Below are 106,471 nucleotides of genomic sequence, written 5' to 3'. Positions count from 1 at the left end.
AGCGATATTAATTCTAAGTGGAGTTTTTCTGGTAGTCAAAGAATCATGATGGCGAGAAGCAACCACTAAAATAGGGAGAACTCAGTGGTGGCTAGCCATCGGAAGATTAGCGCGGAAGGAAGATGGACGATGGATAATCCGTGTGGAACGACCAAGGCTAATGTCTTTGAGCACACTGAGGTTAACGGGATACCTATCTATTTTGGTTCGGGGGTTAATCCGGTTAATTCTCCCGCTCAATTTTTTGTGGCCTGGGGCAAGGGGGCTTTAACCGGTGGTTTGATTCATACATTTAACAGTGAGTCGCCGGAAAAGGGGTTTCGTTGGTTTATTGATGAAGATGAGGCGGAAGCTGAATATGTCAAGATGCAGCAGACTTTGCAGGCAGTATCTGATTAATTACCTTCAGTCACTAAATTGATTAAATTTTAACCACCCCTTGAACGAGTTTAAGGAATGTAAAGTTTTTGATTTAGTAGAGAGCCCTCGGCATTGCTGAGGGCTCTCGTGATCATAAGACTTCTGTACGAGGGTTAGTTATGATGATTTCCTCCATCAGGGCGCCATCTGGGGCGCCGATGATCCCGAGGCCAGTGGTCTGCATGGTTTCGATGGTCCCAACGGTCGTGGTGGTCCCAACGATCCCAATGGCCCTTATGGTCCCAACGATCCCAATGGTTCGCTTTGCCCCCTGTGCTCCATTTATTTCCTTGATTCCAACCATTCATATTAATCACTCCTAAATAATGCTTACTGCAATATTTCTATATTTTTCATTAAATACCAATATATGATCTTATTATATGGTGCATATAATTTGTCTGGTTCCACAATTTGTGCTTTTAGATTGAGAAGCTTAACTGAATGGAACAAACCTTGAATTAAGGTATTGACAGAGTATAAATTTCGATGTAAATTTAACCATACTTTATAATTGTACGTGTACGAACGGTTATCGAGCAAACACAAGGGGGATTGTAATGAAAAGAATTGCTGTCATTATTTTAACAATGGTTGTGGGGCTTACAGGCTGCAGTACGGCAGGCCAAACAGAGGCGCAAGCAACTGCCAATGTTCAAGCGAGTAAGCCGGTCTTTGTGATGGCGGGAATTATTGACGCCAATGAAAAAGCTGTAATTACGACTAAGATTCCAGCCAAAGTAACTACTATCCCTATCGAAGTAGGTTCTGCTGTGAAAAAGGGTGACCCAATTATTACGCTGGACACGAAAGATATTGAAGCGCAGGTAGCTCAGGCTCAAGCGGGAGTTAATACCGCTCAAGCCAATTTGGTTAAGGCGCAGACAGGAGCGCGACCTGAGCAGATAGCCCAAGCTCAGGCTGCTTTAGACAGCGCGAAAACAAGTTATCAAAATACCAAATCTAATTTTGATCGAAACCAACAACTTCTGGCTGCTGGTGGAATATCACAATCGCAATTTGAAGCATCTCAGACGCAGTTGGCTGGGGCGCAGGCTCAGTACGACTCGGCACAAAACCAATTGGATATCTTAACTAAAGGAGAAACCCAAGAATCATTAAATGTATTGCAAGCCCAGGTTAAACAGGCCCAAGCAGCGTTGGACCTGGCAAAAGCTCAACTTGCCTATGGAACAATCATCTCTCCTGTTTCTGGAACTGTTAGTGAAAAAAATATCAATGTCGGAGAATTGGCTACTCCTGGAGCAAATCTGGTTTCAGTCGTAAATCTTGATTCCATATACATCAATGCCTCTCTACCGGCAGGACTTATTGGCAGTGTGAAAGCTGGACAGGCAGTTGTCGTGAAAGTATCAGAAGTTCCGGATAAAGAATTTCTAGGGGAAGTCTCTGCTGTCGATCCTGTAATTGATTCTCGCAGCAGAACAGTTTTGGTGAAAATCAAATTAAATAATCCAGATTCAGTCTTGAAATCTGGAATGCTGGCAGAAATAGGACTTAAAAAATAAGGGTAGGTGAGATCAAATGATCGAAAAACGTAAAAAGATAATCTATATAATCCTTGCCATGATGGTAGCTGCGTTCGCAGCTATTGGAGCGTATTATTGGTACGAAAATACGTATTTCGTCTCAACAGAGGATGCAAAAGTGATGGGTGACCTAGTAAGTGTGGGTCCGCAGATTTCCGGCAAGCTTTTGGAATTAAATATTGAAGAGGGAGATGCTGTTATTAAAGACCAGATCCTAGGTCGCCAGGGAATGAGTAATCCTGAGGAAACGAATATAGACCAATCCGTTTTCAGGGCGCCTATCAGTGGTATTGTTATAAAAAAGCAAGGAACGGTTGGCGAGGTTATTTCCCCGGGACAAACCGTTGCGATGCTGATCGATCCTAATAAGCTGTATATCACGGCTAATATTGAAGAAACAAAACTGGGAAGTGTAAGGCAGGGCCAAAAAGTAGATATCACCATTGACCAATTTGGCAATAAGAAATTCGCTGGCAAAGTAAAATACGTAGGTCAAGCATCAAATTCTACCTTTGCTTTACTTCCTTCTTCAACAAGTGCAACATTTACCAAAGTAGTTCAGAAAATACCTGTGAAAATCGAGTTTGATAAAAGCGATAATACCTTGCTGCCAGGGACGAATGCCATCGTCGATATTCACATAAAGTGATGAGGAGAAATGAATATGACTGAACAACATAACATTCAAGAAAGTGCAGGTGACGATGCCTATAAGTGGTCTGCCTTGTTTGTTGTTGTGATAGGTACATTTATGGTTATGCTGGACAGCAGTATCGTAAATATCGCTCTTCCCAAGATGATGAATGTTTTCGGAGCAGATTTGGATTCCGCAAAGTGGATTTTAACTGGATATACTTTGGCAATGGGAGCAATTATCCCTATTACAGGGTTCCTAAGTGATACGTTTGGGATTAAGAAGCTATTCATAGGTGCCTTGGCAATTTTTACTTTAGGTTCTTTTTTGTGCGGCTTTGCTTGGAGTAATAATGCTATGGTCGTCTTCCGAGTTTTACAAGCAGTGGGCGGCGGTGCTATTATGCCTGTCGGAATGTCCTACATTATGCAGATATTTTCGATCAGTGAACGTGGTAAGGCCTTGGGCTTTTGGGGTATAGCGTCAATGTCTGCCCCCGCCATCGGACCTACATTAGGTGGCTACATTATCCAATATATGGATTGGCGCTTTATTTTTTATGTTAATGTTCCAATAGGCGTCGTAGGTATTTTCTTTGCGGGTCTTTTACTGAAGGAGACAACGCTTAAGCCCTATAAAGGTAATTTTGATTACATTGGATTTTTTTCGGTCATTGTAGGAATCGTCAGCCTTTTGTATGTCCTCGGCGAAGGTAGTTCTATTGACTGGGGAGATATTAAATTTCCGCTAATTCTTGCCTTAGGATGTTTTAGTCTCCTCATATTCACCGTTAACGAATTGATGCATCCCGCCCCTTTACTGGATTTACGGTTGTTTAAAATATATGACTTTTCGCTCAGTCAGGTTTCTACAGGTGTAACGATGCTGGCTATGATGAGCGGCATATATGTCTTGCCCTTGTTTTTGCAAAATTTAAGAGGATACACAGCAATGGAAACAGGCTTAATACTTTTTCCCTCGGCACTTGCTTCCGCGTTCATGATGCCGATTAGTGGCACTCTTTTTGACAAGTTTGGGGCAAAGGTGGTAACGGTTCCGGGACTCTTGTTAGTCGCCGCAACAACCTACCAAATGTCGCTGTTTACCATGGATACGCCAGCAACGACTATCACGTTGATTTCTACAATTAGGGGAATTGGACTGGGATTTTCAATGATGCCAGTAGCTACGGCTGGAATGAATGCCATACCCAGACATCTGTACGGAAATGGAACGGCACTGTCCAGCACCGTCCGATGTATCATTCAAGCTCTAGCAATAACCTTTATCACCTCAGAAATATCCAATAAGTCTAATATTAACTATGCCAGATTCACTGAACAGATAACTCCGTTCAATCATACGTCGAGTTATATCACCACCGTGCTACAGGGGGTTTTTATGAAATCTGGCTTATCCCAGGGGAATGCTCACGGGTCGGCCTTATCAACAATTGGGAGAATGCTTTATGGTCAGGCCTATCTGGATGCCATCGGTTATGCCATTGCGTCAACAGTACCTGCGATTTTGGTTGGCGTTATCTTAGTTCTAATGATGAGCAGTAAGAAAACGACTAAGAAACGAGAGTTAGAGAGATTAGTAGGAGAGAAGGTAACACATGAATCAGAAACTAGACTTGCAGGATTTATGGAGTAATCCTTCTGAACGAGTTATATTCCTTTTTAAATCTATTCATAAAATCTACAGGAATCAGATGTGTGAAAAATCCAGGCAATATGGCTTTACCGGTCCTCAAATCGGACTGATTTATGGACTGCACAAGAACCCTTTTTCAACCTTGAATGAACTAAGTGATTATTTGGGTCTGTCTAAAAGTACCGTTTCGGGGATTGTGGATCGGCTAGTTGGGCAGGGGGTAATCATCAGAGAAATTCCAGAAAATAATCGGCGCATTGTGCGGCTTTCGTTATCGCCAGAATTTGAAAAAAATAATGTTCTGAAAGAGTTAATGAACAAATATTTTGCTGACATCCTTAAGGAGGCCAGTGAAGAGGATATAGAAAAAATAATTTCAGGACTGGAGATACTCTATACATTAATTAACAAAAATGATAAGCACTCCTAAACTCGTTGGGACTTCGAACGATTTCGTCATAATAGCAGAAAACGTTCGAAAAAGTGTTGACCTATGTCGTAACTTCTTGTAAAATGAAAACACGATAGAATAAATAAATTAATGTTCATATAGTAGCAGAGATAAGGTCTGCAAGTTTCTACCGGACTGCCGTAAATGGTCCGACTATGAGCGAAAGTGTACCTAAGATTAAGAGTCAAGTGGTACAGATCCAAAGGCTTTTTGAGTAAGTCTTTACTTCGTTTTTGGATTACCCCGAAAGGACTGAAATCCAGGCGGGCAGGTTTCTCTCACTCATTTGAGGTGAAGGCTGTCCGCTTGGTTTTTCGTTTTTAGCGCGATATTGCTGGAGTATATATGTAAGGAGGGGTTAGGGTGTTTACATTAGTGGATTTAGTTCAACCCGACAACCTAGCAGAAGCTTATCAGATTCTGTCTGATAAACGAAATAATACAATTCTTGGGGGCTGTGCTTTCTTAAAAATGGGTTCAAAACGAATTGGTACAGCTATTGACCTGACTAACCTGAATCTAAGCTATATTAGGGAGCAGGCTGGTTTTATTGAAATTGGAGCCATGACAAGCTTAAGAGAGATTGAAACTCACACCCAGTTAAGAGAGTATTTTAATGGGGTGCTTCCTAAATCAGTTCATAATATTATCGGAGTGCAATTTAGAAACGGCGTTACCGTGGGTGCTTCGGTTTATTCTAAATACGGGTTTTCCGATTTAATCACGGCCTTATTAGCTTTAGACACTGAAGTTGAGTTATATAAGGGGGGGAGAATGCTCTTAGTAGACTTTCTAAACAAGCCCCATGAGAAAGACATTTTAGTGAAAGTATGGGTTAAGAAAAACAACCGCAAAGCAGCATACCTGAATTTAAGGAAATCAGCTAGCGATTATGCAGTCATAAATGTCGCAGTTTCCAAGCTGGATGATCAATGGACAATCGTCGTAGGTGCCAGGCCAAGTAAAGCGGCTATAGCGGTAAGAGCTTCTGCAGCTTTATCAAAGGGTAAACTTAGTGTTGAAGAGATCGAGGGTGCGGCGCAGAGGGCAGCAGAAGAGTTATCCTTTGGGACGAATGCGAGAGGGACATCGGAGTATCGCAAGGCTCTCTGTCAGGTGCTCGTCAAGAGGGGAATAATGGAGGTACTACATGCAAATCAAAGTGACAATTAACGATAAATTGGTGACCTGGGATGTAGAAAAGGACGAATTCCTAGCGGATACCTTAAGATCCCACGGATTCCTGAGTGTTAAGAAGGCTTGTGAAACAAGCTGTTGCGGACTTTGCACGGTCTGGGTTGATGATAAGTCAGTGTTGTCGTGTTCGATCCTTTCCTTAAGAGTTCATGGTAAAAAAATCACAACGATTGAAGGTGTTCCTAAGGAGGCAGAGGAATTTGCTCGAATACTCACTGCGGAAGGCGCTGAGCAGTGTGGTTTTTGCAGTCCGGGCTTTATTATGAACGTGTTGGCTATGAAAAACGAATTGGTTAATCCTTCAGAAAATGAAATTATCCACTATCTTACAGGCAATTTGTGTCGCTGTACGGGCTATATGGGACAGCTAAGAGCTGTTAAGACCTATCTGGGGGTGGTAGAAGGATGAAAAGTGTCGGTCAAAGCATTCGTAAAATCGATGGAATGGCTATCGCCACAGGAAAACCGGTATATACCCAAGATCTAGCAACACCCAATGCTTTAGTGGTGAAAATTTTAAGAAGCCCGCATGCCTTTGCTAAGATTAATTCGATTGATATATCCCGAGCAGAGAAGATGGAGGGCGTAGAATGCATTATCACCTTTAAGGATGTTCCAGCCGGACGATTTACCTTAGCGGGACAATCTTATCCCGAGCCCTCGCCCTATGATCGTTTGATTCTTGATGAAATGGTACGCTATGTTGGAGACGAAGTGGCCATTGTCGCAGCAGTGGATGAGAAGACAGCGTTTCAGGCTCTGAAGAGAATCAAAGTGGATTATGAAGTGTTAGAACCTGTTTTAGATTTCGAACAGGCCGTGGGACATTCCACGGTCGTTCATCCTGAAGAAGATTTATCTTGTAACTTTGACATTGGGTTACAAAAGGAAAAGAATGTTGCTTCCTCGTTTACAGAAGAAGTGGGAGATGTCGAGGAAGAATTTAAGCGTTGTGACGTAGTGGTCGAGGGTGTCTATTATCCCCAAGCTCAGTCGCATGCCATGATGGAAACGTACCGTGCTTACACGTACCTGGATCATACAGGGAGGCTGGTAGTGGTCAGCTCAACTCAGATCCCGTTTCATATCAGAAGACAGTTAGCAAGAGCATTGCAGATCCCCGCGAGCAAGATCAGGGTGATGAAGCCGAGAATCGGTGGTGGCTTTGGAGGGAAGCAAACTGGTTCAGTAGAGGTCTTCACGGCTATAGTTACTTTGAAGACAGGGAAACCAGCGATTATCACGTATGATAGAAAGGAAACCTTTAGCTGCACAACCAGCCGTCATGCCATGAGATTGAAGGTTAAGCTGGGAGCAGATCGAGAAGGCCTAATTAGAGCGATCGATATGGAGGTTTTATCGGATACAGGAGCGTACGGCGAACATGCCGCCACTGTCTTAAGTTGTGTGGGCCATTATACTCTGCCGCTTTACAATAAAACGCGGGCTGTTCGAATTACCGGAAATGCTGTGTACACCAATAAAATGCCCGCAGGGGCTTTTAGAGGGTATGGAGCAACTCAGGGAACCTTCGCCTTGGAATCGACCGTTAATAGTTTGGCGGAACAATTAGGGTTGGATCCAACGGAGGTTCGGTTAAAGAATATCAGTAAAGAAGGGGAAACCTTCCTGACCGGACAAGGTGTTTTACTGGGCAGCACGTCCCTAGATCGGTGTATCAGAAAAGGCAAAGAGCTGATAGGCTGGCAGGACAAATTCCCATCTCGAGAAATAGGTCAAAATAAAGTTAGAGCTGTAGGAATGGCGGTCACCATGCAGGGCTCGGGGATTGCCAATATCGGTACGGCATCGATTGAAATTAGATTAAACGATGATGGTAATGTCACTCTCCTCACGGGTGCAACGGACATGGGGACGGGATGTGATACCATTCTCAGCCAGATGGCCGCTGAGATTCTTGAAATCCCGATGGAGAATATTATTGTTAGTGCAGGGGATACCGATACATCCCCCTTTGATCCAGGGTCCTACGCCTCCAGTACCACCTATGTTGCAGGCACAGCGACCATCAAAGCTGCAACGGAATTAAAGAAAAAAATACTGGAGCAGGGAGCGAAGTTTCTAGGGGTTTCTCCAGAAGACGCCGAAATGAATGGACTGGCTGTCCGCTCGGTCAGCGGAGAGCAAGAGATTGGTCTTGCCAAACTAGCTGAACTTACCATCCTAGGCGCAGGGAAACTTCAATTGGTGGGCTATGCGACCCATGGAAGTGAAGTTTCACCCCCACCGTATGTAGCCGGCTTTGCAGAGGTGGAAGTCGATCAAGAAACAGGAAAAGTGGAGTTGATCGATTATGTTGCGGTTGTAGATTGTGGGACCGTGATTAACCCGAACCTAGCAAGGATGCAAGCTGAAGGTGGGATTGCCCAAGGAATTGGAATGGCCCTCTATGAAGAGGTAAGATATGACGAATTAGGTAAAATGGCGACCAACTCCTTCATGCAGTATAAAATTCCCTGTCGCAAGGATATCGGTAAAGTTCGGATAGCGTTTGAAGAGAGCTTTGAGCCCACAGGTCCTTTCGGGGCTAAATCCATTGGGGAAGTGGTGGCGAATACCCCATCGCCAGCCATTGTCCATGCAGTTTATAATGCTGTGGGGGTTAAAATAAATCATTTACCCATTACGTCTGAAAAAGTATTTTTAGGTATGCAAAAATCATAATGAGAAATCATTATAGAGTTATATACCGATGATTTCCGTGACTGGTGGGAGGTATAATTGTGTTTATAATTGATGAAGATGCAAGGCAATATATCAAGCTCAAATCGGGTTCGATGATAATTGACATGAAAATTCAGCCAGCCTTAGGGGGATGAGCTTGTTCGACCGAAAACGTAACAGGTAGTTACGTGCCAAAAATCTCTATCGGAGAGCCCCCTGCTGAGGAACAAGACAGATTTGAAGTTATAGAAAAAGATGGAATTAAGATCTTTTATTCTCCAAGGCTTAAAATTAAAGAAGGATATCACGGGAAAATTGGAATTAAGCTTAGAAAACTATTATTCTTGAAATGGTTGGAGTTAGTAGAGTGATGGGAATTCGACGCAACCTGACGGGCTGAAGGCACTGCTTTCAGCCCTGCTTTTATACTAGGCAGAAAGCATAACTTTATAGGACGTTCATGGCCAGCGGTTTTTTCTCGTCAGCATGGTGCCTTGTCATACGGCAACAACCATCTATGGTGATACTCTAATCTCGAACGTCTTGTTCGAGCCGTGACTGTAGCGATACCCGTCATTCTTGACCGCGTTAATAGCAGTGTAACTAAGGCGCAGTCACCTTCGCAAAGCTAAGAAGGCTAATACGTGCGAAGACAGTGTCTTCGTGTGTGTGGGCGCCAGTCAAGTTTTCTTTACGCGTTTAGCTGGAATTGAGTCGCTGACAGGGTTTTAGTGCGATCTCGCTACAGGAATGCTATAATTACTTAAAATTTAGTAATTCATGGATAATCATAAAATCAGGGGGAATAGGAAAAATGAATCCAAAAAATAAATTAGGCGAGGACCAGCACGTTTCCAAGACCGTGACACTTCCTCGCTTGAACCGCTTAAGTCCTTCCTTGGAAAGTACAGCACTGAAGATTATGGAAGAATCCGGAGAGTTAGCTCAAGCTATAGGTAAGCTTAGAGGACTGAGTGGGGAACGACAACGCCTGGAAGAAGAAGAAGCCATGCAGATGGTGGCCCGCGAATTAGTAGATGTAGCTCAGACAGCTGTGACAATGATGTTTGTCCTGGAAGAGCAATATGGTATAGATTTGGAAGCTATTTTAAAAGAACATATAACAAAATTACGGGATAAGGGTTATTGTGATTAAAAATAGAAGCTATTTATGCAAAAAACGCATGTAGCCTCTATTTCTTTATAAAGTTGAAAGGTAGAAACAAGGCTGAATATAATAAATTCAAGCCTTGTTTCTAATTGCCCCTATCGTCCAATAAAGTCTTGCACGAATATTTTCCCGTAAGCAGGGCTGGTAGTAATCCCAATACCAATGTAGTTGAAAGAAGAATTTAGGATATTCTCTTTGTGAGGAGGGTCATTCATTAGAGCTGTATGTGCCGCATCGACCGATGAATTTCCGGCTATATTCTCGCCCGCTGAAGTATATTTAATCCCAAATGTTTTCATCATGTCAAAGGGGGAACCATAAGTAGGTGAAGTGTGGCTGAAATATGACTTTGCGACCATCTCATCCGATTTTGTTTGAGCCATCTTTTGCAACTGAGGGTCGATTTTTAATTGTACCACACCTGCTTTAGAACGTTCTTGATTGATCAGGTCAAGCATATGTTGCTGATCAGTCGTAAGTTGGACCTGTGAAGGGGTAGGACTTGGTGACGGAGCCGGCGTTGGAGTGGGAGTCGGAGCTGGAGCGGCTGCTGGATAGTAGGCTTTGGCCAGATCTCCGGAGATTAAGCCCACGACATCATTTGGCAAATGAACAACCCACCATGTTCCAAGTTTACCAAGACACTCAATAATCTGACCCCGGTATACTAAACCAACTTTAAAGAAATTTGTACCTGGGCCCGATCTTACATTGGCTGCAGAAGTGGTAATGGAGATCTTCGCTGGTACATTGGTACGGTTAAATTGAGTTTGGGCATTAATTAGGGTGGGGGAAGCTATCAAAATTAGAATGGTTGCCAGAATGATTGTGAAAAATACTTTACTTCGTTTCATTTATTGTCTCCTTTACGCTCAGAGATATGTTTCAGTTACTATTCTACGGAATTGGCCTATATTTAATCGAGTTAAATTAAGGAAGTATATCCAAGAGGCTGAAGCTCAAAGCTAGATTATGAGAAACGAGACTCTTCAGTTAGCGTTGACAATATATTGCTGGGAATGATAGTTTGAATACAAACGTAAGATTTGCTTTGGCAAAGGTCGTTAAAAGGCATTTGCAAGAATTCGAATCCTCTTGTACGGTTTAGAAGGGTGTGTGCATATGAGCTATTTGCCGATAATTATTGCTTTGGTGATTATAGTATTATTTGGCTATTGGTCGGGAAAACGGCGTCTTAGATCAGAGGGAAGAAGGAAAACCAAAATACCCAAATCGTATCCTTTGTCAAAACCTGAGAGGCAAACAAAGTTGCGTAGGATTAAGTGAAGGGTTAGGGTAAATGGAAAACCCCACCGGAAGTGACCGATGAGGTTTTCTTCAAGAAAGCTTACCAATTGTTGCGCGGAGTAGGATGGAAGCATTCTCGGCAATACACAGGTTTATCACCTGATGGCTGGAAAGGTACTGTCGTTTCTTTGCCGCATTCAGCGCAGACGGCTGGATACATTTGGCGCTCTGTACGGTAGTTATTATATCCTCCGCCAGAAGGTCGGTTTTGGGCTTTCTTAGCCGCGCGACATTCAGGGCATCTTCCAGGTTCATTGGTAAACCCCTTTTCAGCGAAGAAATCCTGTTCTGACGCCGAGAAAATAAATTCCCGACCACAGTCTCTGCAAGTTAAAACCTTGTCTGTAAACATTAAAAACACCTCTTCATTTAGTTATGGATTATCTGTCAATATTGGGGAAGTAGTTAGCTTCCTGTAATTGCAGCGATATTAAAGTATAACCACTGTTTTAGCTTTTTATCATTCAACAGCAGATGAGATTAATTGAAGTCAAGCATTAAAATAAATCCACCAAAAAACAAGAGAGAAGCCCACAATGTTTAGGGCTTCTCTCTTCGTTTTTGGTATAGATCTTGTTCAGAATGGGGTATTAATCTTAGGCCATGAACAATTTGAGATCGTCTTCAACGTTAGTTACCCCAGCAATTCCGAAGTTGTCAACCAAGACTTTAACTACGTTGGGGGATAAAAAGGCAGGAAGTGTCGGTCCTAAGTGAATATTTTTCACGCCCAAGTGAAGAAGGGCAAGTAAGACGATAACAGCCTTTTGCTCATACCAAGCGATGTTATAGGAAATTGGAAGTTGATTGACATCCTCTAGGCCAAAAACTTCTTTTAGTTTCAGGGCGATAACAGCTAAGGAATAGGAATCATTACATTGTCCAGCATCGAGTACTCTCGGAATACCCCCAATGTCTCCCAAGTTAAGTTTATTATATTTGTATTTCGCACATCCAGCCGTGAGGATCACTGTGTCTTTAGGCAATGCTTCGGCGAAATTAGTGTAGTAGTCACGACTCTTCATGCGACCGTCACAACCAGCCATGACGAAGAAACGTTTAATGGCTCCAGTTTTAACAGCATCCACGACTTTATCAGCCAGCGCCATAACTTGATTATGGGCAAATCCTCCGACAATTTCGCCAGTTTCAATTTCAGTTGGGGCAGGGCATTTCTTGGCATGTTTGATGAGTTCAGAGAAATCCTTTGCCTTTCCATCTACGCGGTCAGCGATGTGCTTAACCCCTTCAAAGCCAACAACACCAGTTGTATAAATGCGATCCTTGTAGGAATCTTTAGGAGGTACAAGGCAGTTGGTTGTCAAGAAAATCGGGCCGTTAAAGGAATCAAACTCTTTATCTTGTTTATACCAAGCGTTGCCGTAGTTACCGACGAAGTGATCATATTTCTTAAAAGCAGGATAGTAGTGGGCGGGGAGCATTTCACCGTGGGTATAGACATCCACGCCAGTACCTTCTGTTTGGATAAGCAATTCCTCAAGGTCTTTCAGATCGTGGCCACTGATCAGAATAGCTGGATTGTTTCTAACCCCAATGTTTACTTTAGTGAGTTCAGGGTTACCATAGGTAGAGGTGTTAGCTTTATCGAGAAGTGCCATCACATCAACGCCATATTTTCCTGCTTCCAAGACCAAGGCAACGAGTTCACCGACCGCGAGCGTATCATCGAGTGTGGCTGCCAAGGCTTTCTCAATGAAAGCGAAGATACCTTCTTCTTTGTATGCTAGAGTATACGCATGCTCTGCGTAAGCGGCAATCCCTTTTAAACCGTAGGTCAGTAATTGTCTTAATGAACGAACATCTTCGTTTTCCGTGGTCAAGATCCCAACGAGAGTTGCTTTCTTTTCGAACTCATCTGCAGTTGCTGTCCAAGTTGCTGCATCATGTAAGTTAATGGGGATTGTGCCACCGGCTTTAAGGATGTCTTGTTTAAGTTCTTCGCGTAAGATTAAACCTTCTTGGATCCGGCCCACAAAACGACTCCGATCGAAGTTAGCATTTGTAATCGTAATAAAGAGACTTTCCATGATGAATTTATCAATTGTCGGACGGACAATATTCAGTGCACGCGCTTGAACCGCATAAATGGAGATCCCTTTTAAAGTGTAGATCAGAAGGTCTTGTAAATTAGCAACATTTTCGGTTTTTCCGCATACACCTTTGATTGTGCAACCGGTTCCTTTGGCTGTTTCCTGACATTGATAACAAAACATACTCATTTTTATATCCCCCTAAATTTTTATTTAAATTTTGCTTAACTCAAGTTGACTAAGCTTAGTTTAAGTCAAATCGTCGTATAGAGTTGTGATTAAGGAGATCTTTTGGTGTGACAAAAATCACACCTCATTTTCTGGGATAAAACTTCTAGACCTTTACAGTGAATAAATAGCAGGAATTCGCTTTGAATTTATAGAATAACAAAGGAATGGCTAAAATAACAATAAAAAATCAAAGGAGATTTTAGATTGGAAAGACCACAGAGCAATCCTAGTCGTATGGTCGTTATTGAAAATAAAAGTAATGGTGAGCGTTTTCTAGTTGATCTTTTAAAGGGCCAAACCTATGATAAAGAACTTTATACGAAGATTACTTATGAAGTTCCGCTCAAGAAGGAATTCTGGAACTTGCCACGCTTAACAAAGTCAAAGTAGGATGCATTTATCCTAGACCCTCAAAAAGGGGCTGCCTTTTCGTGATGTCTACGACATCACGAAAGGCAGCCCCTTTTTGGGGGTCAATTCCCTACTAAGATCTAATTTTGATTAAGTTCCTAATCCAAATCGAAACTTTCTTCATTCCTGTAGACAGAAGTTGAATACTATTGGATAAAGTTTTCGTGATGAACAACATCAGCGAAATATCTGTAGTATTTAGGGTCTTTTAGGTTGCATAATTCTGCCTAAACGCGTGGAGGTCTGGCCTTGAGGGAAGAATTGATCCCTAAAGGCGAGAACCTGGGCCCGTGTATTCGCAATAATCCAGTCCCCAAGTCTAACTGCAGCAAGGGCCAAGATAATTCCAGCGATAACATCGGTAATCCAATGGATTTCAAGATAAAGAGTGGAATAAATGATTGACAGACAAAACAGTGTCCAAACCCAGCGGAATAGTTGATCTTTTTCTCTCCAGGCCAGCAAGAGCATAGCGAAGGCTATCGAAGTATGCATGGAAGGAAAACAATTAACAACAACCACAGCTGCATCAGCTGCCGAAAGATTACGACCCATTCCATCAGGGTGACCTAGAACATACCAGACTTCATTAACGTGAATCGTGAGATAGAAAGGGAAAATTAAAACGAATTGTAAGATATGAGACGATAAACTATAACGGATCATCTTTAGAGAATCCTTAGCTAGAAAGGAACGGAAGATGGGTATAAGTACGGGAAGCGTGAATCCATTAGCATAAATCCAGCGGAAATAACTTGTCAGCCAAGGGGTCTGGATCACTCTGAACATCCAACCGTCGTTGCCAGGTATGGCTCTAAAGAGGTTGTCCAAATCGAACAGGTGGGTCTGAGTACCCAATTGCCAATAAACAACCTTATTCCAAAAGGGTGGAAAGTATTGCCACATTAAAATCGGAAAAATTACTAACGGAAGCCCAAGCCATAAGAAATGTTTCCAAGAAACTGGCTGGCGATCATGTTTTAATCTCCAAAAGGTTACTACTAGTAAAAGATAAGAGTAATGGGAAGAACGGTATGGCGCGAAAATAAAGTATAAAACAATTGCCATCAGGCACAATTGAAAAAAGTTTTTTTTAGGCCATTCGAAAGCTTTAATGGCTTTAAAGTCCATGGAAGAGATCATCTATTCAGTCCTTTCTGAGTGGATATCTATGTTAGATGAATGGGTTTTGAGCGATGAACGAGTTTTGATCGTCGCTCGCCAGCTCAAATACCAATGACAGAGAGGATAAAGGATTAACAAACCTAAAAGCCAGATAACAACTCCAAAGGCCAGCGAATACCCATTAAAACTGGAGAGTATTGCTGGTACAGCAGCATAAAGCCAAAGATGAGTATTGTAGAAGAAAAGTGGAACCCTACCAAAGGTTGCTAATATTCCAGCGATTCTTGATGTTTCTGGTAGCTTAAAAAATAGAAACAGCAATAAGAAAATAAGACCTAAATAAAGAAGAAAATAGTCTGGACTAGGAGGGTATTTAGAAAGTCCAAAAAATCCTAGAAAAGTACCATCTGGAAGAAGGTAATCGCCTATCCTAGAGAACCGAAAAATAAAGAAAAGAGCTAAACTACTTAAACCGGAGACGGCAAACCTTTTTGCTTCGTAAGCAATGCCTTGCTCTTCCGAATATGTATGTCCGTACAGCCAACCAAGGGTCATCGCAAAAAACCAGGGAATAACGGGAAAGTTATTATTCACAAGCAGGCGCGGTGAAAAGGGAACCGGTGAAACCAGAATAGCCTGCCAAGTCTGTGCTGGCGCTGTTTGCAGTGGGAAGTTATGGGTAAGAGTCGGAATGAACCATTGCGTTAATAAATAGAGAACCGCAGATAATCCGAAAAGTTTCCAAGGAGAAATATGGCGTCCCAATATAAGGATGAAGAAACCGATTCCAATAGTAGATAAAACACTAAATGAAAAAAAAGTTCCTACAGTAAGTACAGAAAACGATTTAGCTTGCATAAATAAAGGGAGATTAAAGGCCGGAGAAGCAATGAAGAGTTCGAATAATATTAATAACATTCCCCGCTGCCATAAATAATAGTTAATATTCCAATTGGAAATACCCTTCAGTTCACGCTTTTTTATGGATAACGCTAAAACATAACCGGCTATAAATAGAAAACCAGGTGCGCAAAGATTGGACAAGAACATAACCAGAAAAGCAATAATATTCGAACTTCCAAGGGGATTAAAGGTTACTGTACCATTAAGCAAAAGCGGTAATCCTTCATTATTCATACGCCCACTGCTCCAAAAAAACAGGGCGTGATCTAGCGCCATAAAAACCATAATTAAACCACGGGTTTGGTCTAAAAATAGGAGTCGGTGAGGAATACATTTAGTATCTTTTAGTCGTTTAGCTTTAGTTGCTTCAGCTGTAAAGCTTAAACTCAACTCAAACTCATCTCATTTCACAAAGTTTTTACAGTTATAAATTATACTCTCCAAAAATATCAAAAATCTTCGTAATTTATGACAAAGTTGTTAAGAAGTTGTTAAGAAACGGTTAAGAAATGGTTAAAAAGCATCATTTCAGCAAGTCCGACCTGTACAAGAAGACAGCTTCAATGTGATTAAGTTATAATGAAAGAGGAACTTTTTCAGGAAGGATCTGAACAGTGACAACTATAAAAGTATCGGTACGCAATCTGGTCGAATTTGTTCTCAGGCACGGAGATTTGCAACCGGGTTCGATTGGAGCCTCGCGGGCCCAAGAGGGGATCAAAGCTCATCAATATATCCAGAAAATAAGTGGTGCGGAGTATGTGCCGGAAGTAATGCTGAGTTATAGCTATCTTCAAGAAGATCTCACTCTGGAAATCAAGGGTCGGGCCGACGGAGTCATCAAGAAAGAGTCCGGCGAATGTATTGACGAAATTAAAACGACTTCCCTGGATTTAAGTCATATTGATGAATCATTCAGCGACCTGCACTGGGCCCAAGCTCAGTGTTATGCTTTTATGTACGCTTCACGAGAAGGCTTAGAAACGATGGAAATTCAGCTTACTTATTTTCAACTGGATACCGCTCAAACGAAAAGATTCTCGAAAAGATTTTCGTGGGCAGAACTGTCGGATTTCTTCCTTAGTTTGGTTGAACGTTATCTAATGTGGGCGCGCCAACTGCAAGAGTGGTCGGTCATGAGAGATGCTAGCATTCGCCTGATGCTATTCCCCTTCAGAACGTACAGACCTGGACAAAGGGAGCTGGCTGTAGCAGTTTACAAGACGATTCAACAGAGCCAAAAACTATTTGCTCAGGCCCCTACAGGGATCGGAAAAACCATGGGTACCCTGTTTCCGGCCCTTAAAGCTATGGCCGAGGGATTTACAGTTCAGATCTTTTATCTTACGGCGAAAACCATCACCCGAACGGTTGCTGAGAAAGCCATAAATGATTTGCAAAAGGATGGTCTAAAGATTAAGCGGCTGACCCTAACAGCTAAACGGAAATTGTGTTTTCTCCCCGAGGTGGTGTGCTTGCCGGAGGGATGTTCTTTTGCGAAAGGGTATTACGACCGAGCGTCCGCGGCGGTAGAGGACGTGTTTAAAGAAGACGCCTGGACGCGTCAGGTGATCGAGGAATATGCTCACAAGCACTCAATTTGCCCTTTCGAATTTTCTTTAGAATTAGCGAACTGGGCGGATGTAGTTATTTGTGACTATAATTATGTGTTTGATCCGCGTGTCTATTTAAGGCGATTTTTCCTCGACGGCGGAGAGTACACCTTTTTGGTGGATGAGGCACACAACTTGGTTGAACGGGCACGGGAGATGTTTTCTGCAGAGCTAGGCAAAGAGTCGTGGCTGAAGCTTAAACGGCTCACGAAAGAAGATGATCTTAGGCTGACTAAAAGCTTGACTAAAGTTAACTCAGCCTTGATCAAAGAGAGAAAACGCTGCATTGAAGTCAGCGGAAGTGGAGAAAGTGTGGAAAAAGAGCCGCCAACTAAACTTGTCCAAGCGTTGCGTAACTTTGTCAAAGAGGTTGAACAGTTCCTTAAAACAAATGATCAATTTTTTGTTTGGCGCGAACAACTTGTTGAACAGTATTTCCAGGCGTTGAGCTTTATTAGAACCGCGGACAGTTATGATGAACGATACGTCACCTACCTGCAGCAGGTTCATGAGGATTTTCGAGTGAAGCTGTTTTGCCTTGATCCTTCCGTGCGCTTGAAAGAAGCTTTAGGAAGAGGTCGGGCAGCAGTACTGTTTTCGGCGACCTTGAGCCCAATGGAATACTTCATGAACGTTTTGGGTGGAGACGAAACGTCTTATAAACTAAAGTTGACATCACCATTTCCCGCAGCGAATCTTTGCTTGCTTATCAATGATCGTATCTCCACCAAGTTCAAGCAGCGTACCGCCAGCTATGATCAAGTCGTCGAAGTTATCGCCACAGCCATTGAACACAAAGCGGGAAACTATCTTGTTTATTTCCCATCGTATGATTATCTGGACGAGGTTTATTTGAGGTTTAGAGAACATTACCAACAGGTTAGGGTGATCTGTCAAACTTCAGGCATGGCAGAAGAGAAACGGGAAGAGTTCTTAGCAACATTCGCTACTAACCCCGCTCAAACCCTGGTTGGATTTGCCCTGATGGGTGGGATCTTCGGTGAAGGTATCGACCTAATAGGGGATCGACTCTCTGGAGCAATCGTTGTAGGAGTAGGCTTGCCTCAAATTAGCATGGAACGGGAGATTATTCGTTCCTACTACGAGTCAAGAAATGGACACGGATACGAATTTGCTTATATGTATCCTGGACTAAACAAGGTATTACAGGCAGTGGGACGAGTAATTCGAACGGAAGAAGACCAGGGCATCGTGTTGCTAATCGACGAGCGTTTCTCTCTAACATCGTATAAGAAGCTGTTTCCCGAAGAATGGGGAACGATTCGCTATGTGGCTAATCCAGGGAGTATTTGTAAAACGATCAAGAGTTTCTGGGTTGCTTGTGGAAAAGGTTGCTAATAAACAACTAGTGGCATTAGTCTATCGTTTTTTATGGTTTATGGTAAGGAATTTAAATAGAGAATAAATGAGGGCGAAATGATGTTCATGTATGTATTCCCCATCGTACTTATAGTTGTTTCAAATATCGTGTATAATGTGTGTCAGAAATCAACACCACAAAATGTTAATCCCTTTTCAGCTTTGCTTATAACCTACTTGACTGCGGCGATTTTGACCGTAGTTGCATCTCAATTTTATAAAACGGATAAACGATTTCTTGAATCCTTCAACGAGCTAAATTGGACTAGCGTTGCCCTTGGTGTGACGATCGTTGGCCTAGAATTGGGATATTTATTAGCTTACAGGGTAGGGTGGAACATAAGTGTTGGCTCTTTAGTAGCCAATATTATTCTTGCAATTATGCTTATTCCTATCGGCATATTATTCTTTAAAGAAGGATTCGCCCTGAACCAAATCATTGGAGTAGTATTTTGTGTTCTTGGACTGATACTCATCAACAAGTAGGAGAATAATTACGATATCTGATGAAGCAGAGTTGTATTTAATAGGCAATGGCTATAAGTAATAAGTAATAAGTAATAAGTCATCTTAAAAAGTGGAGGGTTAAATGAGCATTTTCGAAATTATTATGTTAGTATGTTTTGGAGCGGCATGGCCGTTTTCCATTTATAAATCTTACAAATCTAAATCAACTAATGGGAAAAGTGCTTTCTTCTTATTTATAATTCTAATTGGTTATGTTGCTGGGATTTTAAATAAGATTTTTTATAATTTTGATAATGTAGTCTATCTTTACGCTTTAAATCTGATCATGGTAGCTCTTGATTTGTTTTTATATATGAGAAATCAGCGATTAAAAAGTAAAGATTAAACAATACCATCGGCATCTTTGATTAATTGTATTGCACGATCAAAAACTGATTCATCGACAACAGCTGCTATAAGAATATCTCGACCGGATATTGGATCTTGATCGCCGTCACTCATACCGCTTGCGCAAACATTTGAAGAAGCTAAGATCCCTGTATCTTGGCCGCCATTGGCACCTAAAGTTAGTGTAGCTTGGCTAGGTGTAGCACCCGTTACAGGGTTTGCCAATCGATCCGAACTTCCAAGGGGATATAGGCTAAAACGATCTATTTGAATATCGGTCACACCTAGGTTCTTGATCTGATCTGCAACGTTACTTGCTTCTTCGGTGCTTTTGAAAAAGGCAAGAATATTTTTTTCGGTCATATCTTTCCCTCCTTTAATCACACTTAAAGTTTCCGATAACAGTTAAATTTATTCTTACGTGCATCTTACAGACTCTTGTGGTTAGGATTAAAAAACATTAATCCCCGAATAAGGGGAGTTCTGGGAGATACTTGCAATGGTTATATTAAACGATGTTCTGACAGATATAACAGGAGAACACAGTCATTCAGCCCTTCTTTTGGCCTGGTATACAGTGGAAAAAAGGGATTTGCCCTGGCGAAAGACGGGAGACCCTTACGCAATTTGGGTGTCTGAAGTCATGCTGCAGCAGACCCAGGTGAAGACAGTCATTCCCTATTATGAACGATTTCTCCAACGCTTTCCCGGCGTAGCGCAACTGGGGATGGCAAGTCTTGAGGATGTCTTGACGGTCTGGCGCGGACTAGGATACTATTCTAGGGCTCGTCGTATGTGGGAAGGGGCCCATTATCTGCTTGATCAACAAGGTGGGAAAATGCCTGTTGATTATAACGCTCTTTTATTGGTACCAGGTATCGGCAAATACACGGCAGGAGCAATCGCGAGCATTGCGTTTGGGCAGAGCGTTACAGCAATCGATGGCAATGTCTTGCGGGTTGTATCTCGCCTTTTAGCTTGGTCTGAGCCGGTGGAGACGGCGCGTAGCTATCGTCACTTTAACGACCAGTTAATGGTATGGCAACCGGCTCTTCAGCCAGGAGACTTTAATCAAGCTTTGATGGAACTAGGGGCGATGGTTTGTACCCCCACGAAACCAGATTGTGCAAATTGTCCGCTGGCCCAAGTCTGCGAAGGTTATCTACAAGGCGACGCTCACCTCTACCCTGTGAAAAAGTTAAAAGCAAAGCGTCAAGTGTTGACCCGCTTAACTTTTGTTCTACGACGGGAGGACCAGGTGTTTATACAGAAACGCCCTTCACAGGGGCTACTGGCTGATCTTTGGGAGTTCCCTGGAGTGGAATTAAGTCTGGAGGATGGTTTTAACGATAGTCTTCCTACGATTGGATATGAGGCGTGGCTTGAATATTTTCAAAAGGCTGTACCTGAGCGAGCATTTGACGAGCAGGTGCAAGCACAATTCAGGCAGGGCTTAAGACAGCACGGACCGGTCTGGTACACATTCAGCCACCGACGCTGGAGAATCTGCTGGATCATCATTGATCTGCCCGAACCGCTCGAAGCTAAACCTGCTGATGTTTCTTTACTCAAAGAAGCAGTTGGAGAGTATCGCTTGGATTCGAGGATAGTCCCTCAATATCTCGATAAGCGATGTTGGGTTTCGCTCCAAGACTTAAGCGTGATCCCTTTCCCAGTGGCATTTAAAGCTATTGTTGAGGATTTAAGAGCAGAAAAACGTTCTGCTGAACTTTAAATAAACGGTTAGCCCTTTGTTAATCGGATAGAATCCTTTTTACAGTGAGCAATGTAGATACTGAGTATTACGTTGGTATTATGAATTTAATAACTGCAGGAGGTTAGGACTTTGGCTACTTTTGATGATTTTATGAATATGGATATTAGAGTTGGAGAAATTGTTCAGCAGAAGTTTTTGAAAAGGCTAAGAAGCCAGCCAATAAATTATGGGTTGATTTTGGTGAAGAGATTGGCACAAGTCCACCCACCAGGCACTATCGTCCTTGCATGAAACTCCCACAGATCAAGAAGTGAAAAGTAGATAAAAGATAAATATGATAAATAATGACTTGACATGATGACTTGGATCGATTAGAATCATATTAGTTTAAAAGACACCTAACACAATGAAGGGAAGTTCTAAGCCTCTGAAGTTTAGAGAACTGACGGTCGGTGCAAGTCAGTCTACAGAGCTTAAGAATTCCATCCTGGAGTGGCCAATGATGAATTGTGACGGGTTCCGCCCGATAGCGCGGACATGAGTTGGCCGATTCGGCAACATGGGTGGCAACGCGGGAATAACTTCTCGTCCCTAATTGGGATGAGAGGTTTTATTTATTTTAAAGCGTTTGCTTTCATGTACCCTAAATCGGTTAGAACTTGGGTGGCACCGCGGAATTCCCGCCCCAATGATGGGGTGGGTTTTGTTTTTTTCCAGGGCATCCAATTTGAGACATTTTAATTAGAAATTTTAAGAAAAGGAGAATTTTATGATACTATTCATCTAAAGGGACATGCTAATGATACTATTGACTTATTTGTCACAAACGGAAATTACAAAGCAACATTGATTAAATAACACGATGAATAAAGGAGGATTTATTATTATGGCAAGAATATATAATTTTTCAGCAGGTCCAGCGGTGTTGCCTGAAGAGGTGCTTAGAGAAGCAGCGGAGGAAATGTTAGATTACAGAGGTGCAGGCATGTCCGTTATGGAGATGAGCCATCGTTCGAAAGCTTTCGAACAGATTATCGGAGATGCTGAAAATACATTGAGAGATTTACTGAAGATTCCTGATAATTACAAAGTCCTCTTCCTTCAAGGCGGGGCATCCCAACAGTTTGCCATGATTCCTATGAATTTGATGAAAAATAAAGTCGCGGATCACATTAACACCGGACAATGGGCCAAAAAAGCTATTTCGGAAGGTAAGTTATTTGGAAAGATTAATGTCATTGCTTCTTCCGAAGATAAGACGTTTTCATATATACCGGATCTAAAGGGCCTGAAGATTTCTGATGATGCTGATTATGTCTACATCTGTCATAACAATACAATCTATGGAACGAAATATAATGAATTACCTGAAACCGGAAATAAAGTCTTAGTTGCGGACATGTCTTCAGATATCTTATCTGAACCAGTTGATGTAACAAAATATGGTCTTATTTTTGCTGGTGTTCAAAAAAATATTGGTCCGGCAGGAGTTGTAGTTGTTATCATTCGCGAAGATTTGATCACTGAGGATGTATTGCCCGGGACGCCAACAATGTTAAAATATAAAACTCACGCAGATAACAAGTCATTGTATAATACACCTCCAGCTTATGGGATCTATATTTGCGGTAAAGTATTTAAGTGGGTTCAGAATCTGGGTGGGCTCGAGGCAATGCAGAAAATCAATCAAGAAAAGGCTGCAATTTTATATGATTTCCTTGATTCCAGTAAGCTATTTCGAGGAACGGTTGTAAAGAAGGATCGATCATTAATGAATGTCCCGTTTGTTACGGGTTCCGATGAATTGGATGCAAAATTTATTAAAGAAGCCAAAGCTGCTGGATTCGAGAATCTAAAGGGACACAGAAGTGTTGGTGGTATGCGAGCCAGTATTTACAATGCTATGCCGATGGCAGGTGTTAAAGCCTTAGTTGAATTTATGAAGAAATTCGAAGAAGAAAACCAAATTATTTAAGCAGAGATTAAACGAAATAAATTTGTGGGGTGGAGTAATGATGTTTAAAATTAACTGTATAAATAATATTGCCAATGTGGGATTAAACCTCTTAACCGATGACTATGAAATGGTGAATGATTTCAATGATGCCAATGCAGTCCTGGTGAGAAGCTCAAGTCTTCATGATCTAGAGCTTCCTCCTTCACTAGAGGCTATTGCTAGAGCAGGAGCTGGGGTTAATAATATTCCGCTGGAGAAATGTGCTGAAAATGGAGTGGTTGTTTTTAATACCCCGGGTGCTAATGCTAACGGCGTAAAAGAAATTGTTATAGCATCCTTAGTTATGGCTTCACGTGACCTTTTTGGAGGAATTAACTGGGTGAATTCTTGTCAAGAAGACCCAGACATTGCCAAACTGGTTGAAAAGAATAAAGCAAAGTTTGCTGGAACAGAAATTAAAGGTAAGAAACTAGGAGTCATAGGACTTGGTCAGATCGGAGTTCTAGTTGCTAATGCCTTAAACAAGTTGGACATGGAAGTCTACGGATATGACCCATATATCTCTGTGGATGCTGCCTGGAAGCTTTCCAAATTTATTAAACAAGCTAAGTCTTTAGAAGAGATCTTTAGAGAATGTGATTTTATTACGGTTCATATACCTTTAACCGATTCCACTAAAGGAATGTTCAACAAAGATTCCTTTGCTATGATGAAGGATGGCGTGAAAATACTAAACTTTTCAAGAGATACTTTGGTTATTGATGATGATATGGTTGAGGCTTTGAAGTCTGGAAAAGTCGGTAAATACGTTACGGATTTTCCAAACCCTAAGGTGTGTGGTATTGAAGGAGTAACTACCATTCCCCATTTAGGAGCTTCGACGAGTGAATCAGAAGACAACTGTGCGGTTATGGCAGTCAAGCAATTAATTGACTACCTCGAAAATGGTAATATTAAGAATTCGGTTAATTATCCCAGCTGTGACATGGGAGTCTGCAATAATGCTGGACGTATCGCCATTAATCATAAAAATATACCGAACATGTTAAGTCAGTTCACAGCAACGTTTGCTAAAGAAAACATTAATATACCCGACATGATTAATAAAAGCAAAGGCCAGTATGCCTATACCATACTTGATTCTGAATCCCCTGTGACTCCTGAATTAGCCGATAAAATAAGAGAGATTAACGGAGTTTTAAAAGTAAGAATCATTAAATAGCACGATGGCTCAAGGGGACCAAATGATTTTGATCCCCTTGATTTCGTTTCGCACTCTTCGGTAGAACTTTAGGAGTGGAGGTAGAGTAGTGGCTACTATCAGACCTTTTAATTCGGTAAGACCTAGAGGAGATCTGGCAAATAAAGTGGCAGCACTCCCCTATGATGTTTATAATCGCCAAGAAGCCTTAGAAGAAGTAATAAAAGAGCCGTTATCTTTTTTAAAAATTGATAGAGCTGAGACTCAATTTCCTGAGAACTTCGATCCATATGATACTAAGGTGTATGAACAAGCAAGAGATAGTCTTCGTGATATGCTCAAGGAAGGTGTCTTAATTAAAGAAGGTCAGAACTGCTACTATGTTTACGAACTGACGATGGCTGGTCGTTCTCAGACTGGTTTAGTAGGATGTGCAGCGATTGACGACTATCTTAATAATGTCATTAAAAAACATGAGAAAACTAGAGAAGATAAAGAAATTGACCGAATCAACCATGTGGATATTTGTGATGCTCAGACTGGCCCTATATTTTTAGCATATCGTTCTCAAAGAAATATCAATGAAGTAATCGACGCGATCAAAATGGGAACTCCTTTATATGATTTTCTAGCCCCTGACGGAGTTAAACATACGATATGGAAAATAGCTGATCAAAGCCACATCGAAACAATCTCTAAAGAATTTAAAACGATACAAAGCATCTATATTGCAGATGGACATCATAGAACAGCCTCAGCGGTTAAAGTAGGCTTAAAAAGAAGGGCAGAAAACCCAGACTATAATGGAGAAGAGGAATTTAACTTCTTCCTTGCTGTCCTTTTCCCACATGACCAATTGATGATTTTAGACTATAACCGCGTAGCGAAAGATTTAAATGGTTATAGTAAAGAAGGTTTTTTGACTGAAGTGGCTAAGGTCTTTTTAGTTGAAGAAATGGGGGAGGAACCCTTTAAACCTATGGAAAAGGCTACATTTGGGATGTACTTAGAAGGAGTATGGTATAAGTTAACGGCCAAAGATGAAATCCGTTCAACGGATCCTGTAGAGGGACTCGATGTTGCCGTGCTGCAAAATCATTTGTTAACTCCAGTGCTCAATATCAAAGATATAAGAACAGACAAAAGAATAGACTTTGTCGGCGGTATACGAGGTCTTAAAGAACTTGAAAAAAGAGCCAACAGTGACATGAAACTTGCATTTTCAATGTTTCCAACTTCAATAGATGAGTTGTTTGAAGTATCCGATGCTGGTCAGCTGATGCCCCCAAAATCGACTTGGTTTGAACCGAAGCTGAGAAGCGGATTGTTTATTCATGAGTTAAGTTAGAGAATCAGAATGAAATAGGCTATTTATTCCCCTATAGAAAAAGTTTTGCGGTTTTGTATAAAACCTAAGAAACGGGTTATACTATGTTCTGAGATGAAATTCATGGCAAAATTCAGATTGATTGACAAGTTACATTATGCCGCGGCATTGAGTATAATCGCTGCTACAGCCTTATTGGCTTGATCCTAATCCTAGGTAGAACGTGAATAAGTCATCTAACCAGAGTCCGAATATCGGGCTCTGTTTTTAGGTTGACAAATCTTATATCTGTGTTATAATACAATTACAAATAATTGAATCTTCAAAAGCGACGACGGAGAAAAGTAGGCTATTTATTACCTTTCAGGGAGGAAGAGTCTCGACTGGAAACTCTTCTATGTGTGGTGATAGGCGAAGTTCACTCCCGAGCTGCCGGCTGAACGTTATCTAGTAGGCTAGGACGGTTCTTCCCCGTTAATAAGAAGGGGGTATCGGATTTTAATTCCCGTACCTTTGTCGAGTGGCCTTTTTTGGCTTAAGTTGGGTGGTAACACGAGATATAACTTCTCGTCCCTACAAGGGATGAGAAGTTTTTTATTTTCCAAACCTAAACTTGAACTCGACAAACGCGAGTTTTAAGAGACTGTACCTTTTGTTGAGTGGGCCAATTTTGGCCAAAATGGGTGGTAACGCGGAAGTCCACGGCTTTCGTCCCTGCGATGGGATGGGCCGTGGACTTTTTATTTTTATATTTGAAAGGGGTATTGATTATGAAAGATTTGAAATTAGCAGGCCTAAAAGGAGAGCACAGTTCCATTGAAGTTAAAGGAGTAACAATAGGAGGTAAAGAAATTATTCTAATGGGCGGACCCTGTGCTGTAGAATCAAGTATCCAGATGAAGCAATCAGCTGAGACGGTAAAAAAAGCAGGTGGAAGAATTCTGCGGGGTGGTGTTTTCAAACCACGTACTTCACCCTATAGTTTTCAAGGCTTGGGCCGGGAGGGACTTAATTATTTAGTTCAAGCTGCCCGGGAGCAGGGCTTGCTTTGTGTTACAGAGGTTATTGATGCGCAAAGTCTTGAGTTAGTAGTCGACCAGATTGACATTATTCAGATTGGTGCTCGGAATATGCAGAACTTTGAGCTTCTGAAAATGGTTGGGAAAATTAACAAACCGATTATCCTTAAACGGGGTTTATCAGCGACAATTGAGGAATGGCTGTTGGCAGCTGAATATATTTTATCCGCCGGCAATCCCAACGTTATCCTTTGTGAACGGGGAATACGCACCTATGAGCCCAGTACCCGAAACACCTTAGACCTTAGTGCTGTTGGAGTCGCCAAAGAGCTTTCTCACCTCCCGGTTATTGTCGATCCAAGTCATGCTGCAGGGAGAAGAGATTTGATTTCGTCCTTGTCTAAGGCCGCTATAGCAGCAGGTGCGGATGGCTTATTGATCGAAATGCACCCAAATCCTGCAGAGGCTACAAGCGATGGTCCTCAGTCCTTGTACCCAGAACAGTTTGTTCAACTAGCCCGAGAGCTAGGAATAGTCGCAGGATCGGTCAGTAGAGTCTTTGCTTCTGGAGGGCAGGGTGATGATGGGGAAACCCTTGAATCTCTGCGTAGCCAGATTGACGGTATAGACCAAACCATAATCGAAAGGCTAGCAGTTAGGATGCAGATAGTCAGAAAAGTAGGCGATCAGAAACGACTGGATCGGGTTAAAGATACTAGTCGGGAAAAAGAAATTATTCAGCGCTTAGTTAACCTGGGCACTGAACTACAACTTTCCCCTGATTTAGTAAAAAAGATATATGCTTTGATTTTTGAGTTCTCAGTCCAGTCCCAAATCAAAAGTAAACTAACTAAGGAGAAAGACTTAGAATTATCGTTATATCCCGTGGGAAGTAAATAGGTTGTATTATCTTTCAAAACGGATAGAAAAGCGCTTAGGAAGAGATCGTACTCTTTCCTAAGCGCATGACACATTACTAACTTCTAGTGTTCAAAGATTCTCAAACTCATTTTATATTCAATAATTAAGTCGTTGAATTGTTCTGATGGTGCCGAGTGCTGAACCAACATCTGGGCTCTTTGGAAAAGATGTTTGTGTACATCCTCTCTGCTGCCTAAGAAACCAATCATTTTTTTAAGATCCGGGTCATTTGTCAGATTAAAATGCTGGTTGTATAAAATTCTTGCTCGAACTTCAGCTTCAACGTCAGCTTGAAGCATCGCAATTGGGTCTAGGTTTTGATCAACATAACTCATATTCCAAGGAATCCCTTGGGAATTGACATAACTCAGAGGTGGCCCGCCCAACTTGTTAATAGCCACCGCAATCATTTCCATGTGACCCATTTCTTCTGCAGCGATGAGGCCCAAAAGATCACGAAGATAGCGGTTACGCATGTTGGAACGGTGATTTAGGTACTGTGTTGCAGCCGAGTATTCACTGTCCTTGCCCCCATAGTGCTCGAGCAATACTTGACCAAATACAGGGTCACGGTGCTGAACATTAACCGGAAAAAATAACGGCTTGCTATAACTAAACATAGCTATCCCTCCTCATGACAATAGAATCCTGACTTCATTATATGATTTAGCCGATCTTTTGGTTATTTGAAATAGCAAAGGATCGGCTAAAGCTTTAACAAGCGTCTAGGAATTAACGTACGTCAATTTTCCAGAGGGTTTCAAGCTTGTAATTTGTTATAGTGCACGATACAGATAGTTTAACGCGCTTATTCTGCTCATTTACATAACGTCTTTCTCCCCGAAGTTAGTCAAGAGAAGTTTCATTACCAGCCTTCCTTCGCCTTTACCATACTCATCCTGCTTAAAATCCATTGCCAGGAATCCTAATTTTTTTTCATAAAGCCTAACGGCTGCAACATTATCCGGGTCCACGGTCAGCTCGACTTCTTCAATAGTTTCCTTGGTTAAAGCAGCGAAGCTCTCTGAAAGTAGTTTAGCCCCTATTCCTTGACCACGTGACTCTTTAGATATAGAAACTCCGACCATATACGCCTTTTTAGGGTTATCCCAATCTAACATATAATTTACTAAACCAACAATTTCGTTATTCAATCGATAGATATAAACACGACCGTGCCTGATGAGCGGCTCAAGATACCATACATTTAAGCCCCCCGATCCAAAGGCTTCTGCTTCTATTTCAACAATGCGTTCAATGATTTCAGGGTTCATCGTTTTAACTAATTCAATCATGGGTACCTCCATTAAAGTACTTTTTGCAATTCGCTTCGTAAACCTATTTCCACAAAAGGGTACTAAAGAAATTATAGTCAAGAAAACGAAATTTTATCCCTTCGTGACCTTAGAACCCATAGCTTGTTACCGAATAGAATTGACCTATTATTCTGAACAATCAAATTAATAGGGCTTGGATTGAAGCGAGACTAATATATTAAATCAATCGTTTAAGTTTCATTTGCCCCGTATCTCCAAACTGAAGCTGACCAGTTTTGGTGGGGAAGTATGGCAGAAGGAGGATTTTAGAGAAAGACGAAGAATAAGAAGAATAATTTAACTAACGATATTATGAACGTACTGCCTATGTCTACTAGATAACAAAAGTGAAGTACATAATGGGCTATTTCATAAACGCATTTTATATGGAACCTAATACAAAAATAGGGGATGTAGCAACGTGGATGAGAAATTTACAGCTACGGAAGAAGAACTTAGACAACAGATGGAAGAGTTAATCCAGACAACTCTATACCAAGAGTTAAGGGAATCTGAAGATGAGATCAGGCGACAGTTAGCTGTCATTCAAACAAATAGAGAGTTAATAGCACTTAGTGAAGAACGATACAAAACACTTGTGAACAACTCCCATGATGTAATTTATAGTTGCGACAGCAAGGGTGTTATCACTACAGTCAATGAAAAATTTTGTGAAGTTTATAGCCTGTCAAAAGAAATGGTTATTGGTAAGAGCATGACTGATATTCAAAAGGATCCCAGTTATATTAATGACTGGAATAACGCATTTTCTGAAGCAATCAAGCATGGCAAAGTTAGTTTTTTTACTTTCAGTTATGAAATGAAAGATGGCAGAGGCGTTGGCTATTATAATGTCACTATATCCCCGTTGTTTGATCTAAAGAGGAAGATCATTGGAGTGATAGGTACTAATCAAGATATAACAGCTATAAAAGAAAACGAAAAGCGAATACAACATATGGCCTATTATGACTTTATAACGGATCTCCCCAATAGAGTTCTTTTCTTACAACGGTTGAAAAACGCGATCCAAATAGCAAAAAAGAAAGCGACTCAGGTAATTGTAGTAGTCCTTGATTTAGATGATTTTAAAGTTGTCAATGATACCCTAGGACACTCTATGGGTGATGCTCTTTTAGTGGAAACGTCAAGAAGATTACTAAAATGTATTGACCAAAAGGATACGGCTGCTCGCTTAGGCGGAGATGAATTTTCTCTGTTAATAGAAGATGTAGAACCGGAAGATGATGTTATTTTTTACCTCATGAAAAGGATTAAGTTAGCATTTGAAGAACCATTTAAGATTACTAACGGAACTCTCAATCTAACAGCAAGCATAGGAGTGTCAATCTATCCAGATGACGGAGAATTTAATGAAGAACTCCTGAATAATGCAACGACAGCCATGTATCAAGCTAAAAAATATGAGAAAAATGGGTATCAATTTTTTAATTTTAAAATGAAACATGAGCTCTTGCAAAAGGCGAATATTGAACGATTACTAAGGAAAGCAATAAAGAACAATGAATTTGTTTTATATTATCAACCGCAATATACTGCTAAGGGGAGACTTCGCGGCTTTGAAGCATTAATCCGTTGGGACAGCCCTGATATGGGTTTTTTAAACCCCATGGAGTTCATACCTATAGCCGAAGAAACCGGTCTGATTATCCCGATTGGCGAGTGGGTCTTAAACACCGCAAGTCTTACGTGTAGAAAATTTGAAGATCAATATGGCTGCGACCTAATTATGGCAGTGAACATTTCCCCGATTCAATTGCAGCATAAAGAGTTTGAACAAATTGTTATAAAGGCCATTAAATCTTCGGGGCTAAAGCCAACAAGTCTGGAATTAGAGATAACAGAAAGTAGTTTTATTGATAATTTTGATAGTGTTGTCAATAAATTAGCAACCCTTAAAGAACTCGGGGTCGGAATAGCACTGGATGATTTTGGGACAGGATATTCATCATTGAGTTATTTAAAGAGACTCCCAATCAATCTGTTGAAAATTGATAAATCTTTTGTGCAGGGAATTGATTTTTTGAATCCCCATAATAATTTAACGGAGTTGATCATTGCCCTAGTGAATAAGCTCAATATCAAAACGATGGCAGAGGGTGTTGAGACGTTAGAACAACTTAACTACTTAATTAATGCGAAATGTGATTTCACACAGGGGTATTACCATGGAAAACCCAGATCTGAAGAGTTTATTGGCAGCATTATTAAAAAAGGCTCTATTTAAGATTGTTTCTATATAATTGTGTTTCTTTATTCGTCCATAAATAACAGATAATAAGTTTGAGGAGGAAAATTAAATGAATGATTGCGTGTTTTGTACATTGCCGGAAACACAAATCTTAGTTGAAAACGAGCTAGCGCGGGCGTTTTTTGACAAATATCCTGTCAGTGCTGGACATGTCCTAATAGTTCCGAAGAGGCACACAGCAAACCTCTTTGATGCGACTAAAGAAGAGATGGCGAGTATTGGGGATCTACTTAGAAAAGTTAAAGAGCAACTGGATGAGCAGTTTCATCCAGACGGATACAACGTAGGAGTTAATGTGGGGGAAGCCGCTGGGCAGACAGTGTTTCACTTACATGTTCACGTTATCCCCCGCTATCATGGAGATGCCGGATCTGTGCAGTGGCATTCATAAAATCTGAGAACTTAAGAATTAGCTCTTACTAAAATACAGAGGCTCAAGTGAACCTCTGTATTTTATTTTAGAGTATTTTTATTAAATTTTTATATTTGCATTAAAAAGAGTTTAAAACCTCCCGTTATAATGAAATTGTAGCAAAAATACAGGGAGGTTGTTGGTATTAATGAGTAAATTTAAACTTATGTACGATGTTGTTAACACAATGAAAGATAAGGAGGCTATAAGCGGTGCGCTAAAAGTTGAAGGGATGAAAGATCAAACTAAAATTGTTGATTTTGTTAATCAATTTGAAAAGAATCTTGCAACCGGTGAGACTAAAGTCAAGCTTAGTACAGAACTAGACTATGATGGTAAGAAAGTGAAACATGAAAGTCAAACCGAGTTTACTATGCAGGGTTGCCATGGGAAAATGCATCCTGGCTTTATGCGACATATGGGTCACCATCACCACAGCCACCATTGCGCTGAAAATCATGATGATCTGAAATGTGGAGGAATAAAAGGGAAATTAACGAAGCTAGCGTTCGTCCTCAATCTGTTTAATCAAATTAAGGTGGAAGAAAAAGATGATAAGTCTGTCATCCTTTCCTTAAACTTAAACGAAATCCCGGATGACATGAAAAAGGTCATTCAGGAAAGAATGAGCCAGAGAGCAATGCCTGAGCACCACCACCAACATCATCATGGCTTTATGAAAGAGTTCCTTAGCCTTCAAGAACCAAAGATCGAGTTGAATCTTTGGATTAGTAAAAATCGAGAAGTTGAGAAGATCTTGGTCATAGTTGACGGAAAACAAATGAATGATCTTGATGAAAACCATAATCTGAATCTCAAAGCGGAATTGTGTTTGTTTAGTTAGTAAAAACTAAACAAGATTATTTTTCAATTCGAGGACGCAGAACAATTGAATTGTTTTGCGTCCTTATTCTCAGTATAATGAACACACAAAAGGAAGAAATTCAGGTGATTTACGTGTTTGAGAGTCTATTGAAACGTATAATTGTAAAATACGAAAAACATAAGATCCTTCACCATAGGGACCATCCGGAATTCCATAGGCGACATCTTGAATTTCATTGGAGCCAAAATGAATTCCAAAAGAGTCATCCGGAATTTCAGAGGCGACATCAAGAATTCCATAAGCAGCAACGCGAATTATTCCGGCATCAAGAATTCCAGAGGAAACACAGGGAATTTAATCAATATCACAGGTCTTTGCGGTTTTTTCGTCCGATTAGTATCATATTTAACTTCATCATTCTCTACTTGCTGTTTAGATGGGCAGGTATAAGGTCAATAAGTCTTTTCTTTGCTGTATTTATCGTTATTAAAGAGGTTTTGCAATATCTTTTTCTGCGAAGGTTAGAGAAAAGAGTATTTAAACCTATTAATCAGCTGAAAAATGGAGTGGAGGAGATCTCTAAAGGGAATTATAATGTAAGAGTAGAAAACGATGGAATGTGTGATTTAGGTTTCATGGGGTTATTAGTGGATTCCTTTAATGAAATGGCTCAAAAACTACAGGCAAGTGAGAAAATGAAGTCAGAGTATGAAGAAAATCGCAAGATGCTCATTGCCAATATTTCTCATGATCTTAAGACACCCATCACATCGGTTCAAGGTTATATTGAAGCAATATTGGATGGGGTAGTTACTTCGCCAGAAAAAGTAAATAAATATCTTAGAACCATCTATCAGAATACCGCCTATGTTGATAAATTAATTGATGATCTTTTCTTATTTTCCAAGTTGGATCTTCAAAAAATGGAGTTTAATTTTGAAAGTATTTATATAGGACCTTTTATGGATGACTTAATGGAAGAATTTAAGTTTGAACTTGAAGAAAGGAACATCGATTTTCACTATGCCAATAAGATGGTCGGGGATTGCCTTATTAGTATCGATAGGAAAAGGTTGTATCAGTCTTTCAAAAATGTTCTAGGAAATGCCGTTAAATATGGATCCCATCAGGCCCTTACCATCGAGATCGCAATGGATCGCCAAGATGATTTTATAGGCATTGATATTCGAGACAATGGCCCGGGAATTCCTAAAGATAAACTTCCTAATGTTTTTAATAGGTTTTATAGAATAGATAATGAGCGGACTAAGGATCTAATGAGTACGGGGCTTGGTCTAGCGATAGCTAAGGAACTTGTGCAAGCCCATGGAGGATCGATTGCAGTAACGAGTATTGAAAATCAAGGTTCTTGTTTTACAATAAGACTTCCGATCATAAAATGATTAGGAAAGAGGCTAGGCATGGTACGAATTTTAATTATTGAAGATGATCAAAATATTGCTGAATTAGAACGTGATTATCTCCAGTTAAATGGATATGAAGCGGAAATAGTTCAAGATGGAGTAGAGGGTTTGAAGAAGGCGCTATCCGGTTTGTATAATGTTATTATTGTAGATTTGATGTTGCCGGGTAAAGATGGTTATTCCATCACGAAGGAAATTCGCGCTAAATTTGAGATTCCAGTAATTATTGTATCGGCTAAAAATGAAGATATTGATAAAATCAGGGGACTAGGTCTGGGAGCCGATGATTACTTAACTAAGCCCTTTAGTCCTGCAGAGTTAGTAGCAAGGGTTAAATCTCATATTATGAGATATGAACGGCTTAAGGGGAAAACATCAGCTTCTGAAGTAATAAACCATAGAGGATTAGAAATAAATACCGCCTCTCATAAAGTCTTTGTTAATGGCAAAGAAGTTCAAATGACGACCACAGAATATGGACTGCTAGTTTTTTTTGCGACCAATCCGAACATCGTTTTTAGTAAAGAGCATATTTTCGAGACGATCTGGGGAAATGAGTTCCTTGGCGATACGGCAACTGTGCCTGTTCATGTCCAAAAGATAAGAAAAAAGATTGAAAAAGATCCATCTAACCCTGAATACATCGAAACATTATGGGGAGCGGGATACAGATTTAATTCATAAGGTGAAAAGACAGAGAAAGGGTTTGCCTCAAAAGGCAAGCCCTTTCTCTGTCTTTTCACACTACACTAATGGTTCGCTACATCTAAATCGGCTATTAGCACTCGCAGGATGAGGCTGATTTAATATTTCTAAAACAGCTGTACAGAGGCGACGTATCCCTTCTCGAATCGTTGTTTCTGAATGACGACTGAAACAGAGTCTGATTCGGTTTTTTCCTCCAGAATTGATATAAAAGGCATTCCCGGGAATAAAAGTCACTTTCTTCTCAGCCGCTTTAGTGAGGAGTGTCGCGGCCTTTATGCCGGGTGGCAGTTCACACCACAAGTAAAAACCCCCCTCCGGCACAGTCCAAGACAAGCCCGGTGGAGCAAATTCCGTTAAGGCTGTTACCATAGTGTTGAGTTGTTGCAGATATCGGTTTCTTACTATAAGAAGGTGTTTGTCTAACAGTCCCTGGCGGCAGAAGTCAGTCATCATCCATTGAACGGTAGTGCTGGTATGAAGGTCTACGTGCTGTTTGGCTAGGGCAAGTTGTTCAAGTACTGCGGAAGGTGCCACACACCAGCCTAGGCGAAGTCCCGGAAAAAGCATTTTCGAGAACGTTCCGAGATAGATAACATGGCCATGTTTATCCATGGACTTGAGAGAAGGGGATGGCATCCCTTCGTAATAGAGTTCACTATAAGGGTCATCTTCCAGGATTGGTACGTGATATTGATAGGCTAATTTGAGGAGTTCCTGACGGCGAGACAGACTCATTTTTGTGCCGGATGGATTTTGGAACGTTGGTAAGGTGTAGATAAATTTGGGGCGATGGCGCGAAAGAATCTGTTCTAACAAGTCGGTTCTTAGGCCCTCCTGATCCAATGGTACCGTAAGAATGTGAGCACCAGCCGCCTTGAAAACCCCAATAGCCCCCAGGAAGGATGGTTCCTCCATCACGATATAGTCTCCAGGTTCTATAAAAACTTTAGCAAGTAGATCGAGTCCCTGTTGAGAACCCGATAAAATCATGATGTTTTGGGTCTGAGTTTGGATGCTACGGTGGCTTAGCCATTCTTTCAAGTATTTTCGGAGAGGATAATGGCCAATCGTGGGCCCGTACTCGAAGGCTTGCCAGTTGCCTGAACGCATCACTTCTTTACTAATTTGCCGGAATTCTTCAAGAGGATAGTATTCGCCAGCTGGCGATCCCAAAGCGAAAGAGATTTGGTCTTCTTCGCCAATCTCATCCAGAATAGAGGCCAAGACTGGGTTATACATGCGCTCAGACTGCTTAGTGTAAAAGTTCTGCCAGGATATAGGCTGGATTGATGAAGGCCGTACCCTGGAATCACCGCTAGTGAAATGGTCAAGAGAAAAATGTTCGGTGGACAGAGGGGCATTAACGACGACAGTTCCTTTGCCCACGTGGGGTTGGATCAACCCATCGGCCACTAGTTCATGGTAGGCATTGACAACTGTAGTTCGATTTACCCCTAATGACGCGGCGAGCTTTCTCTCGGGGGGAAGACGAAAACCTGGAGGGAGTTCGTTAGCTAGGATGAGTTGCCGAATTTGGCTCCTAATCTGCAAGTATAGGGGTGTCTTGATGGAGCGATCTATTTGCAGTTGCATGGTTGTTCTTCCCCTCAAAATACAGTATGGATGATGATGCGATTATGTCAAAAGATTGGGTCTCATAAAATAAATGAGTTACTCGCTTTGTGTTGTTGCGACTAATAGCTAATGGCTAACAGCTAGAATTTCTGCGAGTGTTTTAATACCCTGTTTAATTTGTATCGGTGAAGGGTTGGAAAAGTTCAATCTCATGCTGCTGTGACTCCCTGCGCAGGCAAAAAAATGGCTACCAGGCACATAGGCTACATTGCCTGTCACTGCACGAGTTAAAAGCTTATCAGTATCATAATTATCTGGCAGGGTCAGCCATATAAACATGCCTCCAGTCGGCTCGGTCCATTTGACCTGAGTTGAGAAGTTTGCTTTGAGTTCGTCCAGCATCAGGTCTCGTCGTCTTTTATAGGTCTGGCGAATCGTTTCGATGTGTTCGGCCGCGTTAAAATGAGTTAAATAATAATGAGTGGCTCGCTGGATGAGAGTACTGGTATGCAAATCGGTTCCTTGTTTGGCGACAGTCAGTTTAGTTATTAGTTCTTGGTCGGCGACGATCCAACCAAGTCGAAAGCCAGGGGCCAGGGTCTTAGAAAAAGTGCCCAGGTAAATTACTGTGTCCTCAGCGGCGAGGGACTTGATTGGTGCAATAATTGGCCCATCATAGCGGAGTTCGCCGTAGGGATCATCTTCTATTACCGGGACCCCGTACTGACACGCTATACGAGCAATGGCCTTCCGTTCTTCAACAGTAAGAGTGGTACCAGTGGGGTTCTGATAAGTAGGAGCCAGGTAAATAATTTTAGGTCGATGTTCTTTAATAGATAATTCGAGGGCAGGCAGGTCGATTCCTCCTTGAATTGTTGGAACTAACCTGAAATTGGCCTGGTAACTCCGGAAAGTTTGGATGGCGCCAAGATAGCTGGGATTTTGCAGAAGCACTTCATCTCCGGGGTTCAGGAATAGTTTGGCAATCAGATCCAATCCTTGCTGAGAACCGTTGGTGAGAAAGATATTGCCCGCTTCAGCTTGAATTCCTTTAGCTCTCATTTGAGCAGATATCTCCTCGCGCAAGGGTAAATATCCCTCAGTGGTACCGTATTGGAGGACAGAAGGGTCGCCTGCTCCAAGAACTCGATCATAAGATTCTCTGATATCGGAAAGTGGAAATAATTCTGGAGCTGGAAGGCCGCCAGCGAAAGAGATGACATTTGGTTGTTCAGTCACTTTTAGGATCTCGCGAATTGCCGAATTAGCCATGTAATTGACGCGTTCTGCATAACAATGTGCCATAGTTTGTTCCCCCTCTGGAATAATTTAGGCTCATTATACGGGGGAGGTCACCTGCTTACAACATCCAATTGGATGATTATATAAAGAGTCCAATTGGAGATTCCCAATATTAAGGCCTTTCTTTTTTGCGCAAGCCAGGAGTGTAGTTTAAGGAGGGAAAGAACCTTGGCTTTTAAATTTGAAGCAGGATTTTTCTGAAAAGTAGAGAAATAGGTAGAAAAAAATAATGCTTAACGAAGAATAAGCGTGAAATTAGACTATATTATTTAATTTAGGATTGTTCCTTTGAATCTCACCTATGAACACTCCCGAGAAGAAGAGCAACAAGGAGAAGAGGAGGTTACATGTGGGTTACAATGGCAATTATTTATCTGCCTATGCTTATCGTAAGATTATTGTGGATCAAGAAGGTAATCCTATAGATTATGAATATATAGAAGCAAACGAGGCTTTTAAAATATTAATTAGGTCAAAAACTGATGAGGACCCATTTGATGGGATCAATTTTTATGGTAACGTCGCTCTAACTGGAAAAGCTGCAACAACTGAATACTATTCAGATGCTTTAGAGAGATGGTTCAGAGTCGAGGTATATTCCCCGAAAAAGGAGTATTTTGTTACCCTATGTATTGATATAACTAGTTTTAAACAGACGGAATTCGAATTAATAGATAAGAATGAGCTACTCGGCCAACTTTATGAGGAAGTAACAGCCACAGAAGAAGAACTAAGACAACAGATGGATGATTTGAATCAAGCTGCCCAACTCCTAACTGAAAGCAAGACAAGGCTTAAACGGGCTCAAAAGATTGCTCATGTTGGAAATTGGGAGTTTGACTTGGAAACTAAGACAGTATGGATCTCAGAAGAAGCCTTTAATTTATATGGCCTAATAATGGAGAAACATGAGTTATCGCTTAAATTAGTACAACAGCGAGTTCACTTTGAGGATAGAAGTAGAATGGATGAAGCTTTAGAACTTTTGATTCAAGGAGAATCTGAATATAATGTAAATTTCAGGATAATTAGAGCTGACAATTTCGAAGAGAGGCATATGCATTCGATAGCAGAAGTAGTATGTAATAGTTCGGGCATGCCCGTAAAGATTTTAGGAGTTATTCAAGATGTAACTGAACAGATGATTTATGAGCGGGATTTAAAAAATAAGAATAGAGAGCTAATGAAATTGCATGAGGAATTAAGAGAAAATGAACAAAGAATCAGTCATATGGCCTATTACGACTATATAACAGATCTGCCCAATAGGATTCTTTTTTTGGATAAGTTAAAAGAAGCAATTACAATAGCTAAAAAGAATGGCACAAATGTAATCGTGGTATTTCTTGATTTAGACAACTTTAAAATAGTAAATGATACGTTAGGACATACAATAGGGGATGCGCTTCTAATCGAAACCGCAAAACGATTATTAACATGTATCGACAGCAAGGATACAGCTGCTCGTTTAAGTGGTGATGAATTTGCATTGTTAATTGAAGATGTAAAACCGGAAAATAGTATAGTCCCGAACTTAGAACGCATAAAATTGATATTTAAGGAACCATTTTGGATCAATGAAACCATGATTAATCTAACATCAAGTATAGGCGTTTCTATTTATCCGGATAATGGCGAAACAGGAGAAGAGCTCTTAAATAATGCGGATACAGCCATGTATAAAGCCAAAGAATTGGGGAAGAATGGATATCAATTTTTTGACATTAAAATGAAAGAGAATCTCCTGAAAAAAACAACTATTGAAAGATTACTAAGGAAGGCATTAAAAAATAATGAATTTGTTTTGCACTACCAGCCGCAATATGTTGCTAAAACGGGAAGGATTCGTGGTTTTGAAGCACTAATTCGCTGGAATAGTCCTGAAATAGGTTTTTTGAGTCCCATGGAGTTTATACCCATAGCAGAAGAATCCGGCCTGATTATCGAAATCGGAGAGTGGGTTTTAAACACAGCAAGTAGCGTTTGTAAAAAGTTTCAAGATAGATTTGGTCATGAGCTAATTATGGCCGTAAATATTTCACCTATCCAATTAAGGCAAAGGAAATTTCGCGGCACGGTTTTGAAGGCAATTAAATCTTCTGGATTAAAACCAACAAGTCTCGAATTGGAAGTAACAGAGAGTATTTTTATTGATAGTTATGATAATGTCGCCAATGAATTGAAAAATTTAAAAGACTTGGGAGTAAGAATTGCACTTGATGACTTCGGAACAGGATATTCATCATTAAGTTATTTGCGAAAACTTCCAATTAGTTTGTTGAAAATCGATAAGGCGTTTGTGCAAGAAATTGATTCGTTGAATCCTTATAATGAACTGACGAAATCAATTATCTCCTTGGTACATAAGCTTAATATCGAAACAATTGCTGAAGGGGTTGAGACGCTAGAACAACTTAACTACCTAATCAATGCGAAATGTGATCACTTACAGGGGTATTACCTTGGGAAACCGGAGCCTGAGGACTTGGTAGGAGACATTATTGAAAAGGCCGCTGGTAAGAGTTCCTCATATGAGGCGGTTGAATAAGTTTAGGTTGTATTAGTTGTTGGACCACAATTACCTTTGAATAATTTTCGTACGTACCTTGAATCGCTGACTGAGAGCAATCCGGAATAGGCTAAAGAAAAGGCAATTACGCCCCCAACTTTTACTTCGTGTTCTGAGTCTTCAATATCAATAATAAGATGATCACTACTAGCCCCCATTATCTTTAGACTTTCGTCAACAGGGTGAATTCCTTTAATGTTGACATCCTGTTTTCCCATCGATACAATGGCTCTTTTCCGAACTCCTAGATCTTCGAATTCTGGGATATTACCAAAAGCATCTCGACCTATTATCCCTGTTGGCACGGATGGTTTGGATTTAACCTCGATAACTTCAGCCCGCAGGTGGAACGCGTCATGGTGAAGCCAAGGGATTTTTCGATTATTGGTCGTATCAGTACCCAATAAGATACCCTCGCCAATCCGCAACTGATTTACTCCAGCAGGAACCTGTTCATTTTCAATTAACAATAATGTTGAAGTCCCACCGCCAGAAATTATCTCCAGTTTCAGGTTTAATTCGTTTTCAACAGCACGTCCCAATTCAACCAAGACCCCAAGATTATTGGAACTTGGAAGTATTCCTCCAAAGCACCCCATATTTGTTCCAAGCCCTATGAGTTTAATTTCTTTAAAACTAGTAAACCGCTTGGCCATGTCAAGCACATTTTCCTGCAGCACCCCTTCACGCAGGTCGCCAACATCGACCATTAATATTATTCGGTGAATTTTTCCCAATTGTTTAGCTGCTTGAGCTAATGCTTTTATGACACTTATTTCTGAATTTATACTAGTGTCGGTATACTGAACAACCTTCATGACGTTGCTTAAGCGTGGAATTCTCAGCAGAGTAATCGGTTGAGTAAATCCTTTCTCCCTGAGTTCAACAATGTTTTCCATCCGAGAATCAGCTAGGCCGTCAATTCCTCCTGCCACCATAGCCGAGACGATCTGGTGGATCGCGCTAAATCCTTTAGTTACGCCAATGACTTCTATCCCTTTTCGGTGGCATCGTTCGACCACTTGAGAGGTATTAAATGTTATTTTATCTAGGTCGATTTCTAGAATTGGACTACCCTGCACTTAGAATAACCTCCTATAATAACGTTGAGACTTGTCCAGAATGAACATATACATAGGCAACGTGATTGTGGAATTTAATTTATTGTGCAGACGCATGTCTATTATGGAGATTTTACAGTAAAGGTTAAGAGAGATGCCTCCTAATGTAGGTATGGCCAGAAGTCGCTTTAAACGGGTAAAAGCTAATCGCCTTTTTGGTCTTAGGTAAAAATCTGAGTTTAGAGACAAGATACTTTTCATCGTCACTACTCAAAGCCCGCTGCCGATGGTTATGCTTTTTACCGAATAATTCTTCATATACTACTTCTCTGTGTAACTCTAGGCTGCGTTCGTAGATAAAACAACGCTCACCGAGTGAAAACTGAATATAAAGGTTTTTAGGATCTTGATTATGAATTCCGATGAGCTTCATGGGTTGAGTTCTATCAATTTTGGACCATCCAGCATACATATCACGGATTTCGGAAACTGTTTGATTATAGCAGCTAGGACAGATAGAATATTGGCCAAGCTGGTTTTCATTAACTAACGGATTTGGGTTAACAAAAAAGAGCTCCCGATCATAAACCTTAATTCTTATGATATTTAAAGTGGGTTCCAACTGTGATACAATCACTAAATACTCAGGCACTAATTCAACGATGCTAGTGTTTATCTCTTCCAAGCGTTTAACCCCCTTATATTTCATATCCTTTAGTTATTTCCGCAGAAGGGTATCTTTAGCCGGAAAATTTTAGGCTGTTAATACATACTTATATATTAAGTCCCTTGCTTAGTACCCCTATGTGAGTTGGAAAATGTCATATGAAGGGGTGAAATGAGTCATTAACGCTAAAGCACAAGGACGAGTGGCTTCAAAGGTTGTTTTCATTGTTACAAAGATATTAAGTGATGGTTATAGAAGGGAAAACGAGAACTTTAGCCAAAAAGTAAGGTAGAAGATAATCGAAAATAGAGAAAATACAGAGAAAGATGTGGGGACAGTGGTAATTACTGATTATGAGATTGCTGTAAGAATATTTCTAGCTTGTGTTTTCGGTGGAATAGTAGGCTTTCAAAGAGAGCGACATGATAGTCCAGCAGGGTTTAGAACGCATATTTTAGTTTCTTTAGGTGCCGCTTTAATCATGATTTTATCAATGTATGGATTCTCGGATTTTACGACAGTAAACAAAGATCCTGCTCGACTAGCCGCCCAAGTTGTTTCAGGTATCGGTTTTTTAGGAGCCGGTACTATTTTAAGGGATGGAGTCTCGGTTAAAGGACTCACAACAGCCGCTTCACTATGGGTGGTTTCAGCGATAGGTTTAGTCACAGGAGCCGGATTCTATTTTTCTGCATTCCTGGCTACGTTTTTAGTTTTTGTTACATTGGAGCGTTCAGTCGAACATTATTTTTTTAGAAGTAAACAGATATTACAGATAGTTACAGTGAATGGAACTTGCAAAGTCAAAGAAATCAACCGTATTATTGAGTCACATAAAATAATCGCTCAAAATATTTCTATGTCTTTATTAAATGAAGAGCAAAACAAAACAACCTTTGAATACACTTTAAGAACTCCCTTTAAGCGAATAAATATAGATAAAATCATCGAGGATCTCAATGAAGTTGACGGGGTTTTCTCTGTCGAAAAGAATTAAATTCAGGAGAACCAAAATTAACCTAATATTTATCCTTGACAATAATAAAAAGTAATGTCAAAATGTTATAAAACAGTTAAAATGACGATGAGAGGGAATAGTACAGTTCAGTACCCGTTTCAGAGAACTGCCGGTTGGTGAAAGGCAGTAATGGGATAGAATTGGAACTCTTCCTCGAGTAGCCGACCGAAATTGATTTAAAGTAGGCTCGGACGGAGCTTCCACCGTTAAAAGGAAGGGGATATCGGATGACTCGAAGATAGTTGTTCGATGTTAGTAGTTCGATCTAGGATCTTTTTTTCGGTCGAACTACGTACAGCGAACCACGAATATCGATAACTCCCGTATCTGCAGAGAAGACGGCTATTTGCTGTCAACTTGAGTGGTACCGCGAACTAACCCTTCGTCTCAATTAGAGACGAAGGGTTTATTTATATTTAAGGAGGAATTTATATGCGTAGATTATATGTTTTTGATACTACCCTCAGAGATGGAGAACAATCCTTGGGGATCACACTCAATGTTAAAGAAAAATTAGAAATTGGCCATCAATTAGTGAAGCTCGGCGTTGATGTCATTGAAGCGGGTTTCCCAGCTTCTTCACCAGGGGATATGGAATCGGTTCGAACGATCGCACAGGAAATGAAAGGAGTTATCATTTGTGGGTTGACAAGAGCGGTAGTAAAGGATATTGATATTTGTGCTGAGGCCTTACGCAATGCTGAATATCCTAGAATTCACACGGGCATAGGTGTTTCGCCAATTCACATGGCCAAGAAATTTAAGCTTACACCGGACCAAGTCGTGGAGCAGGCTGTTTCTGCTGTTAAGTATGCGAAGAAATATGTAAGTGATGTGGAGTTTTACGCTGAAGATGCTTTTCGGAGTGACCCAACGTTCTTGGTGAGGGTCATCGAGGAAGTAATCCATGCTGGGGCTACAGTAGTTAATATCCCGGATACTGTTGGCTACGCTAACCCATGGGAATATGGAGAATTAATTAGTTTTGTTATTAATAATGTTAAGCATATTGATAAAGCAATTGTAAGCGTGCATTGTCATAATGATTTGGGAATGGCAACGGCGAATTCTCTAGCTGGTATTAAAGCTGGAGCTAGTCAGATAGAAGGGACAATCAACGGCATCGGAGAGCGGGCGGGTAATACTTCCCTGGAAGAGGTGATTATGTCGATTTATACCCGACATGATGGTTACGGGGTGGAGAGTAAAATTAACACCCGTGAGATATCTGCCACAAGCAGACTTGTTTCACGGATAACAGGAGTGACCGTCCCGGATCATAAGGCGATTGTCGGAACCAATGCTTTCATGCATGCTTCAGGCATTCATCAAGACGGGGTTCTAAAAGACAGAGAAACCTATGAAATCATCCAACCAGAAACCATCGGTATTCCTCAAAATACGATTAGTCTTTCAGCAAGATCAGGGAGACATGCTCTTAAATATTGTCTCGAGGAATTAGGGTATCAAATAGAAGGTGCTCAGCTTGAGGATGTTTATCAAAGATTCTTACTGTTGGCAGATCAGAAGAAAGAAGTGTTTGATCAGGACCTTTATGTATTGATGGGAGATTCCGGGGGTACAGCAGATAGTATTCTGCTTCGGGATATGTCTATCGCGACAAATGGAGTTGAGATGGCGACAGCTACCGTAACCCTGGAAATAGAAGGGGAAATGATGACAGATGCTGCTTGTGGCAACGGTCCTGTGAATGCTCTTTTCAATACTATTGATAGGATAACAAGGAATGTTGCAACGCTTGAAGATTATACGCTGAAGTCTGTAACTAGAAGCAGTGAGGCTTTGGGAGAGGCCACAGTTAAGTTGCGTTATGAAGATGGCCGTCTGGTGTTAGGCAAGGGGTTCTCTACTGACATAATTGAAGCCAGTGCTAAAGCGTATATTAATGCTTTAGAGAAGAGAACTTTTCATAAATAGTAAAAGAAACCCATATAAACTAAAGCAAGAACTTAGCTTAAAAACCTTGCATTTCTATCCTTATTAGGGAAGAGGTGCAAGGTTTTAATAATCGGGTATTTTCATAAGATGAAAAATTATACTGCTTAAAAGTAATTAGAGTACATTTGTATAATTTTTCAAAATAAAAATTATAAATGGAAGGAAAAGCGAAATATCCGGCGAAAATAATAGGAACAAGTTAATATACTATTGCATAGATAGATGATAGCGTAAATTAAGAGCGCTATTCAATAGATATAGGGGGCTAGGAAGGGAGATATATCATCATGGAACAACATTTTCTTGTGTTCAAAGATGTTGCAGAAACCAAAAACATTACGTTATCAGCGAAGAAGCTCCACATGAGTCAACCCAGTATTAGTTTGCAGATTCAGAATCTGGAGAATCAGTATGGTGCTCGTTTTTTTGATCGCACTAATAAAGGAGTTACTTTGACTAAAGAAGGTCAGATTTTCTATGCACATGTTCGAAGTGTCTTAGACCTGCTTACAAATGCTAAAGAGCAGATCAGCGCTCTTGCACTAAATCAGAGAGGACTGATTCAGCTCGGCGCGACTTTAACGATAGGAGAATATATCCTTCCTAATATTTTGGCATTTTTGTATAAGACTCACCCAGACGTGGACTTTAAAGTAAAGATCGCCAATACAGAATCAATTTCTCAAGATGTTTTGGAGAAGAAGATGCATATTGGTCTGATAGAGGGGCCAGTTCCCCAGCATAAGGATCTTAATGTGGAGAGTTTCTGGGAAGATGAGTTGGTAGTTGTGATTCCCTATTTCCATCCTTGGGCGTCAAGGAATAGTATTACCTTAGCCGAACTTCCTCACGAGCGTTTGGTGACTCGCGAAGATGGTTCTGGGACACGCAGGGTAATGGAGATGGCCCTTAAAGAGAGAGGGCTTGATCCGGATCAATTAAATATATCGATGGAACTGGGAAGTACACAAGCAATCAAACAACTAGTTTCGGCAGGACTTGGAATTACCATTATTTCTTCTTTGACTGTTAGCCGGGTAGGTGACAGAAAGACATTTAAAAGCTTAAAAATTCAAGATGCTCCCATTTATCGGCCTTTAAGTATTCTTACCAATGCTCGAGCCACCCAAACTAAAGATGAGCGCATCTTAATTGACTTACTCCATGATCACAGATTGCTAGCGGATGTTTTGAGTAAAGATTATAATGAATTAGAGAATCTTGAGTAGGGCACGGTGCATAGTGACCCTAGGAATTAAGATAAATGTTTAACAATAGAGAATTTCTTGTGCGGAAATTTACTCACACTAAGAAATCATTGCAATATTTTAATATAGGTAATATAATATGGGCAAGTCCAGGTATTGAGCAATGAAGCTTTCTGGAGATTTTTAATCTCTAGAAAGCTTTTTTTATACTTGTCAGAAAAGTATAACTTAAGTGCTAAGGCAGCGGCCAACCAAGTTTTCTTTAAAACCGGGGGAGGGGGAACGAAATTTCATACATATTATAATTTTCACTACAGGATGGAGTTGTATATAGTTGAGTTCACGATCTAGAGGGGTCTTTATTCAAATTGTAGTGTTGCTTGCCGCTTTGGTAGGGGCACTCCTAATCGGCGCAGTATTTCTCATTCTTGCAAAGTCGGACCCGTTAAAAGCTTATGGAGTGATGTTTACAGGGCCGATCAGTGACAAATTCGGGATCACAGAGACCCTTGTACGGACAGTCCCGCTGCTTTTGGTGGGGTTAGGGATTGTTATTTCTTTTCGTAGTGGGATTATCAACATTGGTGCTGAAGGCCAGATTCTGGCTGGAGCGATTGGAGCGGCGGCAGTCGCTGTATCCTTGCCAGATATGCCAGCGGTACTCTTGCTCCCCTTGGTATTTCTGGCGGGTGGATTAAGTGGCGCCGTATGGGGAGGGATTGCTGGTTGGTTAAAGGCGCGCTTAGCTGTCAATGAAATTCTTAGTACAGTGATGCTAAATCAGATTGCCTTACAATTATATCTGTTTCTTATACGTGGACCGTTAATCGACCCAAAAGAAGTATCTTATGGTACGGGTGTGCCACAAACAGCTTCAATCCCTCAACAGATCTGGCTCAGTCGGCTTATCCCAGGGACCAGGCTGCATTCCGGTCTGATTTTCGCCCTGTTATTAGCGGTATTGGTTTATTTCTTTTTGTGGCGCACCAGTATCGGATATCGTATGCGAGCAGTTGGTGCTGGACCTGAGGCCGCTCGCTACGCTGGTATTAAAGTGGAATGGTACTTGATTTTAGCTATGGCTCTCGCTGGAGGAATGGCTGGATTGGCAGGTGCAGTTGAGGTGACAGGGGTTCATCACCGCGCCATTGAAGGTATATCTGCAGGTTACGGGTTTAGCGGTATTGTTGCTGCCCTTTTCGGTCGCTTGCATCCATTGGGTACTATTCCAGCTGCAGTGCTGTTCGGCGCCCTGCTTTTAGGAGCTGATATGATGCAAAGGGCTGTAAATATTCCAGCAGCCATGGTTATGGTGATCCAAGGACTAGTCGTCTTGTTCGTGGTATCAAGTGATTATTTCTTAAAGAATCCAAGCTTCCTAACCCATTTGAAGGCAAAGATATTTGGACAAAAAGTTGACGGGGAAGGTGGCAAGTAATAATGGAAGGTGTCATGAATTCCGCTATTATCATCAGTATACTAGCTACTGGAATCCGTTTAGCTACACCATATCTTTTGGCAGCTTTGGGGGAAATGTTCACCCAACGCTCAGGGGTCTACAACCTAGGGGTGGAAGGAATCATGATGATGGGTGCCTTTGCAGGATTCTTTGCTACTCTGCATTTGGGAAGCCCTTTACTAGGCATCATTGCTAGCCTAATCATAGGAGCGTTAATGGGTTTGTTGATGGCGCTGGTCAGCGTAACCTTTAAGGCTGAACAGGGAATTAGTGGCATAGGACTTTACATGTTTGGTTGGGGTCTGTCTGGTTTATTATACCGCCTGTACGTGGGAGGAATCACGTCGATCGACGGCTTGAAGGAAGTTAAAATTCCTCTGCTAAGCAATATTCCATTCCTGGGTCCGATATTTTTCAACCAAAACATACTAGTTTATACAGCTTTAGCGCTGGTGCCGTTGTCGGGTTTTATACTCTATAAGACGAGTTGGGGCCTTAATGTTCGGGCTGTGGGCAACAAACCTGAGGCAGCTGATACCTTGGGAGTGAATGTAGTGCGTATCAGATACGAGTGTTTGATTGTCGGCAGTATGCTAGCTGGTCTAGCTGGGGCCTTCTTAACCATTGGTCAGGCCAATATGTATGCAGATAATATCACGGCTGGCAGGGGGTTTATTGCCATTGCTTTAGTTTATTTTGGTCGCTGGAGTCCTTGGGGGATTCTATTAGGTTCTCTCTTGTTCAGTATGGCTGATTCTTTTCAGAGCATGGTGCAAGTTTTAGGAATTAACTTTCCCTACGAACTAGCCGTTATTTTACCTTACGTGGTAACCATAGTTGCCTTGGCAATCTCCTTTGGGCGGGTTTGGGCCCCAGCGGCACTGGGTAAACCCTTTCAGCGCGGAACCAGAGGTTAATATATCGATGGTTAAAACAGATATAGAAAATGAAGGAGGAAAAAGAAATTGAAAAAAGTATTAACTTTAATGTTGGCCGTCTTTACCCTGTTGGCCTTCACAGCCGGCTGTGGTACCAATACCACCGACGCCAGTAAGACTGCTGAGACAGCCCCGCAGGCAAAAGCGGAAAAGGTTCGCATCGCTCTTGTACTCCCAGCTACGGTTGATGATCTAGCTTGGTGTCAGTCCATGGTAGAAGGTTTGAAAGCAGTTCAGAAAACCATGGGTGAAGACAAGGTGGAGGTTGTAACCAGCGAAAAGCTGGGTAGCGCAGTGGATGCGGGAGCAGCTATACGTCAATATGCAACCCAAGGGTATGATATTATCATTGCCCACGGTTCCCAGTATCAAAGCGTATTAATGGATATCGCCAAGGACTTCCCTAAGACAACCTTTGCCTATGGTAGTGGCTTTGAGACTGCACCGAATATTTTTGCCTACGACCCACAAGCCCAAGATGGTGGTTATCTGTTAGGTATGCTGGCAGCCATGACAACTAAATCAGGCATTGTAGGAATTGTGGGCCCTGTAGAATCTGGAGATGCAGTTAAGTTCAATTCTGGTGTCCAACAGGGCGTTGCAAAAGGAAAAGCCGATGTCAAAACACGTATTGCCTATACGGGCTCTTTTAATGATATTGTAGGAGCGGGCAATCTGGCCAAAACTCAAATGAGTGCAGGTGCTGACATCCTTACTGGTTCCTCGCAGCAGGCCGTAGGAGCAATGCGAGCCGTTGCGGAGAACAAGGGCAAATACTGGCTTTCCACGGATATGGATCAAAGCAGTGTCGCTCCTGATACAGTTTTAGCAGCCCAAGCATATAACTGGGAAAAGGTCGTAACCAAAATTATTGACTTGAGAAAACAAGGAATTCTAGGTGGACAACACCTTACCTTGACTTTTGCCGATGGAACGATTGAGCTAAAATACAATGAAAAACTGGCTGACAAGATTCCCGCGGAAGCAAAAGCTGCTGTAGAACAAGCGAAACAAGACATTATTAGCGGCAAATTAAAGGTGGAATTACCTAAGAAATAATGGGTGAATATACATGGTTGAAAAGATCCAACACCTAGAAATGCATGGAATCACTAAACGTTTTCCTGGTGTTCTAAGCAATAATAATGTGAATATCCACTTAGATGCAGGTGAGGTACTTGCTATTCTGGGTGAAAATGGAGCAGGCAAAACAACTCTGATGAATATCCTTTACGGTCTTTACCAACCTGATGCAGGTAATATCTCGCTTAACGGCAAGAAGGTAAAGATAAACTCTCCCAGTGAGGCCATTCAACTTGGGATAGGGATGGTACACCAGCATTTTATGCTGGTTCCCACCCTTACTGTATGTGAAAATGTCATCTTAGGGCTGTCTAAGACATTCTTGGTAGATTTAAAAACGGCTAAAAAACAAGTTCAAGAAATAACGGACAAGTATGGTTTAGCGATTAATCTCGATGCCTATGTTTGGCAGTTGAGTGTCGGCGAACAACAGCGCGTCGAAATTGTCAAAGCTCTTTATCGGGGTGCTAACCTGCTGATTCTTGATGAACCTACAGCGGTCCTCACTCCCCAGGAATCTAATGAGTTAATTTTGTTGCTCAAAAACATGTCCAATCAGGGAAACTCAATCATCTTGATTAGCCATAAATTAAATGAAGTTATGGCAATTAGTGATAGAGTGACCGTACTTAGGGACGGTGAGGTTTGTGCAGACGTCAATACCCTGGAAACTTCCCAGGAAGCTCTGGCACGACTGATGGTCGGAAGGGACATGGCTCCCTGTCGAAGGGATAGCGAGTTTTTTCCAGGCAAACCTATTTTAGAACTTCAAGATGTTTTCGCCAAAGGAGATATGGGGACAGATGCTTTGGCCGGAGTTTCACTCACTATCCGCGAAGGGGAGATCTTGGGAATTGCCGGAGTTTCAGGCAATGGACAAAAAGAACTTGCCGAGGTAATCGGCGGGCTAAGAAAAGTAAGTAAAGGAAAAATAGTTTTAAATGGCAAAGAAAGTACAAAAATGGCGCCAGCTAGAATTATTGAACAGGGTCTGGGTTATATCCCGGAGGACCGGCTTCACGTGGGGACTATTCCTTCCTTTAGTATCTGGGAGAACCTAATTTTAAAGGATCATCACCAACCCCCGTTTGCCAAGCGTTCTCTCCTGCAAAACCGAGTGATTATGTCCCACAGTTCGTCTTTGGTAGAGAAATATGGCATTAAAACTCCTAGCTTAGAAACTCCTACAGGCAGGTTGTCCGGTGGCAATATCCAGCGGGTAATTTTGGCGAGGGAAATAACCCGAAATCCTGTAGCCTTAGTGGCAGCTTATCCGACACGCGGAGTGGACATCGGGGCAACAGAATACTTGCATAGTAAGCTCTTGGAAGCTCGCAGAAACGGCATTGGAGTGTTGTTGATCTCCGAGGATCTAGAGGAATTGACAAGTATTTGTGATCGCATAGCAGTTCTTTACGAAGGGAAAATTATGAAGGTTATGCCAGTGGAGGAAACAGACGAACGGTTACTGGGTCTTTTGATGGCCGGTATTGTTGAGTAATCTTGCTTACGGTGCGAACTTGTGGAAAGAGTGGTAAGTGATGCTGGGTGAAAAAATCCGCACTAAAAGAATGGAGAAGCAACTGACCCTAAAGGATTTGGCAGAAAGGACCGGGGTGACGCAAGGTTTTTTGAGCCAAGTAGAGCGGGACCTTACGGATCCCTCAATCACTTCTTTAAGAAGAATTGCCCATGCCCTCGACGTGCCCATATTTTACTTTTTGATGGATGAAGCCAAATCAAGCCCAGTTGTGAGGAAAAATGAGCGTCAGGTTTTGAAATTTCCAGACTCACATCTTACCTTTGAATTGTTGTCTCCCGATTTGAACAGAAGTTTGGAGATGATGATGGCGCGATTGGAACCAGGTGCCGTTACTTGTGACGAACCCCTGACCCATCCCGGAGAAGAGAACATCTTGGTTGTACAGGGACAGATGAAAATCCAAATTGGGGAGGACATTCATACTTTAGCAGAAGGAGACAGTATCTATTATTTCTCGAGTATTCCCCATAAGATTTGGAGCATTGGTCCAGAAGACCTGATCTTTATTTCGGCTATAACCCCTCCGGCATTTTAAGTGTCTATGCTCATAGACTTTTTTCGCAGATATAGACCAAGGACACCAGCAGTGGAAGATACTTTTTTTCTTTATGAGGAACTTGACAGAAAACGTTTTCCTAAGGTACCATCTGAGTGAATCGGCTTGTCTATCATCCCGAGAAAAACTTCTATAAATAGTTTTAACGATTTCCAAATTGGGCAATTTCCCTAACAATCTGCCTGAAAGTAAGGAATCCGGGAAGTGACGACGGTATCCAGGATAAGTGTTAATTAATTTAGACTGTCAAGTCAGAAAGAAGGGATGAAAGAACAGTATATTTACGTGAGAAAATCCCAAACTAATAAATACAATGGAGGAGAGATTATGAAAAAAATTAACAAAATTGGAGTGCTGACGCTGGTCCTTGCTATGATTCTATCGGTGTTGCTCAGCGGGTGCTCCCAAGAAAGCAAGCCATCGACTAATGAACAAGCAAGCAAGCCAGCTACAGAAGAAAAAATCAAAGTTGCGTTTGTTTATGTTGGACCTGTGGGCGACTTTGGTTATACTTATGCCCAGGATCAGGGCAGAAAATATCTCGAATCTCAAATGAAGAACGTTGAAACAACGTTTGTTGAAAACGTTCCCGAGACTGCAGATGCTGAACGTGTTTTCACAGATCTGGCTCAAAAGGGCAACAAGATCATTATTGGTACCAGCTATGGTTACATGGATTACATGGTTAATGTATCTAAGAAGTTCCCGGATGTTGTCTTTGAACATTGCAGCGGTTACAAAACTACTGACAATTTAGGCACATATTTCAACCGAGACTACCAAGCCCGGTACCTGACCGGTATGGTAGCAGGAAAATACACAAAGAGCAATGTTCTCGGATTCCTTGCACCGTTCGGTACACCCGAAGTCATCCGTAATATTGATGCCTTTACCCTGGGTGCTCAATCGATCAACCCTAAAGTTCAAGTTAAGGTTGTTTGGACAAATTCCTGGAACGATCCAGCAACGGAAAAAACTGCTGCCAACAGTTTGATTGACGCAGGCGCCGATGTATTAGCGATGCATGTCGATTCGCCAACGTTTGCTCAGACAGCTCAAGATAGAGGCGTTCTGGCAGTTGGACACGACTCCGATATGTCAAAATTTGCACCTAATTCTATCCTTGTTGGTGATGTATCCAACTGGGGTCCATATTTCGTGCAAGTAGTCAAGGAAGTTATGGACAAAACATGGAAACCAACACAATATTTTGGCGGAATTAAGGATGGCGGAATCATTGATATTACGCCTTTCAGCGACAAAGTTGATAAAGACTTCCAGGCTACAGTTAATGCCAAAAAACAGGATATTATGAATGGAAAATTCGATCCCTTCTCAGGACCAATCTATGATCAAAGCGGCACCCTGAAAGTCAAAGATGGAGATAAAGCTCCCGATGATGTTCTCCTTTCCATCAATTGGTTCGTTAAAGGCGTATCGGGATCAATTCCCAAATCTTAACCGATCGAACAAGGTCAGGGGACACACCTATAGGTATGTCCCCATTGAAATGAAGAATGGTGTTAGCAGCAAACCGGCGGGACTCTCGCCGGTTTGCGGTAATGTTTGAAAGGGTGAGATCAATGGGAGATACCCCCATGATAGAAATGCGCAAAATCATCAAAGAATTTCCGGGCATCCTGGCCAATGATCAGGTTTCGTTTAACGTTAACTCTGGCGAAATCCATGCTCTGCTCGGTGAGAACGGGGCGGGGAAAAGCACGTTGATGAGCGTGCTCACAGGCCTCTATCGTCCCGATGGGGGTGACATCTACATTGAGGGCAAGAAAACTGAATTTTCGTCGCCGAAGGATGCTGTCAACTACGGTATTGGGATGGTGCACCAGCATTTTAAGCTTGTTCAGCCATTTACAGTGGCTGAAAACGTCATGCTTAGTATTAAGGATCTAAAACAGATTTATAACCTCAAAGAAATTGAGCAGCAGATTATCAAGCAATCAGAAGCCTTCGGACTTTCCATCGACCCAAAAGCGAAAATTTGGCAACTCTCGGTCGGAGAGCAACAGCGAGTGGAAATCATTAAATTACTCCTGTTGGGTGCCAGAGTTTTGATACTTGATGAACCGACTGCTGTACTGACCCCTCAGGAAGCCAATGCGCTCTACGAAACGCTTCTAAAGATGGTTAAAAATGGAAAATCAGTCATTCTTATTTCTCATAAAATGAATGAGGTTTTAGAAAATACAGATCGCATAACCGTTTTACGAGACGGAAAATCCATAGGTACTGTTCATACCAAAAATACGAATGAAAAAGAGCTTGCCAAAATGATGGTGGGCAGAAATATTAGTGACGTGGTGGAAAAGAAATCCCATCGCAAAAACGATAAAGTTCTGTCTTTAAATAATGTATCGGCTTTGGGCAACAATGGTTTGCTGAAATTGAAAAATATCTCGATCGATATATATGACGGAGAAATACTTGGCGTCGCGGGGGTTGATGGCAACGGCCAGAAGGAGCTTGCCGACACTGTGGCAGGCCTGCGTATGGTTAAACAAGGAAGCGTTTCCTTCTGCGGAAAGGACTGCACAAAATCCGGTCGAAAAAAACGGATTGATCTGGGTATTAGCTATGTACCAGAGGATCGCATGACCACCGGGCTTGTGACAGACCTTAACGCTTATGAAAATATGGCCCTTAAAAGTTATCGCAAGAATCATGGCGCCTTTATTCGTTGGGATAAAGTTAGAAGTGACACCGATCGGTTAATACAAAAATTTGATGTCAGGTTAGCGAGTACAGCTAACCCAGTTAAGATGATGTCGGGCGGAAACATTCAGAAGCTTCTGCTGGCACGTGAAATCGACTCCGATCCGAAGCTGATTATTGCGGTGTATCCGATGCGTGGCCTTGATATCGGGGCGACCGATTATGTCAGACGACTACTCATAGAGCAGAGTGAAAAGGGTAAGGCAGTGCTCCTTATTTCAGAGGATCTGGAAGACCTTCTTTCCATGACGGATCGCATCATCGTGATGCACGGGGGTGAAATCATGGGCGTTGTTAACCCTAGTGAAACGTCGCGTGAAGAAATCGGCCTGATGATGGCCGGTAAAAGAAAGGTAGATCTTCATGAATCTTAAATTGTTGGGAAATTGGGAGATTAAAAAAACAAATTCAAGCTCGGCTCTGAAAAAGTTTGGAATCTCGTTGACCTCCATAGTGCTGGGGCTGATTTTTGCTGGCCTCTTTGTGTTGCTCACTGGAAAGGACCCGTTAAAACTTTACAGTGAGATTCTACAATCTTCCGTTGGCTCAGCCTATGGCCTTAGTGAAACGCTCGTAGAAATGATTCCTCTTGCGCTTTGTTCCCTCGGGGTTTCGTTGGCTTTTCGCATGCAATTATGGAATATCGGGGCAGAAGGCCAATTTTATATGGGAGCTTTTGGTGCTACCTATTTCGCTTTGTTTTTTTCGAACCTGCCAATACTCGTAATGCTCCCACTCATGTTGGTTGCCAGCTTTATTTGCGGCGGACTTTGGGCCTTGATTCCGGCCATTCCGAAGGCTTACTGGAATGTTAATGAAACCATTAGCTCGCTCTTACTGAACTATGTGGCTTATTTTTGGATTGCCTATCTTGTTTATGGTCCTTGGAAAGATCCAAAGGGAAACAATTTTCCTCTCACCAAACAATTTCCGGATAGTGCGACCATACCAGTTTTCGGCAACACTCGAATCAGTTACGCCATCTTTCTTCTGCTAATCATTGCCATAGCGATGTTCTTTCTTATCAAATATTCTAAGTGGGGATATGAGATCCGCGTCAGCGGATCCAGCCGCAAGGCGGCAGATTATGCAGGCATGAGTTATGTTAAAAATGTCTTGAAGGTGATGTTTTTAAGTGGGGCAATATCGGGAATTGCCGGTATGGCTGAGGTTTCAGGCGTACTTCACCGCTTGCAGCAGACGATTTCTCCAGGCTATGGCTACACCGCCATACTTATTGCCTTGCTTGCTCGGCTGAATCCCATAAGTATCTTGCTGGCATCCTTTCTAATGGGCGGGCTGCTGGTCGGTGGTTTCAGCCTGCAGACCTCCGGTTTTCCTTCGAGCATGGTGTCCATGTTTCAGGGCTCGATTCTGTTTTTCGTGCTGGCCGGCGAAATCTTTAACAATTACCGTTTGGTAAGAAAGAAGGCATGACGGTATGGATTTAAACTATATAATCGCCATCCTTGCAGCTGGAGTCGTTGCAGGCACCCCGATTTTATATGCTTCGCTTGGTGAAGTCATTGCTGAGCGTTCGGGAATCTTGAATCTAGGTGTTGAGGGCATGATGCTCGTGGGAGCTGTAAGCGCCTTTTACGTGGGTACTTATACAGACAACAAATGGCTGGGCCTATTGGTGGCCTTGATAGCGGGCGGACTTATGGCGCTAATTCATGCGGTCATTACCATCGTTTTCCGTGCGAGTCAAGTGGCGAGCGGTCTGGCACTGACTATTTTTGGTACGGGCCTGTCAGCATACCTGGGACGTGGCTTGGTGGGAATTCCGCCCACCTCGACCTTTAAAGCAGTTGCCGTCCCGCTATTCTCTCAAATTCCTATAATTGGTGATATATTTTTTAAACAGGACATTATGGTTTACCTCAGCGTAATTCTAGTTGTCATACTTTGGTTCGTTTTTTACAAAACAAAGATAGGCCTTCTTCTCAGGGCGGCTGGCGAAAATCCATCGGCGGTAGACGCTCTGGGACATAACATCTTTTTCGTCCGGTATGCCGCTGTTATTGTCGGAGGTATGCTCGCTGGCGCGGGTGGTGCCTATCTATCACTAGCCTATTCTCCCTCCTGGATTGAAAACATGTCGGCTGGCCGAGGTTGGATTGCGGTTGCACTTGTAATCTTCGCCGTCTGGGATCCAGCTCGTGCTCTACTGGGTGCGTGGCTATTTGGTATTATTGCTTCACTAGGCTTACATCTTCAAGCCTTAGGTGTCATGATCCCATCTAATTTTTTACAGATGCTGCCTTATGTCTTTACATTTGTGGTCTTGGTCTTCACTACACGGGAGACAAAAAACAGGCGTTCAGGAACACCTGCTGCACTTGGAATTCCATATTCACGTGAGGAACGTTAAGGACTCTATATACAAAAAGTGAGCCAACCAGAATACATTGTGTTGGCTCCTTCATTTTTGTACCTGCTAGCATGCATGGATCTACCTTTCATGCTTGAAAAAAGGAGTGTTAGGCAGTGCGAACCTACGAAGAAATCAAAACCGTACTTGAAGCCGGATTAAATATCATCGAATGTGACCTAAAGTTGGAGAATGTAAACCTTGTAAATGTCTACTCAGCACAGATCTATCAGACTAATATCTACATCAAAGGGAAACGGATAGTTTCAATTGATCCATTGGCTGAATTAAATGCGATTGAAACCCTAGACTGTGGCGGGATGTATGCCATGCCAGGTTTTATCGATGGTCATATGCACTTTGAAACAACTCTTCTCTCACCTGAAGCCTTGGCGGATGTCCTTGTCCCGCATGGTACAACGACAATTATGGCGGATCTCATGGAAATTGCCAACGTAGCAGGAATTGAGGGTGTAAAAGCACTGGTCAATTCCATCGCGGAGCTCCCATACAGGACCTTTATCCAGGTGTCTTCCCGAGTACCAACTGCACCTGGCTTGGAGACTACGGGTGGAATTCTTGGTCTTGCGGAAGTGGAAGAAATGTTAGATTGGTCAGAAAGTATCAGCTTGGGTGAGTTAGATCCATCTAAGGTTCTTGTGATTAAAGAAGAATATCTTAAAAAAATTGCTGCCGCCCTGCAACGACGCAAGATAGTCAATGGTCACGCTATTGGCCGTGTTGGGCAAGAGCTCAACGTATATGCCAGCGCAGGGATGTCCGACGACCACGAGTGTGTTACCTATGAACAACTCCTAGAGAGAGTGCAATTAGGATTGACGGCGATGCTCAGAGAAGGCAGCACAGAACGTAATGTCGAGGAGCTGATTACAGGGGTTCTTAAACAAGGCCTGAGCCATGAACATTTGATTTTCTGTACGGACGACAAACATGCTATCGATATTCGGAACGAAGGCCATATTAACTATAATGTAAATAAAGCGATCTCTCTGGGGATGCCGCCAATGCAGGCCATCCAAATAGCAACCTTGAACTGTGCAAGACATTTCCGGTTAGAAGATGAAATAGGGAGTATTACCCCCGGCAGGTTAGCCGATATCTTACTCGTTAAAGATTTATCGAACATCGCTCCAGCTAAAGTTATCTATGAGGGGCAGATTGTTGCGGAAAACGGCCATCTCGTGGTGGAAAGCAAACACAGAAACTACCCTGATTGGATCAAAGAGACGATTATACTCAAGGCGCCCGTCAGTGCTAAGGCATTTGTTGTCCCAACGCAAAGTCAAGGGTCGACAGCCCGGGTGAACGTGATCCGGATTTACGATGACCAAATTATTAACGAGTGGGATGTCGAAGAACTCACCATTACAAACGGACAACTCCTGAGTAACCTGGAAAAAGATATTTTAAAACTGGCTATTGTTGAGCGTTATGGTAAGACCGGAGGGGTGGGGATTGGTTTTGTTAAGGGATTCCGCCTGAAAGAAGGAGCCTTAGCGACATCCATGTCTCACGACCATCACAATATCGTCTGCGTCGGTACGAATGATGAGGACATAGCTTGTGCCGCCAATGCGATTCACAAGCTGCAGGGTGGTATGGTGGTCGTTAAAGAAGGACAGGTCATAGGAAAAATGGAACTTCCGATCGGAGGTTTAATGAGTGAGAAACCAGCTGAGATTGTGCTTAAAGAGCTTGAAGAGGTCAACGAGGCGGCTCGACAGTTGGGATGCCACTTGCCTTCCCCGTTTATGTCTCTTTGCTTTATTTCTTTACCTACAGTTCCCAAGTTGGGATTGACAGACTTGGGGTTAATTGATGTGTTGAATCATAAGTTGATTAATGTCGAAATTAAAGGTTAAATGCTTAGCAAGGTTTCAGACTGCTTACGCGTTACTGGCAAACTTACAAATTATGTTGTTATCATTCTTTTGGGGGAGTTAAAGCGCGTTTAGTGTTACTTCAGTGAACATCTCATGGTATATGTTTTCGTGTACGCAGCAGGACGAGAGCCGGTCGATCTCGGAAAATTCAGCTTGGGGTATCCGGAGACGATTTGAACAGGGAAAGGTTCATGTGAACCAAACAAAGTTTCTGGGCTATGACAAAGATGAAAATGGGGACTTGGTGATTAATGAGAAGCAAGCCAAAATCGTAAGACGGATTTACAACGATTACCTTGATGGCAAAGGTCCTAACCGAATAGCTAAGGACCTGTAGCCTTTGTTAACACTTTCAATGCGGTGGTTGAAAACAAGGATTACTTCATGGGTAAGTGGGAAAACCAAAGTAACGGAGACGATGTTCTTAAGCGAGTCATTGCGCAGCGATTTATTGGTACATTCAAAACGGCAAAACCGATTGGGCGTTTTGATGTAGAGCAGTACTTTAAACTGATGGAAAAGATACCGTTTTAGATGGTAAGTTGGTTGTTAGTCTACTTGAAGGGTCTGAAGTAGAATGTGAGATTGAATAAGGATAAAAATGTAGCCGACTGGGGTGAAGCTTTCACCTTGGTCGGCTTTTTTTAACTATTTTAAAACACTGGGTAGTAGTAAGGAAACCTTTTTAGAGAAACTAATGCAGGATATTTACCGGGGGCTTGAGCCTATAGAGGAAAACTACACGATGGAGTTGCTACACGCCAGGCTTGCCGAACTCCAACAAGAAATGAAGAACCTGGTAAAGCGGGGAATGAAGGCAGGGACGGTTGATGAAAAGGAACACTCAGAACTTAGCGCCGAGATTAAGTCAATCCAAAACCGGATGGCAAAGCTCAAAAAACAACAAACAGAACGGGCAATTCGGGAAAAACGGGTGGAAGAATTAAGGGATTATCTGATGGGGCAGGAGAGTGGGATTGAGAAGTTCGACGATGTTTTATTTCGGAGGTTCGTTGAAAAAGTAATCGTACAATCGATGGCGGAGGTAGTGTTTTTGTTTAAGGTTGGGGTAGAGGTAAGGGAGATACTGTGATAAATGAACTGCCGGTCGGAGTAGAGGTAACTTCGACCGGCATATTTCTTCGCAGAAAGAATAATTCAGATATTGAAAAATATTTTGTCCATCACCCGATTTCGACAATTTTTGAGCAAGATATGTTGTAATATTTATCTAGAAAAGATGAAAAAGGTAAACCCGTTGAAAGACGGGGACACAAAGCTATGGGTCTAAGGCTATACGCTATGACTGCCAGGTTGCCACTATAATTCAGGTTTATTAGCCTTTCTCTTATTTTGGAGAAGGGTTTTTTATGCAAACAAATAAGTAAATTGAACTTTTAAGAGAGTAAAGTAGTATCATTCACAATGTTTAGGGGGGAATTAATTTGTCTATGAATCCCAGTTCAAATTCCCTGGAACTGTTCGAGATCTTATTCAGACAGTACTATAGCAAGCTATACCAAATAGCTTATTCAATAACTAGAGATAAAGAACTAAGTAAAGATGCTGTTCAACAAGCTTTTTTACAGGCATATCGAAAAAGAGACCAGCTTAAAGATAAAGGCAAATTCTCCGCCTGGGTTACGACAATAACAGTTAATGAAGCGAAGAATCTGGTTAAATCATCAATCCGATTAAAAGTTGTTCCTATAACTGATATAACGGATGATATTAAAACAATTCCAGTAGCTGATTCTTTTGAACATGCTTATTTAATTAAAGATCAGATAGAACGTGTCCTAAATGTTCTATCGGTTGATGATTCAGAAATATTGGTTTTAAGATATTATTCGGACTTGACATTAGAAGAGATAGCATCTATTTTGAAAATAACTGTACCGAATGTAAAAATCCGTCTATATAGGGCGAGAGCCAACTTCAAAGAAGTTATGTCTATTCAAGATGCTTCAGACAACGTCCAGTTAAGGGGGAAATCCCATTGAGATTAAGCGATGAACAACTTGACATATTAATAAAGGAACGCATATCTTCGGAATTACAACAAATACCGGTTCCCTCAATAGATGAAGAATGGCTTAAGTTTAAGAACATTGTTTTAAAGGAGAAAAAGAGCCGCCGGATAACGCCGAAGTCCTTGATAGCTGCTATGGCAGTGTTTATGTTAATCATTAGCTCTTTGACATTATTTAAACCGGTCCAAGCTTATGCTTTCGGTGAACGTTTTCTCCAAATGCTAAGTCACATAGTAGGTAAATCTACGCAAAACAAAACAGAGACGATTAATAACTATTTTACCGGAACGAAAACTCCGGCAGTTAACAATCTTGGAGCACTTGTTGAGCAAGAGACCACTTTGGAAGAGGCCCAAAAGAACGTTTATTTTAAAATAGCTGAGCCCAAGTATTTACCGCCCGGAACAAAGTCTATGAAAATTTCGATTTCTAATCTTAGTACTGATGTTAACAGGATAACCATTAACTATGATGTTCAGGGTCAATTACTTCTTTTTACCCAACAAAATGCTGTATCAACAGTTTCCCAAGGTTTAGTATACGACACCGATGATACGGTAAATAAAGATATTACGATCAATGGAGCACCGGCAACTCTATTGCAACAAAAAAATGGCGTATATATCTTAACATGGTATCAGCGCGGACTCATGTTAAAATTAACTGGGCAATTATCGACGGACGAATTCTTAAAAATTGCCGAATCTATCAATTAAAATTAGACTAAAAGGGGCTTTCTCTGGTTAAGAAGAAGCCCTCTTATTTTTTATGAAAAAATATATTTTAGACAGCTTTTTTGTAACCTTTGCTTGTTTTCCGTTGTCTTAATAGTGAAAGCATTTTTAAGGAGGAATTATCCATAAAAAGACTCTTACCCGTGTTTTTAGCCCTGTTTTTACTTTTGATTCCCTTAACAGCTCTGGGTGCAACAAACAACACAAGTACTGGCAAGTTGGTACTCCCCCTGACATATCAAACTATTTCAGGGGGAGGTAGCCAACTGTCAGACAATGGAAATGGGAAAATTACTATCTCAGGTTATACCTCAACGTATTATCCAGTTTCACAAATCGGTTTAACCCTTCACCTTCAGTATCTAAAAAATGGAAATTGGTATACTCTTTAAACTTACAACTACACATCTTCCAACGGATCATACGTGTCCGGAGGCCAAAATTCAGGCGTATCGCCCGGGTATTATTACCGAGTGTTTGCAGAGCATACCGCATATAACGGGTCAACGTATGAAACAGGTTACTCCTATGCTGAAGCGGTTTATATACCTTAGATTGTTGAATGCCGGTACATCATGAGGAGGAAATATTATAACCTAGTTATTTAGATGGCCTTCGCCATTTAAATAAGGGACGCCATCAGATCAATCATACCCGCAAAGTACCATTTGATCTGATGGCGTTTTGCCCCTACACAAATTGTAGGTAATTTTATACTACACCTACTGGGGATGTTTGTGAAGGGAGATTCAGTAAAAGGGAGGGAATGTGATTCGGCTTTTTATCCCCAAGAAATATTTATCTTAACAGGGGAGGTGATGTTATTATGCTTAAAAAGCTGAAAAATCTAGTAGCTATGATTACCTGTTCTATATTCATGTTTTCAAGCGTTGCCCCAGTTATGGCAAGTAACACAAATTCAGCGATGACCACTTCTTCTTATACTAATCAACAGAAACAGGCCATTGAAAAACTATCAAAGTCTGAGGATAAATTGGTAGATTATCTTAAGGCTAATTCAGCTACTAACAAAAATATAAAAACACTTATCGACAATTTTTTCAGCAATGAATTAACAAATGACGAAAAATTTACCGGAAATGAAATTGCCGAATTAAATACTTTATCAGAAAACAATAGAGAGGTTAAAGCAAAGTCACTCAATAAGACAAAAGCAAAGGTTCCTACAGCTGTAAGAAAATCCGTTGTAATAAATGATACTGATATTGATTTCTATGACAATGGAATATTTGCTATTGGGAAGAACAATACATCAACAACTAGTGACATTTCTGTTGCTGCATCAATTAGATACGCACAGTCCTATAAAGACTATTACTCCTGGGTAGGTGTGCATATATTTACCGTAGCACAATCTTTGAACTTCTCATATGATGGAGTAAAAGCTGATTACGCTGGTAATTATGATGGTTGGTATCAACGTGGAAGTATATTATCACTTTGGCAGGTTAGTGAATGGGAAGAAGGCCATTACGCTGTTGGAAACAATTATGAGGCAAAAGTATCTGGATTGTTCCATACGGGTTTTGAATACCAAGGTTTTGGATTGGTTATTCAAGACCTTGTAATTACGCAATATGTAACATGTTATCCGAATTCAGCTTATGATGCAACGTATATTGAAAGAGACGTTTAAATGCTGACTACACTTTTGATTTTTCGATTAATATACTTTAGTCCCGAATTTAGAGCAAGAATCTTAATTCTTGCTCTAAATTTACTCAATTTAAAGTAAATGTTAATTAAATCAAATCATAAGTAAAGATTATTAAGGAGGTTCTTTTAAATATGAAAGATGATATACAAAACACAAAACCTAAAATTGGGATTGGCACAATATCTTTAATTCTAATTATAATTGGAGGATTATTTTCTTTTTCATTTGATTTTGTAGCTTTAGGAGACTTAATTCTCAATTCATTAGGTCTGAAAGCATGGTCGAATCTAAATTCAGGAATCCATTATACTATCTTTTATTCTTTAATATTTTATATCCCTGCGTTAATTATCAGTTTTAAATTTAAGGATGATTTTGGTTCTAGACTAGGACGTAAAATAGCAATAATAATGATGTTATTTACATTATTTAGCTCATTCTTAATAAATGGATAGCGGTTTCTTAAACTTCAAAAAGATTTGAAGTTTGGACACAAGGAGTTAGGCCTAATTTATTAATTGCAGGAAGCATTGCTTCGAGAAATCATTAGCGATCTTGCAAAGCACGGTTATGTAGACATTTTGGAATTTGAACAATCAACTGAATGCTCGAGAGGAAAAAACACTGAAGAATATCTCCACCGGCTTCTTTTCCTTCCATCAGGGAACACTTACTTTCCGCAATATGTCGATAGACAAGCGGAACATCGCACTTTTACGTTAAAATTAACTGGGCAATTATCGACGGACGAATTCTTAAAAATTGCCGAATCTATCAATTAAAATTAGACTAAAAGGGGCTTTCTCTGGTTAAGAAGAAGCCCTCTTATTTTTTATGAAAAAATATATTTCGACAGCTTTTTTTGTAACCTTTGCTTGTTTTCCGTTGTCTTAATAGTGAAAGCATTTTTAAGGAGGAATTATCCATGAAAAGACTCTTACCCGTGTTTTTAGCCCTGTTATTACTTTTAATTCCCATAACGGCTCTGGGTGCAACAAATAACACAAGCACCGGCAAGTTGATACAACCCCTTACCTATCAAACTATTTCAGGGGGAGGTAGCCAACTGTCAGACAATGGAAATGGAAATATTACTATCTCTGGCTATACCTCAACGTATTATCCAGTTTCACAAATCGGCTTAACCCTGCACCTTCAGTATTTAAAAAATGGAAATTGGTATACTCTTCAAACTTACAACTACACATCTGCTAACGCATCAAATGTGTCCGGAGGCCAAAATTTAGGCGTATCGTCCGGGTATTATTACCGGGTTTTTGCTGAGCACACAGCATATAACGGGTCAACGTATGAAACAGGTTATTCTTATACTGAAGCTGTTTATATTCCTTAAATGATGTAAAGCCGGTATTGCATCTATATAGGAAGAAAAAATCACGTGGGTTATTTAGATGGTATTCGCCATTTAAATAAGGGACGCCTTAAGATCAATCATACCCGCAAAGTACATTTGATCTTAAGGCTCTTTTGCCCCTACACAAATTGTAGGCGATTTTATACTACACCTACTGGGGATGTTTGTGAAGGGAGATTTTAAGGAAGGGAGGAAATATGTCCTACTCATAATATCCCCAGAAATGTATGCACGTGGGGTGTTTTTTGTTAAAACCATCTAAACTCTAATCAAAAATTTCTGTTTACAATGGAAAGGAGGAATTTAAGGTGATTAGGAGAAAATTAAAAGTAGCGATCACATCTTTTCTTTTGGGTATTCTTTTTGCAGCAAGTGCAACGACAGCGTTTGCAGCCTATGCATCTAGTCCTTACTATAACTACGGCCCAGTCCTAGGCTACTCTTACAAAAATGAAGCAACAGTCTATAATGGTTCAGGTGCGTATGCAGGTACGTATGTGCAAACCCAAGATTTGGCTACCGTTCCAACGGGTTATATTGGAATATGGGCAGGATTGTATGATTCAAGCGGCCAATGTGTTGAATCATCTGGAAATTGGGCTTACAATAGTCAGCCTTTAGCTGGTATGTCAATTTTATCATCCACAACCTATAATTCTGGGACATACACAAGTAAAGGTTATTCCGCAGCATATAATGGTAACGGTTATAGTGGTCCCTACCAAACATATACGAGTCCTGCTCTCAATTATTAGGAGGTGAACGAAATGTTGCTTAAACGGTTTGGGTCACAAACATTAATTATCGCTGTTGCCCTTGTCGCTGGAATAACAGCGGGATCACTTGGCTTCGGACATGCATTAGCTAATCCCTACTCTGACAAAAAAGCTCCGGTCTATCCCAAGAACGCGAATGGCCAGACATATGGCTCTGGTTTGGATGCCATTTCTATTGACACAATGCCGGATTTGATTAGTGCTGTAGGTGCGGACGGCACTAGTGGGTACGTGCGACCTGTAGATCTAATCCCGCCATTGGCCAAAACACGGGATGAAGCTTTGGCCCAGCAAAGTAACCGTAAAGTTGGTGAAATTCGTAAAATCCCACTGTATGCTAAAGATGGTAAAACTGTTATTGGCGTTTTTAACGCTGTTAACACACAACCCATCGAAAAGTCAGCAGGATCTAAGTAGGCTATAACAAGTTCATTATACTTCCTCTTTTAAGGGAAAAATGCCTATGAAAACAGGAAGCCGGTCGGGGTTGATGGTAACTTCGACCGGCAATTTCTCAGCACATATTATTTTGAATTGGCAAGTAGTTACTACCAAGCCGAACCTAGTTTATTAAACTTTTTATATATAGGGTGACAAAAAAATCTAAGGATTATTAAATGGTTGTGTTTGATGTTAGGCTAGAAGTGAGGGGGTTTTAGTTAATTTTCGTAAATTTTTTCAAGGTAAAACTTAATGCTTTCTGTTAACAGGACCTATGCAGTTGAAGTAAATAATTGGAATTAAGCATTATGACAAAATAATTTTCTAAAAACCGCCAAAAACCCTTGACATTTGAAAAAAGGCCCAATAATTGCGAAGGATACCTTGATTATAAGGTATATCTTTCGATTAAAGGGTGATACCCCATGAAAACCTTAGCTAAGCCTCAATTCCGCGACCTACCTCAAAGTGAATGTGCCGGAGTACCTATTTTACTCAAGTTATGGGATCGTTTTGATTTTTCTATTCTCCTTACGCAAGCTGGAATCAATAAACTTCGCGGTGTTCCCACCTGGATGACAGCCTTCCTCTACGTTGTCGGTCTCATTTCTCATTGCACTTCCGTGTCTAAAATGGCTGAGATGGCTGGTAAAGATGCTTTACTACGATATTTGTTTCAAGGTAGGAAAATCATTCAATCAACGATGAGCCGTTTCCTTACCACGTCCTATAATTGGTCCCTGTTTGGCGAAAAACGTGTCGGTCGCCTTCAAGAAGACTCAGATACTCAATTACGCGAAGGCGATGTGATTGCGCTCGATGATACGTTAAATCCCCACCCCTTCGGAAAAGAGTTGCCGTTTTTGTGTTGGCTTTTTGACCATAGCCAGAAGATAAATGTCTGGACCATGAATCTTGTTACGTTGCATGCCGTCCTTCGTAAGGGTCTTGAATACCCGCTATTTTACCGTATTTGGCGTAAACCGGAGGTTAAAGGGGAAGGTCCAACAAAACTTGACCTAGCACAGGAAATGCTCGTACAATTGCGTAAATCAGTTCATTGCCGCTTATGGGTGGCAATGGACCGCTGGTACCTAGCCAAGGAGTTCTTTAACTTTCTTACAACAAATTCTTTCGACTGGGTCACCAAGGCTAAGCGAAATACTGTAATCTACCGCAGAGTCATCAGACCCTGGAGCGGCCAAGAACGTTTTGTTTCAATCAATGCACGGATGCTAATCAGAGAACTCTTTCCTCAACTCAAGTTATAAGGTTCGGGATTGGTTTCCGTTGCAGTTCCCGACATCTATATGAAGATGCCGTATAAAATCACGAACAAAAAAGGCAAAGTAGTAACCAAACAACGCTTTACACCGATAACTGCCGTTGTCGCTATGAGCTTAAAAGAGGACGAAGATCAAACACTAGAGAATTTGGTAGAAGAGGACCTAAATGAGCAGGTCGCTCAATACCGGGGTGCTTACCTCATCATTAGCAATCGCCATGATGCACCGCGCGAAGCTTTATCCGTTTATTTGCAGAGATGGCGAATTGAGGTTTTCTACCGAGCGGCAAAACAAGAACTTGGGATGTGCGATTGTCATTCGACGACGGAAATTCACCGCCACGCCCATTTGGAGTTACTATTCGCTACAGAAACCTTACCTAATTATGCTCAGTGGTATGAAAACAAAGGAAAAACGAGTGATGGAGAAGGCTTCACCCACGGCGAAATGGTCAGCAGCCTCTTCCACACTCGTTGCGAGGTCCGTCTGAAAACCCGGAAAGGGATTCAGCAGGTCCATATCCAGTTTGACACAACTGTGCATAGATTTGCAAGGCTTTTTGATGATTTTTGGCCCGATGAAATCCGAATGTTTTGGGGTAAGGGTTATCCAAGTTTCCAAGGCCTACCATTAAGTGCATAGGTCCTGTCTGTTTAATATATAATGTTAATAAAAGACACTGATTCATTAAGGTACTTTTTTGCTGATAGCTGGAAGGGGTAGGTGAATGAGAAAAAAGACGTATATTGGCATTTTTCTAGGCATAGTTATATTTATTATGACGGTGATGTTTTTTTATATTAGCGGATATAGATTTACACCATTGGATGCAGCTAAGGCGCATTTCGACGTTGGCAAGAATTCAGTGTCTTTGGGAGATGTTGATTTCGGCTGGGGTAAGGTATACCTTTTTAAGATACCCAAAGGTTCTCGCACTGTAATAGCAATTAAGAACGGTTTCCTATGGAGAGCGCCTGCTGCTGTGTATTTTGATCAAACATCAGCGGAAGTGATCAATACAGTTGGCTTGCTTAGTTATAACGGTAACAATGGGCAGGCGACTGTTTTTGCCGTGGAGACATTCGATCCAAATATCGCATTTGTTGAAGCTGGACCAATGGGTATGCGAACCACAAAAGAGGTAAAGGTAGGAACCCCAGTAATCTTTTCCTGGGACAAGGCTATTCAACCTACTGAACTTAAGCCTAAAGCACTAACAAATAATGGTGTTCCATTATATGAATATCGGTATCCAAAGAATACAAATGTAATTAGTCATGATGAGCTAAAATGGTATCCGGTGGATTCATCGCTACTCTCAGAATCAATAAATGAGTCTCCAACAATTGAATATACTGGGTATAATCCGGAAACAATCTCTGCGGATTATATTCCAAATATAGAAGCTGTAATAGAAATGTATGTTATAACTCCTCAAGCCTATACAGATCATTGGAATTGGAATATCATAGCAGGAAATGAAAAATCAGATCCTTCAGTTGGTATCGTTGTAGCTTATTATATTCAAGAAAACACTCCAAATAAACCTCAATTCATGATAAAGCATACCATTCCAGGAGCAGGTGAGGTACTGATCACTGGTTTCTCTGGGGCTACGATTTATCTGAAAAGTCAAAAGGGACATGGTACATTTACTTTAACACCTAATGGTGAAAATGGTGGGAAAGTGGATTGGACTCCAAATTCATAACTTAAAACTTGTTATTCGGATTTACAAAAGGTTGTACACTAGAAGTAAATTCTTACCCGGCAGGACTGCTTGTGAGTCGACATTTTTTGTGTTCCGCACAGGTTCCAGGAACCGTGCGGAACGATACGTTTCGCCGAATATTACTACAATTAACCGACAAGACCAGGAAGAGGTTTATAGGGATATGTCTTTAGATGATATTTTTGAAGAGGCCCAGAAGCATTGGGAATCCTTCGAGGTGCGTACACGATGGCAAACAATTCTGATAATTTGAAAAGAATCCCTGGAAGGCCAATAATAAGCATTCCCGGGATTCTTTACTGTTGCATGGTTACATTGTGTAAGATAGGCATGTACTGTAAATATGATTCACAAGCTTCAGGGCAGTATAGTTATGGTTGTTGTTAATGAAGGGTGAGTAATAGAGGTAATTGTCAAGAATTGTAGAATATAGTATAGATGGAATATAAGCATGTGATGGATTGAGGGATTTACTTGAACAAACGATACAAGCTATGGGAAATAGGCAGGCAGCTTACAGCTACAGCGCAGGGGAAATTGAAGGCCGATTTGGTCATTAAAAACGGTAAGCTTGTCAATGTTTTTACTGGTGAAATTCAACTCAACACAGATGTTGCGATAAAGTTGGGGCGTATTGCTCTTGTCGGTGATGCAGCGGTAGCCATTGGCGAAGAAACGGTTATTATTGAGGCGCAAGGAATGTATCTGGTACCTGGGTTTATTGACGGTCACCTGCATGTGGAAAGCAGCCTGATGACTGTGGGAGAGTATGCTAAAGCTACTATTCCCCATGGAACTTCTGCAATCTTTATGGACCCACATGAGATTGTCAATGTCGCAGGCCTTGATGGCATGGTAGCCATGATGAAAGACGGGGCGACAACGCCGTTGCGTGTTTTTACAACCATACCGTCCTGTGTGCCAGCCTCCCCTGGCCTTGAAAACACAGGCAGCACTATAACGCCGCAGGATATCCAAACCACGCTGAACTGGGAAGGTGTCGCTGGTCTGGGTGAGATGATGAATTATGCCGGCATTTTGTCCGGTGACCCGCAAACCTGCGCAAAGGTGGAGAAAACACTTGAGGCGGGCAAGACGGTAACAGGCCATTTCCCTCTCACGGATACAGGCGCTGCCTTAAACGCTTATATTGCGGCAGGAATCAACTGCTGCCATGAATCGACCAGCGCGCGTGAAGCCCTCGCTAAAATGCGCCTTGGCATGTATGCGATGATTAGAGAAGGTTCTGCTTGGGATGACCTGCCCGAAGTTATCAAAGCGATTACAGAGCAGAAGATCGATACTAGGCTTGCTTTGCTTGTTTCCGATGATCTCCATGGTGACACACTTATAAAGCGCGGGCACATGGATTATATCATTCGTCTCGCAATTTCCAAGGGTGTGCGGCCAGTGACAGCGATTCAAATGGCAACCCTCAACACTGCCTGCTGCTTTGGCATGGAGCGTGATCTCGGTTCGATCTCACCAGGGCGTTTTGCAGACATTAACATTTTGAGTGACTTGACTCAGGTGAGGGTTGAAAAGGTGATCATCAACGGGGAGCTTGTGGCAGAAAAAGGCAGTCTCACAGTGCCTGTCGGAGGCTATGTATACCCAGAGCAGCTCAGGACTTCGGTGAAAATAACCCGCAAGTTTTTGCCAAGCGACTTTATTGTGCAAGCGCCTCTCGGCACGGAGACTGCAAGTGTCAGGGTGGTTGGCGTTCACGACTCCAATGTGCTGACTACCGAAATGGTGGAAGACCTGCCGATTAGAAACGGAGAAGTTGAGCTTGCAACAGAAAAAGATATCTGTAAAGTTGCGGTTATAAACAGGCACAAGGCAGAAGGCGGAATGACCCTTGGTTTTGTGCATGGCTTTGGTCTGAAAAAGGGTGCAGTCGCCTCAACCTATGCACACGATGCTCATAACTTGGTTGTGCTAGGGACAAGTGACGCCGAAATGGCCTTTGCGGCGAATACATTAGTTGAGTGTTCGGGCGGTATGACAGCCGTAGAGGGTGAAAAGATTCTAGCACTGCTAAAAATGCCGATTGCCGGGCTGATGAGCGATTTATCGGCAGCGGAGGTCGCCGCTGCACTTAGCAACCTTTCCGAGGCGTGGGCAGCTCTGGGCTCGCCGCTTGCTTCACCTTTTATGACAATGTCGCTGCTGTCGCTGGTTGTGATCCCCGCAATTAGAATAACGGACAAAGGTCTTGTTAATGTTTATGACAACAGCTTTACAACGCTTTTTACAGAATAAAATGCCGATATCTTAGAGTAATAGCCTACAAATTATGTTATAATCATGCTGCAAGGGGGAGGGGATATGGATCAAAAAATTATGGATTTTCTCGCAAAAATATATCAAACGCAAACTGAAATGCGAAATGAATTGAGAGAGCTTAGAACAGATCAAGAAACAATAGCCCAAAATGTTGCTAAAATAGTAAATGTTGTTGAACATGATGTTGACCGAAAAATTGGAGCAATCTTTGATTTCCGGGAAATACAAGTAAATCATAACCAAAAGATTGAACAAGCACTGGACCGCATTGAGGCCAAGGTTGAAGTGTTGCAATTAGAAACATCCAATTTAAAACGGATTAAATAAACTTTGGTCTGATCGCCACTATTTTTATTATGTTTTGACTCTCCCAGCCACGAAAATTAGAAATTTTATGATTAGTGACTGCCAGTACGTTTTGACGTTCTGGCTTTTTGTTTTTGCATTGGCTAATGCTTTCATTTCAACCCCACGCACGCGCGTTATTCTTAATGATATTTCTCTGAATATTTTTAGGAAAAAAGATACCAAAGGAAATATATAGAGTAATCGATTAATATATTAAGGGGATGCAGTTTATAAGCTTATATATTGTTTCGGCACCATGGGGATAACGTCGACAACTCATAATTTTACTGTTAAAGGAGGTTCATAATGAACTTAACGGTAATAAGCGTTTATGACTTAAGAGTAATGACTGATAGGGAATCAACTGGTATTATTGAAGGTCATATGGAGGAGAAACTTTTTTTTGTAGACTACTTTTTAAGCTATGTTGAAAGCCTTAAAAACTTTGCCACGCAAGATTTACTTGAAAGTTATGAAGCTGATGTAATAGGTATTAGGGTTATGTACATCAGCACAGATGATAAGATAAAACTGAGTGGTAAAATAGTAAAGGAAAAAATGATTCCGATGATTCATCAATTAGTACTTACAGGAGCTGCGACTATTTTAAAACAAAAAAGGTTTTCCGCATTTAATCCTAGAAAGTATGGCTACTATGGGAATTTCACTACAATGTAAAGCATTATTACGAAGTAAAAACTTCACTGACAATAGAATAAAACAGTGATTTGATGGAATCAGAGTGTCGTTGCTTGCCAAGATAAGAGCTTTTCAGGGATAGTTACAGCTGCTTATGCAGGAATTTAAGAAAATCTGTGGAATGTTGCAGGATAGATGGCATAAAGATGGAGGACAAGTCTTTGAATAATAAGTGGATCCAACAAATAATGTGATATGTTTCACAACAATATTCCTAGGCCCGTGGAATAAATTCGTATAGAAAAAAGAGGGGAAAACTATGCTACAGAAGAAAAAGACTATGGTGGTATTACTTACTCTTATTATCTCAGTGTTTTTCACCATACCAACTTATGCAAGCACACTACCGTCCATAACGCGCTTAGCTGGGGCAGACAGATACGCTACAGCTCAAGCTATTGCCCAGCATGGGTGGACGCAAGCTGATTATGCGATCTTAGCTTATGGCGGGAATTTTCCAGATGCTTTATCAGCGGTAGTTCTAGCCAAAAAATATAATGCTCCAATCTTATTGACCAGTGGAAGTAGTATGCAGGATATTACAAAGCAGACGTTAATTGCTTTACAAGTTAAGAGCGTATTTATTATAGGTGGAACAGTAGTCATCCCAACATCAATTGAGACGGAATTGCGAGCTATGGGAATTGCGCCAACTCGTATTGCAGGTCAAGATAGGTATGAGACCTCGGTTAACATAGCTAAACAAACAACTCCTTCGACAGAATTAATTGTCGCGACAGGAGAGGATTACCCTGATGCCTTATCAATTGCTCCAATTGCAGCTATAAAGCAAATTCCAATTGTCCTAGTGCCGAAAAATTATTTGCCTGATTCTGTCAAGACTTATCTCTCGACAATTAATGTAAATAAAACCTATGTAATTGGCGATTCCAGTACTATTGAGGATAGTGTCGCGAAGCAGTTTACTAATCCCGAACGGATTGTCGGGGCAGACAGATATGAATTGAATATAGCTATAAACAAGGAATTTGACGATAATTTCAATTCTGATAGCATTTGTCTAGCAACAGGTGAAGGTTTTGCTGATGCCTTAACTGGTGCGGCCTATGCGGCAAAAATCAGCGCCCCCATGATTCTTGTAAATAGTGTCTCACCGGCGAATACAAAGGATTATTTTCAACAACGTTTGCCCAAGGGGAAGAATATTTATGTATTTGGAGGAACCGGCGTCGTCTCAGATAGTCTAATTCAAGGACTAAGTGACTCGACACAAAACAATTATCCTTGTTCAAATAAAATTTTAAACGGACGAGAAATAGCTAAATTACTTAAACCCTCCATTGTTTATATTGACATATTTGATAGTGAGGGCAATGATTTGGGAGCTGCAAGTGGTGTAATAGCAAGCAGTGATGGTAAGATTTTTACTAATTATCATGTCATTGATGGAGTGTCCAGGGCGAAGGTAACTTTATCGGATGGTAGGGTATTAGATGTGACGAATATTTCTGGCTATAATCCTAACTATGATGCCGTCGTTTTAAAAGTAAATGCCCATGATTTACAACCTGCGAAATTTAATTTTTCAAGTTCTGCCCAGATAGGAGATAAAATATATACTTTAGGAAACCCACTTGGACTTGAAGATACAATTTCCGATGGTTTAATTAGTACAATTAACAGAGTAATTGATGGAGTGACATTCATTCAAATTTCTGCGCCAATTTCTCCAGGGAGTAGTGGGGGAGCTCTAATTAATGAACAAGGTGAAGTCATTGGGATTACTGCGGCTGGTTTAACTGATGGTCAAAATTTGAATTTTGCTATTCCCTATGAAGATTTTAATTCGATTAATGACCAAGATTTAAATATGTCCTTAGGTTCAATTCCAAGTCAAAAACCTGTTCCTACATCATCACTCACCAAGCCTGTCGATTTGAACGTTTCACAAAAACTGGAAGTAAATGGCTTTGACTCTAATTATTCTGCCGAAATTACCGTGGAGCAAGTTATCAGGGGAGCTCAAGCACTAACAATGGTTAAAAATGCCAATGAATCAAATACTCTTCCAAAGTCAGGATATGAATATTTATTGGCTAAAATTAATTTCAAATTATTAGATATAGATGGTGGGAAATCTTTATACGTGTTTGGAGAAGCTGATTTTAATTTGGTTTCGCAAAATGGTTTGGTATATAACCAAACGGGCGAGGTTGAACCAGATCCTCAATTGGATGCAAGACTATATAAAGGGGCATCTAATGAAGGTTGGGTAGTATTCTTAGTTAAACCCGATGATACGAAACCAAAGATTTCGTATGGAGTTAACTATGATGGGACCGGCGGAATTTGGTTTAAAGCATACTAAATTTCTTTTCCTGACTCTTTTGGCCCAATCAAACGAGAGTTTACTTAGTAGTACTAGTTCGGGCAGTGCTAGACCGTAGCAAGGCCGCCTGTATGTGCTCAGGCGGCCTTGTCATGTTTAGCTTTGCTGAATAACTTACTCATCCGCGCTTACTAAAAGCTCTTTTACGTAGTTAGGTAAGGCAAAGCAGCCTTTATGAATTTCAGTATTGTAATACCTTGTTTTTAGATCGAGATTGTTCCAGGCTTGTTCATCGATGTCAATCAATGGATCGTACGTTTTAGAAGCGAAACCAAAAAGCCAATGCCCTGAAGGATAGGTTGGGATGTGGGCCTGATAGACCCTGCAAACCGGAAAACATTCCCTGATCCGTTTGTGGGCTCTTTGCATGGACTTGGCATACTCCGCATAATAGGGACTTTCGTGTTGATTGACGAGGATGCCGTCATCTTTCAGTGCTTTAAAACAATTACCGTAAAACTCCCGTGTAAACAGCCCCTCTCCAGGTCCGAAGGGGTCAGTGGAGTCAACAACGATTAGATCGTAGGCGTTTTCCTTAGAGCGGACAAACTTCAGCCCATCCTCAAAATATAACTGGACTCTTGGGTCATCGAGCTTGCAGGCGGTTTGTGGCAAATATTCTCGGCACACATCCACAACCATTTTATCAATTTCCACCATGTCAATGTGTTCAATGGAGTTGTAGCGCGTCAGCTCTCTTACTGTTCCGCCGTCCCCAGCACCAATCACCAAGACATTTTTAATTTTGGGATTGGTGGCCATGGGTACGTGAACAATCATGTCATGGTAGATAAATTCGTCCTTTTCGGTAACCATCATTAAACCGTCTAGAGTAAAGAAAATACCGAATTCTTTAGAGTTAAACACATCTATTCTTTGGAATTCGCTCTGACCCGAATAAAGAGGTTTATCAACCTTAATAGAAAAACGAACATTATCCGTATGTTGTTCTGTATACCATAATTCCATTGTTTATTCCTCCACAATTTTGATGTTTTTAACGGACATATCCTCTGTGCCTGTCAGGAAGCATCCTTTGGCCTTTGAATAGGTAATATAATCGATAATTTCTTCGGTTATCCGTTCTCCTGGTGCCAAAATAGGAATGCCAGGTGGGTAAGACATGACAAATTCACCACATACATAGCCGGTACTTTCAGTGATGGCGACGGAATGCTGATTGGAATAGAAGGCTTGCTGAGGCGTCATCACCACATCAGGATTAATGTACTCGTGATCAAGCATGCCGGCTTTATCCTTCATATAAAGTCTTTTTATTTCAGACAGGGAAGACACAAGCCGTTCCAAGGCCAGTTCGCGGTCTCCAACAGAGATGATGGCCAGGATATTGCCTATATCACCCAACTCAATCTGAATTCCGTAATCATCTCGGAGGATGTCATAAACCTCAATTCCTGCCAGTCCTATTTCTCTCGTATAGACAGAAAGCTTGGTGTGGTCAAAATCGAACACAGAATCTCCGTTAATTAGTTCTGTGGAAAAAGCGTAGTATCCGCCAATTTTATTGATTTCTTCACGTGCATAATGAGCAAGTGCAGATACTTTTTTGAAGATGTTTTTGCCGTCCAGAGCCAGGTTGCGTCTGGAAATATCCAGAGAAGACAAGAGTAAATAGGAGCCACTGGTGGTCTGGGTTAGGTTAATTGTTTGTCGCACATGACCTGTGCTGAGACGGTTACTAATGAGCAAAAATGAACTCTGGGTCAGCGATCCGCCTGTTTTATGCATACTGACCGCCGCCATATCGGCTCCTGCCGCCATTGCACTAACGGGCAGATTCTCACCGAAGTAAAAGTGAGTACCATGTGCTTCGTCTACAAGGACATACATATTATGGCGATGGGCAAGCTCGGTAATGGACCTTAAATCGGAACAAATACCATAGTACGTAGGATTATTAATGAAAATTGCTTTAGCATCCGGATTCTTCTCGATGGCTTTCTTGACCTCACTGACTGACATGCCTAAAGGTATTCCCAACCGTTTATTAACACCGGGATTAACATAAACAGGAATTGTTCCACTGATAATTAAGGCGTTAATGGCACTCCGGTGGACATTGCGCGGCATGATAATTTTATCCCCCTGTTTGCACACGCTCATAATCATTGCCTGGACAGCGGCCGTGGTACCGTTGACCATGAAAAACGCATGTTGGGCACCGAAAGCATCCGCAGCTAGCTCCTCGGCCTCCTTGATTACGGAGACGGGATGGACCAGATTATCAAGTGGCTTCATGGAATTAACATCCACCGTAAGGCACTTTTCCCCCAAAAATTCTGTGAGCTGGGGGTTTCCTCTGCCTTGCTTATGTCCTGGCACGTCAAACGGTACTACCCGGATGGATTTGTATTTTTGCAGTGCTTCGTAAATGGGTGCCTTACCTTGCCAAAGTGAATGCATAAAAACCACCACCTTTCATAGTTAGCTGATAATCATGCTACTGAATAGTTTAATCATCATTTCCAGAAAATTATTCGTCATAGCAAGACAACGGCATTATAGTTCAAAATTAATTCATACGGTTTTTAATGTATCAGAAACAGATCAAGGAGTCTATACCCAGTTTTGTCACACCCAAGTAATCTACTTGGGGAGAGGCTGGAAACATGATAAACTTATACTACCAATTTAAGCATTTTTGACTGTAGTTTAATTAGTTTGCCCTTTCATTATCAAGAATAGATGCTTGGTGCTTAAATAAACTGAGAAAGGGGATGGTAGTCGAATGGCACGAGAAGTGGTTACTACCTGTACCAGAGATTGTCCAAACACCTGCGGTTTGATTGCCCAGGTGGACCAGGGACGGGTAGTTTTTCTGGGGGGGAATCCACGCCATCCCCTTAGTCAAGGCGTGGCTTGTCATAAGGCCAAAGAATTTGTGCGGCGGGCCTATAGTTCAGAACGGATCTTGACGCCACTGCGTCATAACCGTAAAACCGGAGTCTGGCAAAGGATCACTTGGGACAGTGCGCTGAATGAAATTGCCGGGCGCATGAATGAGGTCAAGGACCAGTATGGCGCGGAAGCTATTCTATATTACCGGGGTTTTGCTCAGCGTACGGCCTTGCGTCTATTAAACGAACGATTTTTTAATTTGTTGGGTGGAGTAACCGGTACTTACGGAACATTGTGCGGTGGTACAGGTCAAGCATCGCAAAATCTAGACTTCGGTTGCCGCATCTCTCATGATCCCTTGGACTATGAGCACAGCAATTCACTAGTTCTTTGGGGGCGAAATCCGGTAGCTACCAATCCTTATCTTCTGCCAGTAATTGCTAGGATTCGACGTCAGGGCGGTTCAGTCATCTTAATCGATCCTGTGGCGTCGGAAAGCAAGCGAATATGTGATGTGCATATTCAGCCTGCACCCGGCAAAGATGCTTTCTTGGCAATGGCAGCAGCAAAGCAAATTTTAGCACTGGGACGTGAGGACCGTGAGTTTATCGAGTCCCATAGCCGGGGATTTTGTGATTTCCAACGGATCTTGGATTCGTTCACCCTCCAAGAATTGGCTCAGGCTTGTGATGTTCCAGTGCCGCAGATCGAGTTACTAGCGGATGTTCTGCTGGAGCAGAAGCCAACGGGGATATTACTTGGCTGGGGATTGCACCGTTGGGAATACGCGCATCATATGATTCGGAGCATCGATGCTTTAGGGGCGCTCGCCGGCTTGATCGGAGTGAAAGGTGGTGGAGTTAGTCAGGGATTCGAGGAGTATGCACCGTACGATCTGGACTGGGTCGGAGACAGTCTCCATCCGAACAGGAGGAAGCTGTTGATGCCGCTCATTGGGGAAGAAATCTTGAAAGCTCAGGCTCCATCGATCCAAATGATTTTCATTACAGCTGGTAATCCGTTATGTATGGCACCCAATTCTGGAAAAGTGGCGGCCGCCTTTGCCCAGGTGCCTTTTGTTGTAGTAGCCGGACATTTTCTGGATGATACGGCTGAGCAGGCTGATATCTTCTTGCCGAGCACTACTTTTTTTGGAAGAGCAGGACATCGTGGCCAGCTATGGACACAACTATGTGGGACCGGTTAACCAAGCTATCCCTCCCCAAGGGGAAAGTCGGTCCGATTTTGAACTGTTTCAGAGTTTGGCCGCGCATTTTCCCTTCGGACCGGATTTTAAGCGCAGCGTTGAAGAATGGCTTACTCTGTTGACGGCGCCCTTGCTGAGGCAAGGTGTTACGTTAGAGGAACTGTGGGCAGGTCCGGTGAGGTTGCCTGGGGCCCCAATGGTTCCCTACACTGATCGAAAATTTGCAACCCCTTCAGGCAAGTTTCAATTTATGACAGAATTTAATCGGCCGAGTTGCCTAGAGAGCAAAGAAAGTTATCCCTATCAATTAATGTCCGTTTCATCTTACGAGTGGTTGTGCTCAGAAATGACCCCTGCCGAGCAGGATGAATTGACTGTGATTCGGATCCACCCTAAGGAGGCAGCTAAGCTGAACCTGGCGGATGGAGAGACTGTTCGGGTAATCAGTAATGTGGGAGCAACAAAGGCTCGCCTCAAGCTGGACAGCGAGCAAAGGCAGGATACAATTATTTTTCCCCGTGGTCGTTGGCTTAAATCCGGCAGCAGTGCCAATCTTCTGACCCGTGATATCGTCAGTAAAGTGGGAAACGGGGCGCCATATTACGAGACCCGAGTTAGAATCGAACCAATTTGAGCATTATTCTACCGTGGAAGAAGGTATCTTGATGGACAATTTAGGTGCGGAGCTTCGGGACGGAAATACTAGCCCAATAATAATTGAAACGAAGAAACCGTGGAGAAAGCGACTGTTTTTAGGATTCATTGGGTTTGTGAGTATAGCGGTGCTGGGGTGTATTGGAATTTCAGGCTTTGTAGGTTGGCTTCTCACTCATCCTATTCGAGAACCAGTAGTTAGTAAGCCGAGTGAATTTGGCTTAACCTATCAAGATGTCATATTTGCCAGTCGTGAAGATAACATAAAATTGTCTGGATGGTATATTCCTGCTCAAAATGCAAAAGCTGTTGTGATCCAGGCTCATGGTTATGCGGGAAGTAGGACAAAGGAGAAACCGTCCTTCCCTGTGACGCAAGCGCTTGTCCAACAAGGAATTAGTGTTTTGATGTTTGATTTCCGTGCCTCAGGTGAATCGGAAGGTTCGTTAGTCTCTGTCGGGGATTTTGAGCAACGCGACCTTCAGGGAGCAATTGATTATGTTAAAAGACTGGGATATCAGAACATAGGCATTATCGGCTATTCTATGGGAGCTTCTACGGCGGCGGTGGTAGCAGCCAATGAGGTTGAAATTAAATCGGTTGTCCTCGATAGCCCATTTGCCGACCTTAAAGAATACTTGCAAGTCAATATGCCAACCTGGACGAAGTTACCTAATGTTCCTTTTACCCCGCTAATTCTTCGCGAAATCCCGGTCTTGACAGGGATCACGCCCGAAAATGTGAGCCCTGTTCATGAGATTGAAAAATTTGATAAGAGGCCGATTCTTTTTATTGCTGGTGATGCTGATGACAAGATCCCAATGGAAAATTCAAAAGAACTTTGGGAAAAAGTCAACAACCCAAAGGATGAGTATTGGGTCGTGCCTGGGGCAAAACACGTAGGAGCTTACAGTGTTTTGCCAGATCAATATCTCGAAAAGGTTACGAAGTTTTTTGTAAAGAGTTTACAAGTCCATCGTGCGTGAGCTTCAGGGGGAAGAGTCTCTTCGGACACTGAAATCGGTTGGTCAGATTATAGGAAGATTGTGTGCGCCCTTGGAGAGTTGCAAGGCCAAGCTTAAATGGTAAAATTGGTTAAATGTAGAAAGATGAATTTTGACTTAATCAGCATTAAGGTATAATTAGTTTTTACTCTTGAAAGGAAGTGAAGATCCTGGTTTCACCAGGAGAAACAATGGCTAAATCAATAGTTTATTTTGCCAGTGCTCGTGCCAAGTTTTTTGATTATGATTACGGCTTTCTCGGCAAGTTTGAGGAAATTCTCAACCGAGTAAATCTAAAGAACTACGTGGCAAAGGGAGACTACGTACCGATAAAAATGCACCTGGGCTCACAGGGGGCCTACAGAGTTGTACGACCAGCATTTATTAGGAAATTGGTGGACTCTCTAAAGAATGCTGGAGGAGACCCGTTTGTAACGGATACCGTGCGTATTCCTGGCTTAGAGTATCTCCGCGTAGCAAGCGCTAATGGGATTAACGAACTTTCGACAGGAGCTCCAGTGATTATGGCTGATGGGGTCTTCGGAAGTGACTCCGTGATGATGCCGAGCGGTCCGATTCTTGGGGAAATCGGGATTGCCTCTGCTATACATGACGCCCCGGCGATGATCGTTTTATCCCATTGTAAAGGTCATATTGCCAGCGGTTATGGGGGAGCCGTGAAAAATCTTGGGATGGGCGGAATTGCCTTCAAGGATCGAAATGGGGTTCATCAGCGGGGGCGGATGCATTTTCTCCAAAATGCGGAACTAAACTGGACTTCAGAAAAATGCAGTCACTGTTTACAATGCGTGGGCGCCTGTCCTCATGAGAGCATTTCCTTTGATCAGGATGATAAGTTAGTTATAGACCAGCAAAAATGCGCCCGTTGCGGTCGGTGTGCTAGAGTATGTACTGAAGGTGCTTTGGTGTTGCCTCTTAACATTGAACTCTTTCAAAAAGTTCTGGCAGAGGCAGCGGCAACCGTCCTGAATACCTTTAACAAAGGCAAGGTTCTCTACATTAACTTTGTAACAGAAGTCCAGCCGGAATGTGACTGCATGCCCATGGCCGATGCCCCTTTGATTCCCGACATTGGGGTATTGGTTTCAGATGATATCGTAGCTATCGAAAAAGCTACCCTGGATTTGATCAATCAAGCTCAGGTTATCCGTGACTCGAAAGCGGGAGAGAAGGAACTGACGTCAGCAGAGCATCTGTTTCTGAAGATCCATGGTAAAGATCCCTATCTGCAGGTGAGGGCAATGGCTGATTTTGGCCTGGGTTCCGAAGATTATGAAATCGTCGAAGTGCTTTGCAAGCCGAAGGCAGATGGCAGCACAGCCCCACGTTCCTTTGGACACTAAAGGTTAACGGGATTTGCGTTAGTGAACTCGTTCAGCTAAAGCTGAAAATCGGGGCTTCAGATACGAAAGCCTCCAGTGGAGGGTTTCGCCGTAGCCGCTGATCCCAAAAGGAACACTTCGCGGCGAAGGCTGGACTCTACCCCACCTGAAGTTTACGAAGGTCCCACCCCCACTTATAGAAGTGGGGGTCTTAAAGGCTGGATAAAGCAAGGAGTCTCCCCAACGTGGGTAGGCTCTTTGCTTTATTATTGCTAAACCTCTTATGATCTAGAACAGGTAGCTTCTCGAATTGAAATTATTGAACAGTCTTAACAAAATGCTAATGTAACAAGAAATAATCTAGAGGAGAAGTTTGTAAAAAATCTAAATATTAACAATAATAATGCCTAAAGTACAAGTAAGAGGGAGGAGTTTACATTTATGAAAAAAACCATCGGGAAACGCTTAACGGGTATTGGGGCCATCTGTTTGGCAACAATGCTTGTCGTAGCAGGGTGTGGCGCTTCAAGTACGACAACAGGGGCTGCAGCAGGAGGAGATAAAGTCGTAAAAATCGGCTTCTTCGGTCCACTTTCTGGAGACGCTGCTACAGACGGAGTACATGCCAAAAATGGAGCAGAACTAGCCGTTGACCAAATCAATGCTCAAGGTGGAGTTAAAGGTGTCAAATTGCAGCTAGTGGCTGAAGATGATCAGGCTTCAAGTAAAGATGCTCTGAATGCTGTGCAGAAACTGATTGAACAAGAAAAAGTCTCGGCTTTAGTCAGCGGTTCTTATAGCGGACCAACAAAAACGGTGAATCCTATAGTGCAAAAGAGTAAAGTTCCAATGGTGGTATCTTATGCAGTTCACCCGGATATCACGAAAGGCGGCGACTATATTTACAGAGCTATCTATACGGCTGATGTGCAAGGGGATGCCATGGCTGAATATGCTCAGAGTGAATTGGGCTTAAAGAAATTCGCGGTACTGTCTCAAGACAACGATTACGGCGTTAGTATCCAACAAGCATTTACGGCTAAAGTCAAAGAATTAGGGGGCAGTGTTCCAGTTAGTCGCTCCTTTAAATCTGGGGACAAAGACTTCAACCCACTTCTTACCGCTATTAAGGGTGCAGGGGTTGATGCCATCTATGTGGCAGGATACTATAATGAGGCAGCTCAAATTTGTCAACAAGCAAAACAACTAGGTGTCAACGTTCCAGTTCTCGGTTCCGATGGCTTTGATTCGCCAAAATTAATAGAACTCGGTGGAGCATCCACGGAAGGGGTTACCTTCACGACGCCTTTTAATCGCGATGAACCTCGAGATGTTGTCAAGAACTTTGTTAAAACCTACAAAGAGAAATTCAAAGAAGATCCAGATATGACAGCCGCCCAAACGTATGATTCCGTTGAATTAATTGCCCAAGCAATGAAGACAGGTTCCGATACGGAATCGATCGCCAAAGGTTTATCCCAAACGAAAGATTTTGAAGGGGTAACAGGTAATATCTCTTTCAATGCTCAACATGAAGCAGTCAAACCGGTCATTTTCGTAAAAGTAGATCAAGGAAAATTTGTTTTTGTAAAATCGATTTCCACGAAGTAAATAAGTTTAGAGAGGGGGAGGGTAACCTCCCCTTTTAACCCGAAAGGCGGATGGCACAAATGTTTTGGCAGCAAATTTTGAATGGACTTACCCTGGGCAGTGCTTACATTTTAATTGCCTTAGGGTTAACGATGGTTTATGGAATTCTGAACTTACTGCATTTTGCTCATGGTACTGTTTATATGGTTGGAGCCTTCAGTTCGATGGTCGCTATTATCTATCTAAAGTTGCCTTTCCCTCTCGCGTTTTTGCTGGCAATGGTGTTGGCGGGGTTGGTTGGAATATTAATCGAAAGAATAGCCTATCGTCCTTTGCGCAATGCCCACCCGATCAACATACTTATCAGCGGAATAGGAATTACGATTATCTTAGAAAATCTATTTCGCTTGTTTTTCGGTGCTCAAACGAGACCTTTCCCTAACGTAAACCTAAGTTCGAAAACCTATGGATTGGGCAATGGTCTATCCATTACTAATTTTCAGATATACATACTGGTCACAGCCGTTGTTTTGGTAGGCTTATTACAAATTTTAATTAAGCGCACGAAAGTTGGGACAGCATTAGTCGCTACCTCCCAAGATATGAAAGCGGCTAAGCTGATGGGGATCGATATCAACCGTATGGTGGCTTTAACCTTCTTTTTAGGTTCAGCTTTGGCCGCTGCGGCGGGAACTCTCGTTGCCTTGTATTTCAATGCAATTTATCCCACAATGGGATCGATGCCGGGTCTTAAAGCTTTCTCAGTGGTTGTTCTTGGAGGATTAGGCAGTATTCCGGGAACGATTATCGGCGGTTTGTTTTTAGGAGTTATAGAATCTCTGGGTGCAGGTTATGTACAGACTGTTATCGATGCGAATGCCATCGCCTTTGTGATTTTGATTTTGGTTTTACTTATCAAACCTACCGGGCTCTTTGGCAAGAAGATTGAGAAAGTGTAGGTGAGATAGTTTGGATAGTATCCTCAACCCATATTACCTGGGGATCGTTGTCATCGTAGGAATCTATGTCATTTTGGCCCTGGGACTCAATATTGTTACAGGTTTTGCCGGACAAGTTTCTCTTGGTCATGCTGCTTTTTATGCAATTGGGGCTTACACTTCAGCCATATTAAGCCTGCAGGGGCATTTGATCTTTTGGTTAGCCTTGCCTGCAGCGGCCATCGTAACCTGGTGTACGGGGATTGTTCTCGGCTTGCCAAGTTTGCGGGTGAAGGAAGACTTCCTGGCCATCGTAACCTTAGGCCTCGGCTTGATCTTTCAATCTCTAGCCAACAATTTAAAGATTACTGGCGGTGCTCTCGGTTTGGGCAGTATTCCTCAGCCTGAGTTATTTGGAGAGCCTATGTCCAATTTTTCGTTTGCCGTTATGACCTGGCTGTTTGTTGCTCTGGCGGCCTTTGTTGCTTGGAGAGCGCTAAACTCCAGAGTTGGCCGGGCGTGGCTTGCCATCCGTGAGGATGAATTGGTCGCCGATGCTTTAGGGGTTAATACCACTCGCCTCAAGGTCTTAGCCTTTGCCTTAGGAGCACTTTATGCAGGGGTTGCAGGAAGTTTATTTGCTCATTACACCACGTTTATTAGTGCGGATTCTTTTGGGTTCAATGAATCGGCTACGATCTTAAGTATGATTGTCCTGGGTGGTTTGGGAAGTATTCCCGGGGCTGTCACCGGAGCAATTTTGCTCGCCCTTGCCCCAGAGGTTTTACGTCCTCTTGCGGATTACCGAATGCTCATTTATGGACTTCTTCTGGTTATATTGATGCGTTACCGGCCCCAAGGATTGTTCGGGCGGAGTAAAGCGATTCGCGATCGGTATGCCAAAAAGTGGCTGAAGAAGGGGGGGCCAAAGCATGAGGCTGCTGGAAACCGAAAAACTCACTAAAACCTTCGGAGGTTTAACCGCCGTATCTCAGGTTGACATGCACGTTGACTCCGGGGAGATCCTGGGTTTAATTGGCCCTAACGGCGCAGGGAAAACCACATTTTTTAATCTGATTTCCGGTTTGTACCAGCCTACGGCGGGGGAAATTATCTTTCAAAATCAAAGGGTTCATGGATTTAAAGGCTATCAAATGGCCGAGGCCGGAATAGCCAGAACCTTTCAAAATATACGCTTATTGTCCAGTCTGTCGGTGCTCGAGAACGTCCTTCTAGGCTCCTATACCCGGGGCAAAGCGGGATTATGGGGGGCCATCTTGAAAGGTAAACGAGTCAGGGATGAAGAAAAACGTGTCCGTCAGGAGAGCATGGAACAGCTTGAGCTTGTGGGATTGCAGGATTATGCGCACCAGCCTGCCGGTGTTCTTTCTTATGGGCAGCAGCGTAAACTGGAGATTGCCAGAGCCTTGGCAATCTATCCTGCTCTGCTCCTGTTAGATGAACCCACAGCTGGGATGAATGCTGAAGAAGTCGAAGAAATCATGAGTTTAGTGCGCTATCTGAAATCACATAATAAAACCATCGTACTCATTGAACACAATATGCATTTGGTTATGAATCTCTGCGAACGACTGATCGTTTTTGACCATGGAGAAAAAGTAGCCTCCGGTTCCCCTCAAGAGATTCAGACGAATCCCCTCGTTATCGAAGCTTATTTAGGGAAGGAGGGGGACGATGAGTAAGCAAATCGCCGTCAAGGGACTCGAAGTTTCCTATGGCTCAGTAGAGGCAGTTAAGGGGATTGACCTGGATGTAGAAAATGGAGAAATTGTTACCTTAATCGGAGCTAACGGAGCCGGAAAGACCAGCACTTTGCAGGCAATCCTAGGTTTAGAACGAGTCAAAGCCGGCAGGGTTGAATACTTGGGAGAAACGATTACCAATCAGCCCACTCATAGGCTGGTTCGACGCGGCTTAGCTCTTGTGCCGGAAGGCCGACATGTTTTTCCCAGATTAAGTGTCAACGACAACCTTTCCCTTGGTGCTTATACGCGCAGTATTTCTAAAGCAGAGCTGCAAAGGTTAAAGGAAAAAGTATTCCTTCTCTTCCCGCGACTTTTGGAACGCAAACAGCAAATGGCTGGTACTCTGAGCGGCGGAGAGCAGCAGATGCTGGCTATTGGCCGGGCCATGATGTTATCTCCTAAGGTGCTCCTGCTGGATGAACCTTCCATGGGCCTTGCTCCCATTGTGGTTAAATCGATCTTTCAAACTTTAAAACGCATTAATGAAGAGGAGAAGCTTACGATTCTGCTGGTTGAACAAAATGCCAAGATGGCCCTGGGCCTTGCTGGGCGCGGTTATGTCATGGAAAACGGCAAAATTGTCTTACAAGGATCGACGGATATACTTGCTCATGATCCGGGCGTTATGAAGGCATACCTGGGTCTTTAATATAAATCATAGGAGGAAAAGATATGATTTCAAATCTAGATATAGCTAAAGCGATGACCATAAAACTTGACATAGATTATTCTGAAATGCCCGAATTCGTTGAAGGCATTCGAAGAGCTCCAGATAGAGGGTTTAATCTTACGCCTGAACAGACGAAAGTTGCCCTGAAAAATGCGTTGCGTTATGTTCCGGAAGAGCTGCACGAAAAGCTGGCCCCAGAATTTCTGGAGGAACTGCACACTCTAGGCAGAATCTACGCTTATCGTTATCGCCCCGCAGGGCGTCTATACGGTAAACCAATTGATGAATATAAGGGAAATTGTCTTGAAGGAAAAGCCTTTCAAGTGATGATTGAAAATAATCTGGACTTTGAAGTAGCTCTTTATCCCTATGAACTCGTTACTTACGGTGAGACCGGCAGTGTCTGTCAAAACTGGCTGCAGTACCGTCTGATTAAAAAGTATCTTGAAGTTCTCACCAGCGAACAAACCCTGGTGGTTGAATCGGGTCATCCCCTGGGACTGTTTCCTTCCCGGCCTGAAGCTCCAAGGGTGATCATTACGAATGCGCTCATGGTCGGGATGTTTGATAACCAGAATGACTGGGAGATTGCCGAACAAATGGGAGTCGCCAATTATGGGCAGATGACAGCCGGGGGCTGGATGTATATTGGTCCCCAGGGTATTGTCCATGGAACCTTTAACACCTTGCTCAATGCCGGGAGAATGAAACTGGGTGTGCCGAGTGATGGAGATATTACCGGCTACCTCTTTATCTCCTCAGGCTTAGGAGGTATGAGCGGTGCTCAGCCTAAGGCTGTGGAGATTGCCGGTGGTGTGGGAATTATTGCTGAAGTTGATGAATCAAGGATTACAACAAGGCATAATCAAGGCTGGGTAAAACGTGTATCCAAGGATTTAGACGAGGTCTTTGCGATTGCCCAGGAATATCTGGCTAAAAAAGAAGCGATTTCCATTGCTTATCATGGCAATGTCGTCGATCTCTTAGAGTATGTCGTTAAAAACAAGATTAAAGTAGATCTTCTCTCCGATCAAACCTCATGTCACGTGGCCTATGAAGGGGGATATTGCCCGCAAGGGATAAGCTTTGCACAGCGAACCAATTTATTAACCACAGATCGAGAGAAATTCCATGAACTTGTTGATGTTAGTTTAAGACATCATTACGAGCTGATCAAAACCTTGGTTGATCAAGGCACTTACTTTTTTGACTATGGCAACTCCTTTATGAAGGCGATCTATGATGCGGGAGTTAAAGAGATTTCTAAAAATGGTATTGATGAAAAGGATGGATTTATCTTTCCCTCCTATGTCGAGGACATCATGGGGCCTGAGCTCTTTGATTATGGCTATGGGCCCTTCCGTTGGGTTTGCTTAAGCGGTAAGCCGGAAGACTTGCTGAAGACCGATCAAGCAGCGATGGAAAGCATTGATGCCGAGCGTCGAGGTCAGGATCGCGACAACTACGTCTGGATCAGGGATGCCGATAAGAACAAGCTAGTGGTAGGAACTCAAGCCAGGATTCTCTATCAAGATGCTGAAGGCAGGATTAAGATTGCCCTAAGATTTAATGAGATGGTCAGAAAAGGCGACATTGGGCCGGTTATGCTGGGGAGAGATCATCATGATGTCAGCGGCACGGATTCACCTTTTCGAGAAACAGCCAATATTAAAGATGGCAGTAACGTCATGGCTGACATGGCCGTACAAAGTTTTGCCGGAGATGCTGCCCGCGGCATGAGTTTAGTCTCCCTCCATAATGGAGGCGGCGTTGGTATCGGCAAAGCCATCAACGGTGGATTTGGTCTAGTACTTGATGGCAGTGAACGGGTCGATAAGGTGATCAAATCAGCTATTTTATGGGATGTGATGGGCGGAGTTGCCCGCCGTTCCTGGGCGAGAAACCAAAATTCACTGGAAACAAGTATCGAGTTTAATGCCAATTATCAAGGCCAAGGGCATATAACCCTGCCCTTTATTCCCCGAGAGGAATTGGTGAATCGTTTGGTTGAAGAGATGTTTAAAGGCAAATGCTAAGTTTGGAGGGATTTGATCATGTCCTTAGTAGAACTAAGTCTTAAAGGTTTTGTGGATGAAGTGGAATCTTCATCGCCGGCTCCTGGCGGAGGAAGTGTGGCTGCCTATGCCGGAGCACAAGGGTTTGCCTTAATGGCTATGGTTTGTCGGCTGACAGTGGGCCGGGAAAAATTTAAAGCTGTCAAAGAGGAAGTATCAGCCCTCATGCAGACAGCAGAAAAGAGAATGGAGACCTTGCTGGCGCTTGTTGACGAAGATACCCAAGGCTTTTATGGGGTAATGGATGCCCTTGGACTTCCGAAAAGCACAGAAGAGGAAAAGGCTGCCCGGAGGGAGGCCCTCGAACTGGCCACAATTAAAGCGGCGGAAATTCCTCAGAAGACGGCAAGCTTATGTTTGGAAGGCCTAGAGAAGATTCCTGTGCTTTTGGCAAAAGGCAATCCCAATGCTTTAAGTGATCTGGGAGTTGCTGCCTTAATGTTGGAAAGTGGTTTAGAGGGTGCTCTTTATAATATCCAAATCAATGCCCAAGGTCTTAAAACTGAGGAGAGAGCTCAACAGTTTCGGTCAACAGTTTTTCAAATGAGAGCAGACGGCAAAAAACTCTCCCTCAATATAAAAGAACAGGTCTATAAAGGTCTGAATTAATTTAGGAGGTCCGGGACGTGGCAAAAATAGTAGAATGTATTCCTAATATCAGTGAAGGCAAACGCTTAGATGTTGTTGAAGAAATTATTGCAGAAATCAAGAAAGTGCCGGGAGTCCTCCTGCTTGATTATTCGAGTAATGCGGATCACAATCGGACGGTGATTACCTTCATCGGCGAACCGGAAGGAGTCAAAGAAGCTGCTTGGAAATTAATTTGTAAAGCGGCAGAAATGATTGATTTAGATCAACATCAGGGAGAACATCCTCGCATGGGGGCAACGGATGTTGTACCATTTGTACCGGTACAGGGTGTAACCATGGAGGAATGTGTGGAGCTGGCTGCCAGTTTGGGGAAACGAGTCGGTGAGGAACTAGGTATTCCCGTGTATTTATATGAACACGCAGCGACTCGACCAGAACGAAAAAATCTGGCCGATGTCCGAAGAGGACAATATGAAGGACTCAAGGAGACGATTACAGAACCAAAGAGAACACCGGATTTTGGGCCGAGTGTTGTAGGCAAAGCAGGTGCCACGATTATTGGAGCACGTCCGCCCCTGGTGGCCTTTAATGTCAATCTGGGCACGACGAATATGGAGATAGCCAAAGCCATTGCCAAAGGGATTCGGGGAAGTTCCGGAGGGTTTGTTAACGTCAAAGCCTTAGGGGTTGATCTCTCAGAAGATGGAATGGTGCAAGTCTCCATGAATATGGTCAATACCGAGGCTACGCCGCTGTATCGAGCCTTTGACTTTATCAAAAATGAGGCAGCTCATTACGGAGTGCCGGTGGTTGGCAGCGAAATCGTCGGGCTGGTTCCTTTAAATTCCATGCTTAGTGCGGCAGAATATTATTTGAATCTTAAAGGGTTTTCTCCGGAACAAATTCTCGAAAAGCGAGTCTATAATTTCTAGTCACTTAGGGTAAGGGAGGGGATTTTTGTGCCATCTGCTGACCTTTTTATTCACTCAGCAAATTATTTGGCGACTGTAGGTGGGCATTCGGCCAAACCTGCTCAAGGAAAAGAAATGGCCAACGCCGGACTCATCGAAGATGGGGCATTGGCTATTTATGACGGAAAGATCGTCGCTGTCGGTAAGACTTCGGACGTCGAAGAGAGTGGTTGGGTTGGTTCGGCCACCCAATGCCTCAATGCTCAGGGGAAATTTGTCGCCCCAGGTTTTGTTGATCCCCACACTCATGCGCTTTACGCTGGATCGAGGGAACATGAACTTTCTTTAAAAATCAAGGGAGTTCCTTATCTGGACATTCTAAAGCAAGGAGGCGGCATTCTTTCCACGGTTCGCAAGACAACTCAGGCTAGTGATGAGGAGATTAAAGCCCAGACCATGAAACGGCTGAGTACCATGTTGAGCCTTGGGACAACGACAGCCGAAGTAAAAAGCGGTTATGGCTTGTCTCTTCAGGAAGAACTCAGGGCTCTGAGGCTGATTCATGAACTAAATGCTGAACAGCCCATTGATTTGGTAGCGACTTTTATGGGGGCCCATGCTGTACCACCTGAATATAGTGAAGAAAGCTTTACAGAGTGGCTGGTTAAGGACGTTCTGCATAAGGTTGCTCAAGAAAATTTAGCAGAGTATTGTGATGTGTTTTGCGAGCCCGGGGTGTTTAGTGTCGCCTCAAGTGAGCGAATCCTGCGGGAAGCTCGTAAACAAGGATTCAAACTTAAAATCCATGCTGACGAACTGGAGAGTGCCGGCGGTGCGGAGTTAGCCGGACAACTGCAAGTGGTCAGTGCAGAGCATTTGCTGAAGGCTTCCGACGAGGGCATCTCCGCTATGGCCAAGAACAATGTCATCGGGGTCATTTTGCCGGCAACCTCCTTTAATCTCGCTAATAATACCTATGCCAGGGCCAGGGACATGATTGGCCTAGGGATGGCGATTGCTTTAGCGACAGATTGTAACCCAGGTTCTTCACCAACGGAATCCATGCCCTTTGTTTTAACCTTAGCCTGTTTATACTTGCGCTTGACCCCGGAAGAGGCTTTAACCGCTGCAACGATTAATGCCGCTCATGCCATTGGCAAGGCAGACACGGTAGGAAGTCTTGAGGTTGGCAAGCAGGGGGATGTTTTAATCCTTGATGTACCGAACATCGACTACTTGCCTTATCATTTTGGGGTCAATCCGGTTGAAACAGTCATTAAAAACGGCATAATTGTTTAGATCTTTAGATTGTGAATGGGGGAATGCGCAATGCATAGGCCGATAGAGATAGAATTAGGAAAGATGTCCTGCCGGAGCTGGTCTCAGGAGGGAATTTATCGGTTGCTGCTCAATGTGCTTCACCCCGATGTAGCAGAGAAATGGCAGGATTTGCTTGTATATGGAGGCACAGGAAAAGCGGCGCGCAATGTCGAATCCTTAGATACAATAATTCATGCTCTCAAAAATCTGAAGGATGACGAGACTCTCCTGATTCAATCAGGTAAGGCAGTGGGGGTTATTCAAAGCCATCCAGAAGCGGCCCGAGTCCTCGTCACCTCTTCTCATCTTGTGCCAAGCCACGCAACTTGGGAAGAATTCAGACGCTTAGAGGGCTGTGGACTGACCATGTACGGTCAATCCACAGCAGCCTCTTGGGCCTATATCGGTATGCAAGGGGTTCTGCAGGGAACCTGTGATACATTTGGGGAATTGGCTGATCAACATTTTAATGGTTCTTTAAAAGGTAAAATTGTCTTAAGTTCAGGTTTAGGCGGGATGGGTTCGGCTCAGCCCCTGGCTGTGGAAATGCACGGCGGTGTCGCTATTATTGTCGAGGTTAACCCTGATAAAGTAATTCGTCGTCTGCGCAACAGCCAGGTTGAAGTGGCTACAGATTCTTTAGAAAAGGCCTGGCAGTTAGCAAGGGAATATGCCGATAACGGACAGCCGGTTTCTATCGCTTTAATGGGAAATGCCGCCGAAATTTATCCCCAGTGCCTGAGAGAAAATAAGCTTCCGGATGTTGTAACAGATCAAACAGCTGCTCACGATTTGCTTGCGGGATATATTCCGGCATCCTTGTCTCCGGGAAAAGCTATTGAGCTTAGGCTGAGAGATCCTGAGCGCTATCTGGCAATGTCTCTTGACTCGATTGCCCGGCATGGACAAGCAATGCTGGAATTTGCCCAAAAAGGAGCTATTGTTTTCGATTATGGCAATAACATCCGCGGGCAGGCGGAAAAAGCGGGGGTTAAGGATATCTGGAGCATCCCCTCCTTTGTTAATGCTTTTCTGAGGCCGGTATTAAGTGTTGGCAAAGGCCCTATCCGTTGGGTGGCTTTGTCGGGAAACCCTAAAGACATTTACCGCTTAGATAAGGCCTTGCTCAAGCGCTGGCCGGAAGAGGAGCACCTGGCGCGTTGGATTCGATTTGTTCAGGAAAGAGTACATTTCCAGGGCTTACCCGCACGGGGGTGCTGGCTGAATTACACCCAGCGTATTGCCTTGTCGGAAATGATTTCCGAACTTGTACGCAACGGAGAATTGTCAGGCCCCATAGCCGTAACCCGTGATCATCTCGACGGAGGTTCCGTCGCTGCGCCCCATCGAGAAACCGAGGGGATGCTTGACGGCAGTGATGCCATTGCCGATTGGCCGATCCTAAATGCGCTGACCAATGCCACCTGTGGGGCAGACCTGGTTAGTCTGCAGCATGGCGGCGGTGTTGGTATTGGGGAATCAATCCATGCCGGGATGACGGTAATTATTGATGGAACCGATTCGGCTGAACGACGGGGAAATCGCGTTTTAAAGGCTGATCCCAGCATGGGAATTATCCGGCATGCAGATGCCGGTTATGAGGGAGCTATTCAAGCTTCCCAGAGACTTGGGCTTCGACCATGGGATGATAAGAGGTAAGGAACTGTAACAGGGGGGTTAGACATGCCGTATATCTCAGAAGAGCAGTGGAAAACGTTAATATATTATGCGAAGCGGCAGTTTGTCTATGATTTACTTCTTGGTAATCTCCAGAATGTCAAGGCGATCTGGGAACGGATGGATTCGATCAATATTTCGGTTATGCCTAAAGTAGCTATCGCTCTTAGGTTAGATAATTACTACGCCTTAACATGTGATAAAAGTGAACGCTGGAAGCACCAATTCAGGGAGAAGATCTGGGATTACTTGGAGGATCAGCTTCCTGATTGGGTTTTAGGAGTTCCCTTTGCCGAAAACTTGATTGCCCTTTTGGTTCCTCTCAAGACTAGCACCTACTCCGAAAACAGAGCAGAACTCTTTAATTTAATCCCTCCCTGGTCGAAAACTTTAGCCGATCAATTTGGCATTAAGGTTATCTGGGGAGTAGGCTGTGTTTATAATGACCCCAGGTTGCTGCATTTTTCCTTTCAAGAGAGTATTCGGATTTTAGATCATCCGGAAAAGTATGGCCAAGAGATCTGTTTTGCAGAACCTCCCTGTGGATCCGGGCCTGAGGAAGTTCTGCAAACAGATTCAGGTTCTGATGAGGATGCAGAAGATCCGTTTCAGCGTTGGCCGGAATGGGCTAAAAGCCGTGTGATACGCAAGTTAGAAATCGTGGATTGTCCCGGAGTCATTCTAGAGTTGAAGGACGTCGTTGAAAAGCAACTAAGTAAATTTCAGAGCGATGACAGGAATAAGTTTGCACCTGTCATTGCTCTGGAATTAGCTATGGCAATCCTTAGAGATAGAGATATCGTTACTGATAGTAGTTCAAATATGGTCTATGCAGAAATCGCTGATTATCTCGCTTCTTCTGACCGAGTTGATGTAAGAAGATGGCTTGAAAAGTTTGGCGAGGATTTAATTCATTGGGCTAAAGCCAATGGATTTAGCGAAAACCCGTATGTTACCCGCGTGAAAGCATTTGTGGAGGATCATTTAGAAGAAGAATTATCCTTGAGTCATATAGCCGAGATTGTTCATCTTACTCCGAGTTATTTATCTCAATTATTTAAGAAACAGACCGGGGAAGGCTTAAACGATTTTGTCGTGAAAAGAAGAATAAGCAAAGCCTGCCGCTTATTGCAGACCTTGTCCCTGCCTGTCAGTGATATCGCCAGAAAGGTTGGCTTTCAGGATGTCAATTATTTTACCCGTGTTTTTAAACAACGCCAGCATCTGACGCCGCTGGAGTTTCGTAAAGGAGCTAAACAGAGTTGAGTTGCTCGTGTCGCTGGTGACGGCAAACCAAATTCGTCACTGGTGACGAATTTGACTTATACCCAGGCGCTCAGCCTTCTTGGGATTCCGGAAAAGGAGAGGAATGCCTGCAGCTTGAGCCGGAACTTCGCCGCTTGGTTTCTAATGATTTTATCTGTGGCTTGTATGTGGTTGAGAAGACGCAATGATTATAGCAAAAACCTGACCTATATCGTCTTTGATCTTCTGGCCCCCTGGAGGGAGCATACTTTCGGGGACACCGCCTGATTGACTGAAGGAAATGACTGAATATGTTTACACTTTCTTATCGCAAATGAACTTTGAGGTCACAAGTTGTCCATTTAGCACCCCATGCCTGTCCCATAATCGTAAGGTTACGATTTATGGGACAGGTTGTTTTATATAAGGTTAATCACCCTAGTGAGCTTGACCACATATTCTGTTCTGTGCTCGAACCTCCAATGCAGTCAGCAATAAAAGAGGAATTTGATTATGTAAAGAAACGTGAAGCTTTACGAATACGCCTTTTTGGTCAGAACCTTGTCTAATATAGCATCAATACGCTCCTGTGTACCGGGCTTGCATACTATTTGTAAAGGCTGGACCTGTATGAATTGTTTGTGATCATCTGCTGATGTCACAAACACTATGCTGCATGTTGACATGGAATCGGATTGCCGTAGTTGTTTGGCGGTTTCAAGACCAGTTAGTTTTTTCATGCAATTATCAAGAAAAAGAAGGTCAAAAATCATATCTTGCTTATCAAGTTCTTCGAGAAGCTCTTCACCACTGCCAAATTGGTAAATATCAAATAAAACCCCCTTTTCTTCTTCATATAAATGAATGAATGCCTCCAATAAATGACGACACAAGGGCCTATCATCGCAAATGCCGATAGTAAACAAAACATCTCCCTCCAACTAAAAAGGTGTTTATAACATTATATGTCTATAAAAATACAAATACAAGTGTATAAATACCTTTATACTTTGTTAAGAATAATATTCATAATTGATAAAGTTAAACAGGGTGATAAGATTTGGAGATTGATTACAAAGAATTAGGTGAACGGATTGCGAAAAGACGCAAGGTGTTGAACCTGACCCAGGATAACGTCGCAGAAGCTACGGGACTTAGCAACAACCACATTTCCAATATAGAAAACAATCATTCTATTCCCAGCATTGAAACATTGCTTAAACTATGTGAGGTCCTGGACATCACGCCGGATTATTTCCTGCTGGGTATTTTCAGACATACGAATGACAGCCTGCTTTCTCAAATTAATCAAAAAATCAAGCTGTGTGATGAGAAAAAGCAGGAACTGGTTGATCATTTTATAACGTGGATTGTCGATGAAAAACTATAGTTTCATAAAAAATGCAGTTTTTTAAGCTATGCCAAGCATTTTGCCCAGCCACTCAATTCAGTAGCCGGGATGTTTAATACGGTCCAATCCGCCCTCGCCGGAGCTGAGCGGGTTTTTGAAATCCTGGATTATGAAGAAGAAACAGCTGATCTGGAGGATTCCCTGGAAAAACTGAAAGATCCGGCCGGAGGGGTTGCCTTTCACCTGGTCAGCTTTCAGGTCAAGCCCAGTGAGGTTATTGCCTTGCTGGAGAGAGACCGGCGCCGGTAAGACCACGATTGTCAATCTGTTAACCCAGTTTTATGATATGGACAGATCTAGAGCTACTGCAGAGCGGGGAATACCGGGTGGCTGAGGTACAGTCGGTGGATATATGTTTCCGTGGGCGTAGCACGTGGAGACGGTAATAGTGCTATATCGGGGTTAAGCGGAAGCCTTGGTATGAGCGGGTTTGAGAAGTGTATCTTCTTTTTATGGTGACGTGGTGAGCGGAGAACTATATTGAGTCTGATCATTTTTATTGAATGGTCGGGCTTTTTTGTTTTTTTTGGATTATTCCCACGATATTAGGAGGAAAATCACGGGAAAATGTGGAAAGAGTAGAGGGATGCAAACTTTGAATTAGAAGTAGATTTTATAACTAATTGTATAATTCGTTGTCGGATTTTGATGCTGAAATAATTAGGAGGATAAATAGTGATTAAGGAACTCACTTTGCATAATTTTAAACGTTTTAAGGACAAAAAAATAAAACTTAAACAGAAAAGCGTCACTTTGATTGTTGGCGGAAATAATTCCGGTAAATCTACAATTATTCATGCGTTAGCAATTTGGGAGTTTTGCAAACTTATTTTATCTCTTGAGCATGGACAAGAATCATTATTTAAAGGATATTCCCGACAAGGTGTGGGAATAAGTGCTGACGAATTCCTTCCAATAGCGATTCCTTCTCTAAAGCATTTATGGACAAACTTAAAACCGCAAAAAACTCAAGCAGATAAAGATGGGTATACTCTAAGAATTGGTTGCACATGGGACACAGAGACTCATAGTGATTGTTATTTAGAATTGGGTTTATCACTTGTAAATGACCGACTATTTATTAAAGCAACAAATTCAAATTTATCCAAGGACATAAAAATACCTAACATTGCTTTTATGCCAACTTTTGCAGGTATTCTTGAGAAAGAGCAAAAAGTTACTTTTGCTGAAAGGCGTAAACAAATAGGTAAAGGTTTAGTTGGTTCTGTTATACGAAATATGATTTACGAACTATTTGAGGCAAATAATCAAGAAAAGAAAAGACTAAAAGGGAATCGCACTAAGATTAAAAATAGCGACTTAGCTGATTTGCGTAGAAATGATCCTTTTGAAATTCTTCAAGACTCATTACGAAAGACATTTCATACTGAATTGAAGATATCAAATTTTAATGAACTTTATAATACTTATTTGAAAATTGAAAGCTATGTAAGTGAATATAATCAGGTCACTAAACGATATCAGAAAGTTAAAGATTACAATGTGCGTGATATAATGGTTCAAGGAAATGGGTTTTTACAATGGTTAGCTGTTTTTTCATTGGCGTTGAACTCTAACATAGATGTACTTTTATTAGATGAACCAGATGCACATTTACATAATACACTCCAACGAGAAATGCTGAAAAAATTGAATGAACTAATTCCTGCTAATAAAAGTCAGATTCTTATTGCCACTCATTCATCAAAGATAATAAAAGAAATGAATTTTACAAATATATTCAATGTAGACAGACTAAAATATTTGACCGAAGATAATAAAAAGCACGAAGTTTTATTAGGCCTTGGTAGCGAATATCTACCGTACATTGACAATGCGAAGTTAAAGCGTAAGATTCTCTTTCTAGAGAATGAAAGCGATCGTAATTTTTTAGACATATGGTCAAGTATTTTGCATCGCCCCCTACCTGATGTTTGCTTTATTTATGGAACTGAAACCCATAAAGAACGCTTTAAAATCTTTGATTTTCTTAAAAATGAAATTCCTAACTTAAAGGCTATTAGTTTAAGAGACCTTGACGCAGAAAATCCAAATATTGTGCATGAAGATTTAAGTTGTGGCCAGGATTTTAATGATATTAGTTTCAAGGCTGTATGCTGGAAAAGAACTAATATAGAGAATTATATTTTATTACCTTTACCTGTATCGCGGGCTGCAACAACTAATGCAGATATTAAAAGCGTATCCGAATACTTTTCTACTAAGCATGGTCTATCAATTTCCGATGCAGCTACCTTTATAAGACACAACGCAGCTGATGCTCTACTGAGATGTGATGGGAAGACGATAATCACTGATATATGCAATAAATTTTCTTGTAACAAGTTCGATGTTGCTAGACACATGACTAAGGATGAAATTAGCGAGGACATTGAGACTATTTTTACATTATTTGATACGCATTTCACTTTATAACAGGTTCCTTTTATCTATATCAAATGAAACTGAGTTTGCGAAAAACCCCTACATAAGGACTTGAACGTCAAATAGGGATAACTACTTGTAGCCAAATCTCTCCTGCCTTTTTCCACCGAAGTGTAATCAATGTGGGCGAACCACGCCGGGGTGGCGGTCTTGGTAACATGTTCGAATGTTTATGTTCGGGAGTGGTCGGTGACGGCATGCTCATTGATCAGGAGGAGCTTATTATGATAGATTTTTCATCTATCGAAGGTGTTGAAGCAGCCCTTGATGAAGAGCTTACTTCAGTAAAAGCAGCAATGTCAAAATATATTGAGGTATTCAATAATAATCCGCAAGACATTGAGGCTCAACTCAGCGAATTAAGACGATTCCGGTCAACATCATATGAAAGTCTTAACCAATCACAACATGAATGGTTGTTAATCAAAGGTTTGAAATGGCTAAGTTCAACCCGTAATATATCACTAGAAGCCAGAAATGAATATATTATTCAATGGAATCCAAGGCAGACCGGTTTTAGTGATGAACCAGATTTAAGGATTATTAATAAAAGTATAGGATTAGAAATAAATTGCGAAGCGAGCACTTCTGAAAAACCAGTGGGAATTATTGACAGAAGGATTAGAGAACACCTTCAATGTCTTTCTAAACTTAATGGGATTAAATACTATTTTGTTTTAACTGAACAGATGAAGCAGAGAGCAGAAACAAAGATTAGAAATAACGGATGGGATATAGAAGTTATTCGGTTATGATTGTGATTCATAAATTGCTCATGTTAGTGCGTAAAAAATGCACTTGCGGCCTCGTCTCAAACCATTCTTGAAAGCCTTGGTATGAGCGGGTTGTAGAGCGGTATATTCTTTTTATAGTGTCAAAGAGTGTGGGGGACTATATTGAATTTGCATTGCTAGATCGTAAGGTCTGGCTTTTTTGCTTTTTATTGGATTATTTTGCTTTCTTGGAAGGACATGAGGGAAAAATGCAGAAATGTTAGAGTGAGTAGAAGCCTCAATCAACAAATATTGACTTGAGAAAAATGTTCATGGGCCATGGTATAATGGCAAGGTTGGAATTGATGAAATAGGGAGATTATTATGCAGCGCAACATGGTCGGGCAGTCATGGATCTCTAGTTTGGGTTATTTATAAGTAATTTTGGTCGGATGTTACTACAGAAAAGTGGAGAAGATGTGCGCCTCTGAATAAAAAACATATACGTGATGAACGAACATTAAAGTAACCGCGATGAAATGAAACTATGGGAGGATTATCATGAACAAGCAAAAACTTGCGACAAAAATATGGGAAACCGCAAATAAAATGCGTTCCAAAATTGAGGCTAATGAATATAAAGACTATATTTTAGGCTTTATTTTTTATAAATATCTCTCTGACAAAGAAGTTAAATTCCTGAAGGATAATGATTTTTCCGACAGTAATATTAAAAATGTAACAGAGGCTGATGCTGAAACTGTTAAGTTTGTTCAACAAGGTATCGGCTACTTTATTGCATACAATGATTTGTTTTCCACATGGCTTGAGATGGAGAAGGATTTTAATGTTGGTAATGTAAGAGATGCCCTCTCTGCATTTAGCCGTCTAATAAACAACTCGCACAAAAAAGTTTTTGATGGTATTTTTGAAACTTTGCAAACTGGTCTGAGCAAACTTGGTGATAGTGCGGCTTCACAAACAAAAGCAATTGGCGATTTGATTCAGCTCATTAAAGATATTCCCATGGATGGTAAGCAAGATTATGATGTGTTAGGCTTCATTTATGAGTATTTAATCAGTATGTTTGCTGCCAATGCAGGTAAGAAAGCAGGCGAATTCTATACGCCACATGAAGTGTCGCTGCTTATGTCAAAAATTGTAGCAGAACACGTTTCTGGTAAAACGGAGTTAAAGATTTATGACCCTACCAGTGGCTCAGGCTCACTCTTAATTAATATTGGTCAAGCGGTTGCTAAGTATATTGATAATCCCGATAAAATCGAATATTACGCACAAGAACTAAAGAAAAATACATACAACTTGACCAGAATGAATTTAGTTATGAGGGGTATTTCTCCTTATAATATTAAAACGCGCAATGGTGATACGTTGGAAGAAGACTGGCCGTACTTTGATGAAAGTGACCCTGTGGCATCATACGACCCGTTATATGTAGATGCGGTTGTGTCCAACCCTCCATATTCTCAACATTGGGATCCGGCAAACAAAGATGCCGACTCTCGTTATAAAAGGTTTGGGTTAGCCCCAAAGTCAAAGGCAGATTATGCCTTTCTTTTGCATGACTTATACCACTTAAAGCCTAGCGGCATAATGACGATTGTTTTGCCCCATGGGGTATTGTTCCGTGGTGGCGAGGAAGGCTTAATCAGAAAAAACCTCATTGAACAAAACCATATTGACACGATTATTGGTCTGCCATCTAACATTTTTTTTGGAACAGGTATCCCGACAATCATCCTTGTACTCAAGCAAAAACGTGATAACACCGATGTGCTTATTATTGATGCTTCAAAAGGATTTGCCAAAGAAGGAAAGAATAATAAACTGCGTGAGTCTGATATCAAAAGAATTGTGGATACGATTGTTTGCAGACCGGATGTTGTGCCAAAGTATGCAAAGAAGGTAAGTAGAGAAACCATTCGAGAAAATGAATACAATCTAAATATTCCTAGATACGTTGATTCTGCAAATGATGCGGAAACATGGGATATCTATGCCTCTATGTTTGGTGGCATTCCCAAGAGCGAAGCATTACTACTGGATAGGTACTGGGAAGCTCTCCCAGGGCTATATGAGGCTATATTTACAGACGATGGAACGCCATACCTTTCGGTAGCCATAAATGACGTTAAAAACGATGTGGAAAATAATGTTGCTGTAAAACAATTTAAAGGCACATTCGACTTTGCTTTTATGAGTTTCCCTGATTTTCTCTATGAAGAATTAATAAACAAAATGGAAACTGTTGAAATTTCCAAAGAGGAAACAGAGGTTGCCAATAATATTTTTGAACGCCTTAAAGATATTCCTTTAATTGATAAATATGTTGCTTTTCAAATGTTAAGCGATGAATGGACAAAGATTTCTATTGACCTTGAAATTATTCAAACAGAGGGATTTGAAGCTGCTAAAAAAGTTGAACCTAATATGGTTACTAAGAAAAAGGGTGACAAAGAGGTTGAAATTCAAGATGGTTGGATAGGTCATGTTATCCCCTTTGAGATTGTGCAAGCAACACTTTTGAAAGAAGATAGCGACGCACTGCAAGCAAAAGAAGCCAGAATTATAGAAATATCTGAAAAGTATGCTGAAATAATTGATTCTTTCTCTGAGGAAGATAAGGAATCTGATGTTTTAAACGAGGCTAAAGATGCTTTCGTGACGAAAGAAATTGCAGCAAAAGTAAAGGAGATTGACAAGGCTACTTTAGACGAGTTTGAGTGTAGCATTATTCTTGTAAGCCGCCTAATGGGCGAAGAAAAAATACTTAAAGCTGAAATAAAAAGGGATGCAGAAATACTACACATTAAAACAAAAGATACCATTGAGGGGCTGTCCAATGCGCAAGTTATCGAGCTCTTAGAACTGAAGTGGATAAGACCTCTTGTTTCTAACTTAAATACTTTGCCAACGGCGATTATTGAGGAGCTCATCAGTTACTTTCAGGTGCTTTCGGGAAAATATGCTGTTACCTACTCAGCTATAGAAGAACAAATAAGCGAAACACAAGATGCCTTGTCTGCTCTCATTGATGAACTTACCGGAAATAAATTTGACATGAAAGGACTCAGCGAATTTCAAAAGCTGTTAAAGGGTGAATAATATGGCTGAGAATACACCCGATATTCGTTTTGGTAGCTTTGCCGAGGACTGGAAACGCTCTAAAATCGGCGATGTGATAACCGAAAAGAAGCGTCCTGTTGTTTTAGATGATAATACCACCTATCAGCTTATCACAGTAAAGCGTCGCAATGAAGGCGTCGTTTCTCGTGGGTTTTTGAAAGGTAGGGAAATTTTAGTAAAGAACTATTTTGAGCTAAAAGCCAAAGATTACGTTATATCAAAACGGCAAGTAGTGCATGGAGCCAATGGCATTGTGCCAGAAAAGTTAGACGGAGCCATTGTTTCAAATGAATATTTAGTAGCTATTGCAAATGACAACATTACTACCGAGTTTTTAACGTTGATTTCTAAGTTGCCTGATATGTACAAAAAGTTCTTTATCAGCTCTTATGGCATTGATATTGAAAAGTTGGTATTTGATGTAGATGACTGGAAAAAGAGAACGATGTCTATTCCGGATACTGACGAACAGAAAAGAATAACCGCTTTTTTCGATGATTTCGATAAGCTATATTCTGCTGAGCAACAAAAACATGATAAACTGATAAGTTTTAAAAAATCAATGCTTGATAAAATGTTTCCAAAAGATGGCGCAAAGGTGCCCGAGGTGCGGTTTGATAGGTTTAGTGGTGAATGGACAAGAAAGAAGCTGGATGAAGTAGCCGATAAATATGACAATTTACGTATTCCAATTACTGCAAATAACAGAATTTTAGGGAGTACTCCGTATTATGGTGCAAACGGCATTCAAGATTATGTTGAGGGCTATACCCATGATGGTAAATTTATTCTTGTTGCTGAAGATGGTGCTAATGACCTTAAAAATTATCCGGTTCAATACGTTGAGGGAAAAATATGGGTGAACAATCATGCGCATGTCCTTCGGGGAAAAAAAGAAAAAGCAGATACGCAATTTTTAAAGTTTGTAATTTCAAAGACTAAGATGGAACCTTTTTTAGTTGGTGGGGGACGAGCTAAATTAAATGCCATTACAATGATGAGTCTTTTCGTATCTTTACCAACAGATATAAATGAACAAATCAAAATCGGAAACTTTTTTAAAAATTTTGATGCTCAAATAACTCTTCAACATCAAAAACTGCAAAAATTAACCAACATTAAAAAAGCTTTCTTTAAAAAAATGTTTTTATAATCAACGCATCATATTTTACATGGCAGGAAGGAAAATAAAAAAACTATGGTATTTCCAAAAGAATCTGAATTTGAAAACGCCCTAATTGAAGTTTTAAAAAGCTACGGCTGGGAAAATGAAGTGCTAAAAAACCCGTCAGAAGCTAACCTTATTAAAAATTGGGCAAATATCTTATTTGACAACAACAGGGATATTGATAAATTAAACAACTACACTCTCACTGATGGCGAAATGGCACAAATTCTGGAGCAAATTACAGCGTTGAGAACACCACTTAAACTGAACGGATTTATTAATGGCAAGACTATTTCTATAAAAAGAGATAACCCAGATGATACCCTCCACTTAGGCAAGGAAGTAAGCCTAAAAATATATGACCGTGGAGAAATCGCAGCAGGGCAAAGCCGTTATCAAATTGTGCAACAACCTAAATTCCCGACAAAATCAAGTATAATAAATGACCGTCGAGGGGATTTGATGCTGTTAATCAATGGTATGCCTGTTATTCATATTGAATTAAAGAAAAGTGGTATCCCTGTCAGTCAAGCGTATAACCAAATAGAAAAGTATGCCAATGAAGGTGTCTTCACAGGGCTTTTTTCCCTTGTTCAAGTTTTTGTTGCGATGGAACCAGAAGAAACCGTATATTTTGCAAACCCGGGACCAGATTGCAAGTTTAACACGGATTACTATTTCCACTGGGCGAACTTCGATAACACCCCAATGAACGATTGGAAGTACATCGCTGCCGATTTGCTCTCTATTCCTATGGCACACAAATTAATTGGCTTTTACACCGTTGCAGATACCTCTGAGGGGGTATTAAAAGTAATGCGTAGTTATCAGTATTTTGCTGCAAATGCAATATCTGACGTGGTATCAAAAACCGATTGGAAATCAGTGAATCAGCTTGGCGGTCATGTTTGGCATACAACTGGATCAGGCAAAACAATAACAAGTTTTAAGTCTGCGCAGCTTATTTCAAATTCCAAGGATGCTGACAAGGTTGTGTTCCTCATTGATAGAATTGAGCTAGGAACACAGTCGCTAAAAGAGTATAGAAGTTTTGCCGATGAAAACGAAGACGTACAAGCCACAGAGGATACAAGCGTTTTGATTGCAAAACTGAAAAGTTCAAAAACTTCTGATATTCTTATTGTTACATCTATTCAAAAAATGAGCAATATTAAAGATGAAGCAGGACTCAATGCACATGACCTTGCACTGATTCAGTCAAAACGTATTGTAGTTATCATTGATGAATGCCATCGTTCCACCTTTGGCGATATGCTCATTGATATTAAAGCGTTCTTTAAAAACGCTGTTTTATTTGGCTTTACCGGAACACCAATTAATACTGAAAACCAAAAAAAGATGAATACAACATCTACAGTGCTTGGAAGCGAGCTACATAGATATAGCATCGCAGACGGCATTCGTGACAAAAATGTGCTTGGCTTTGACCCTTATAAAGTTATGTCTTTTAAAGACAGGGATATAAGAAAAGCTGTTGCCCTTGAAAAAGCAAAAGCGCAAACAGAAGCTGAGGCTTTGACAGACCCTAAGAAAGCCACCGTTTATAATGAGTATATGAATCCTGCAAAGATGAAAATGGTAGGTTATAAAGATGCCAATGACAACTATATAAAAGGCATTGAAGATTATGTGCCAAAATCCCAATACGAAACAGCAGCACATCAAAACAAAGTTGTGGAAGATATGATTGCTAACTGGGTAACGTTGAGCCGTAACAGCAAATTTCACGCTATATTTGCTACAAGTAGTATACCTGAAGCAATTACCTACTACCGCTTAATCAAAGACAAAAAACCTGATTTGAAAGTTGCTTGCCTTTTTGATCCGACGATTGATAATAACGGTGGCGTGACTTTTAAAGAAAGCGGTCTTGTAGAGATAGTTGAAGACTATAACAAACAATACAATCAAAGCTATAAACTTGCCACATACGGAAAGTATAAGAAGGATATTGCTGCACGACTTGCCCATAAAGAACCTTATACCAGAATTGAGCGTACACCAGAGGAGCAAATTGACCTTCTGATTGTCGTTGACCAAATGCTTACAGGCTTTGATTCCAAATGGATCAATACCCTATATATGGACAAGGTGCTTTATTACGAAAACATTATCCAAGCTTTTTCAAGAACAAATCGACTTTTTGGTGCTGACAAACCTTTTGGTACTATTCGTTATTACAGGTATCCGCATTCAATGGAAAGAAATATAAATGATGCCGTCAAAGAATATTCAGGTGATAAACCTCTAGGACTTTTTGTGGAACGGCTTGATTTTAATCTTCAAAAAGTGAACGCTTGTTTTGTTGATATTAAAGACTTGTTCACCCTTGCAGGTGTGAGTGACTTTGAAAAACTACCTGAAAGCGCACCTGAACGTGGTAGATTTGCAAAGTTGTTCAAGGATTTAAATCTCTATTTAGAAGCAGCAAAAATCCAAGGATTCACGTGGGAGAAGCATCCTATGGATTTTGACGAAAACACATATTTAATTCTTGCACTTCGCTACAAAGAGCTGTTTATATCTACTTCAATCGGCGGTGGCATGAGTGATGCACCTTACGACCTTGTAGGTTACTTAACAGAAATTGATACAGGGCTTATTGATGCTGACTATATGAATTCTCGGTTTGATAAGTATCTTAAATTGATACACCAATCTGACATTTCAACGGATGCTGTTTCAGAATCTTTAAAGGAACTACACAAAACCTTTGCTACCCTAACACAAGAAGAACAGAAATATGCTGAATTCTTTCTTAGAGATGTGCAACGAGGGGACGCAAGTATTGAAGACGGGAAATCTTTACGAGATTATATTACCGACTACCGTTTCAGAGCAAAAGTAAATCAGATTCATAATTTAGCAGTTGTACTTGGGCTAGATGAAGCCAAACTGAAAAACTTCATGGCTCTAAAGGTTACAGAAACCAATATAAATGAGTTTGGGCGGTTCGAAGAGCTAAAAAGCACAGTGAACAAAGAAACTGCCAAGGCATATTTTGAAGCTGTGGAAAAAACGAGCATTCCGATATTTAAAGTCAATATTAAAGTTGATAAATTACTTAGGGAGTTTATTGTTTCTGGTGGGTTTGAAATCGTTTCAACATAATATACTGTTACAAAATTTTCACCCCAACAAACACCCATTTAAACACGGCAAAAAATCGTTTGCAATTAGACCATTGACCACTACTATTCGGCAATTGTCAACCACGATTTTGTCGGCAGACCATAACACGCTTTGTTCCGATTTTACGAAGGAGCAAGGCGTGTTTTTTAGTAAACG

The 106,471-nt window shown here is 41.7% G+C and carries 97 protein-coding genes, 2 pseudogenes, 2 riboswitches and 2 other annotated features; of the genes and pseudogenes, 82 read left to right on the top strand and 17 right to left on the bottom strand.

What is annotated here, in order from left to right; all coding sequences use genetic code 11:
- Positions 1 to 129: 129 nt before the first annotated feature.
- Positions 130 to 399, top strand: a complete 270-nt coding sequence (locus DOT_RS15550; protein WP_009620626.1) for a hypothetical protein — start codon at positions 130 to 132, stop codon at positions 397 to 399.
- A gap of 112 nt (positions 400 to 511) precedes the next feature.
- Here DOT_RS15550 and DOT_RS15545 read toward each other — a convergent pair whose 3' ends face one another.
- Positions 512 to 724: a hypothetical protein gene (locus DOT_RS15545; protein ID WP_009620624.1), complete on the bottom strand. Its 213-nt coding sequence runs from the start codon at positions 722 to 724 to the stop codon at positions 512 to 514.
- A gap of 256 nt (positions 725 to 980) precedes the next feature.
- Here DOT_RS15545 and DOT_RS15540 point away from each other — a divergent pair, with 256 nt between their 5' ends.
- From DOT_RS15540 to DOT_RS15500, 9 genes are all read left to right on the top strand, one after another.
- Positions 981 to 1,949: an efflux RND transporter periplasmic adaptor subunit gene (locus DOT_RS15540; RefSeq protein WP_009620622.1), complete on the top strand. Its 969-nt coding sequence runs from the start codon at positions 981 to 983 to the stop codon at positions 1,947 to 1,949.
- Positions 1,950 to 1,965: 16 nt separating this feature from the next.
- Entirely contained in the window at positions 1,966 to 2,619 is a 654-nt protein-coding gene (locus DOT_RS15535) for an HlyD family efflux transporter periplasmic adaptor subunit (RefSeq protein ID WP_009620620.1), read from the top strand.
- A 15-nt stretch (positions 2,620 to 2,634) separates the two neighbouring features.
- Positions 2,635 to 4,260 carry a DHA2 family efflux MFS transporter permease subunit gene (locus tag DOT_RS15530; protein ID WP_009620618.1) on the top strand — a complete coding sequence of 542 codons (1,626 nt, stop codon included), beginning with the start codon at positions 2,635 to 2,637 and terminating at the stop codon, positions 4,258 to 4,260.
- A complete protein-coding gene (locus tag DOT_RS15525; protein ID WP_040412384.1) occupies positions 4,223 to 4,690 on the top strand; it encodes a MarR family transcriptional regulator in 468 nt (155 codons plus the stop codon). The genes DOT_RS15530 and DOT_RS15525 overlap by 38 nt, the downstream gene beginning before the upstream one ends.
- Before the next feature lie 95 nt (positions 4,691 to 4,785).
- Positions 4,786 to 4,887, top strand: a riboswitch (purine riboswitch).
- 187 nt (positions 4,888 to 5,074) lie between these two features.
- Positions 5,075 to 5,884 (top strand): FAD binding domain-containing protein, encoded by an 810-nt coding sequence (locus tag DOT_RS15520; protein ID WP_009620614.1) that lies wholly within the window; start codon positions 5,075 to 5,077, stop codon positions 5,882 to 5,884.
- Positions 5,862 to 6,317, top strand: a complete 456-nt coding sequence (locus DOT_RS15515) for a 2Fe-2S iron-sulfur cluster-binding protein (RefSeq protein WP_009620613.1) — start codon at positions 5,862 to 5,864, stop codon at positions 6,315 to 6,317. The genes DOT_RS15520 and DOT_RS15515 overlap by 23 nt, the downstream gene beginning before the upstream one ends.
- Entirely contained in the window at positions 6,314 to 8,593 is a 2,280-nt protein-coding gene (locus DOT_RS15510) for a molybdopterin cofactor-binding domain-containing protein (protein WP_009620611.1), read from the top strand. The genes DOT_RS15515 and DOT_RS15510 overlap by 4 nt, the downstream gene beginning before the upstream one ends.
- 59 nt (positions 8,594 to 8,652) lie before the next feature.
- Positions 8,653 to 8,964, top strand: coding sequence for a CC/Se motif family (seleno)protein (locus DOT_RS32730; RefSeq protein WP_331470852.1), 312 nt, complete (start codon positions 8,653 to 8,655; stop codon positions 8,962 to 8,964).
- Positions 8,965 to 9,407: 443 nt separating this feature from the next.
- Complete coding sequence (locus tag DOT_RS15500) at positions 9,408 to 9,749, top strand: MazG-like family protein (protein ID WP_009620607.1); 342 nt, start codon at positions 9,408 to 9,410, stop codon at positions 9,747 to 9,749.
- A 110-nt stretch (positions 9,750 to 9,859) separates the two neighbouring features.
- On the opposite strand, the gene DOT_RS15495 is transcribed toward DOT_RS15500, so the two are convergent.
- From DOT_RS15495 to hcp, 3 genes are all read right to left on the bottom strand, one after another.
- Positions 9,860 to 10,618, bottom strand: coding sequence for a CAP domain-containing protein (locus DOT_RS15495; RefSeq protein ID WP_009620605.1), 759 nt, complete (start codon positions 10,616 to 10,618; stop codon positions 9,860 to 9,862).
- Positions 10,619 to 11,112: 494 nt separating this feature from the next.
- Positions 11,113 to 11,424, bottom strand: a complete 312-nt coding sequence (locus DOT_RS15490) for a zinc-ribbon domain containing protein (RefSeq protein WP_009620602.1) — start codon at positions 11,422 to 11,424, stop codon at positions 11,113 to 11,115.
- 244 nt (positions 11,425 to 11,668) lie between these two features.
- Positions 11,669 to 13,312: a hydroxylamine reductase gene (hcp, locus tag DOT_RS15485; protein ID WP_009620600.1), complete on the bottom strand. Its 1,644-nt coding sequence runs from the start codon at positions 13,310 to 13,312 to the stop codon at positions 11,669 to 11,671.
- A gap of 246 nt (positions 13,313 to 13,558) precedes the next feature.
- Between hcp and DOT_RS15480 the strand changes: the two genes are divergently transcribed.
- On the top strand, positions 13,559 to 13,744 hold the full coding sequence (locus tag DOT_RS15480; protein ID WP_009620598.1) for a hypothetical protein: 186 nt from the start codon (positions 13,559 to 13,561) through the stop codon (positions 13,742 to 13,744).
- A gap of 219 nt (positions 13,745 to 13,963) precedes the next feature.
- Here DOT_RS15480 and DOT_RS15475 read toward each other — a convergent pair whose 3' ends face one another.
- Both DOT_RS15475 and DOT_RS15470 read right to left on the bottom strand, forming a co-directional pair.
- Positions 13,964 to 14,671 carry a phosphatase PAP2 family protein gene (locus DOT_RS15475; protein ID WP_242833851.1) on the bottom strand — a complete coding sequence of 236 codons (708 nt, stop codon included), beginning with the start codon at positions 14,669 to 14,671 and terminating at the stop codon, positions 13,964 to 13,966.
- Between the two features lie 237 nt (positions 14,672 to 14,908).
- Positions 14,909 to 16,183 carry a heparan-alpha-glucosaminide N-acetyltransferase domain-containing protein gene (locus DOT_RS15470; protein ID WP_009620595.1) on the bottom strand — a complete coding sequence of 425 codons (1,275 nt, stop codon included), beginning with the start codon at positions 16,181 to 16,183 and terminating at the stop codon, positions 14,909 to 14,911.
- Between the two features lie 224 nt (positions 16,184 to 16,407).
- Here DOT_RS15470 and DOT_RS15465 point away from each other — a divergent pair, with 224 nt between their 5' ends.
- The 3 genes from DOT_RS15465 to DOT_RS15455 all read left to right on the top strand — a co-directional run bounded on the left by DOT_RS15465 (position 16,408) and on the right by DOT_RS15455 (position 19,639).
- On the top strand, positions 16,408 to 18,765 hold the full coding sequence (locus tag DOT_RS15465; RefSeq protein ID WP_009620593.1) for an ATP-dependent DNA helicase: 2,358 nt from the start codon (positions 16,408 to 16,410) through the stop codon (positions 18,763 to 18,765).
- An 81-nt stretch (positions 18,766 to 18,846) separates the two neighbouring features.
- Positions 18,847 to 19,272 carry an EamA family transporter gene (locus tag DOT_RS15460; RefSeq protein WP_009620591.1) on the top strand — a complete coding sequence of 142 codons (426 nt, stop codon included), beginning with the start codon at positions 18,847 to 18,849 and terminating at the stop codon, positions 19,270 to 19,272.
- 103 nt (positions 19,273 to 19,375) lie between these two features.
- Positions 19,376 to 19,639: a PQ-loop domain-containing transporter gene (locus DOT_RS15455; RefSeq protein WP_009620589.1), complete on the top strand. Its 264-nt coding sequence runs from the start codon at positions 19,376 to 19,378 to the stop codon at positions 19,637 to 19,639.
- Here DOT_RS15455 and DOT_RS15450 read toward each other — a convergent pair.
- Positions 19,636 to 20,004, bottom strand: coding sequence for a hypothetical protein (locus DOT_RS15450; RefSeq protein WP_009620587.1), 369 nt, complete (start codon positions 20,002 to 20,004; stop codon positions 19,636 to 19,638). The genes DOT_RS15455 and DOT_RS15450 overlap by 4 nt on opposite strands.
- 136 nt (positions 20,005 to 20,140) lie before the next feature.
- On the opposite strand from DOT_RS15450, the gene mutY reads away from it, so the two are divergent.
- The 6 genes from mutY to DOT_RS15425 all read left to right on the top strand — a co-directional run bounded on the left by mutY (position 20,141) and on the right by DOT_RS15425 (position 27,762).
- Complete coding sequence (mutY, locus tag DOT_RS15445; protein ID WP_009620585.1) at positions 20,141 to 21,376, top strand: A/G-specific adenine glycosylase; 1,236 nt, start codon at positions 20,141 to 20,143, stop codon at positions 21,374 to 21,376.
- Between the two features lie 111 nt (positions 21,377 to 21,487).
- A complete protein-coding gene (locus DOT_RS28780; RefSeq protein WP_009620583.1) occupies positions 21,488 to 21,649 on the top strand; it encodes a csaA domain protein in 162 nt (53 codons plus the stop codon).
- Positions 21,650 to 22,244: 595 nt separating this feature from the next.
- Positions 22,245 to 23,333 (top strand): 3-phosphoserine/phosphohydroxythreonine transaminase, encoded by a 1,089-nt coding sequence (gene serC / locus DOT_RS15440; protein ID WP_009620579.1) that lies wholly within the window; start codon positions 22,245 to 22,247, stop codon positions 23,331 to 23,333.
- Between the two features lie 40 nt (positions 23,334 to 23,373).
- Positions 23,374 to 24,537, top strand: a complete 1,164-nt coding sequence (locus tag DOT_RS15435; RefSeq protein WP_009620577.1) for a phosphoglycerate dehydrogenase — start codon at positions 23,374 to 23,376, stop codon at positions 24,535 to 24,537.
- Positions 24,538 to 24,625: 88 nt separating this feature from the next.
- Positions 24,626 to 25,864 carry a DUF1015 family protein gene (locus DOT_RS15430; protein WP_040412379.1) on the top strand — a complete coding sequence of 413 codons (1,239 nt, stop codon included), beginning with the start codon at positions 24,626 to 24,628 and terminating at the stop codon, positions 25,862 to 25,864.
- A gap of 301 nt (positions 25,865 to 26,165) precedes the next feature.
- Positions 26,166 to 26,421: a binding site (T-box leader), on the top strand.
- Between the two features lie 192 nt (positions 26,422 to 26,613).
- Complete coding sequence (locus DOT_RS15425) at positions 26,614 to 27,762, top strand: bifunctional 3-deoxy-7-phosphoheptulonate synthase/chorismate mutase (RefSeq protein ID WP_009620573.1); 1,149 nt, start codon at positions 26,614 to 26,616, stop codon at positions 27,760 to 27,762.
- Between the two features lie 83 nt (positions 27,763 to 27,845).
- Here DOT_RS15425 and DOT_RS15420 read toward each other — a convergent pair whose 3' ends face one another.
- Positions 27,846 to 28,403, bottom strand: a complete 558-nt coding sequence (locus DOT_RS15420; RefSeq protein WP_009620571.1) for a manganese catalase family protein — start codon at positions 28,401 to 28,403, stop codon at positions 27,846 to 27,848.
- 201 nt (positions 28,404 to 28,604) lie between these two features.
- On the bottom strand, positions 28,605 to 29,078 hold the full coding sequence (locus DOT_RS15415; RefSeq protein WP_009620569.1) for a GNAT family N-acetyltransferase: 474 nt from the start codon (positions 29,076 to 29,078) through the stop codon (positions 28,605 to 28,607).
- Between the two features lie 442 nt (positions 29,079 to 29,520).
- Between DOT_RS15415 and DOT_RS15410 the strand changes: the two genes are divergently transcribed.
- The 5 genes from DOT_RS15410 (at position 29,521) to DOT_RS15390 (ending at position 34,717) form a co-directional block, all read left to right on the top strand.
- A complete protein-coding gene (locus DOT_RS15410; protein ID WP_009620565.1) occupies positions 29,521 to 31,347 on the top strand; it encodes an EAL domain-containing protein in 1,827 nt (608 codons plus the stop codon).
- A 73-nt stretch (positions 31,348 to 31,420) separates the two neighbouring features.
- The gene (locus DOT_RS15405) at positions 31,421 to 31,762 is read left to right on the top strand and encodes an HIT family protein (protein ID WP_009620563.1); all 342 of its coding nucleotides are present in this window, start codon (positions 31,421 to 31,423) and stop codon (positions 31,760 to 31,762) included.
- A 169-nt stretch (positions 31,763 to 31,931) separates the two neighbouring features.
- Positions 31,932 to 32,627: a hypothetical protein gene (locus DOT_RS15400; RefSeq protein WP_009620561.1), complete on the top strand. Its 696-nt coding sequence runs from the start codon at positions 31,932 to 31,934 to the stop codon at positions 32,625 to 32,627.
- Positions 32,628 to 32,704: 77 nt separating this feature from the next.
- The gene (locus DOT_RS15395) at positions 32,705 to 34,012 is read left to right on the top strand and encodes a HAMP domain-containing sensor histidine kinase (RefSeq protein WP_083824133.1); all 1,308 of its coding nucleotides are present in this window, start codon (positions 32,705 to 32,707) and stop codon (positions 34,010 to 34,012) included.
- 18 nt (positions 34,013 to 34,030) lie between these two features.
- Positions 34,031 to 34,717 carry a response regulator transcription factor gene (locus tag DOT_RS15390; protein WP_009620557.1) on the top strand — a complete coding sequence of 229 codons (687 nt, stop codon included), beginning with the start codon at positions 34,031 to 34,033 and terminating at the stop codon, positions 34,715 to 34,717.
- Between the two features lie 60 nt (positions 34,718 to 34,777).
- Here the strand turns inward: DOT_RS15390 and DOT_RS15385 are convergent, their stop codons facing one another.
- Together DOT_RS15385 and DOT_RS15380 are read right to left on the bottom strand one after the other, a co-directional pair.
- A complete protein-coding gene (locus DOT_RS15385; protein ID WP_009620555.1) occupies positions 34,778 to 36,334 on the bottom strand; it encodes a PLP-dependent aminotransferase family protein in 1,557 nt (518 codons plus the stop codon).
- Positions 36,335 to 36,442: 108 nt separating this feature from the next.
- Positions 36,443 to 37,621, bottom strand: coding sequence for a PLP-dependent aminotransferase family protein (locus tag DOT_RS15380; RefSeq protein ID WP_009620553.1), 1,179 nt, complete (start codon positions 37,619 to 37,621; stop codon positions 36,443 to 36,445).
- A gap of 346 nt (positions 37,622 to 37,967) precedes the next feature.
- Here DOT_RS15380 and DOT_RS15375 point away from each other — a divergent pair, with 346 nt between their 5' ends.
- Entirely contained in the window at positions 37,968 to 40,166 is a 2,199-nt protein-coding gene (locus DOT_RS15375; protein WP_009620551.1) for a GGDEF domain-containing phosphodiesterase, read from the top strand.
- 2 nt (positions 40,167 to 40,168) lie between these two features.
- Here the strand turns inward: DOT_RS15375 and DOT_RS15370 are convergent, their stop codons facing one another.
- Both DOT_RS15370 and DOT_RS15365 read right to left on the bottom strand, forming a co-directional pair.
- Positions 40,169 to 41,269, bottom strand: a complete 1,101-nt coding sequence (locus DOT_RS15370) for an alanine/ornithine racemase family PLP-dependent enzyme (protein ID WP_009620549.1) — start codon at positions 41,267 to 41,269, stop codon at positions 40,169 to 40,171.
- Between the two features lie 124 nt (positions 41,270 to 41,393).
- Positions 41,394 to 41,933, bottom strand: coding sequence for a hypothetical protein (locus DOT_RS15365; protein ID WP_139024219.1), 540 nt, complete (start codon positions 41,931 to 41,933; stop codon positions 41,394 to 41,396).
- Positions 41,934 to 42,252: 319 nt separating this feature from the next.
- Between DOT_RS15365 and DOT_RS15360 the strand changes: the two genes are divergently transcribed.
- The 19 genes from DOT_RS15360 to DOT_RS15280 all read left to right on the top strand — a co-directional run bounded on the left by DOT_RS15360 (position 42,253) and on the right by DOT_RS15280 (position 61,436).
- Positions 42,253 to 42,912 (top strand): MgtC/SapB family protein, encoded by a 660-nt coding sequence (locus tag DOT_RS15360; protein ID WP_040412377.1) that lies wholly within the window; start codon positions 42,253 to 42,255, stop codon positions 42,910 to 42,912.
- Positions 42,913 to 42,990: 78 nt separating this feature from the next.
- Positions 42,991 to 43,326: a binding site (T-box leader), on the top strand.
- 39 nt (positions 43,327 to 43,365) lie between these two features.
- The gene (locus DOT_RS15355; RefSeq protein ID WP_009620543.1) at positions 43,366 to 44,871 is read left to right on the top strand and encodes a 2-isopropylmalate synthase; all 1,506 of its coding nucleotides are present in this window, start codon (positions 43,366 to 43,368) and stop codon (positions 44,869 to 44,871) included.
- Between the two features lie 308 nt (positions 44,872 to 45,179).
- Positions 45,180 to 46,121 carry a LysR family transcriptional regulator gene (locus tag DOT_RS15350; RefSeq protein ID WP_009620541.1) on the top strand — a complete coding sequence of 314 codons (942 nt, stop codon included), beginning with the start codon at positions 45,180 to 45,182 and terminating at the stop codon, positions 46,119 to 46,121.
- 313 nt (positions 46,122 to 46,434) lie between these two features.
- Positions 46,435 to 47,538, top strand: a complete 1,104-nt coding sequence (locus tag DOT_RS15345; protein WP_040412372.1) for an ABC transporter permease — start codon at positions 46,435 to 46,437, stop codon at positions 47,536 to 47,538.
- A gap of 2 nt (positions 47,539 to 47,540) precedes the next feature.
- Positions 47,541 to 48,476, top strand: coding sequence for an ABC transporter permease (locus tag DOT_RS15340; protein WP_009620535.1), 936 nt, complete (start codon positions 47,541 to 47,543; stop codon positions 48,474 to 48,476).
- 48 nt (positions 48,477 to 48,524) lie between these two features.
- Complete coding sequence (locus tag DOT_RS15335; RefSeq protein ID WP_009620533.1) at positions 48,525 to 49,556, top strand: BMP family protein; 1,032 nt, start codon at positions 48,525 to 48,527, stop codon at positions 49,554 to 49,556.
- A 13-nt stretch (positions 49,557 to 49,569) separates the two neighbouring features.
- Positions 49,570 to 51,081 carry an ABC transporter ATP-binding protein gene (locus DOT_RS15330; protein WP_009620531.1) on the top strand — a complete coding sequence of 504 codons (1,512 nt, stop codon included), beginning with the start codon at positions 49,570 to 49,572 and terminating at the stop codon, positions 51,079 to 51,081.
- Positions 51,082 to 51,121: 40 nt separating this feature from the next.
- The gene (locus tag DOT_RS15325) at positions 51,122 to 51,658 is read left to right on the top strand and encodes a helix-turn-helix domain-containing protein (RefSeq protein WP_009620529.1); all 537 of its coding nucleotides are present in this window, start codon (positions 51,122 to 51,124) and stop codon (positions 51,656 to 51,658) included.
- Positions 51,659 to 52,006: 348 nt separating this feature from the next.
- Complete coding sequence (locus tag DOT_RS15320) at positions 52,007 to 53,140, top strand: BMP family ABC transporter substrate-binding protein (RefSeq protein WP_009620525.1); 1,134 nt, start codon at positions 52,007 to 52,009, stop codon at positions 53,138 to 53,140.
- Between the two features lie 137 nt (positions 53,141 to 53,277).
- Positions 53,278 to 54,783 (top strand): ABC transporter ATP-binding protein, encoded by a 1,506-nt coding sequence (locus tag DOT_RS15315; RefSeq protein WP_009620523.1) that lies wholly within the window; start codon positions 53,278 to 53,280, stop codon positions 54,781 to 54,783.
- The gene (locus DOT_RS15310) at positions 54,773 to 55,846 is read left to right on the top strand and encodes an ABC transporter permease (RefSeq protein ID WP_009620521.1); all 1,074 of its coding nucleotides are present in this window, start codon (positions 54,773 to 54,775) and stop codon (positions 55,844 to 55,846) included. The genes DOT_RS15315 and DOT_RS15310 overlap by 11 nt, the downstream gene beginning before the upstream one ends.
- 4 nt (positions 55,847 to 55,850) lie before the next feature.
- Positions 55,851 to 56,783, top strand: a complete 933-nt coding sequence (locus DOT_RS15305; RefSeq protein ID WP_009620519.1) for an ABC transporter permease — start codon at positions 55,851 to 55,853, stop codon at positions 56,781 to 56,783.
- A 116-nt stretch (positions 56,784 to 56,899) separates the two neighbouring features.
- Positions 56,900 to 58,666 (top strand): adenine deaminase, encoded by a 1,767-nt coding sequence (ade, locus tag DOT_RS15300; RefSeq protein WP_009620517.1) that lies wholly within the window; start codon positions 56,900 to 56,902, stop codon positions 58,664 to 58,666.
- A gap of 103 nt (positions 58,667 to 58,769) precedes the next feature.
- Complete coding sequence (locus DOT_RS31270; RefSeq protein WP_083824131.1) at positions 58,770 to 59,024, top strand: hypothetical protein; 255 nt, start codon at positions 58,770 to 58,772, stop codon at positions 59,022 to 59,024.
- Positions 59,025 to 59,047: 23 nt separating this feature from the next.
- Entirely contained in the window at positions 59,048 to 59,221 is a 174-nt protein-coding gene (locus tag DOT_RS31265; protein WP_242833850.1) for a hypothetical protein, read from the top strand.
- An 82-nt stretch (positions 59,222 to 59,303) separates the two neighbouring features.
- Positions 59,304 to 59,780 (top strand): hypothetical protein, encoded by a 477-nt coding sequence (locus DOT_RS15290; RefSeq protein ID WP_009620511.1) that lies wholly within the window; start codon positions 59,304 to 59,306, stop codon positions 59,778 to 59,780.
- On the top strand, positions 59,777 to 59,911 hold the full coding sequence (locus DOT_RS32435) for a hypothetical protein (protein ID WP_009620509.1): 135 nt from the start codon (positions 59,777 to 59,779) through the stop codon (positions 59,909 to 59,911). The genes DOT_RS15290 and DOT_RS32435 overlap by 4 nt, the downstream gene beginning before the upstream one ends.
- Positions 59,912 to 59,925: 14 nt before the next feature.
- Positions 59,926 to 60,009, top strand: a riboswitch (cyclic di-GMP riboswitch).
- Between the two features lie 129 nt (positions 60,010 to 60,138).
- The gene (locus DOT_RS15285) at positions 60,139 to 60,690 is read left to right on the top strand and encodes a sigma-70 family RNA polymerase sigma factor (RefSeq protein WP_040412399.1); all 552 of its coding nucleotides are present in this window, start codon (positions 60,139 to 60,141) and stop codon (positions 60,688 to 60,690) included.
- Positions 60,687 to 61,436, top strand: a complete 750-nt coding sequence (locus DOT_RS15280; protein ID WP_009620505.1) for a DUF4367 domain-containing protein — start codon at positions 60,687 to 60,689, stop codon at positions 61,434 to 61,436. The genes DOT_RS15285 and DOT_RS15280 overlap by 4 nt, the downstream gene beginning before the upstream one ends.
- Positions 61,437 to 61,503: 67 nt before the next feature.
- Here the strand turns inward: DOT_RS15280 and DOT_RS30530 are convergent, their stop codons facing one another.
- Positions 61,504 to 61,671 (bottom strand): hypothetical protein, encoded by a 168-nt coding sequence (locus DOT_RS30530; RefSeq protein WP_009620503.1) that lies wholly within the window; start codon positions 61,669 to 61,671, stop codon positions 61,504 to 61,506.
- Between the two features lie 152 nt (positions 61,672 to 61,823).
- On the opposite strand from DOT_RS30530, the gene DOT_RS31420 reads away from it, so the two are divergent.
- The 14 genes from DOT_RS31420 (at position 61,824) to DOT_RS27865 (ending at position 74,407) form a co-directional block, all read left to right on the top strand.
- Complete coding sequence (locus DOT_RS31420; protein ID WP_207637047.1) at positions 61,824 to 62,033, top strand: hypothetical protein; 210 nt, start codon at positions 61,824 to 61,826, stop codon at positions 62,031 to 62,033.
- A gap of 247 nt (positions 62,034 to 62,280) precedes the next feature.
- Positions 62,281 to 63,111 (top strand): hypothetical protein, encoded by an 831-nt coding sequence (locus DOT_RS15270; protein WP_009620499.1) that lies wholly within the window; start codon positions 62,281 to 62,283, stop codon positions 63,109 to 63,111.
- A gap of 152 nt (positions 63,112 to 63,263) precedes the next feature.
- Positions 63,264 to 63,587, top strand: a complete 324-nt coding sequence (locus DOT_RS15265) for a hypothetical protein (RefSeq protein WP_009620498.1) — start codon at positions 63,264 to 63,266, stop codon at positions 63,585 to 63,587.
- Positions 63,588 to 63,650: 63 nt separating this feature from the next.
- Positions 63,651 to 63,914 (top strand): hypothetical protein, encoded by a 264-nt coding sequence (locus tag DOT_RS30525; RefSeq protein ID WP_040412366.1) that lies wholly within the window; start codon positions 63,651 to 63,653, stop codon positions 63,912 to 63,914.
- A 143-nt stretch (positions 63,915 to 64,057) separates the two neighbouring features.
- Positions 64,058 to 64,486: a hypothetical protein gene (locus DOT_RS15255; RefSeq protein WP_009620493.1), complete on the top strand. Its 429-nt coding sequence runs from the start codon at positions 64,058 to 64,060 to the stop codon at positions 64,484 to 64,486.
- 329 nt (positions 64,487 to 64,815) lie between these two features.
- On the top strand, positions 64,816 to 65,262 hold the full coding sequence (locus tag DOT_RS15250; protein ID WP_009620491.1) for a hypothetical protein: 447 nt from the start codon (positions 64,816 to 64,818) through the stop codon (positions 65,260 to 65,262).
- 12 nt (positions 65,263 to 65,274) lie between these two features.
- The gene (locus DOT_RS15245) at positions 65,275 to 65,700 is read left to right on the top strand and encodes a hypothetical protein (protein ID WP_009620489.1); all 426 of its coding nucleotides are present in this window, start codon (positions 65,275 to 65,277) and stop codon (positions 65,698 to 65,700) included.
- Between the two features lie 449 nt (positions 65,701 to 66,149).
- Entirely contained in the window at positions 66,150 to 66,995 is an 846-nt protein-coding gene (locus DOT_RS27875) for a transposase (protein WP_009620487.1), read from the top strand.
- Positions 66,996 to 67,040: 45 nt separating this feature from the next.
- Positions 67,041 to 67,652: a transposase gene (locus DOT_RS27870; RefSeq protein WP_157998467.1), complete on the top strand. Its 612-nt coding sequence runs from the start codon at positions 67,041 to 67,043 to the stop codon at positions 67,650 to 67,652.
- A gap of 85 nt (positions 67,653 to 67,737) precedes the next feature.
- Positions 67,738 to 68,721, top strand: a complete 984-nt coding sequence (locus DOT_RS31895; protein ID WP_009620477.1) for a hypothetical protein — start codon at positions 67,738 to 67,740, stop codon at positions 68,719 to 68,721.
- 495 nt (positions 68,722 to 69,216) lie between these two features.
- Complete coding sequence (ade, locus tag DOT_RS15225) at positions 69,217 to 71,007, top strand: adenine deaminase (RefSeq protein WP_139024217.1); 1,791 nt, start codon at positions 69,217 to 69,219, stop codon at positions 71,005 to 71,007.
- 66 nt (positions 71,008 to 71,073) lie between these two features.
- Positions 71,074 to 71,358 carry a hypothetical protein gene (locus tag DOT_RS15220; RefSeq protein WP_009620473.1) on the top strand — a complete coding sequence of 95 codons (285 nt, stop codon included), beginning with the start codon at positions 71,074 to 71,076 and terminating at the stop codon, positions 71,356 to 71,358.
- A 327-nt stretch (positions 71,359 to 71,685) separates the two neighbouring features.
- Entirely contained in the window at positions 71,686 to 72,057 is a 372-nt protein-coding gene (locus tag DOT_RS15215; RefSeq protein WP_009620468.1) for a hypothetical protein, read from the top strand.
- A 280-nt stretch (positions 72,058 to 72,337) separates the two neighbouring features.
- On the top strand, positions 72,338 to 74,407 hold the full coding sequence (locus DOT_RS27865; protein WP_009620466.1) for a cell wall-binding repeat-containing protein: 2,070 nt from the start codon (positions 72,338 to 72,340) through the stop codon (positions 74,405 to 74,407).
- Between the two features lie 135 nt (positions 74,408 to 74,542).
- On the opposite strand, the gene speE is transcribed toward DOT_RS27865, so the two are convergent.
- Entirely contained in the window at positions 74,543 to 75,397 is an 855-nt protein-coding gene (gene speE / locus DOT_RS15205) for a polyamine aminopropyltransferase (protein ID WP_009620464.1), read from the bottom strand.
- 3 nt (positions 75,398 to 75,400) lie between these two features.
- Positions 75,401 to 76,852 (bottom strand): aminotransferase class I/II-fold pyridoxal phosphate-dependent enzyme, encoded by a 1,452-nt coding sequence (locus DOT_RS15200; protein WP_009620462.1) that lies wholly within the window; start codon positions 76,850 to 76,852, stop codon positions 75,401 to 75,403.
- A gap of 325 nt (positions 76,853 to 77,177) precedes the next feature.
- Here DOT_RS15200 and DOT_RS15195 point away from each other — a divergent pair, with 325 nt between their 5' ends.
- The 16 genes and pseudogenes from DOT_RS15195 to DOT_RS31885 form a co-directional block, all read left to right on the top strand.
- Entirely contained in the window at positions 77,178 to 78,494 is a 1,317-nt protein-coding gene (locus tag DOT_RS15195) for a molybdopterin-dependent oxidoreductase (protein ID WP_009620460.1), read from the top strand.
- Positions 78,439 to 79,128 (top strand): molybdopterin dinucleotide binding domain-containing protein, encoded by a 690-nt coding sequence (locus DOT_RS31890; protein WP_242833849.1) that lies wholly within the window; start codon positions 78,439 to 78,441, stop codon positions 79,126 to 79,128. The genes DOT_RS15195 and DOT_RS31890 overlap by 56 nt, the downstream gene beginning before the upstream one ends.
- 31 nt (positions 79,129 to 79,159) lie before the next feature.
- Positions 79,160 to 80,134: an alpha/beta hydrolase gene (locus DOT_RS15190; protein WP_009620457.1), complete on the top strand. Its 975-nt coding sequence runs from the start codon at positions 79,160 to 79,162 to the stop codon at positions 80,132 to 80,134.
- Positions 80,135 to 80,343: 209 nt separating this feature from the next.
- Entirely contained in the window at positions 80,344 to 81,516 is a 1,173-nt protein-coding gene (locus DOT_RS15185) for a DUF362 domain-containing protein (RefSeq protein ID WP_009620455.1), read from the top strand.
- Positions 81,517 to 81,936: 420 nt separating this feature from the next.
- Positions 81,937 to 83,106, top strand: coding sequence for an ABC transporter substrate-binding protein (locus DOT_RS15180; protein WP_009620453.1), 1,170 nt, complete (start codon positions 81,937 to 81,939; stop codon positions 83,104 to 83,106).
- Between the two features lie 59 nt (positions 83,107 to 83,165).
- Positions 83,166 to 84,044: a branched-chain amino acid ABC transporter permease gene (locus DOT_RS15175; RefSeq protein ID WP_009620451.1), complete on the top strand. Its 879-nt coding sequence runs from the start codon at positions 83,166 to 83,168 to the stop codon at positions 84,042 to 84,044.
- Positions 84,045 to 84,054: 10 nt separating this feature from the next.
- Positions 84,055 to 84,987: a branched-chain amino acid ABC transporter permease gene (locus DOT_RS15170; protein ID WP_009620449.1), complete on the top strand. Its 933-nt coding sequence runs from the start codon at positions 84,055 to 84,057 to the stop codon at positions 84,985 to 84,987.
- Positions 84,956 to 85,726, top strand: a complete 771-nt coding sequence (locus tag DOT_RS15165) for an ABC transporter ATP-binding protein (protein WP_009620447.1) — start codon at positions 84,956 to 84,958, stop codon at positions 85,724 to 85,726. Before DOT_RS15170 ends, DOT_RS15165 begins: the two co-directional genes overlap by 32 nt.
- Positions 85,719 to 86,438, top strand: coding sequence for an ABC transporter ATP-binding protein (locus DOT_RS15160; protein ID WP_009620446.1), 720 nt, complete (start codon positions 85,719 to 85,721; stop codon positions 86,436 to 86,438). Before DOT_RS15165 ends, DOT_RS15160 begins: the two co-directional genes overlap by 8 nt.
- A 23-nt stretch (positions 86,439 to 86,461) precedes the next feature.
- A complete protein-coding gene (locus DOT_RS15155) occupies positions 86,462 to 88,495 on the top strand; it encodes a urocanate hydratase (protein WP_040412362.1) in 2,034 nt (677 codons plus the stop codon).
- Positions 88,496 to 88,513: 18 nt separating this feature from the next.
- Entirely contained in the window at positions 88,514 to 89,143 is a 630-nt protein-coding gene (locus tag DOT_RS15150; RefSeq protein WP_009620442.1) for a cyclodeaminase/cyclohydrolase family protein, read from the top strand.
- A gap of 17 nt (positions 89,144 to 89,160) precedes the next feature.
- The gene (gene ftcD / locus DOT_RS15145; protein WP_009620439.1) at positions 89,161 to 90,057 is read left to right on the top strand and encodes a glutamate formimidoyltransferase; all 897 of its coding nucleotides are present in this window, start codon (positions 89,161 to 89,163) and stop codon (positions 90,055 to 90,057) included.
- A 27-nt stretch (positions 90,058 to 90,084) separates the two neighbouring features.
- The gene (gene hutI, locus DOT_RS15140; protein WP_009620437.1) at positions 90,085 to 91,335 is read left to right on the top strand and encodes an imidazolonepropionase; all 1,251 of its coding nucleotides are present in this window, start codon (positions 90,085 to 90,087) and stop codon (positions 91,333 to 91,335) included.
- Positions 91,336 to 91,365: 30 nt separating this feature from the next.
- On the top strand, positions 91,366 to 93,015 hold the full coding sequence (hutU, locus tag DOT_RS15135) for a urocanate hydratase (protein ID WP_040412361.1): 1,650 nt from the start codon (positions 91,366 to 91,368) through the stop codon (positions 93,013 to 93,015).
- 24 nt (positions 93,016 to 93,039) lie between these two features.
- Entirely contained in the window at positions 93,040 to 94,299 is a 1,260-nt protein-coding gene (locus tag DOT_RS27860) for a helix-turn-helix domain-containing protein (RefSeq protein WP_009620427.1), read from the top strand.
- Between the two features lie 30 nt (positions 94,300 to 94,329).
- Positions 94,330 to 94,566 (top strand): annotated as a pseudogene (locus DOT_RS31885) (hypothetical protein); the annotation flags it as partial.
- 245 nt (positions 94,567 to 94,811) lie between these two features.
- Here the strand turns inward: DOT_RS31885 and DOT_RS15125 are convergent.
- On the bottom strand, positions 94,812 to 95,204 hold the full coding sequence (locus DOT_RS15125) for a response regulator (protein ID WP_009620423.1): 393 nt from the start codon (positions 95,202 to 95,204) through the stop codon (positions 94,812 to 94,814).
- 134 nt (positions 95,205 to 95,338) lie between these two features.
- Here DOT_RS15125 and DOT_RS15120 point away from each other — a divergent pair, with 134 nt between their 5' ends.
- From DOT_RS15120 to DOT_RS15090, 7 genes and pseudogenes are all read left to right on the top strand, one after another.
- A complete protein-coding gene (locus DOT_RS15120; RefSeq protein ID WP_009620421.1) occupies positions 95,339 to 95,668 on the top strand; it encodes a helix-turn-helix transcriptional regulator in 330 nt (109 codons plus the stop codon).
- Positions 95,669 to 95,683: 15 nt separating this feature from the next.
- Positions 95,684 to 95,981: pseudogene (locus DOT_RS15115) on the top strand (ATP-binding cassette domain-containing protein); the annotation flags it as partial.
- A 383-nt stretch (positions 95,982 to 96,364) separates the two neighbouring features.
- Positions 96,365 to 98,125, top strand: a complete 1,761-nt coding sequence (locus DOT_RS15110) for an AAA family ATPase (RefSeq protein ID WP_009620415.1) — start codon at positions 96,365 to 96,367, stop codon at positions 98,123 to 98,125.
- A 233-nt stretch (positions 98,126 to 98,358) separates the two neighbouring features.
- Positions 98,359 to 98,889 carry a hypothetical protein gene (locus DOT_RS15105; RefSeq protein WP_009620413.1) on the top strand — a complete coding sequence of 177 codons (531 nt, stop codon included), beginning with the start codon at positions 98,359 to 98,361 and terminating at the stop codon, positions 98,887 to 98,889.
- 519 nt (positions 98,890 to 99,408) lie between these two features.
- Positions 99,409 to 101,973: a type I restriction-modification system subunit M gene (locus DOT_RS15100; protein ID WP_009620407.1), complete on the top strand. Its 2,565-nt coding sequence runs from the start codon at positions 99,409 to 99,411 to the stop codon at positions 101,971 to 101,973.
- A 1-nt stretch (position 101,974) separates the two neighbouring features.
- Entirely contained in the window at positions 101,975 to 103,147 is a 1,173-nt protein-coding gene (locus tag DOT_RS31260) for a restriction endonuclease subunit S (RefSeq protein ID WP_009620406.1), read from the top strand.
- Positions 103,148 to 103,192: 45 nt separating this feature from the next.
- On the top strand, positions 103,193 to 106,294 hold the full coding sequence (locus DOT_RS15090; RefSeq protein ID WP_009620403.1) for an HsdR family type I site-specific deoxyribonuclease: 3,102 nt from the start codon (positions 103,193 to 103,195) through the stop codon (positions 106,292 to 106,294).
- The last annotated feature ends 177 nt before the right edge of the window (positions 106,295 to 106,471 follow it).

Origin of the sequence: Desulfosporosinus sp. OT, from assembly GCF_000224515.1 — a bacterium.
In the GTDB taxonomy this organism is placed as follows: domain Bacteria; phylum Bacillota; class Desulfitobacteriia; order Desulfitobacteriales; family Desulfitobacteriaceae; genus Desulfosporosinus.
The sequence above is the reverse complement of the archived record's forward strand: the minus strand, read 5'-3'. Positions and strand labels throughout refer to the sequence as shown.

Excerpts from the sequence above, each read along its gene's own strand:
- DOT_RS15550 (WP_009620626.1), top strand. The coding sequence starts at position 130 with ATGGATAATCCGTGTGGAACGACCAAGGCTAATGTCTTTGAGCACACT.
- DOT_RS15545 (WP_009620624.1), bottom strand. The coding sequence starts at position 724 with ATGGTTGGAATCAAGGAAATAAATGGAGCACAGGGGGCAAAGCGAACC.
- DOT_RS15540 (WP_009620622.1), top strand. The coding sequence starts at position 981 with ATGAAAAGAATTGCTGTCATTATTTTAACAATGGTTGTGGGGCTTACA.
- DOT_RS15535 (WP_009620620.1), top strand. The coding sequence starts at position 1,966 with ATGATCGAAAAACGTAAAAAGATAATCTATATAATCCTTGCCATGATG.
- DOT_RS15530 (WP_009620618.1), top strand. The coding sequence starts at position 2,635 with ATGACTGAACAACATAACATTCAAGAAAGTGCAGGTGACGATGCCTAT.
- DOT_RS15525 (WP_040412384.1), top strand. The coding sequence starts at position 4,223 with ATGAATCAGAAACTAGACTTGCAGGATTTATGGAGTAATCCTTCTGAA.
- DOT_RS15515 (WP_009620613.1), top strand. The coding sequence starts at position 5,862 with ATGCAAATCAAAGTGACAATTAACGATAAATTGGTGACCTGGGATGTA.
- DOT_RS15510 (WP_009620611.1), top strand. The coding sequence starts at position 6,314 with ATGAAAAGTGTCGGTCAAAGCATTCGTAAAATCGATGGAATGGCTATC.
- DOT_RS15500 (WP_009620607.1), top strand. The coding sequence starts at position 9,408 with ATGAATCCAAAAAATAAATTAGGCGAGGACCAGCACGTTTCCAAGACC.
- DOT_RS15495 (WP_009620605.1), bottom strand. The coding sequence starts at position 10,618 with ATGAAACGAAGTAAAGTATTTTTCACAATCATTCTGGCAACCATTCTA.
- DOT_RS15490 (WP_009620602.1), bottom strand. The coding sequence starts at position 11,424 with ATGTTTACAGACAAGGTTTTAACTTGCAGAGACTGTGGTCGGGAATTT.
- hcp (WP_009620600.1), bottom strand. The coding sequence starts at position 13,312 with ATGAGTATGTTTTGTTATCAATGTCAGGAAACAGCCAAAGGAACCGGT.
- DOT_RS15475 (WP_242833851.1), bottom strand. The coding sequence starts at position 14,671 with ATGTGGCAATACTTTCCACCCTTTTGGAATAAGGTTGTTTATTGGCAA.
- DOT_RS15460 (WP_009620591.1), top strand. The coding sequence starts at position 18,847 with ATGTTCATGTATGTATTCCCCATCGTACTTATAGTTGTTTCAAATATC.
- DOT_RS15455 (WP_009620589.1), top strand. The coding sequence starts at position 19,376 with ATGAGCATTTTCGAAATTATTATGTTAGTATGTTTTGGAGCGGCATGG.
- DOT_RS15450 (WP_009620587.1), bottom strand. The coding sequence starts at position 20,004 with ATGACCGAAAAAAATATTCTTGCCTTTTTCAAAAGCACCGAAGAAGCA.
- mutY (WP_009620585.1), top strand. The coding sequence starts at position 20,141 with ATGGTTATATTAAACGATGTTCTGACAGATATAACAGGAGAACACAGT.
- serC (WP_009620579.1), top strand. The coding sequence starts at position 22,245 with ATGGCAAGAATATATAATTTTTCAGCAGGTCCAGCGGTGTTGCCTGAA.
- DOT_RS15435 (WP_009620577.1), top strand. The coding sequence starts at position 23,374 with ATGTTTAAAATTAACTGTATAAATAATATTGCCAATGTGGGATTAAAC.
- DOT_RS15425 (WP_009620573.1), top strand. The coding sequence starts at position 26,614 with ATGAAAGATTTGAAATTAGCAGGCCTAAAAGGAGAGCACAGTTCCATT.
- DOT_RS15420 (WP_009620571.1), bottom strand. The coding sequence starts at position 28,403 with ATGTTTAGTTATAGCAAGCCGTTATTTTTTCCGGTTAATGTTCAGCAC.
- DOT_RS15415 (WP_009620569.1), bottom strand. The coding sequence starts at position 29,078 with ATGATTGAATTAGTTAAAACGATGAACCCTGAAATCATTGAACGCATT.
- DOT_RS15405 (WP_009620563.1), top strand. The coding sequence starts at position 31,421 with ATGAATGATTGCGTGTTTTGTACATTGCCGGAAACACAAATCTTAGTT.
- DOT_RS15400 (WP_009620561.1), top strand. The coding sequence starts at position 31,932 with ATGAGTAAATTTAAACTTATGTACGATGTTGTTAACACAATGAAAGAT.
- DOT_RS15395 (WP_083824133.1), top strand. The coding sequence starts at position 32,705 with ATGAACACACAAAAGGAAGAAATTCAGGTGATTTACGTGTTTGAGAGT.
- DOT_RS15390 (WP_009620557.1), top strand. The coding sequence starts at position 34,031 with ATGGTACGAATTTTAATTATTGAAGATGATCAAAATATTGCTGAATTA.
- DOT_RS15385 (WP_009620555.1), bottom strand. The coding sequence starts at position 36,334 with ATGCAACTGCAAATAGATCGCTCCATCAAGACACCCCTATACTTGCAG.
- DOT_RS15380 (WP_009620553.1), bottom strand. The coding sequence starts at position 37,621 with ATGGCACATTGTTATGCAGAACGCGTCAATTACATGGCTAATTCGGCA.
- DOT_RS15355 (WP_009620543.1), top strand. The coding sequence starts at position 43,366 with ATGCGTAGATTATATGTTTTTGATACTACCCTCAGAGATGGAGAACAA.
- DOT_RS15350 (WP_009620541.1), top strand. The coding sequence starts at position 45,180 with ATGGAACAACATTTTCTTGTGTTCAAAGATGTTGCAGAAACCAAAAAC.
- DOT_RS15340 (WP_009620535.1), top strand. The coding sequence starts at position 47,541 with ATGGAAGGTGTCATGAATTCCGCTATTATCATCAGTATACTAGCTACT.
- DOT_RS15330 (WP_009620531.1), top strand. The coding sequence starts at position 49,570 with ATGGTTGAAAAGATCCAACACCTAGAAATGCATGGAATCACTAAACGT.
- DOT_RS15325 (WP_009620529.1), top strand. The coding sequence starts at position 51,122 with ATGCTGGGTGAAAAAATCCGCACTAAAAGAATGGAGAAGCAACTGACC.
- DOT_RS15320 (WP_009620525.1), top strand. The coding sequence starts at position 52,007 with ATGAAAAAAATTAACAAAATTGGAGTGCTGACGCTGGTCCTTGCTATG.
- DOT_RS15315 (WP_009620523.1), top strand. The coding sequence starts at position 53,278 with ATGATAGAAATGCGCAAAATCATCAAAGAATTTCCGGGCATCCTGGCC.
- DOT_RS15310 (WP_009620521.1), top strand. The coding sequence starts at position 54,773 with ATGAATCTTAAATTGTTGGGAAATTGGGAGATTAAAAAAACAAATTCA.
- DOT_RS15305 (WP_009620519.1), top strand. The coding sequence starts at position 55,851 with ATGGATTTAAACTATATAATCGCCATCCTTGCAGCTGGAGTCGTTGCA.
- DOT_RS15285 (WP_040412399.1), top strand. The coding sequence starts at position 60,139 with ATGAATCCCAGTTCAAATTCCCTGGAACTGTTCGAGATCTTATTCAGA.
- DOT_RS31420 (WP_207637047.1), top strand. The coding sequence starts at position 61,824 with ATGGAAATTGGTATACTCTTTAAACTTACAACTACACATCTTCCAACG.
- DOT_RS15270 (WP_009620499.1), top strand. The coding sequence starts at position 62,281 with ATGCTTAAAAAGCTGAAAAATCTAGTAGCTATGATTACCTGTTCTATA.
- DOT_RS15265 (WP_009620498.1), top strand. The coding sequence starts at position 63,264 with ATGAAAGATGATATACAAAACACAAAACCTAAAATTGGGATTGGCACA.
- DOT_RS15255 (WP_009620493.1), top strand. The coding sequence starts at position 64,058 with ATGAAAAGACTCTTACCCGTGTTTTTAGCCCTGTTATTACTTTTAATT.
- DOT_RS15245 (WP_009620489.1), top strand. The coding sequence starts at position 65,275 with ATGTTGCTTAAACGGTTTGGGTCACAAACATTAATTATCGCTGTTGCC.
- DOT_RS27875 (WP_009620487.1), top strand. The coding sequence starts at position 66,150 with ATGAAAACCTTAGCTAAGCCTCAATTCCGCGACCTACCTCAAAGTGAA.
- DOT_RS27870 (WP_157998467.1), top strand. The coding sequence starts at position 67,041 with ATGCCGTATAAAATCACGAACAAAAAAGGCAAAGTAGTAACCAAACAA.
- DOT_RS31895 (WP_009620477.1), top strand. The coding sequence starts at position 67,738 with ATGAGAAAAAAGACGTATATTGGCATTTTTCTAGGCATAGTTATATTT.
- DOT_RS15220 (WP_009620473.1), top strand. The coding sequence starts at position 71,074 with ATGGATCAAAAAATTATGGATTTTCTCGCAAAAATATATCAAACGCAA.
- DOT_RS15215 (WP_009620468.1), top strand. The coding sequence starts at position 71,686 with ATGAACTTAACGGTAATAAGCGTTTATGACTTAAGAGTAATGACTGAT.
- DOT_RS27865 (WP_009620466.1), top strand. The coding sequence starts at position 72,338 with ATGCTACAGAAGAAAAAGACTATGGTGGTATTACTTACTCTTATTATC.
- speE (WP_009620464.1), bottom strand. The coding sequence starts at position 75,397 with ATGGAATTATGGTATACAGAACAACATACGGATAATGTTCGTTTTTCT.
- DOT_RS15200 (WP_009620462.1), bottom strand. The coding sequence starts at position 76,852 with ATGCATTCACTTTGGCAAGGTAAGGCACCCATTTACGAAGCACTGCAA.
- DOT_RS15195 (WP_009620460.1), top strand. The coding sequence starts at position 77,178 with ATGGCACGAGAAGTGGTTACTACCTGTACCAGAGATTGTCCAAACACC.
- DOT_RS15190 (WP_009620457.1), top strand. The coding sequence starts at position 79,160 with ATGGACAATTTAGGTGCGGAGCTTCGGGACGGAAATACTAGCCCAATA.
- DOT_RS15185 (WP_009620455.1), top strand. The coding sequence starts at position 80,344 with ATGGCTAAATCAATAGTTTATTTTGCCAGTGCTCGTGCCAAGTTTTTT.
- DOT_RS15180 (WP_009620453.1), top strand. The coding sequence starts at position 81,937 with ATGAAAAAAACCATCGGGAAACGCTTAACGGGTATTGGGGCCATCTGT.
- DOT_RS15175 (WP_009620451.1), top strand. The coding sequence starts at position 83,166 with ATGTTTTGGCAGCAAATTTTGAATGGACTTACCCTGGGCAGTGCTTAC.
- DOT_RS15165 (WP_009620447.1), top strand. The coding sequence starts at position 84,956 with ATGAGGCTGCTGGAAACCGAAAAACTCACTAAAACCTTCGGAGGTTTA.
- DOT_RS15160 (WP_009620446.1), top strand. The coding sequence starts at position 85,719 with ATGAGTAAGCAAATCGCCGTCAAGGGACTCGAAGTTTCCTATGGCTCA.
- DOT_RS15155 (WP_040412362.1), top strand. The coding sequence starts at position 86,462 with ATGATTTCAAATCTAGATATAGCTAAAGCGATGACCATAAAACTTGAC.
- DOT_RS15150 (WP_009620442.1), top strand. The coding sequence starts at position 88,514 with ATGTCCTTAGTAGAACTAAGTCTTAAAGGTTTTGTGGATGAAGTGGAA.
- hutU (WP_040412361.1), top strand. The coding sequence starts at position 91,366 with ATGCATAGGCCGATAGAGATAGAATTAGGAAAGATGTCCTGCCGGAGC.
- DOT_RS27860 (WP_009620427.1), top strand. The coding sequence starts at position 93,040 with ATGCCGTATATCTCAGAAGAGCAGTGGAAAACGTTAATATATTATGCG.
- DOT_RS15105 (WP_009620413.1), top strand. The coding sequence starts at position 98,359 with ATGATAGATTTTTCATCTATCGAAGGTGTTGAAGCAGCCCTTGATGAA.
- DOT_RS15100 (WP_009620407.1), top strand. The coding sequence starts at position 99,409 with ATGAACAAGCAAAAACTTGCGACAAAAATATGGGAAACCGCAAATAAA.
- DOT_RS31260 (WP_009620406.1), top strand. The coding sequence starts at position 101,975 with ATGGCTGAGAATACACCCGATATTCGTTTTGGTAGCTTTGCCGAGGAC.
- DOT_RS15090 (WP_009620403.1), top strand. The coding sequence starts at position 103,193 with ATGGTATTTCCAAAAGAATCTGAATTTGAAAACGCCCTAATTGAAGTT.